95 protein-coding genes and 6 tRNA genes (2 of these 101 running past the window's edge) are annotated in these 115,343 nt (G+C 51.8%); 37 read left to right on the forward strand and 64 right to left on the reverse strand.

Annotation, left to right across the window (positions count from 1 at the left end):
* Positions 1-91 carry the end of a hypothetical protein gene (locus WC903_03400; GenBank protein ID MFA5892993.1) on the forward strand. 416 nt of this gene lie to the left of the window's left edge, so the window shows 91 of its 507 coding nt (coding positions 417-507); its start codon lies off the left edge, out of view; it ends in the stop codon at positions 89-91.
* 1 nt (position 92) lies between these two features.
* A complete protein-coding gene (locus tag WC903_03405; GenBank protein MFA5892994.1) occupies positions 93-1,415 on the forward strand; it encodes a secretin N-terminal domain-containing protein in 1,323 nt (440 codons plus the stop codon).
* Here the strand turns inward: WC903_03405 and WC903_03410 are convergent.
* Both WC903_03410 and plsY (WC903_03415) read right to left on the reverse strand, forming a co-directional pair.
* Positions 1,405-2,394: an NAD(P)H-dependent glycerol-3-phosphate dehydrogenase gene (locus tag WC903_03410; protein ID MFA5892995.1), complete on the reverse strand. Its 990-nt coding sequence runs from the start codon at positions 2,392-2,394 to the stop codon at positions 1,405-1,407. The two genes, WC903_03405 and WC903_03410, sit on opposite strands and share 11 nt — an antisense overlap.
* Positions 2,391-2,963 (reverse strand): glycerol-3-phosphate 1-O-acyltransferase PlsY, encoded by a 573-nt coding sequence (gene plsY, locus WC903_03415; GenBank protein ID MFA5892996.1) that lies wholly within the window; start codon positions 2,961-2,963, stop codon positions 2,391-2,393. The genes WC903_03410 and plsY (WC903_03415) overlap by 4 nt, the downstream gene beginning before the upstream one ends.
* A 57-nt stretch (positions 2,964-3,020) precedes the next feature.
* On the opposite strand from plsY (WC903_03415), the gene efp reads away from it, so the two are divergent.
* Positions 3,021-3,575 (forward strand): elongation factor P, encoded by a 555-nt coding sequence (gene efp, locus WC903_03420; GenBank protein MFA5892997.1) that lies wholly within the window; start codon positions 3,021-3,023, stop codon positions 3,573-3,575.
* 5 nt (positions 3,576-3,580) lie between these two features.
* Positions 3,581-4,033, forward strand: a complete 453-nt coding sequence (gene accB / locus WC903_03425) for an acetyl-CoA carboxylase biotin carboxyl carrier protein (GenBank protein MFA5892998.1) — start codon at positions 3,581-3,583, stop codon at positions 4,031-4,033.
* Positions 4,034-4,036: 3 nt separating this feature from the next.
* Here the strand turns inward: accB and argB are convergent, their stop codons facing one another.
* The 5 genes from argB to amrB (WC903_03450) are packed head-to-tail and all read right to left on the reverse strand — an operon-like array spanning position 4,037 to position 8,432.
* On the reverse strand, positions 4,037-4,921 hold the full coding sequence (argB, locus tag WC903_03430) for an acetylglutamate kinase (protein ID MFA5892999.1): 885 nt from the start codon (positions 4,919-4,921) through the stop codon (positions 4,037-4,039).
* A gap of 2 nt (positions 4,922-4,923) precedes the next feature.
* Complete coding sequence (gene argJ / locus WC903_03435; GenBank protein ID MFA5893000.1) at positions 4,924-6,084, reverse strand: bifunctional glutamate N-acetyltransferase/amino-acid acetyltransferase ArgJ; 1,161 nt, start codon at positions 6,082-6,084, stop codon at positions 4,924-4,926.
* Positions 6,085-6,089: 5 nt separating this feature from the next.
* Complete coding sequence (argC, locus tag WC903_03440; GenBank protein ID MFA5893001.1) at positions 6,090-7,136, reverse strand: N-acetyl-gamma-glutamyl-phosphate reductase; 1,047 nt, start codon at positions 7,134-7,136, stop codon at positions 6,090-6,092.
* A 1-nt stretch (position 7,137) separates the two neighbouring features.
* Entirely contained in the window at positions 7,138-7,650 is a 513-nt protein-coding gene (gene amrA, locus WC903_03445; protein MFA5893002.1) for an AmmeMemoRadiSam system protein A, read from the reverse strand.
* The gene (gene amrB, locus WC903_03450; protein ID MFA5893003.1) at positions 7,647-8,432 is read right to left on the reverse strand and encodes an AmmeMemoRadiSam system protein B; all 786 of its coding nucleotides are present in this window, start codon (positions 8,430-8,432) and stop codon (positions 7,647-7,649) included. The genes amrA and amrB (WC903_03450) overlap by 4 nt, the downstream gene beginning before the upstream one ends.
* A gap of 68 nt (positions 8,433-8,500) precedes the next feature.
* On the opposite strand from amrB (WC903_03450), the gene glmM reads away from it, so the two are divergent.
* The gene (gene glmM / locus WC903_03455) at positions 8,501-9,838 is read left to right on the forward strand and encodes a phosphoglucosamine mutase (GenBank protein ID MFA5893004.1); all 1,338 of its coding nucleotides are present in this window, start codon (positions 8,501-8,503) and stop codon (positions 9,836-9,838) included.
* Here glmM and WC903_03460 read toward each other — a convergent pair.
* From WC903_03460 to WC903_03475, 4 genes are all read right to left on the reverse strand, one after another.
* Positions 9,830-11,071: a response regulator gene (locus WC903_03460; GenBank protein ID MFA5893005.1), complete on the reverse strand. Its 1,242-nt coding sequence runs from the start codon at positions 11,069-11,071 to the stop codon at positions 9,830-9,832. The genes glmM and WC903_03460 overlap by 9 nt on opposite strands.
* A 9-nt stretch (positions 11,072-11,080) precedes the next feature.
* Positions 11,081-14,308 (reverse strand): ATP-binding protein, encoded by a 3,228-nt coding sequence (locus WC903_03465; GenBank protein ID MFA5893006.1) that lies wholly within the window; start codon positions 14,306-14,308, stop codon positions 11,081-11,083.
* Between the two features lie 64 nt (positions 14,309-14,372).
* The gene (locus tag WC903_03470) at positions 14,373-15,113 is read right to left on the reverse strand and encodes a sugar phosphate nucleotidyltransferase (protein MFA5893007.1); all 741 of its coding nucleotides are present in this window, start codon (positions 15,111-15,113) and stop codon (positions 14,373-14,375) included.
* Positions 15,114-15,274: 161 nt separating this feature from the next.
* Positions 15,275-20,122: an AarF/UbiB family protein gene (locus tag WC903_03475; GenBank protein ID MFA5893008.1), complete on the reverse strand. Its 4,848-nt coding sequence runs from the start codon at positions 20,120-20,122 to the stop codon at positions 15,275-15,277.
* Between the two features lie 177 nt (positions 20,123-20,299).
* Here WC903_03475 and yqeK point away from each other — a divergent pair, with 177 nt between their 5' ends.
* The 8 genes from yqeK to rpoD all read left to right on the forward strand — a co-directional run bounded on the left by yqeK (position 20,300) and on the right by rpoD (position 28,852).
* Positions 20,300-20,857 carry a bis(5'-nucleosyl)-tetraphosphatase (symmetrical) YqeK gene (gene yqeK / locus WC903_03480; protein MFA5893009.1) on the forward strand — a complete coding sequence of 186 codons (558 nt, stop codon included), beginning with the start codon at positions 20,300-20,302 and terminating at the stop codon, positions 20,855-20,857.
* Complete coding sequence (locus WC903_03485) at positions 20,854-21,744, forward strand: LCP family protein (protein MFA5893010.1); 891 nt, start codon at positions 20,854-20,856, stop codon at positions 21,742-21,744. Before yqeK ends, WC903_03485 begins: the two co-directional genes overlap by 4 nt.
* Positions 21,745-21,782: 38 nt before the next feature.
* Positions 21,783-22,097, forward strand: coding sequence for a ribosome silencing factor (gene rsfS / locus WC903_03490; protein ID MFA5893011.1), 315 nt, complete (start codon positions 21,783-21,785; stop codon positions 22,095-22,097).
* Positions 22,098-22,158: 61 nt separating this feature from the next.
* Positions 22,159-22,231: transfer RNA gene (locus tag WC903_03495), tRNA-Ala, on the forward strand.
* Between the two features lie 55 nt (positions 22,232-22,286).
* Complete coding sequence (ppdK, locus tag WC903_03500; protein ID MFA5893012.1) at positions 22,287-25,016, forward strand: pyruvate, phosphate dikinase; 2,730 nt, start codon at positions 22,287-22,289, stop codon at positions 25,014-25,016.
* A 3-nt stretch (positions 25,017-25,019) separates the two neighbouring features.
* Positions 25,020-26,018, forward strand: coding sequence for a deoxyguanosinetriphosphate triphosphohydrolase (locus WC903_03505; protein ID MFA5893013.1), 999 nt, complete (start codon positions 25,020-25,022; stop codon positions 26,016-26,018).
* Entirely contained in the window at positions 26,015-27,757 is a 1,743-nt protein-coding gene (gene dnaG, locus WC903_03510) for a DNA primase (protein ID MFA5893014.1), read from the forward strand. The genes WC903_03505 and dnaG overlap by 4 nt, the downstream gene beginning before the upstream one ends.
* Before the next feature lie 33 nt (positions 27,758-27,790).
* Positions 27,791-28,852: an RNA polymerase sigma factor RpoD gene (gene rpoD, locus WC903_03515; protein MFA5893015.1), complete on the forward strand. Its 1,062-nt coding sequence runs from the start codon at positions 27,791-27,793 to the stop codon at positions 28,850-28,852.
* Here rpoD and WC903_03520 read toward each other — a convergent pair whose 3' ends face one another.
* On the reverse strand, positions 28,853-29,020 hold the full coding sequence (locus WC903_03520; GenBank protein ID MFA5893016.1) for a hypothetical protein: 168 nt from the start codon (positions 29,018-29,020) through the stop codon (positions 28,853-28,855).
* Positions 29,021-29,042: 22 nt separating this feature from the next.
* Positions 29,043-29,114: transfer RNA gene (locus WC903_03525), tRNA-Ile, on the reverse strand.
* Positions 29,115-29,176: 62 nt separating this feature from the next.
* Between WC903_03525 and WC903_03530 the strand changes: the two genes are divergently transcribed.
* Together WC903_03530 and WC903_03535 are read left to right on the forward strand one after the other, a co-directional pair.
* Positions 29,177-29,251: transfer RNA gene (locus tag WC903_03530), tRNA-Val, on the forward strand.
* A gap of 25 nt (positions 29,252-29,276) precedes the next feature.
* Positions 29,277-29,350 (forward strand) — tRNA-Val (locus tag WC903_03535).
* A 3-nt stretch (positions 29,351-29,353) separates the two neighbouring features.
* Here WC903_03535 and tgt read toward each other — a convergent pair.
* Both tgt and queA read right to left on the reverse strand, forming a co-directional pair.
* A complete protein-coding gene (tgt, locus tag WC903_03540) occupies positions 29,354-30,433 on the reverse strand; it encodes a tRNA guanosine(34) transglycosylase Tgt (protein ID MFA5893017.1) in 1,080 nt (359 codons plus the stop codon).
* A gap of 2 nt (positions 30,434-30,435) precedes the next feature.
* Entirely contained in the window at positions 30,436-31,578 is a 1,143-nt protein-coding gene (gene queA, locus WC903_03545; protein MFA5893018.1) for a tRNA preQ1(34) S-adenosylmethionine ribosyltransferase-isomerase QueA, read from the reverse strand.
* A 74-nt stretch (positions 31,579-31,652) separates the two neighbouring features.
* Between queA and WC903_03550 the strand changes: the two genes are divergently transcribed.
* The 3 genes from WC903_03550 to WC903_03560 all read left to right on the forward strand — a co-directional run bounded on the left by WC903_03550 (position 31,653) and on the right by WC903_03560 (position 32,243).
* A complete protein-coding gene (locus tag WC903_03550; protein ID MFA5893019.1) occupies positions 31,653-31,904 on the forward strand; it encodes a hypothetical protein in 252 nt (83 codons plus the stop codon).
* Positions 31,904-32,107 carry a DUF5652 family protein gene (locus WC903_03555; protein ID MFA5893020.1) on the forward strand — a complete coding sequence of 68 codons (204 nt, stop codon included), beginning with the start codon at positions 31,904-31,906 and terminating at the stop codon, positions 32,105-32,107. The genes WC903_03550 and WC903_03555 overlap by 1 nt, the downstream gene beginning before the upstream one ends.
* A gap of 60 nt (positions 32,108-32,167) precedes the next feature.
* Positions 32,168-32,243 (forward strand) — tRNA-Pro (locus WC903_03560).
* A gap of 6 nt (positions 32,244-32,249) precedes the next feature.
* Here WC903_03560 and WC903_03565 read toward each other — a convergent pair.
* The 12 genes from WC903_03565 to WC903_03620 form a co-directional block, all read right to left on the reverse strand.
* The gene (locus WC903_03565; GenBank protein MFA5893021.1) at positions 32,250-32,471 is read right to left on the reverse strand and encodes a DUF2905 domain-containing protein; all 222 of its coding nucleotides are present in this window, start codon (positions 32,469-32,471) and stop codon (positions 32,250-32,252) included.
* Position 32,472: 1 nt separating this feature from the next.
* Positions 32,473-32,988, reverse strand: a complete 516-nt coding sequence (locus WC903_03570) for an energy transducer TonB (protein ID MFA5893022.1) — start codon at positions 32,986-32,988, stop codon at positions 32,473-32,475.
* A 50-nt stretch (positions 32,989-33,038) separates the two neighbouring features.
* A complete protein-coding gene (locus tag WC903_03575) occupies positions 33,039-34,844 on the reverse strand; it encodes a TonB-dependent receptor (GenBank protein ID MFA5893023.1) in 1,806 nt (601 codons plus the stop codon).
* Positions 34,845-35,043: 199 nt separating this feature from the next.
* Positions 35,044-35,751: a 16S rRNA (cytidine(1402)-2'-O)-methyltransferase gene (rsmI, locus tag WC903_03580; protein MFA5893024.1), complete on the reverse strand. Its 708-nt coding sequence runs from the start codon at positions 35,749-35,751 to the stop codon at positions 35,044-35,046.
* On the reverse strand, positions 35,752-36,216 hold the full coding sequence (locus WC903_03585) for a polymer-forming cytoskeletal protein (protein ID MFA5893025.1): 465 nt from the start codon (positions 36,214-36,216) through the stop codon (positions 35,752-35,754).
* A 6-nt stretch (positions 36,217-36,222) separates the two neighbouring features.
* On the reverse strand, positions 36,223-37,128 hold the full coding sequence (locus tag WC903_03590) for a M23 family metallopeptidase (protein MFA5893026.1): 906 nt from the start codon (positions 37,126-37,128) through the stop codon (positions 36,223-36,225).
* A 16-nt stretch (positions 37,129-37,144) separates the two neighbouring features.
* Positions 37,145-37,218: transfer RNA gene (locus WC903_03595), tRNA-Pro, on the reverse strand.
* 15 nt (positions 37,219-37,233) lie between these two features.
* A complete protein-coding gene (gene plsY / locus WC903_03600; protein ID MFA5893027.1) occupies positions 37,234-37,839 on the reverse strand; it encodes a glycerol-3-phosphate 1-O-acyltransferase PlsY in 606 nt (201 codons plus the stop codon).
* 107 nt (positions 37,840-37,946) lie between these two features.
* Positions 37,947-39,170 (reverse strand): aspartate kinase, encoded by a 1,224-nt coding sequence (locus WC903_03605; protein ID MFA5893028.1) that lies wholly within the window; start codon positions 39,168-39,170, stop codon positions 37,947-37,949.
* A gap of 53 nt (positions 39,171-39,223) precedes the next feature.
* A complete protein-coding gene (locus WC903_03610; protein ID MFA5893029.1) occupies positions 39,224-40,189 on the reverse strand; it encodes an ROK family protein in 966 nt (321 codons plus the stop codon).
* Between the two features lies 1 nt (position 40,190).
* A complete protein-coding gene (locus WC903_03615; GenBank protein MFA5893030.1) occupies positions 40,191-42,302 on the reverse strand; it encodes a 4-alpha-glucanotransferase in 2,112 nt (703 codons plus the stop codon).
* A gap of 56 nt (positions 42,303-42,358) precedes the next feature.
* Positions 42,359-43,054, reverse strand: coding sequence for a pseudouridine synthase (locus WC903_03620; protein ID MFA5893031.1), 696 nt, complete (start codon positions 43,052-43,054; stop codon positions 42,359-42,361).
* Positions 43,055-43,112: 58 nt separating this feature from the next.
* Between WC903_03620 and WC903_03625 the strand changes: the two genes are divergently transcribed.
* Positions 43,113-43,604: a YajQ family cyclic di-GMP-binding protein gene (locus WC903_03625; protein ID MFA5893032.1), complete on the forward strand. Its 492-nt coding sequence runs from the start codon at positions 43,113-43,115 to the stop codon at positions 43,602-43,604.
* The gene (rlmN, locus tag WC903_03630; GenBank protein ID MFA5893033.1) at positions 43,604-44,617 is read left to right on the forward strand and encodes a 23S rRNA (adenine(2503)-C(2))-methyltransferase RlmN; all 1,014 of its coding nucleotides are present in this window, start codon (positions 43,604-43,606) and stop codon (positions 44,615-44,617) included. Before WC903_03625 ends, rlmN begins: the two co-directional genes overlap by 1 nt.
* On the opposite strand, the gene WC903_03635 is transcribed toward rlmN, so the two are convergent.
* Positions 44,609-45,430 carry a hypothetical protein gene (locus WC903_03635; protein MFA5893034.1) on the reverse strand — a complete coding sequence of 274 codons (822 nt, stop codon included), beginning with the start codon at positions 45,428-45,430 and terminating at the stop codon, positions 44,609-44,611. The genes rlmN and WC903_03635 overlap by 9 nt on opposite strands.
* Here WC903_03635 and WC903_03640 point away from each other — a divergent pair.
* From WC903_03640 to WC903_03650, 3 genes are all read left to right on the forward strand, one after another.
* Positions 45,423-45,791: a hypothetical protein gene (locus WC903_03640; GenBank protein ID MFA5893035.1), complete on the forward strand. Its 369-nt coding sequence runs from the start codon at positions 45,423-45,425 to the stop codon at positions 45,789-45,791. The genes WC903_03635 and WC903_03640 overlap by 8 nt on opposite strands.
* A 285-nt stretch (positions 45,792-46,076) precedes the next feature.
* Positions 46,077-46,274 (forward strand): hypothetical protein, encoded by a 198-nt coding sequence (locus tag WC903_03645; GenBank protein MFA5893036.1) that lies wholly within the window; start codon positions 46,077-46,079, stop codon positions 46,272-46,274.
* Positions 46,275-46,355: 81 nt separating this feature from the next.
* Positions 46,356-46,520 carry a hypothetical protein gene (locus WC903_03650; GenBank protein MFA5893037.1) on the forward strand — a complete coding sequence of 55 codons (165 nt, stop codon included), beginning with the start codon at positions 46,356-46,358 and terminating at the stop codon, positions 46,518-46,520.
* Positions 46,521-46,680: 160 nt separating this feature from the next.
* Here WC903_03650 and WC903_03655 read toward each other — a convergent pair whose 3' ends face one another.
* The 3 genes from WC903_03655 to WC903_03665 form a co-directional block, all read right to left on the reverse strand.
* Positions 46,681-48,333: a hypothetical protein gene (locus tag WC903_03655; protein ID MFA5893038.1), complete on the reverse strand. Its 1,653-nt coding sequence runs from the start codon at positions 48,331-48,333 to the stop codon at positions 46,681-46,683.
* A gap of 195 nt (positions 48,334-48,528) precedes the next feature.
* Positions 48,529-49,074, reverse strand: a complete 546-nt coding sequence (locus WC903_03660; GenBank protein ID MFA5893039.1) for a hypothetical protein — start codon at positions 49,072-49,074, stop codon at positions 48,529-48,531.
* On the reverse strand, positions 49,071-49,400 hold the full coding sequence (locus WC903_03665; GenBank protein MFA5893040.1) for a winged helix-turn-helix domain-containing protein: 330 nt from the start codon (positions 49,398-49,400) through the stop codon (positions 49,071-49,073). Before WC903_03665 ends, WC903_03660 begins: the two co-directional genes overlap by 4 nt.
* A gap of 110 nt (positions 49,401-49,510) precedes the next feature.
* On the opposite strand from WC903_03665, the gene WC903_03670 reads away from it, so the two are divergent.
* The 6 genes from WC903_03670 (at position 49,511) to WC903_03695 (ending at position 55,300) form a co-directional block, all read left to right on the forward strand.
* On the forward strand, positions 49,511-50,755 hold the full coding sequence (locus WC903_03670; GenBank protein ID MFA5893041.1) for a MiaB/RimO family radical SAM methylthiotransferase: 1,245 nt from the start codon (positions 49,511-49,513) through the stop codon (positions 50,753-50,755).
* Complete coding sequence (pgsA, locus tag WC903_03675; protein MFA5893042.1) at positions 50,752-51,249, forward strand: CDP-diacylglycerol--glycerol-3-phosphate 3-phosphatidyltransferase; 498 nt, start codon at positions 50,752-50,754, stop codon at positions 51,247-51,249. Before WC903_03670 ends, pgsA begins: the two co-directional genes overlap by 4 nt.
* On the forward strand, positions 51,210-51,767 hold the full coding sequence (locus WC903_03680) for a CinA family protein (protein ID MFA5893043.1): 558 nt from the start codon (positions 51,210-51,212) through the stop codon (positions 51,765-51,767). The genes pgsA and WC903_03680 overlap by 40 nt, the downstream gene beginning before the upstream one ends.
* A gap of 58 nt (positions 51,768-51,825) precedes the next feature.
* Positions 51,826-52,863, forward strand: coding sequence for a recombinase RecA (gene recA, locus WC903_03685; GenBank protein ID MFA5893044.1), 1,038 nt, complete (start codon positions 51,826-51,828; stop codon positions 52,861-52,863).
* 78 nt (positions 52,864-52,941) lie between these two features.
* Complete coding sequence (gene rny, locus WC903_03690) at positions 52,942-54,489, forward strand: ribonuclease Y (GenBank protein ID MFA5893045.1); 1,548 nt, start codon at positions 52,942-52,944, stop codon at positions 54,487-54,489.
* Positions 54,476-55,300 carry a TIGR00282 family metallophosphoesterase gene (locus WC903_03695; GenBank protein MFA5893046.1) on the forward strand — a complete coding sequence of 275 codons (825 nt, stop codon included), beginning with the start codon at positions 54,476-54,478 and terminating at the stop codon, positions 55,298-55,300. Before rny ends, WC903_03695 begins: the two co-directional genes overlap by 14 nt.
* Here the strand turns inward: WC903_03695 and WC903_03700 are convergent.
* Both WC903_03700 and WC903_03705 read right to left on the reverse strand, forming a co-directional pair.
* Positions 55,297-58,056: a valine--tRNA ligase gene (locus WC903_03700; protein ID MFA5893047.1), complete on the reverse strand. Its 2,760-nt coding sequence runs from the start codon at positions 58,054-58,056 to the stop codon at positions 55,297-55,299. The genes WC903_03695 and WC903_03700 overlap by 4 nt on opposite strands.
* Before the next feature lie 71 nt (positions 58,057-58,127).
* Positions 58,128-58,358, reverse strand: coding sequence for a type II toxin-antitoxin system HicB family antitoxin (locus WC903_03705; protein MFA5893048.1), 231 nt, complete (start codon positions 58,356-58,358; stop codon positions 58,128-58,130).
* A 101-nt stretch (positions 58,359-58,459) separates the two neighbouring features.
* Here WC903_03705 and WC903_03710 point away from each other — a divergent pair, with 101 nt between their 5' ends.
* From WC903_03710 to WC903_03720, 3 genes are all read left to right on the forward strand, one after another.
* Entirely contained in the window at positions 58,460-59,263 is an 804-nt protein-coding gene (locus WC903_03710) for a hypothetical protein (GenBank protein MFA5893049.1), read from the forward strand.
* Entirely contained in the window at positions 59,253-61,358 is a 2,106-nt protein-coding gene (locus WC903_03715) for a hypothetical protein (protein MFA5893050.1), read from the forward strand. The genes WC903_03710 and WC903_03715 overlap by 11 nt, the downstream gene beginning before the upstream one ends.
* A 135-nt stretch (positions 61,359-61,493) precedes the next feature.
* Positions 61,494-63,530, forward strand: a complete 2,037-nt coding sequence (locus WC903_03720; GenBank protein MFA5893051.1) for a hypothetical protein — start codon at positions 61,494-61,496, stop codon at positions 63,528-63,530.
* Positions 63,531-63,542: 12 nt separating this feature from the next.
* Here the strand turns inward: WC903_03720 and ftcD are convergent, their stop codons facing one another.
* From ftcD to mazG, 3 genes are all read right to left on the reverse strand, one after another.
* Positions 63,543-64,421: a glutamate formimidoyltransferase gene (gene ftcD, locus WC903_03725; GenBank protein ID MFA5893052.1), complete on the reverse strand. Its 879-nt coding sequence runs from the start codon at positions 64,419-64,421 to the stop codon at positions 63,543-63,545.
* Positions 64,414-66,204, reverse strand: coding sequence for an ATP-dependent zinc metalloprotease FtsH (gene ftsH, locus WC903_03730; protein ID MFA5893053.1), 1,791 nt, complete (start codon positions 66,202-66,204; stop codon positions 64,414-64,416). Before ftsH ends, ftcD begins: the two co-directional genes overlap by 8 nt.
* A 137-nt stretch (positions 66,205-66,341) precedes the next feature.
* Positions 66,342-67,169 (reverse strand): nucleoside triphosphate pyrophosphohydrolase, encoded by an 828-nt coding sequence (gene mazG / locus WC903_03735; protein MFA5893054.1) that lies wholly within the window; start codon positions 67,167-67,169, stop codon positions 66,342-66,344.
* 171 nt (positions 67,170-67,340) lie between these two features.
* Here mazG and WC903_03740 point away from each other — a divergent pair, with 171 nt between their 5' ends.
* Genes WC903_03740 through WC903_03750 form a run of 3 tightly spaced genes read left to right on the forward strand, consistent with a single transcriptional unit; the run spans position 67,341 to position 68,275 of the window.
* Positions 67,341-67,619, forward strand: coding sequence for a hypothetical protein (locus WC903_03740; GenBank protein ID MFA5893055.1), 279 nt, complete (start codon positions 67,341-67,343; stop codon positions 67,617-67,619).
* A gap of 1 nt (position 67,620) precedes the next feature.
* Positions 67,621-67,947 (forward strand): hypothetical protein, encoded by a 327-nt coding sequence (locus tag WC903_03745; GenBank protein ID MFA5893056.1) that lies wholly within the window; start codon positions 67,621-67,623, stop codon positions 67,945-67,947.
* 10 nt (positions 67,948-67,957) lie between these two features.
* Positions 67,958-68,275, forward strand: coding sequence for a hypothetical protein (locus WC903_03750; GenBank protein ID MFA5893057.1), 318 nt, complete (start codon positions 67,958-67,960; stop codon positions 68,273-68,275).
* On the opposite strand, the gene mfd is transcribed toward WC903_03750, so the two are convergent.
* From mfd to WC903_03795, 9 genes are all read right to left on the reverse strand, one after another.
* Entirely contained in the window at positions 68,244-71,219 is a 2,976-nt protein-coding gene (mfd, locus tag WC903_03755; GenBank protein ID MFA5893058.1) for a transcription-repair coupling factor, read from the reverse strand. The two genes, WC903_03750 and mfd, sit on opposite strands and share 32 nt — an antisense overlap.
* On the reverse strand, positions 71,220-71,780 hold the full coding sequence (pth, locus tag WC903_03760; GenBank protein MFA5893059.1) for an aminoacyl-tRNA hydrolase: 561 nt from the start codon (positions 71,778-71,780) through the stop codon (positions 71,220-71,222).
* 1 nt (position 71,781) lies between these two features.
* The gene (locus WC903_03765; GenBank protein MFA5893060.1) at positions 71,782-72,627 is read right to left on the reverse strand and encodes a hypothetical protein; all 846 of its coding nucleotides are present in this window, start codon (positions 72,625-72,627) and stop codon (positions 71,782-71,784) included.
* Between the two features lie 10 nt (positions 72,628-72,637).
* Positions 72,638-73,366, reverse strand: a complete 729-nt coding sequence (locus tag WC903_03770; protein ID MFA5893061.1) for a carbohydrate binding domain-containing protein — start codon at positions 73,364-73,366, stop codon at positions 72,638-72,640.
* A 15-nt stretch (positions 73,367-73,381) separates the two neighbouring features.
* On the reverse strand, positions 73,382-74,983 hold the full coding sequence (locus WC903_03775; GenBank protein ID MFA5893062.1) for a sugar-binding protein: 1,602 nt from the start codon (positions 74,981-74,983) through the stop codon (positions 73,382-73,384).
* 124 nt (positions 74,984-75,107) lie between these two features.
* The gene (locus WC903_03780) at positions 75,108-75,986 is read right to left on the reverse strand and encodes a carbohydrate ABC transporter permease (GenBank protein MFA5893063.1); all 879 of its coding nucleotides are present in this window, start codon (positions 75,984-75,986) and stop codon (positions 75,108-75,110) included.
* Complete coding sequence (locus tag WC903_03785; GenBank protein MFA5893064.1) at positions 75,983-76,939, reverse strand: sugar ABC transporter permease; 957 nt, start codon at positions 76,937-76,939, stop codon at positions 75,983-75,985. Before WC903_03785 ends, WC903_03780 begins: the two co-directional genes overlap by 4 nt.
* A 51-nt stretch (positions 76,940-76,990) precedes the next feature.
* Positions 76,991-77,938 (reverse strand): glycosyl hydrolase, encoded by a 948-nt coding sequence (locus WC903_03790; protein ID MFA5893065.1) that lies wholly within the window; start codon positions 77,936-77,938, stop codon positions 76,991-76,993.
* The gene (locus tag WC903_03795) at positions 77,910-78,314 is read right to left on the reverse strand and encodes a hypothetical protein (protein ID MFA5893066.1); all 405 of its coding nucleotides are present in this window, start codon (positions 78,312-78,314) and stop codon (positions 77,910-77,912) included. The genes WC903_03790 and WC903_03795 overlap by 29 nt, the downstream gene beginning before the upstream one ends.
* An 88-nt stretch (positions 78,315-78,402) precedes the next feature.
* Between WC903_03795 and WC903_03800 the strand changes: the two genes are divergently transcribed.
* Complete coding sequence (locus WC903_03800) at positions 78,403-79,890, forward strand: hypothetical protein (GenBank protein MFA5893067.1); 1,488 nt, start codon at positions 78,403-78,405, stop codon at positions 79,888-79,890.
* Between the two features lie 7 nt (positions 79,891-79,897).
* On the opposite strand, the gene WC903_03805 is transcribed toward WC903_03800, so the two are convergent.
* Positions 79,898-80,713, reverse strand: coding sequence for a hypothetical protein (locus WC903_03805; protein ID MFA5893068.1), 816 nt, complete (start codon positions 80,711-80,713; stop codon positions 79,898-79,900).
* Between the two features lie 192 nt (positions 80,714-80,905).
* Between WC903_03805 and WC903_03810 the strand changes: the two genes are divergently transcribed.
* The gene (locus WC903_03810) at positions 80,906-81,391 is read left to right on the forward strand and encodes a response regulator (GenBank protein MFA5893069.1); all 486 of its coding nucleotides are present in this window, start codon (positions 80,906-80,908) and stop codon (positions 81,389-81,391) included.
* Here WC903_03810 and WC903_03815 read toward each other — a convergent pair.
* The 18 genes from WC903_03815 to WC903_03900 all read right to left on the reverse strand — a co-directional run.
* Positions 81,388-83,394 (reverse strand): ATP-binding protein, encoded by a 2,007-nt coding sequence (locus WC903_03815; GenBank protein MFA5893070.1) that lies wholly within the window; start codon positions 83,392-83,394, stop codon positions 81,388-81,390. The genes WC903_03810 and WC903_03815 overlap by 4 nt on opposite strands.
* Positions 83,330-84,502 carry a hypothetical protein gene (locus WC903_03820; GenBank protein MFA5893071.1) on the reverse strand — a complete coding sequence of 391 codons (1,173 nt, stop codon included), beginning with the start codon at positions 84,500-84,502 and terminating at the stop codon, positions 83,330-83,332. The genes WC903_03815 and WC903_03820 overlap by 65 nt, the downstream gene beginning before the upstream one ends.
* Before the next feature lie 213 nt (positions 84,503-84,715).
* On the reverse strand, positions 84,716-85,645 hold the full coding sequence (locus WC903_03825) for a PorV/PorQ family protein (GenBank protein ID MFA5893072.1): 930 nt from the start codon (positions 85,643-85,645) through the stop codon (positions 84,716-84,718).
* A 143-nt stretch (positions 85,646-85,788) separates the two neighbouring features.
* Positions 85,789-85,941 (reverse strand): hypothetical protein, encoded by a 153-nt coding sequence (locus WC903_03830; GenBank protein MFA5893073.1) that lies wholly within the window; start codon positions 85,939-85,941, stop codon positions 85,789-85,791.
* 311 nt (positions 85,942-86,252) lie between these two features.
* Entirely contained in the window at positions 86,253-95,858 is a 9,606-nt protein-coding gene (locus tag WC903_03835) for a FlgD immunoglobulin-like domain containing protein (protein ID MFA5893074.1), read from the reverse strand.
* Between the two features lie 535 nt (positions 95,859-96,393).
* Complete coding sequence (locus WC903_03840; GenBank protein MFA5893075.1) at positions 96,394-97,002, reverse strand: PsbP-related protein; 609 nt, start codon at positions 97,000-97,002, stop codon at positions 96,394-96,396.
* Between the two features lie 357 nt (positions 97,003-97,359).
* Positions 97,360-98,082: a hypothetical protein gene (locus WC903_03845; GenBank protein MFA5893076.1), complete on the reverse strand. Its 723-nt coding sequence runs from the start codon at positions 98,080-98,082 to the stop codon at positions 97,360-97,362.
* Positions 98,031-99,431, reverse strand: coding sequence for a M23 family metallopeptidase (locus WC903_03850; GenBank protein MFA5893077.1), 1,401 nt, complete (start codon positions 99,429-99,431; stop codon positions 98,031-98,033). Before WC903_03850 ends, WC903_03845 begins: the two co-directional genes overlap by 52 nt.
* Complete coding sequence (locus tag WC903_03855; protein MFA5893078.1) at positions 99,403-100,110, reverse strand: hypothetical protein; 708 nt, start codon at positions 100,108-100,110, stop codon at positions 99,403-99,405. The genes WC903_03850 and WC903_03855 overlap by 29 nt, the downstream gene beginning before the upstream one ends.
* 148 nt (positions 100,111-100,258) lie before the next feature.
* Positions 100,259-101,794, reverse strand: a complete 1,536-nt coding sequence (amrB, locus tag WC903_03860; protein ID MFA5893079.1) for an AmmeMemoRadiSam system protein B — start codon at positions 101,792-101,794, stop codon at positions 100,259-100,261.
* A 26-nt stretch (positions 101,795-101,820) separates the two neighbouring features.
* The gene (locus WC903_03865; protein ID MFA5893080.1) at positions 101,821-106,830 is read right to left on the reverse strand and encodes an alpha-2-macroglobulin family protein; all 5,010 of its coding nucleotides are present in this window, start codon (positions 106,828-106,830) and stop codon (positions 101,821-101,823) included.
* 82 nt (positions 106,831-106,912) lie between these two features.
* Complete coding sequence (locus WC903_03870; protein ID MFA5893081.1) at positions 106,913-107,350, reverse strand: hypothetical protein; 438 nt, start codon at positions 107,348-107,350, stop codon at positions 106,913-106,915.
* 1 nt (position 107,351) lies between these two features.
* Positions 107,352-108,449: a 6-bladed beta-propeller gene (locus WC903_03875; GenBank protein ID MFA5893082.1), complete on the reverse strand. Its 1,098-nt coding sequence runs from the start codon at positions 108,447-108,449 to the stop codon at positions 107,352-107,354.
* A complete protein-coding gene (locus WC903_03880; GenBank protein MFA5893083.1) occupies positions 108,446-111,274 on the reverse strand; it encodes a FlgD immunoglobulin-like domain containing protein in 2,829 nt (942 codons plus the stop codon). The genes WC903_03875 and WC903_03880 overlap by 4 nt, the downstream gene beginning before the upstream one ends.
* A 1-nt stretch (position 111,275) precedes the next feature.
* Positions 111,276-112,820 (reverse strand): tetratricopeptide repeat protein, encoded by a 1,545-nt coding sequence (locus WC903_03885; protein ID MFA5893084.1) that lies wholly within the window; start codon positions 112,818-112,820, stop codon positions 111,276-111,278.
* Between the two features lies 1 nt (position 112,821).
* A complete protein-coding gene (gene lnt, locus WC903_03890) occupies positions 112,822-114,204 on the reverse strand; it encodes an apolipoprotein N-acyltransferase (protein MFA5893085.1) in 1,383 nt (460 codons plus the stop codon).
* A 335-nt stretch (positions 114,205-114,539) separates the two neighbouring features.
* A complete protein-coding gene (locus WC903_03895; protein MFA5893086.1) occupies positions 114,540-114,887 on the reverse strand; it encodes a hypothetical protein in 348 nt (115 codons plus the stop codon).
* A 403-nt stretch (positions 114,888-115,290) separates the two neighbouring features.
* Positions 115,291-115,343: the 3' portion of a DeoR family transcriptional regulator gene (locus WC903_03900; protein MFA5893087.1), read on the reverse strand. It continues 190 nt past the right edge of the window; the window shows 53 of its 243 coding nt (coding positions 191-243); its start codon lies off the right edge, out of view — the gene reads right to left on this strand; the stop codon is at positions 115,291-115,293.

The raw sequence follows: 115,343 nt of genomic DNA on the forward strand, positions 1-115,343 counted from the left end.
CCTGGGCTGGCGCGTTTCTAGTATCAGTAAAGAGCAGGTGGTCTTGACCCGGGGGACCCAGACGAAAATATTGCGCGTGGAGGGAAAATAGAATGTCAAATATCAAACGTCGAGCATCAAATGAAGGGCTAAGGCTGGGTCTGGTCTTATTGCTGGTCCTCTGTTTGGCCGTCCCGGCCCTGGCGGCTCAAAAGGAGATGACCAATATCAGTCTGGCCAAGGGGAAGGTCTTCCTTAACCTCAAGGACGCCGACGTCAAGTCGGTGCTGCAGATCTTTGCCAAGGCGACCGGCGTCAACATCGTCGCCGGGGACGACGTCAAGGGGAAAGTGACCGTGACTTTCTCCGGCATCGACCCGAAGGACGGCCTGGAGGCGGTCTTGCGGACCAAGGGGCTCGATTGGTTCGAGGACCACGGGACGATCTTCATTTCGACCAAGAAGATCATGCGCACCTTTTACCTGGGCAACGCCAAACCTTCCGACCTGAAAGCGACCCTGACCGCCGTCCTGCCGGCGGAGAGCGTCGTCACCGCCGACGACAGCTACAACGTTTTGGTCATCCAGACCAGCTCCGATTACCTGCCGCGGGTGGAAAAGCTGATCCAGGAATTGGACGTCCCGCCGGTCCAGGTGATGGTCGAGGTCAAGATGATCCAGATCACCAGCGGCCTGGACGGTAATGTCGGCGTCGACGCCAAATACACCCGGGCCTCCAACCCCAACAACTACGCCCAGACCGTGGGCCAGGCCGGCAAGATGATCAACGCTGATGGGACGGCCAACAACACTGCCCAGGGGCTCTTTGCCCACGTCCTCTCGATCTTCTCGGCCGCCAGCTTCGAGGCTTATCTCTCCGCCCTGGCCACTAACCAGAAGATCGATGTCGTCGCTTCACCCCGCCTGACCACCCTCAACAACAAGGAAGCGAGCATCCTGATCGGCCAGAAACTCCCCTACAAAACCGACGTGGTCGGCCAGACCTCTACCACCCAGGTGGTCAATTTCCTCTCGGTCGGCACCCATCTTCTGCTGACGCCGACCGTAACCAAGAACGGTTTTATCAGAATGAGGGTCGCGCCAAAGGTCAGTGAAGGGACCATTGTCGGCGGCTTGCCGCAGGAGGATACGACCGAAACCCTCAACGAGGTCATGGTCAAGGATGGCCAGACTTTCGTCGTCGGCGGACTGATCAAGGAAAAAGACAGCACCACCGACTACGGCGTTCCTCTTTTGATGGACATCCCGCTGATCGGCCAGCTTTTCCGCAAGTCGGTGACCAAACGGGAAAAGAACGAGCTGCTGGTCTTTGTCACGCCGCACATCATCACTCCGGAATACCTGGATATCTTGAACAAACCGATCGAAGAGATGACCAAGCGGTCGGAAGACTCAAAAGCGCTGATTATTCACTAGTGGCGAGGCGGGTCAACAGATCGTTCATGGCGCGAAGCGGCTCTTTATCTTCATAAAGGAGCCGGCAAACCTCGGTCGTGATCGGCAGGTCGATTTGATGTTTCTCTCCCAGCGCCCTGGCCGCCAGGGCGGTCGGCACCCCTTCGGCCACTTCTTTCATCCCGGCCTGGATCGCCTTAAGCTTTATCCCTTTGGCCAGTTGTTCTCCAACCTGATGATTGCGCGACAGGCGGCTGGAGCAGGTCACGATCAGGTCGCCCACTCCGGATAAGCCGGCAAAGGTCTCTTTTTTTGCCCCCAGGGCGGCCCCCAGGCGGGTGATCTCGGCGCTCCCCCTGACCATCAGGGCAGCCTTGGCATTGTCCCCCAACCCTAAACCATCGGCCACCCCCGCCGCAATGGCGATCACATTTTTGAGCGCGCCACCCAGCTGGACCCCGGTCGGGTCGTCATTGGTATAAACGCGGAAACGATCCATGAGCAGTAGTCCCTGGGCTTTTTTAGCCGCCACTTCGTCCCTGGCTGCCACGACCGCCGCTGCCGGTAGGCCGCGGGCGATCTCGGCCGAGAGGTTCGGGCCCGATAAACAACACGCCTCCCTCCCTGGCAAAGTTTCCGCCAGGATCTGGAGCGGCAGCTGCAAAGTCTTATCTTCGATCCCCTTGCCGGCGGAAATGATCAAGGCCTCGGGGCGGACCGTGGCGGTAAAGCGGCACGCTGTCGCCCGAAGGAACTGGGTCGGGACGACAAAAAGGAGGCACTCGGCGGCGGCGGCGGCATCTTTCGCTTCGGCGGTAATAGTGATATTCGGCGACAGTGGAAAGCCGGGGAGGAAACGGACGTTCTCACGCCGCTGCGCCATTTCCGGGACAAGGTCGCGCTCGTAGGCCCAGAGGGTAACAGCGTGTTTGTTCTCCGCCAGGAGGATCGCGAGCGTCGTCCCCCAGGCGCCAGCGCCGATGACCGCGACCCGGCTCATACTTTAAGTTCCGTCCCTTGGCGCAGTCGTTTGATATTGGGGAGATGCCGCCACCAGATAAATATGGTCACCACCAGCGTCAACAGGCAATACGGGAGTGGCCGGTGGAAAGAGAACATCATTAGAGTGATGGCCAGGGAAGTGGCCAGCGTCGCCACCGAGACATAACGGGTCGTGTAAATAATTACTCCGGCCAAGAGGAACCCGATAAAAAAGATGTCGGGCGCCAGGCCGAACAGCACCCCCAGACCGGTCGCCGCCCCCTTCCCTCCCCGGAAGCGGAGGAAAACGGGGAACATGTGGCCCAGGATGACCGCCGCCGACATGAGCAGGACGACCATGGGGTCACCGCCGACCCAGTAACCGATATAGACCGCCAGCACCCCTTTCAGAAAATCGAGGAGAAAGACCAGGGCCCCGGGAAGCGGACCGAGCGTGCGGAAGACATTGGTGGCGCCGATATTGCCGGAACCTCGGCGGCGGATATCAACGTTCCAGGCCCGGGCGACCAGCACCCCGAACGGGACCGAACCGAGCAGATAGGCGGCAACCGCCCAGAAAATGAGCATGTAATTATTCTACTTCACTTGCCAATTAGGGTCAAGTTTGCTAAAATTCTCGCTGTTATGGCTATTACGATAAACGACGTCAAACCGGGGACGACCGTAGAGATGGACAGTAGCATCTTTCGTTGCCTGGAATACCGTCACCAGCGGGCGGCCCAGCAGAGCTGGATCAAGATCAAGTTCAAGAACTTGCGGACCGGCGCGATCGCGGAAAAAACATTCAAGCCGGGAGAAAAGATCGAGACTGCCCGGATCGACTTTACCCCAATGCAGTTCCTCTACTCCGACAGCGAAGGCTACCACTTTATGGACCAAGCGACCTTCGAGCAAATCGCCATCCCGGCCAAGAAGATGGCAGAGACCGCCAAATACCTCAAAGAAGGGTTCGTCTGCAACATTTCCCTCTATGGTGAAGAGATCCTTGATGTTGAGCTCCCCGGTTCGGTCGAGCTCAAGGTCACCGAGACTTCCCCCGGTTTCAAGGGAGACACCGTCTCCGGCGGCAAACCGGCGACCGTCGAGACCGGCGCGGTCATCCAGGTCCCTTTTTTCCTGAACGTCGGCGATGTGATCAAGGTGGACACTCGCGAGGGCAAGTACCTCGGAAGGGCGTGATTTAAATGGATTTTGAAGTCTTGAAAAAACTGATCCAGCTCGTTAAGGATGAGGACATTTCCGGCGTCGCGGTCGAGGAAAAAGGGGTCAAGTATGAGGTTAGGCGGGAAAAAGGCGGCCACACCGTTAGCGCCCCTCTCCCTGGTCCCCAGTCCTCAGCCCCTGGCACCCCCATTTCCCAAGAACCCAAGGCCAAGGAAAAATCAGAGGAAGATGGCCTAGTCGCCATCACTTCGCCGATGGTCGGCACTTTCTACCGCTCCCCCTCACCGGAATCCCCGGCCTTTGTCGAAGCGGGAGACAGCGTCGAGCCGGGGAAGGTCGTCTGCATAGTGGAAGCGATGAAACTGTTCAACGAGATCGAATCGGAAGTGCGCGGCAAGATCGTCAAGGTACTGGTGGACAACGGCAAGCCGGTCGAATACGGGCAGAAGCTTTTCCTCGTCAAGAAACCCTAGAAGCTATTTCCTCACCATCGTCCCGATACCGTGATCGGTAAAGAGCTCGAGGAGCAGGGCGTGCGGCAGGCGGCCATCGAGAATATGGGCCGTTTTGACCCCTTTGTTCAGCGCGTAGAGGGTCGATTTGATTTTGGGGATCATCCCGCCGGAGAGCGACCCGGCCTTGATCATCTTCTGCGCCTTGTAATTATTCATTTCCGAGACCAGCCGGCCGTTGGCGTCCAGCACCCCCACCACGTCGGTCAGCATGATCAATTTCTCCGCCTTGAGGTAAGCGGCGATCGCCGCCGCCGCCTTGTCGGCGTTAATGTTATAGACACCGCCCCGTTTGCCGACGCCGATCGAGGTCAGCACCGGGATATAGCCGAGCTTGATCCATTTCTGGAGGAAACGGTAGCGGATGCCGCCGACCTGGCCGGTGAACCCGAGATCGATCCGGTTCCCCGCCTCATCCCGCTTCCAGTACTTGAAGGCTTTGATGACCCGCCCTTTTTTGCCGTAGAAACCTTTCGCCTTCCCCCCCGCCTTCTTGATCAACCGGACGACCTCGGCGTTGATCTTCTCCCCCAGGACCTTCTGGACGACCTTCATCGTCTCTTTATCGGTCACCCGGTAGCCGCCAACGAATTTCGGCTCGAGCCCCCGCTTACGCAGAAATTTATTGATCTCCGGGCCGCCGCCGTGGACGAGGACCGGGTGCATCCCGACCATCTTCAGCAAGACGACATCCTGGATGACCATCTGTTTCAATTCATCATTCTGCATGGCGGCGCCGCCATATTTGATGACGATCGTCTTGCCGTTGAACTTGGTCAGGTACGGCAAGGCTTCCAGGACCGCGTTCGCCCGTCTAATTAAATGTTTAAAGAGTTTTGATTTTTGCATAGTTAGGTATGGTACTCCGCGTTTATTCTAATATATCCTTCGGTCAGGTCGCAACCCCACGCTTCAGCCGACCCCTTGCCCACTCCAAGATAGCAGGTCACCAGGGTCTCTTTCCCTGACTGTTTCCCCTTGGGCGGGAATTTCATGTCAGCGGTCATCTTATCCTGGTTAAGTTTGGCTCCGGTCGAGCCGGCCGCGGCCAGGATCCGGCCCGGATTGTGGTCCCGGCCGTAAACGGCGCATTTTAACAGGTCGGAGCCGGCGATCGCCCGCGCGGCCTGGCGCGCTTCCGCCTCGTTCCGCGCTCCGGTCACTTTGACCCGGATCATCTGCGTCGCCCCTTCCCCGTCCCGCGCTATCTCCTGTGCCAAATATTTACAAACATACTCCAACGCTTTATAAAAACCTTGTTCGGATTTCGGATTTAGGATTTCGGATTTTGACTCCCCGTTGGCTAACACAAAAACGCAGTCGTTGGTAGACATGCATTGATCAACAGTCAACAGATTAAAAGAGGCGTCGACCGCCTGCTTGAGCAGCTTTTGCAAGGTGCGGCGATCGATGGCCGCGTCGGTCGTGATGAAAGCGTGCATCGTCGCCAGGTTGGGGTGGATCATACCGGAACCTTTGGCAATACCGGCGATGGTATAACCGCCCTGCCTGCCGTTAGGCATGGCGACTTTGACGGCGATCTCCTTTTTGCGGGTATCGGTCGTCAGGATCGCCCGGGCGGCCGCTTCCCCGCCCTGTTTAGAGAGCTGTTTAGCCAGTTTAGGAATAGCCGTGACGATCTTTGAAATCGGCAGGAACTTATGGATCGAGCCGGTCGAGGTGACCAGGACATGCCGGGGGTTGATTTTTAGCGCCCTGGCCGTCTCTTTGACCATCTGCCAGGCGTCCTTCAGCCCCTTCTTCCCTGTCCCGCAATTGGCATTCCCGGCATTGGCAATGATCGCCTGGCAAAGGCCGGACTTGATCTGCTGCTGCGAAACGAGGATCGGGGCTGCTTTGAACTGGTTCTTCGTAAAGACTGCCGCCGCGGTCGCCGGCACATCGGAAACGATCAGCGCCAGGTCGATCTTACCCGACTGCTTGATCCCCGCCGCTAAGCCCGCGGCCTTAAAGCCTTGCGGCGCAGTTATTCCACCTTTTATGGTCTTCATATGGTTTACGGAAACAAAGCGATCGCTTCGAGCCCGGTCTTCTCGCCCAGGCCCCACATTATATTCATATTCTGGACCGCCTGTCCGGCCGCCCCCTTGATCAGGTTATCGATCGCCGACATAACGATCACTGTCCCCTTCTCTTCGTTGACTTCGACCCCGATATCGCAATAGTTCGTCCCCCGGACGTTCTTGGTGCATGGCGTCGGATAAACGCGAACGAACGGCTTGCCCTTATAAAATTCCGAATAAATCTTCATTAGGTTGTTAGTTGTTAGTCGTAAGTTGTTAGTTGATAACTTAGCGTAGATCGTCGTCAAAATCCCTCGGTCCTGCGGAACAAGATGCGGCACGAAAGTAACCCCGATCTTCTCCCCGCCAACTTTGCTCAAGATATGGTCAACCTCGCCCATATGCCGGTGGTTGGTGACCGCGTAAGCCATCACGCCGTCATTCCGCTCGCAATACAGGGTCAACACTTTAGCCGAGCGGCCGGCCCCGGAAACGCCCGACTTGGCGTCGATCATGATCGTGCTGGTGTCGATCAATTTACTCACGATCAGCGGCGCGGTCCCCAGGATCGAAGCGGTCGGATAACAGCCGGGGTTGCCGACCAGCCGGGCTGGCTTGATCTTTTCCCCAAACAGTTCCGGCGAACCAAAGATCGCTTCTTTAAAAGCCCCTTTGTCCGCGTGGTCGATCCCGTACCATTTTTTGAAAGTGGCTTCATCATCGAACCGGTAGTCGGCGCCAAGGTCGACGACCTTCACCCCCGCTTTCAGTATCTTGGGAACATAATTCAGGGCGATGCCGTGCGGCAGGGCGAGAAAAACGACGTCGACTTTCTTAGCCAGCGCTTCCAGGTCATCAAGCGTGCCGCAAGCCAGGTCACAGATATTATTTAAATGCGGGAAAAGCTCGGAGATCTTCTTCCCTTTATGCGCTTCTTCAGATACCAACCAGCTGACTTCCGCCTGCGGGTGCCGTAATAGAATTGACAGAAGGTTAACGCCAGCATATCCTCCAGCACCAACTATTCCCGTTTTGATCATTTTAATGATACCTCCTGACTTGAAACTTGAACAACTCGACCGGTTCGTTCTCGCCAATACCGCCTTTGCGGCGGCAGATCGCGATCTGTTCCTCCGGCGTCTCAACCCCTTCCAGGTCGGGCAGCAATAACCCCCGGCGGTGGCCGGCCTTAACGATCACCCCGTACTTTTTCGCGTCGAGCTCGGCGGCCGAGGCAACCGGCTCCGGCAGACTTAAGACATCAACTTTTATCTCCAGTTCCGGCAACTCCGCTTCGGTCACCGGCGGGAAACGGGGATCACGGGTCGACGACTCGATCGCGTTCCGGATCACTTCCTGGGCAACGTTCGCGGTCGTCGCGGCAAAGGTGCCGATACAGCCGCGCAGTTCACCCCGTTTATGGAGGCTGACAAACACGCCGGCCTGCGCTTTCATCTCCGGCGTCAATTCTCTCGGTTCAGTGACGATCTGCTCGCTTTTAACGTAAGTCTCGATCGTCTGCCGGGCCAGCTTGACCAGCGGGTGTTCGCTCATGATCCGACTTCCAGCCCGGCGATCATATAGCCTACCCCAAAAGGCCCTTCGTAGGAGAGGACCTCTGGCTTAACTTTCTGCCCGTCGAGCGCGCCGAGCAAAATGGCGATCGACCAGAGGGCATCCTGCCCAGCCTCTTCCGCCAGGTCCGGATCGAATTTCAATATCCCCGGCACGTCGTAATTCCTGACCAGTTCGACCAGCTTCTCGTCGAATTCTTTCCCTCGGGGCGAATAGCCCGACGGCGCGTCAGGGGTAAGGCGATGCGACATATCGGCCGAAGCGATCAACAAAACCTTTCTCCCCAGCCGGTCGGCCGTCCTGGCCAGCGACTGGCCAAAGGCAAAAAGCTTGCTCAGCGGGAGAAAAGCGATGGCGATCGGCAAGATCGGTTTCTTGATCCCGGCCGCCTGCGGATAGGAGAGCGGCACCAGGACACCGTGGTCGAGCAAGGTCTCCGGGCAAGCGCTGGCCAGGGGTGAATCCTTGACGATGGCCAGGCCAAGCTCCGGATCGCCCTTGAAAGTATAGAGCGGCTTACTCTGGCCGAACTGCGCGAACGATCCCTCGAAAATATGGCTGGTATAGACGGGAACCGAGGCCTGGCCGACCTCGCCATGCGGGGTGATAACAACGATCGTGTCAAAACTCATCCCCGCCATCCGTCGGGAGATCTCGGTCAGGGCTCGCTGGCTCTGGTCCGCGACTTTGATCCGATCCCGGCCGATCTGCGGTATAAGTATTGGCGGATGGGGCAGAATAGCGCCGTAAACTATGCTCATCTTTTGTGCTTAATAATATAGTGTATTGCTTGCCAAAATGCAAATATAATCTTATAATGCGGAGCGTCATGACACTCAAGATCTCCATCTCCGGTATCCGCGGTTTTGTCCCCGAGTCGTTAACCCCGGAAGTTTGTCTCGATTTCGCCAAAGCCTTCGGCACTTATCTCAACGGCGGAAAAGTGGTCGTGGGGACCGACCCGCGCGCTTCTTCGGAATTCATCAAGGGGATAATCTTTTCCGGGCTGCTTTCCACGGGTTGCAAAGTGGTCGATCTCGGCATCGTCCCCACCCCAACGGTCGGCATCATGGCCCGCAAGCTCAAAGCCGACGGCGGCATCGTCATCACCGCTTCACACAATCCCCTCCCCTGGAACGGGCTCAAGTTCATGCGCGGCGACGGGGTTTTCCTGAACGAGACCCAGGCCGGCCAGCTGATCCAGATCTACGAAGGGAAACAATTCCGTTCCGGCCTGGCCCGCGGCGTGGCCAGCGACCGGACAGGAATAGCGACCCATATCGCCCGGGTCCTCAAGGTCGTCAATCCCGCCCTGATCCGCCGCCGGAAATTCAAGGTGGCGGTCGACGCCTGCAACGGCGCCGGTGCTGTCGCCATGGTCGAACTGCTGGAAAAACTCGGCTGCCAGGTCACGGCCATCAACACCGACGTCAATCTCCCCTTCGCTCATAACCCGGAGCCGACGCCGGAGAACTTGACGGAACTGCGCGCGCTGGTCCGCTCCCGGCAGGCCGACATCGGTTTCGCTATGGATTCTGACGCCGACCGGCTGGCAGTGATAGATGAGACCGGCCACGCGCTGGGCGAAGAAGCGACCCTCGCCCTGGCGGTCAGATTTATCCTTAGCCGGAGCCGCCTCGTCCCCGCTAGTAAACGGCTGGTGGTAGTCAACCTCTCGACCAGCAAGATGATCGAAGATGTCTGCCGCGAATTCGGGGCGCTCTGCCTCCGGACTAAAGTCGGCGAGGTCAATGTTGTAGAGGAGCTTAAGTCAGTCAAAGCTTTGATCGGCGGCGAAGGGAATGGCGGGGTCATCTATCCAAAGGTTGGCTTGAACCGGGACAGCTTGACCGGCGCCGCTCTGCTGCTAAACGCTCTGGCCTTGAAGGGCCGGCCGGTCTCCGCCCTGGCCGAGGAGATACCCCACTACTTCATGATCAAGACCAAGCTCGAGTGCCAAGGTCTCGACGCGGCGAGTGACCTGATCGAAAAAGCCAAACACGCTTTCCCGGATGAAGACCTGGTCTTAACTGAAGGGGTCAAAGTGATCCGCCCCGAAGGCTGGGTCCATGTGCGGGCCTCCAATACTGAACCGATAGTCAGAGTTATCGCCGAGGCGGGGACAAAGGAAGAGGCCGAAGATCTGATCCGCCGGGTCTTAGCTTAACTCGGTCAGGCGCTCACCGAGGACGGTCCGCGGCAGGTCGAGAAAACGGGCGGCCGCAGTCATATCACCGCCGCACTTCCCCAGCAGGAGACGATAGAGTTCCACTTCAAAATCGCGTTTGGTCTCACCCAGGCTCGCTTCACCGGACCAGGCCGCCCGCTTGATCGCCCGCTCTTTCAAGGCCCGATAATCGACCGCCAGGTCCTTAAGTTCCAGCATGTCGCCGGTCGCCCGCAATACCCCCTGCTCGATCAAGCCGGCCAGTTCGGCGTAATTGCCGGGAAAGTCGTAGAGCCCTAAAAAAGCCAAAAGTTCGGCGGAGAAGCCGCTGGCCGGCTTATTATGTTTCAGGGCGTAACGCTTGAGCACCTCGCCGCAGAGCTGCGGCAGGTCTTCCCGCCGTTCGCGCAGCGGCGGGAGGTCGATCACCGCGTAATCTTTCGGCACCGCGCTGGGGCCGAGGCGGCCGATGACCAGCCGCGTTTCGCCGCGGCGGGCGGCAAAGTAATCGAAAATGCTCGCCTGGAAATTGGGCTCCAGCGCGGCGCTGTTCTCCAAATAGAGGGTGCCGCAACGCTCTTCTTCCGGCTGGCCCGGCGTCTCGGCCAGCACTTCCTGGACGGTCGCCCAGAAATGGGCTTCCTGGTCCTCCCGCCGGAATGAGGCCAAGTCGATCAGGCGGAGCTGCCGCCGCGGCCGCAAGCCGTTAGCGTGGAGAAATTCGACCACTTCCCGCTGGTCGATCCCCGGTTCGCCCCGCAGGATAATGTTGGTGCTGGAGAGGAGGACCCCCCGGATCGCTTCGTGGAGACGTTTGATCGACTGGCTTTCGCCGCGCAGCCAGCCCTCGGGGTTGAAACGATAATACCCCCTGGCCAGCGCGGCCAGCGCCCGGTCAACCGCGCCGCGCAGTTGTTCCGGGGTAAAAGGTTTTTTCAGGAAATCGGCCGCCCCCGCCTTGGTCGCCAGGACCGCCGTCGGGATATCGTTCTCGGCGGAGAGGAGAATGATCGGGACTTGCGGGCAAGCGGCGTTGAGGTTGCGGAAAAGCTGTAAGCTGCCGGCCCCGCCGGTGGCCTGGTCGATAATGATCAACTGCGGTTTTTCGGCGACCGCCGCCACCCCGCCTTCCGCTCCATTGACCGTGACCCAAGTGAAACCGGGGAGGCTCTCTTTCACCCGCGCCTCAGTCTTATGATCGGCCGTAACCAGTAGCGCTTTATCCTGGCTCATGTCCCCTCATTATAGCAAGCCCTGGGAGACGGGTAAAGTAACCGTGAAAGTGGTCCCCCGGCCGACCCGGCTCTCGACATCAATAAACCCTTTATGACCGTCGACGATACTGTGGGAGATGGTCAACCCAAGCCCGGTCCCGCCGTACTTGGTGGTAAAGAACGGATCAAAAAGTTTCTTTTGCATCTCTTCCGGGATGCCGTGGCCGGTATCGGAGACCTGGACCTTAACGCTCTGCAGGAGATCATCGACCATCTTCCCGGGGAACGTCTTGACGGTCAATTCCCCGCCCTCGGGCATCGCCTGGATCCCGTTCAGGATCAGGTTGGAAAAGAGCTGGGAGATCTGACTCTTGTCGAGTTCGATCTCCGGCAGTTCGGTATATTCCCGTCTGATCTTGACCCCGGCCCCCTGCGCCTTGTCAGTATAATAATTCAAATTGTAATCGAGGATCTCCTCGACCTTGGCCCGGACAAAGGTCGGCTCGGTCGCCCGGGCGAAACTAAGCAGGCTCTCCACGATCCGGTCGATCCGGTCGATCTCGCGCGGCATGATCTCTCCCAGCTTCTGGCGATATTCCGGGTCGTCGATCTTCTGCGGCAGGAGCTGGGCAAAGACCTTCATCGACGAGAGCGGGTTTTTGATCTCGTGGGCCATCCCGGCGGCCATCGTCGCCAGGGCGGTCAGCTTGTCGGCCCGGCGGATCTTCCCCTCCAGTTCCTTCATCTCGGAAAGGTCCTGGACCGAAAGCAGAGCGCCGTTCTTTTTACCCTGGCTGTCGCGCAGCAGGGTCGAGGAGAAAGCGACCGGGACCAGCCCGCGTACCGGCGAGGATAAACCGGTCTCAAAGTTCATCAGCGGGGCGCCGCGCAAGGTGCTCTCGATCGCCCGGGGGATCGCCCCCATTTTCCCCCAAACCTCCTCGCAGGTCCGGCCGATAACGTCGTCCCATTTCCGGCCGGTGATCGACTCGGCCATCTGGTTGTAAGTGACCACCCGCCCTGTGTTGTCCGTGGTTAGCACGCCGTTAGTCATGCTCTGGAGTATCTCTTCACTGTAATTTTTCATCGTCAGGACCTCGTTATAGAGCCGGGCGTTATCGAGCGCCACCGCCGTCTGGTTGGCCAGCGTGGTCAGGAGCGCCAGGTCCTCGGCCGTGAAAAGATCGCCCGACAGCTTGTCGCCAAGGGCGATGATGCCGCTCAGCTCGTCCTTGGCGATGATCGGCACCCAGACCGTGATCCCCAGCCGGTCCATGGCGTCGCGCACGGGGACCAAGGCGGAATTGTCTTCGCGGCTAATCTCGTCCTCGACCTCGTCGCGCACCAGAATGTCGCCCTTCAGCGCCAGGCGGCTGATAATCGGGTTGCGCAGGTCGATCTCCATTCGCTTGTAATGCGGCAGGTTAAGGGAGACGGAGCGGAAATGCTCGTGGTCTTTATCGGGGAGAAGGAAAGAGATCTCGGCGACCCGCATCGTCTCCACAAAAGAGACCACGATCAGGCGCGACAGCTCCTCCAGCTTGATGACCGAAGCGATGTCGTGGCTGATCTGGCGAAGGATCTTCTGGTAGTCGTAGCGGCCGCGGAAAAATATCCGGTCGGCCAGCAGCTGGAAAAGGGTGACCAGCGGCTGGTAAGCGACGGCGATGACCAGGGCGGCCAGGGCGGTCACGGCCAGGGAAGTGTAGCCGATGATCTGCCGGAGATAGACCTCGGAGATCATGACCGCCAGGGCATAGAGCGCCATGATCAAGACGGTGGCAAAAGCGTAGACGGTGCCGCGCTGGATGACGACCTCGATGCTCATCAGCCGGTGTTTGATGACGGCGTAACTGACGAAAACGATATAGAACAGGGTAAAGAACGGGCCGAGCGTGGTAAAGCTGACGTTGCCGAAGAACGGCAGCAGGAGGTTGGTCAAGGCGACGGCGCTCACGCTCAAGAAAACACCGAAGAAGACATAGCCGAGCTGGACCTTTTGCCCGCCGACCGCCTGAAGATATTTCCTGACCAGCTCCTGCAAAGCATAGGCCATGTAAGCGACAAAAACGACCAGGAAAAGGGTGTAGCCGAAACCGCGGATCGGCACCAGCGTGGTTCCCTGAAGGCTGACTTCTTTCACGATCAGATCGGTCGACGCCAGGGCGAGCATCACCACCGCCGGAAAAAGCAGGCCGCCCAGATGCCAGAGCTTGATCTGGAAATTGCGGCGCGGAAAAACCCAGCTAAAATAAATGAACGATGGCGCCAGGACCAGGGGGCCGAGAAAGGCCATCCTCTCCCAGAGGAGTTTATCGGGAGAGGCATTGAGCATGTACAGGGAAAATGCCCAAAAAGCTACCGAGAAAATGGAGACGGAAAAAGAAAGGTTGACCTCGTTACGCGGGGCGGATACGACCAGGAAAAGGCCCAGACAAACGTTGGCAATCACCACGTAAAGCAGGGGCAGGAGCCAAAATTGGCCGGACCAGAGCGAGCCGATCGTCGCGACCAGGGCCGCCGCCAGCGCCAGGAAGATCACGCCGAGGGTCGTCAACCCTTCGATCCGGAGAAGGTTATGCCGGACTATGGCGTAAGTGATCAGTAAGGCCATGATCAAAGTGAAGGGGGGGGCGAGCGAGAACATTTCCGGCCGGCCGAAGAGCGGCAGGACCAGGCTGGCCGCTAGAACGAGAACGATGGAGATGACCGTGCCGAGCAAACTGTAGAAGAGCTGCAGCTTTACCCGGGCGGTGCTTTTGGCATATTTATAGTACAGGGCGGAGGTCGCCGCCAGAAAATAGAGGACGAGATAGATGGCGTAAAAGATATAGCCCCAGGCATAGATCGGCTGGGCCAGGTAGAGTTCGCCGCGGACGGTAATCCCGCGCACCAGCCAGCCGGTCGCGATCGAGAGAAAGGCAAAGGCGAACCCGGGGAAAAGGAGCCAGAGCTTCTGCCGGGTACCCAGATTGATCAGTTTGAACGGGAAGATCAGACAGAAATAAAGGAAATAGGCGGCCAGCAGGGCTAACCCGGCCGGCGTGACCCGGCGCCAAAAAAGGAGCCACTCGATGCTCGCGGCGTTATTATAAGCCAGGGAGCTTAAGGCCCAGAGAGCGATCAAAAACAGGATAAAACTGAACAGCCGGTTGAGGCGGCTCCCCAGGCCTTTGACAAAAATATAACAGGCCAGGCTTAGCGCCAAGGCCGCCGTCGCCAGCAAGCCAGCATTGAGGAATAATAGTAGAGACATCAGCCATCATTATATGCCCCGGCCGGAAAGCGGTCAATCGCTGGACTTATCCGCCTTCGGCGGATCAGCCGCGGCGAGCGAGGAGTATCTTTTCGATCTCGACCAGTTCTTCCTTGGTGTTAACGCCGAGCGTTTCTGAAGCGTCCGCGGCCGGGCAGGCATAGACCGGGCGGCCCCGGCGCCGGAGGATCTCGATTGAATCGGTGAGATAATATTCCTGCTGGGCGTTCTCGGCGCGGACCTCGGCCAGCGCCAGAAAAAGCGCTTCTTTATCGAAGCAGAAGGTCCCGGTATTGATCTCTTTGATCTGGAGCTCGGCCGGGGTGGCGTCTTTTTTCTCGACGATCTTCTCGATCTCACCCCGCTCATTGCGGACGATCCGTCCGTAATTGCCGGCCTCTGGCAAAAGGGCGGTCAGGTCGGTCGCCGCCGCCCCTTTTTCCCGATGGAAGTTAAGGAGCTCCTGCAAGGTTTTTCCGGAGATCAGCGGGACGTCGCCATTGAGGATCAGGATATCGCCGGAAAAATCCTCCAGAAAAGGTTTGGCCTGCATCACGGCATGCCCGGTCCCCAGTTGCTCCTCCTGGATGACGAACTTGAGCGGCCACTCCTTATAATAATCCATGATCAGGTCGCGCTTGTGGCCGACGACCAGGCAGGTAATATCGGGGGACAACTGTTTGACGCTGGCCAGGACATAGGTCAGCATCGGTTCCCCCAGAACTTCGTGAAAAACCTTGGGGAGGTCGGATTTCATCCGCGACCCCTTCCCCGCGGCTAAAATGACCGCCGCTAACTTTCTCATAATCCTAATTCTAACAGCAAAAAAAAGGGTGTCAACCCAAAATAGAAAATAGAAAAGGCGAAGAGCGGATCGGCATCGCCACTCACAAAATGATCCAGTTCGTTGAAGAGATCAAGCAGTCTATTGGTTAATTTTCTTACTCGACTCGCTACAATTGTTAATCATTTCTTTTTAAAAAGGCGCGATTTGCCTTCCGCCAAGAACGCTCTGGCTTTTTCTACCAGGGTGAAGGACCATACTTTAAGATACTCATCCCGATTTTCGGCAAACATTTCAAAAAGAAATGGAGCTTTGCTTATGCCGGTAAATACGCGCACTAAAACATCCGGCGTCTCATAATTCTTAAGTTTGTCAAAGAGAGCGAGTAAAGCCAGTCCCTGCCTTTGCGGCGCCAATTTTTCAATGGCAGAAACTTCTTTTACGATCATTGCTTGATTTATTGCAAAAACCTCCGGCGGAAGAAAGGTTTTAAGGGCAGTCAGTATATCCCGTTTTAAGGGATGTGTTATTCTTTTTAAAAACTCTCTGGTCGCTTCATCGATTTCCGCGCATAAACCAGTATCAATAAAGTTAACCAGCTTTTTATCCCCTGCTTGATGGATAAAAATATTACCGCCGTGCGGGTCCGCGTGGAAAAAGCCCTCCCTAAAGATTTGCGCCAGAAATATTCTCTGAATCAATGATTTCACGGTGGAGATCAATTCAGCTTTGGCAGGGTCCTGCTCCGCTTCCTTAAGGGATACGCCGGGAGCCGCATTCTCAATAATTGTATTGTGATTTGAAAGCTCCATCACCACGCAGGGAACGGCCACAGAAATATTTTTTGAAGAATGTCCGGCGACCGCCCGGTTTAAACGACGGGAATTGGACTTTTCTTTTTCAAAATCGATCTCTTCCTTTATCCAGCTAAAGATCCGACCCGCGTAATCAGGTAAATGTGATACGCTATAGACCGCTTTTAGCTCGGGTTTAAGCGCTTCAAGAAGTTCACGAAAGCTTGCTTCTTCTTCCTGAAGATCTTTATAGGCTCTGGCGCGCCTAACTTTGAGGATATATTCCCGACCTTCGATTTCAACCAAGAATACCCCCTTGATCGAAGCTGAACCGACCGGTCTAATTATTTTTACATTTTTACTGACCAGGATCGGGTTGGTGTAGATGGCTTCCATGGCCTCTTCAATAGTCATCGGATTGGCATTGTCCTTTAGCTCATTAAGCCGGCTGTAAAGTTCCGGATAACCTGCTTCTATTTCCCGGCGGGAGGCAAGGATTTGCGCCAGCTTGACGCCGACTACGCCCAGGGCTCCCAGGAAAGCGCTGATTAGCGCCTCAAGGGAAAGGCGGCCTCGATTTTCGATAAGTTGATTGATCAATGCCTGCATGATCCGAAGTTTAGTTGACATCAGGCCAAGGCGGAAAAACTCCTTTAAGGCCTTTTCGGCAAACTGCTTCAATTTTATCGTAGATCCACTATCACCTTTCTTGATTTGCAGATGGTCTGCCAGTGCGGCATTAATGAATTTTTCCAGGGACTCGTGATTATCCGGAGAAAAGAGGCCTTTGTTGCCGGCGAAAAAGTTTTCAATAATTTCATCACGGAACGATTTTGAAGCGGCAAACAATTCTTTGAGCTCATCAAGATTGGCCCCTATTCCATTTTCTTGCATTGTAATAGCACCCGGTTTACCGCCTTTGCCTAACAACCAGAGCAGTATCTCCATTTTATTTTTCGGACTTTCTTGCGTAAGAGCGGCTCCCACGGTGCCTAGGGCAATGCTTTCTTTCCTTTGATACTGCCGCGACTTCCGTGAGAATAAAGGATTAATTACACTGCCGTATTCGGTAACGGTAAAAGAAGTCGATCGAAGGATTTCATTAAGATATTGATCGCGGGTCGGGGAAGGTTCCGGGAATATGGAACACAATAAGTTTATTTTATCATCAAGGGATCGCTGGTTTTTGATATGTTCTTCATAGCAATTAACTTTAAACTTGAATGCTCGCTCTTCATGATGAAAAAGAGAAATAACCAATTGTTGATCATCGAGAGATAATTGATTAAAAGTATCGCGAAACAGCTTGACCAAAACAACATCACGATAAGTGCTTTTATGCGGCCAGTATTTATTAAACCACGCTTGAAGCTCGCTGGTAGCAAGCCGTCGCAAATTATCAAAGCCATGGCGATGAAAATAAGCTAAATAAATTAAATCCCTGTGCGATATCCGCCTGCCCAGCCCTTCACTGGCAGGCGGCAGTCCATTTTCAGGGATTTTAAGATTAAGCATGGTCTGGTCGCCCGAAGCTTCAGTTAGCTTCATCAGCGCTTCTTCATTAAATCTGTTTTCCCTGATCAATTTATCTATAAAGGCGGAAACTAAAAATGTTTTAGGCCCGGACCTCGAAGTTTTAATAAGCAGTAAAAACATTTCATCCGACAACTCTTCCTGATATTCCTTAAACTCATCAGGGGAAACCAACAGATCGTTAGAACTCTTTTTGTTAAATCCTAATAAGTCATCAAATGATAATATGACTTGTGAGAACCCCCTGGCTCGATTCAAAATTTGAGGTTTAAGCCGATAATAACCGCGAGTATTAGGTTCAACTAAAATATCAGCCATCTGTTTGTCAAGATCAATTCCAAATCTGGATGCAAGCTCTTTAACAACTATTTTGATTTGAAACGCATCACTCAAGCCTAAAGAAAAATTGATCGCCCGCAAAAGTTGCATGAGCTCTTCTATTTTTGCATTTTTAATATATTTTAACAAAGTATCAGTATTTGCTATGGCAGGATATATTTCGAATATTTTGCAATAATCATCTATTGTAAACTCTCCTGGTGTTTTATTTTTTGACAATAGTTTTTCTATTGTTGCTGCGAGGTGTTGCCTGGTTTCCCCATCCTTTTCAGGGTCCTTCAATTTGTTTTCTATAATCTTAAGCAGCGACGGAATCCTATGTAATAATTCATCGGCCTCTTTGGTCGTATATCTGTAAGCCGCACAATCTAAAACAACAAACCAAAAAGAAGAAAGTTTATCAGAAAAAATAATCTCTTCGATCCGCTCTAGCGGCATAACTCTGCCAAGGTCAAACGGCGCCAGGGCTTCAAAAAGATGATTTTCCAAAAGAAACGAGAATATTATTTTATCTTTTAGTATTTCAGCGATAGTTTCAGGCGCTAACAACCTAAATAAAAGAATAATAAGTCCCTTATTATTCTCCTTAACTATGGCGTGAAGGTGAGGAAGCAGCAGTCCGGCTTCTAATTTATATATAACTTTTGTTCTTCCAAGGAGGTTGTTGACGGGAATCCCATTGAAAAGGGAGAGGGAAAGGAGCTCAATAAAACAAGCTGTTTCTTGAGCATTTTGGGGGGTAGCGCTAATTGCATTAAAGATCCTTTCGGATAATACTTTATTAAAACGTCTTAAAATAGATTCATAGGGCAAATCTCTTTTTGAATTATTCTTTCTTAAACAATCCAAAGCCGGTAAAGCGCGCAAAAGCGCGATGAGTACTTTCGCGCCGGAATTTTCTTTCCGTGGAATTCCAATAATTTCTGAAAAAATATCGATAAGCGTTTCTTTGGTCGAATCGGGCAAATCAAGAAATAGAACAATGCCGGCAATCTTTAGCTCGGCTAAATCGCGGGCCCTGGTTGCACTTTCAATCCTATCTATTCTTTCAATTCCATCGCGCAGCCATTTTATATCACCTTCTTTTGCAGCTCTATCCCGGATGTTGCTCACTGCTTGAGCTAATCTATCTTCCAGATCAGCCCTGAATGAGGCCCGATTAATTTCATCAACAAAATAATGCCAGGCAAAGCTTTCAAACCTTTCCTGATTCGTATCATTGGGAAAACATTTAGCATACTTGCCTCTTAGCGCAGTTTCATTGGATATTCCTTTGCTACTTTGAACTGCCAGAAAAAGTTTAAAATTTTCGCGCCAACCTGGATCGGGGATTGAACGAGACAAGTCGGGAGATTCAGAGCTAGTGAGCCAATAGTCTCTATTTGCAAACGGATATCCGGGGCTGATGATAAAAAGATATTCCGCCAGCGCGTCAAAACATCTTAACAATCCGGCCGTGATATCTTTTGCTCCAGGACCGTTCTTTCGCTTCATTGCTTCCTCAAACGGCGAAAGTATTCTTATCTCTTCAATTTCCTCGCCGGAAAATATTCGCGCCGATGATTCGTTGGCATAAGCCTCCGGATAGCTGTTCCTTACCTGCTCCTTAATAAAACTATTTCGCGCGTAAGGGTTGGGATGGGATTGAATTAGCCCGTAATTGGTTGAATCCGGAGACAGCTCGCGATCAGGAAAGAATTCGAATCCAGCATATCTCACATTAAACCTCGCCTTATCCATCATGACCAGGGCATCCCGGTCGCACTGGTTTTCCATATCATGAGCTCCCCATTTTTCTTTTTCTTCAGGAGCCAACTCGGTTTGCTCCGCATAAATGGTATGAGATATTTCATGGGCAACCACAAAAGCGATCGTATCCCAGTTAGCAAGTTCAGGGTGTTTAATAAGGGCATCAAAGATGCCCAGGTCAACATACACTATTCTTTTCTGCGGATGAGAATGGGCATTAATTGAATACGATTCTGTAAGAGCTATTTCAAAAGGCGCTTGTTTAAGTATCTCAATATTTTTTTCTATCCTCTCCCGATCAGGCGAGGGAAGCAAAGATGTGTCTTGACTGCAATAAGCAGTAACCAGATGGGTTAATATCTCGTTCAATTTAATAGTGAGAAGCGGGCGATTGGTGCTCCGCAGAGCGTCGTAGGGGATGTTGTTACCGGTCCTGGGAGTGAGGGCTTGCATAGCATGTATTCCTTGCCCACTTAACGTTAATGAAAGGGGAGGTGTTCCAGGAAGACGAGAGAGTACGGGGAAGCTTCCACTATTAATTGATGCGGCGCTTAAAACTGGAGACGCAATTTTACTGCCTTTACCTGACGGCATTAATGATGCTCTAATTTCCACGTATGTATATCGTGCAAATTTGATGAATATTTCACTTTTTTTGCAGGTCCCTTGCTGGTCCCTGGCCTGACAACAGCAAAAAAAAGGGTTGACAAGTTAGGCCGGAAATTGCTAAAATTAACCCAGGAACCAAGGCAGGGATGCCGTTTGATCGCCTTGGTATTTTTTTGTCCAAAAATGAAAGAACGCTGTTGGATCGTGGCCCGGCTCAAGGCGACCCTTGACCCGGAAAGGTTCGCCCATTCCTTAAGAGTTGAACAGGTCGCCCTGGCGCTGGCCCGCCGCCACCGGGTCAGCCTGAATAAGGCCTCGCTGGCCGCCCTGCTCCACGATTGCGCCCGGCGTGATAGCCGGAGCGGGCTCCTGAAAAAAGCGCGCCGTCTCGGTTTGACTATCGACCCGGTCCAGGCCCAGGAACCCAAACTCCTCCATGGCGAATTAGGGGCCCGTCTCGCCCGGGAAGAGTTCGAGGTCAAGGCTCGGGATATCCTGGCGGCCATCAGGCACCATACGACCGGCCGGCCCAAGATGTCAAAATTGGAGAAGATCGTCTTCCTGGCCGACCATATCGAAGAGGGCCGGGATTACACTGGTCTCAAAAATTTGCGCCGCCTCGCCTTCCGGGACCTGGACGGTGCGGTGGTTGAGTCGGCCAGCCGGCAGATCGCTTATTTGCTCCGGAAAAAAGTCCCGATCCATCCCGGGAGCGTCCTGACCCGTAATAGTTACTTATGAAAAAAACTTTTGTCATCATCACCGTGTTGCTGGTCTGCCTGGCGGCGGCCGTCGGCTTCGGAATCAGCATTGCCGCCCGGATTGCCCTGCTCGACATCTTTTTTAGCCTGACGCCGACCGCCGCGATCATGGGGGAAGCCAATATCCTGGTCCTCGGGGTGGATGACGCTTTCGGTCACCGCTCCGACACGATCATGGTACTCCATATCAATCCCGACAAGAAAGAGGCGGCCATCCTCTCGATCCCGCGCGACACAATCGTCACGATCCCGGGACGCGGCTTGGACAAGGCCAATCACGCCTACGCTTACGGCGGGGTCGAGCTGGCAAGGCGGACGGCCGCAGAGTTCCTGCAAGTCGAGATACCCTACTACATCACCGTCAACCTGGCGGGAATCGCGGCGCTGATCGACCAGATCGGCGGGGTGACAATTGACGTAGAAAAGAGAATGTATTATGTTGATTACGCGGGCGACCTCCATATTGACCTGCAGCCGGGGCGCCAGAAGCTCAACGGCAAGCAGGCGATGGGCTATCTCCGTTTCCGGCACACGGACAACGATTTCGCCCGGATCGGCCGGCAGCAGCAGTTCGTGAACTCGGTAGCGGCGGAGATCATGCGCCGGGAGAACCTGATCCGCTCCCCTAACCTCTTCATCTCTCTCCTCCAGTGCGTCCAGACGAACCTGAACTCGCGCCAGGTGCTCGGGTTATCGCTCGCCCTGCGCGGCGTACTGGAACTGCGCCAGTTCAGCATGAACATGGTCCCGGGAACCGACCTGATGGTCGACAAGATCTATTATTGGAAGCCGGATGAGGCCCAGGTCAAACAGCTGGTGGAACGCCACCTGGCCAAAAAGCGCCTGGCTGTCTCGCCGGGAGAATAACGATCAAACCAGGGGAGGCCCAGAAGCTGGTCCAACTGGTGGTCGAGGCGGCGGAGAGCAAGGGAGCGGAAGATCTGGTCGCTCTTTCGATCGGCCGGAGATCGAGCCTAGCCGACTATCTGGTCATCTGCAGCGGAGAGACAGACCCGCAGCTGCGGGCGATCGGCGATGAGATCAACCAGAGATTGCGTGAACAGAAGATCAAAGGGCAAAAATGGGAGGGGGTGATCGGTTCCGGTTGGTTGGTCCTCGATCTCGGCCCGGTCGTCGTCCACGTCATGCGCCAGGCGGAACGGGACTATTACCGGCTCGAGGAGTTGTGGGGCAAAGACGCGGTAGTGTATCATTACTAGGTTCACTTACTGCGTTATCAAAGTTTTTGAAGTTTGAGGTTGGATGTTTGAGGTTGTTAATGGGGCCGTAGCTCAGCTGGGAGAGCGCCTGACTGGCAGTCAGGAGGCCAGGGGTTCGATCCCCCTCGGCTCCATTTTCTCTCGCCCGCATTATTTTGGCAGTCAGTAAAAAAAAGAAGGAGCAAGACAATGGCTAAGGGTTCAAAAGGATCCAAGACGACGAAAAAGGGGAAATATGTTTATCTGTTCGGAGGGGCCAAGACCGACGGCGACGCCAGCCTGAAAAATCTGCTGGGCGGCAAAGGGGCCAACCTGGCCGAAATGGGCAAGTTGGGGATCCCGGTCCCGCCCGGCTTCACAATCACCACGGAAATGTGCACGGTCTATTACAAGCTGAACCGGAAGTATCCTAAAGAACTTTATCAGCAAGTCGAGGCCGGCATCAAGCATACAGAAAAAACCATGGGCGGGGCGATCTTTGGCGACAAAGCTAACCCCCTCCTCGTTTCGGTCCGTTCCGGCGCCCGCGTCTCCATGCCCGGGATGATGGACACCGTCCTCAACCTCGGCCTCAACGATGAGACGGTGATCGGCCTGGCCAAACAATCCGGCAACGAGCGCTTTGCCTGGGACGCCTACCGCCGCTTCGTCCAGATGTACGGCGACGTGGTCCTCGGCCTCAAGCCGCAGACCAAGACCGACCTCGATCCGTTCGAAGAGATCATGGACGAGGTCAAAAAGGAAAAACGGGTCGAGCAGGACGTTGACCTCAACGTCGCCGCCCTCAAGGAACTGGTCCGGCGCTTCAAGGCCGCCATCAAGAAGCGGACCGGCAGCGATTTCCCGGAAGATCCGTGGAAACAGCTCTGGGGAGCGATCGAAGCGGTCTTCGGTTCCTGGATGGGCGACCGCGCCATCAAGTACCGCCAGATCAACAAAGTCCCCCACGAATGGGGAACGGCCGTTAACGTCCAGGCGATGGTCTTCGGCAACATGGGGAACGACTCCGGCACCGGCGTCGCCTTCACCCGCAACCCGTCGACCGGTGAACACAAGTTCTACGGCGAATACCTGATCAACGCCCAGGGCGAGGACGTCGTGGCCGGGATCCGCACCCCGCAGCCGGTCAACCACTCCACCAAAACGTCCGCCGGCCAGAAGACCCTGGAAGAAGTGATGCCAGTTGCTTACAAGGCTTTGGAAGCGATCTATAAGAAGCTCGAGAAGCACTATCGCGACATGCAGGACATCGAGTTCACCATCCAGAAAGGTAAACTCTGGATGCTCCAGACGAGGAACGGCAAGCGGACCGCCGCCGCCGCCCTCAAGATCGCCTGCGATATGGTGGCCGAGAAATTGATCGACAAACGGACCGCCATCCTCCGCGTCGGACCGGAACAGATCGACCAGCTCCTCCACCCGACCTTCGATCCCAAGGCGAAAAAAGAAGTGATCGCCAAAGGCCTCCCCGCCTCCCCCGGCGCCGCCAGCGGCCAGGTGGTTTTCCACGCCGATGACGCCGAAGCCTGGGCCAAGGAAGGAAAGAAAGTTATCCTGGTCCGGATCGAGACCTCGCCGGAAGATATCGGCGGGATGAACGTGGCCGAAGGGATCCTGACCGCCCGGGGCGGCATGACCTCGCACGCGGCAGTCGTCGCCCGCGGCATGGGTAAATGCTGCGTGGCCGGCTGCGGTGATATCCAGATCGATTACAAGACCAAGCAGTTCAGCGTTAAGTCGACAGTCATCCGGGAGGGCGAATGGCTCTCCATCAACGGGAGCAGCGGCGAAGTGATGAAGGGTAAAGTGCCGACGATGACGGCGACCCTTTCCGGCGAGTTTGGCCAGCTAATGAAGTGGGCCGACGCCGAACGGCGCCTGAAAGTCCGGACCAACGCCGATACCCCGCACGACGCTAAAGTCGCCCGCGAGTTCGGCGCCGAAGGGATCGGCCTCTGCCGGACCGAACATATGTTCTTTGAAGGGGACCGGATCAAGGCGGTCCGCGAGATGATCCTGGCCGACGACGTTGCCGGCCGCAAGCTCGCCCTGGCCAAGCTTCTGCCGATGCAGAAAGGCGATTTCATCGGGATATTTGAGGCGATGGCCGGCCTGCCGGTGACGATCCGCCTCCTCGACCCACCCCTGCACGAATTCGTCCCGCACGAGACCGCCCAGCAGCAGGAACTGGCGAGCGACATGGGGGTCAGCCTGCAAAAGGTCCAGCAAAAAGTTGAGTCGCTCCACGAGTTCAACCCGATGCTCGGCCATCGCGGCTGCCGCCTCGGCATTATCTATCCGGAGATCACCGAAATGCAGGCCCAGGCGATCATCGAAGCGGCTTGCGAGCTGAAGAAAAAAGGGCTCAAGGTCATCCCGGAGATCATGGTCCCGCTGATCGGCGAGGTCCGAGAGCTGGTCAACCAGGTCGACCTCATCCGGAAAGTCGCTGCGGAAACGATGAAGAAGTTCGGGGTCAAGATCGAATACCTGGTCGGGACGATGATCGAGATCCCGCGCGCCGCTCTGACCGCGGACAAGATCGCCGAAGTGGCGGAATTCTTCTCTTGCGGCACCAACGACCTGACCCAGATGACGATGGGCCTCTCCCGCGACGACGCCGGTAAATTCTTGCCCGCTTACGTCGAGATGGGGATCTATAAGAACGATCCGTTCCAGGTGTTGGACGGTGAAGGGGTCGGCCAGCTGGTCGAAATGGCGGTCAAGAAGGGGCGCCAGACCAAAAAAGACCTCAAGGTCGGGATCTGCGGCGAACACGGCGGCGACCCGGAGTCGATCGAGTTTTGCCATAAAGCCGGCCTGAATTACGTCAGCTGCTCACCCTATCGCGTGCCGATCGCCCGCCTTGCCGCCGCCCAGGCGATGATCAAAGAAAAGACGAAGGCCTCGACTAAATAATTGATGCTCATCCGCAAGGAGATCGAAAAACGGGAGAGCGGCTACCTATCCAGGTACGCCGCTCTGTCCGCTCACAGCCAGGGGCGCGCCGTGCCGGAGAAGGAGTGCGATTTTCGCACCGCTTTCCAGCGTGACCGCGACCGGATCATCCACTGCAAGTCTTTCCGCCGGTTGAAACACAAGACGCAGGTCTTTATCTCGCCGATCGAGGACCATTACCGGACCCGGCTGACCCACACCCTCGAAGTGGCCCAGATCGCCCGGACGATCGCCCGCGCCCTCCGCCTCAACGAAGACCTGGCCGAAGCGATCGCCCTGGGACACGATCTCGGACATACTCCTTTCGGCCACGCCGGCGAGTATGTGCTCGACGATATTTTGAAAAAATATTACAGCAGTTCGTTCTTCCATAATTTCCAAAGCGTCCGGGTGGTTTCGGTGCTGGAGAACGACGGCCACGGCCTGAACCTCTCCCAGGAAGTGATCGACGGGATCCGCAACCACACCCCCGACGATCCACAACCGGCCACGCTGGAGGGGCAGATCGTCCGCCTGGCCGACCGGATCGCCTATTTACAGCACGACATCGAGGACGCGATCCGGGCCGGCGTCCTGACCCAGCGGCAATTGCCGGCACAGCATTTAAAGATCCTAGGGCAGAACATTCTCGACCGAATGGTCAAGAGCGCCATTCTCAACAGCCGCAACCGCAAGACGATCAGGCTGAGCCGCCCGGTCCAAACGGCCATGGACGGCCTCTACGATTTCATGTACCGCCACGTCTACACCAACCCGGCGGCCAAGCAGGAAGAAGAGAAAGTGCCGGAGCTGATCCATCAGCTCTTCCGCTTTTATCACTACAGCGCCGCTTTCCAGAAAGGGTTCAAGGAGGCGGACCAGCTGCAGCACACCGTCGATTTTATCGCCGGGATGACCGACCGCTACGCCATCAATAAATTCCAGGAGCTGTTCGTCCCCGACGAGTGGAGGAAACCTGTTTGATCCCCAAAGAGCAGATCGACGCGGTCCGGAGCAAGGTCAATATCATCAACATCGTTTCCGAGTACCTCCCCTTGCGGAAACGCGGGCGCAACCACCTCGGCCTCTGCCCTTTCCACTCCGAAAAGACCCCGTCGTTCAACGTCTCGGAAGAAAAGCAGCTTTTCCACTGTTTCGGCTGCGGCGAAGGGGGCAATGTTTTTGACTTCCTGATGAAGGTCGAGAATATCAGCTTTATCGAAGCGGTCGTGGAGCTGGCCGGCAAGGTCGGCATCGCGGTCGAAGCTCCGGGTGGCAGCAGCGGCCCGACCCGTGGCGACAAAGAAAAGCTTTATGACATCCTCCTCCTGGCGGCCCGTTTCTTCCGGCAGGAGTATGAAGGAACGAACGGCCAGGCCGCCCGGGATTATGTAGCGGAGCGCGGCATCAAGGCCGAAACGGCCCGGACTTTTGGTCTCGGCCTCGCCCCCCAGGGTTGGGAAATTCTTTTCCAGCACCTGATCGCCAGAGGGGCCTCACCACAAATGATCGAGCTGGCCGGCTTGAGCCTGCCGCGCGAAGACCAGAGCGGCCATTACGACCGTTTCCGCAACCGGTTGATTTTCCCGATCCTCGACCTGCGCGGCCGGGTGATCGCTTTTTCCGGGCGAGCGCTCGGCGACACCGATCCGAAATATCTCAACTCGCCCGATACGCCGGTCTACCACAAGGGAGAGACTATCTTTGGCCTGAACCTGGCCAAAGAGGCGATCAAACAGCAAGGGTATTCCATTCTGGTCGAAGGAAACCTCGACCTCCTCTCGGTCGCCCAGGCCGGACTAAAGAACGTGGCGGCCCCCCTCGGCACCGCGCTGACCGCCGCCCAGGGCAAGTTACTCGGCCGTTTCGCCGATACAGTAGTGTTGGCCTATGACGCCGACGCGGCCGGAGAGAAAGCGGCCGAGCGCTCGGCCGAGCTCCTCCTCGGCTCCGGTTTCAAGATCAAAGTGGTCACGCTGACCGGGGCCAAGGATCCCGACGAATTTATTAAACAAAAAGGGGCCGACGCTTTCCGCCAGGCGGTCGAGAACGCCCTCCCCTATCTCGAGTTCAAGATCAGGCGGATCGTCGCCCGCCACAACCCAGCCGAGATCGAGGGCCGGGCGCGCGGCCTGCGCGAAGTGGCCGCCTTGCTCGGGCAGGAAAAGGACTCTTTTATTCAGCAGGAATACGCCAAGCTAGCCGCCGGTTTCCTGAAGATGGAAACCGAAGCGCTCCTGGCCGAGGTCAAACGCTCGGGCTTTTACCGGAGCGGGAAGAACGACCAGCGCCGGGTCACCGGCAAGCCGGCCTCTCGCCAGGCCGAAGCGGAAAAGAAGCTGATCGCCCTCTCCGCCCAGGACCCAGAGGCGTTGGCGGCGGTAAAAAAAGAGCTTAGCCCGGAACTGTTCCAGTCGCCCGAGGCCCGGACCATTGTCACGGTCCTCTTTGGTTTGGACCCGGCCGCGGGGAACGACCTCCCTAATTTGATCGTCGACAACTTGAGTGACGAAGCGGCCAAACGCTTCCTGACCCAGGTCCTGTTGAGCTCTGATCTGGAAAATAAGGCCGAGATCCTCTCGGATTGCATCAATGTGATCAAGGCCGAAAACGCCCGGGAGAGGATCACCAATTTAAAAGAAGAGTTGCGGGCGGCCGAAAGCGCCCATGACGAGCGGCGGGTGGCGGAGTTGCTTTCCACCCTAAAGGCTGAAATTTCGTAGCAAGAGCTGCGATAACAAATCGGAGGGGATCGCATGTTTGGGAAAAGAGACAATCTGGAATTACTGCGGGCGGCGGCTTCGCGCAAGGGGTACCTTACGCCCGAAGAGATCCTTTCGGTCTACCCGCATCCGGAAAGGAACCTGGACGAGATCGAGCAGCTGCTTGACCTCGGCATCGAGCTTTCCGAGAAAAAGGGGAAAGCCGCCGAGGAAATACCGGTCAAGGCCGACGAGCTGCACCAGGAGCTGGCCGAGATCAAGGGGATCGGCGTTGACGACACCGTCCGCATGTACCTGCGCGAGATCGGCAAATTCCCCCTCCTGACCTCCGAAGAAGAGATCGTCCTGGCCAAGCGGATGAAGACCGACGACATGCGCGCCAAGCACAAGCTGGTCAACTCCAACCTCCGCCTGGTCGTCTCGATCGCCAAGAAATACACCGGCCGCGGCATGCTCTTCCTCGACCTGGTCCAGGAAGGTAACCTCGGGCTGATCCGGGCCGTGGAAAAGTTCGATTACCGCAAAGGGTATAAGTTCTCGACCTACGCCACCTGGTGGATCCGCCAGGCGATCACCCGGGCCATCGCCGACCAAGCGCGCACCATCCGCATCCCGGTCCACATGATCGAGACGATCAACCGGCTGCGCAAGACCTCGCGCATCCTCCTGCAGCAGCTCGGCCACAAACCAACGGAAAAAGAGATCGCCCAGCGGGCCAGGATGTCGGTCGACAAGGTGCGCGAGATCATCCGCATCTCCCAGGTGCCGCTCTCGCTGGAGGCCCCGGTCGGGGACGAAGAAAGTTCGCGGCTGGGTGATTTTGTGGAAGACCATTCGATCCAGGCGCCCGACGATATCGTCTTGCAGGGTTTATTGCGCGACGACCTGGAAGATGTGATGAATACCCTCTCCGAGCGGGAGCGGACGGTGCTCAAGCTTCGCTTCGGGCTGGATGACGGTCATCCGCGGACTTTGGAAGAGGTTGGCCGGGTCTTCAACGTCACGCGCGAGCGGATCCGCCAGATCGAAGCCAAAGCACTGCGCAAGCTGAAACACCCGACCCGGGCCAAGAAACTGAAGGAATACTTAAAGTAATTATTCTTTAGGCCACGCCGAGAGGTCTGGACCGTATTTTTCCTTGTTCTCGGCCAGCCTGGTCTTGAGCTTGGCGACATTCTCGCCCAGGCTCTTGATCGTCTTCTCGAAATCCTCGACCTGCTTGATCAGTTCTTCGAAACTCTTGACCTTTTTCTCTTCCGCCATGTTATTTTCCTCCCGTTTTTTTTGGGCCCACTAGGATTCGAACCTAGAACCTGTCGATTATGAGTCGATTGCTCCACCCTTGAGCTATGGGCCCGTTTTTTCAGTTTAGCCCAACTTGTCGCGTCAGTCAAGGCGTGGTATTATTGACGACACTGCGGGCGCGTAGGTCAGTGGTAGACCGCTTCCTTCACACGGAAGAAGTCACAGGTTCGAGCCCTGTCGCGCCCACCATTTTTCCCTGGTTTTTAAGGTATTTGGGCGGTTAGTTCAGCTGGTTAGAACGCCTCGCTTACACCGAGGAGGTCGTAGGTTCAAGTCCTACACCGCCCAATCTTAAAACTCACCTTGAGCAATCTCTCCCCGCACCTTCTCCAGCATTCGCATGAAAAAGCGGAGGTTGTGGATCGTCAGGAGCTGGAGGCCGAGGATCTCCCGCGCCCAGAAGAGGTGGCGGATATAGGCCTTGGTGAAATCGCGGCAGGCATAGCAGTCACACTCCGGGTCGATCGGGGTAAAATCCTTTTCGAACTTGTTCAGGCGGATGCTCGTCTTCCCTTCATAGGTCAGAAAAGAACCGTGCCGGGCCAGGCGGGTCGGGATAACGCAGTCAAAAAGGTCCGCCCCCAGCTTGATCGCCCCCAAGATATCCTGGGCATACCCCACGCCCAGCAGATGCCGGGGAGCTTTCTCGGGCAGGATGTCCGTTACCGCGTCCAACATCTCAAACATTTCCGCCTGCGGCTCGCCAACCGACAGTCCGCCGATCCCATAGCCCGGAAAATCCAGCCCGGCGATCTCCTCTGCCGACCTCTTCCGCAGGTCAAGGTAAGTACTCCCCTGCACAATGCCGAATAATGTACCTTGTTCGGATTTAGGATTTAGGATTTCGGATTTAGACTGCTTGGCCCATCTCGTCGTCCTGACCAGCGCTTCTTCCGCCAGCTTTTTCTCGCAAGGATAAGCGACGCATTCGTCGAGCGGCATCATGATGTCGGAGCCGAAGGCGGTTTGGATCTCGAGGACGCTCCGGGGAGTGAGGAAATGTTTGGCCCCGTCGAGGTGGGAAGTGAACTCGACCCCTTCATCGGTGACCTTGCGCATGTGGGCCAGGGAGAAGACCTGGAAGCCACCGGAGTCGGTCAAGATCGGCTTGTCCCAGTTCATGAACTTATGGAGTCCGCCCGCCGCCCTGATCAGTTCTGGACCAGGCCGGAGTAAAAGATGGTAGGTGTTGGAAAGGATCATCTCGGTCTGGATCTCGTTCAGGTCGCGCGGCGACATTGTTTTGACGCTCCCTAGCGTCCCGATCGGCATAAAGGCGGGGGTATTAACGACCCCATGGGGGGTGTAGAGCTTGCCAACGCGAGCTTTCGTTTTTTTACTTTTTGAGGTGATTTCGAATTTATAGTCCATAGTTATAATATTAACATGGCATCGCCAAAAGAGAAGAAGCGGTATTTCTCATTAACGGCGGTCTGATACGCCTTCAGGATAAAGTCCTTGCCGGCAAAAGCCGAGACTAGCAGGATCAGCGTCGTCCGCGGCCAGTGAAAGTTAGTCACCATAGCGTCAACGACCTTGAATTCATATCCCGGAGTGATAAAAAGGTCAGTTTCACCTTTAATTATTACATCCTTAATCCCCCCTCTCTTCCTAAGAGAGGGGGTTAGGGGGTGAGTTGGGGATAAAGGAAGTGAGTTAAAGACCGTCTCTAGCGCTCTGACCGAAGTAGTCCCGACAGCAATGACCCGCTCCGCCGCCCTCACCGCCTCGATCGTCTCCTTCGTTATCTCAAAATACTCGGTGTGCATCTTATGGTCTTCGATCTGCTCGGTGTAGATCGGCTTGAATGTCGCCAAGCCGGTGTGCAGGGTAATAGTCGCTATCTTTACCCCCTTGGTCCTGATCTTGTCTAACAATTCCGGCGTGAAATGCAAACCGGCTGTCGGCGCCGCCGAGGCTCCTTCTTTTTCGGCATAAACGGTCTGATACCTGCTTTCCGCGCTCGACTTTCTATTTTCGACTTTCTTGATGTATGGGGGAAGCGGTAACTCCCCCGCCTGATGCATATATTTATCCAGGTCGCCCTCAAAGTTTATGATCTGCTCACCCGTTTCTGTTTTTTCCAGGACCGATCCGACGATCTCATTGTCGCCGAAGATCACCCGTGATCCGACTTTTAATCGTTTCCCTGGCTTAACCAAACATTCCCAAATTTGCCGGATATTCGGATCAAATGTAGCGGCAGTCTTTAGACTGCCATTTATTGGCGACCTAAAGGTCGCCGCTACATCGATCCGCCTAACTAACAACACTTCAACTTTAGCTCCACTCTCTTCTTTCCGCCCGATCAGGTTGGCGGGGAGAACCTTAGTATCGTTCAGCACTAACAGGTCGCCCGGTTGAAAATAATCGACTATTTCGTGGAAGGACCGATGCTCCAACTCTCCGGTTTTACGGTTAACGACCATTAACCTGGAATGGTCCCTTTGGGCGGCCGGCTCCTGGGCGACCAGCTCGGGTGGGACGTTAAAATCGAAATCGGCTATTCTCGTCATATTCCCATTATATTAGGGAAACCCTTGCGGGGCAAGGTTTTCGGGTGTAAAATCAGGCCAAAGGGGGTTCCAATATGATGAGTTTTTTACAACCGATCTCGATCCTGCTCGAAGGGGTGGTCGTCAGCCTCGGTTTGCTCCTGGCCCTGGCCAAGAAAAAGGTCTATGGTTGGGGATTCGTCGTCACCTTTGGCGTCTACGTCATTTATGATACGGCCAAATTCTTTAACTTAAGCCTCTCGGCAGATTTATTATATGTCGCTTTCTTCCTGGCCACCCTGTCGATCCTCTGGGCGATCTGGCGGATAAATAAGGAGGTTGCCTGATGTTCGACTTTCCTAATCTTTCCCCTACCCAGGGCTTGCTGCTCACGCTGGTCATAGTCTGGTCCCTGGTTTGGAAAGGGCTGGCTCTCTGGCAGGCGGGGAAAAACAATCAACTGGGCTGGTTTATCTGTTTGCTGGTCCTTAATACCGTTGGCCTGCTGGAAATAACTTACCTTTACTTCTTCCAGCGGAACAAGAACTAAGCCTCAACTTCAAATTCTGAAGTGTTCATTTACGCGTTATCATAGTATAATTTTGTTATTCGGGGCGTGGCCCAGCTTGGTCTAAGGCGCTACCTTGGGGTGGTAGAGATCGTGGGTTCAAATCCCGCCGCCCCGATTTTTTTTATTTCCGCCAGACCAGGTTCAGGAGGAGGGTCAGCACCAGGCTGACCAGGATCATCGTCGCCAGGGGGACATAGACCGTCAACCCTTCGCGACGGTAGACGATATCGCCCGGTAGTCGGCCAAACCAGGGTAGTTTCGCCATCAGGAGAAAAAAGCCGCCGATCACCACGATGATGATCCCGATATAAATAAGCATCCGGCCGAGTGATTCAACTGCCATGTTAATTCAAAGCAAAACGGACCGGGAGTTCGAACCAACTGGCTAAGGCTGCCCCGCCCTGCGCCGCCGGCGAGAACCGCCATTGCTTGACCGCTTGGACGGCCGCGGCATCAAGCTCCGCCGCGCCGGAAGAAACCTGGACTGCGATCTGTTCCGCCGCGCCGGACAACCCAACCAGCACGGACAATCGGACCAGGCCTTCCACCCCATTACTTAACGCCGTTTCCGGATAGATCGGCAGGACCTTATTGGTCACGCTGGGCGGAACAATGGGGAGCGGGAGGGAGGTTTGAACGGGAGCCGGTTGGGCAACTGTCTTCGGCGCTTCAACCGCCCTTGTAACCGTCTTGACTGCCGTCACTCCCCTCTGCACGGTCATCTCTTCCCCGATAAAGACCGGGGTATTCGCCGTTACCCTGACTTGTGGTCTAGCCAGATAAACGGAAGCGGCCACGCTCGCCACCAATACGGCCAAGAGAACGACATTTTCCAGAGACAATTCTTTAGCTTTGATCATATTATTACCTCCTAAAACCTACCAACCTAACCACCCAAAATTATACCAGACTACAGCTCCCACTTCACCCCGATCGAATAGTTCCGGCCGGGCATGGGATAATTTCTGGGCGCGAATGTCGCCGGATCATAGCCGACTACTTCGGCATATTTTTCATCAAACAGGTTGTTGGCCGCCAATTCAACGTTGATCGCATCGGAAACCTGTCTTGATATTTTGAAATCGACCACCGTATAAGCCGCCAGTTTAAGGACATTAGTTTGATCGGCATACCTCTCACCAACAGATTTAATTAACAGGCTGGTCCCGCCGGAGACCAGGCCGACCGTGTATTTATTGATCGGGGTATAGGGGATCGTTTTATCAACGACCAGCGGATTGGCATCTTTTTTATCTATCACTTTTTGGCAAGTATAATTAATGAAACCCTTGCCTTCTTGGCCAATGCCCCGCGCCAGTTCCACCTCCACCCCTTCGCTTTGCACCTCACCGATATTTTTAACCTGGGTAACGTAAGTTGACGGATCATAAGCCCACAGGATCAGATCAGTCACGCTGGATGTAAAATAATTAATTCGGGCCGATGTTTTATCGGCCAGCCGGCGTTCCAGCCCAAATTCATAGGAAACTGATTTCTCCGGTTTCAGGTTCACGTCGCCGAACATGTTCCAGTTGACATCGTTCCAGTAGAGCTCATTCAGGGTCGGCGCGCGAAAGGCTGTGCCAGCCGATGCCCTGAACAGTAAATTATCAGCGGCCTGATAAACAAAGCCCGCCCTCGGATTGATCGAGGTCCCGGCCGTGGAGTGTTTATCGCCGCGGATGCTCGCCGTGATCGTCGCTCGATCACCGACCTGGACTTCATCTTGAACGAAAGCTGCGTAGTTATTGATGGCGTGGTCGCCGGACATAGTCGTTTTGCCCCTGTCTTCCCGGCCTTCCAGGCCATATAATATTTTTCCGATCGATAGTTCGAAGTTCTGGCTCCACTCGAGCCCCGTCTGCTGGGCTTCATTGGTGCTCACGCCAAAAATATAGGGACTTAATCTCTGATCGAGAATATTTTGATAAACCCTCAATTGGAAATTGTCGTTTTTCAGCCCCGCGCTGGCAAAAGTATTGCGGTCCGTTTGCCGGTCGTTCGGTTCGCTGGCCGAGGCCGGGTCGGTCTCTGAAATCGGCACGCCGGGAACACCCTTCTTCGCGTCATACAGATTGTAATCAACAAAAAATTGCCCGATCGGCAGCGGCTGGACGAGCTTGCCGTAAACATTGGTTGAAAGATAATCCCCGTTAGCCCTGAAACCGCCCGACTTCAGCTGGCCGACGGACAGCAGGAATTTTTCATTGTTCAACTCGACCTTGTACTGCTGGGTACCGAACGACCCGGTCATGGCCGTGAAGGTCTTCGTTGGTTCTTTCGGAGATTTGGTAATAATATTAATAACACCGGAAAGAGCGTCGGAGCCGTAAATCGCCGACAGCGGCGCGCGAACCACTTCGATCTTGGCCACGTTATCCAGCAGCAGGTCGCCGACATCAAACATCCCCAAAGTCGGCGAATTGATCCGCCGGCCGTCGATCATCACCAGGACCTGCGACGAATTTGCCCCCCGCAGTCGCACCGAGGTAACGGAGCCGAGATTGCCGTACGAGATCACGTCCGCGCCGGCGACAATTCTTAATGCTTCCCCAACCGTTTTAAAACTTTTCAATTCAGCGGAGGCGATCGTTGTTGTATCCCACGGGCTCTGGCTTTTTAATTGGGGCAATCTGGAAGCGGTCACAACAACTTCTTCGCCGTAAAAACGCGGAACATCCAGGGAAAATGACGAATGACTAATGACGAATGACAAATGAATGAGTAATACTATTAAGGATCTGATAACCCGATAACCTGATAATCTTTTTTTCTGTGCCATCTCTATACCTCCAATAATTTTTTGAAGTATAGAGTTCTCGGGAAAACCCTAATCACTCTGTCTTTCGGAGTAGGAATAGAACCTACTTAATATCTAGCTCTCTCCCGCTGAGAAATCCGGTAGACAGATTCAACTATTTTCTGCTTCGCACCTCCCTTTCAGCGTCATCCGGCAAACCTTCGACCACGATCACGATCTCGCCTTTGACCACTTTGGCCTGAAAATGGGCCAGAACCTCGGAAGTCTTGCCCCGTTTGATCTCTTCGAATTTCTTGGTCAACTCCCGGCAAACCGCCAAAGGCCTGTCACCAAATACCGTCCGGATATCTGTCAGCGTTTTGACCAGCCGGAAAGGGGACTCATACATTATAACTGTTACCCCGGTTGCTTTCAACCGCTCCAGGGCTTTTCTTTTTTTGCCCGGTTTCTTCGGCAGAAAACCGTGGAAGATGAACCGGTCGGTCGGCAAACCGGAGACAGCCAGGGCGGTGATGGCGGCGGAAGCGCCCGGGATCGGCTCGACCCGGATCCCGGCCTCGACCGCCCCTCTGACCAGCTCGTAGCCAGGGTCAGAGATACCCGGCATGCCGGCGTCAGAAACCAGGGCGACATTCCGGCCCGAGAGGACCGCCTCAATGATCTCGCCGGTCTTGGTCTTAATATTGAACTTATGGTAGGAGGTCAGCCGGGTCGTGATGTTATATTTGTTGAGGAGGATCTTGGTCTGGCGGGTATCTTCGGCCGCGATCAGGTCGACCTCCGAGAGGACGCGGACCGCGCGGAAAGTGATGTCTTCGAGGTTGCCGATCGGCGTGGCCACCACATAAAGGATACCGGCCATCTAGAAGTTGGGGAAGGTCGGCCGCGGCGTATCTTCTTCGGCGAGAGCGGTCGGCTCGCCCAGCAACGGCTCAACAGCCGGCTCAACGGGGAGCGGGCCGGATTCGACTTTCACCCGGCCGTGGTAAACCGAACCTTCATCGATCACGATCCGCCCGCCGGTCAGGTCACCATGGACGCGGCCGCTCTTGGCGACTTCCAGTGTTTCTTTAGCGATAATATCTCCGTCCACCCGGCCGGAAATGATGACATTGCCGCCGCTGATCTCGCCCACGACCTTACCGGTCGGAGAAACGAGCACTTCCCCTTCCGCCCTGATCTTCCCCTCAAATTCTCCGGCCACATTGATCGAGCCGCGGGAAACCAGCTCCCCTTTGAACCGGGCATGCTCGCCGACGATCGAATCGACCCCGCCCAGGATCGGTGAATGTTTGGCCCCGGAAAACATTTTATCCAGCACTCCCATATTACTTTACCTCCATAATTTACTGGCGCTCAAGATGTTCTTATCAAGAAAAGCGACCGGGTTAAGCGGCGCCCCCCAACGGCGGACCTCGTAATGCAGGTGCGGGCCGGTCGTCCAGCCGGTCATCCCGACATAGCAGACCACTTGCCCTTTTTTGACCCGCTGGCCAACGCTGACCGCGTAATTAGAATTGTGGGCGTAAAGTGTGGCGATCCCGTGGCCGTGGCTGACCTCGACCGTCTTGCCGTAGCCGTGGCGCCAGCCAATATAGGTCACCACTCCATCAGCGGTCACCCTGGCTGGCGAGCCGTAGCTCGCGTCAATGTCGATCCCGGTATGCATGCCGCGCCAGGGAGAGACCCGGTAACCGAACAGAGAGGCAACCCGGCCGTAGAGCGGCCAGGTGGATGGGGTCGCGGCCAGCTTGGAGCGGACATAACTGACCCATTCTTTCAGTTGGGCCAGGCTTTGTTTCCGGGCGGCGATCCCTTCGTCGGCGACCTGGAGGTCGAGGGAGATCCTTTTATCTTTCGCTTCCTGGCTCCCCAGCTTGGTTTCCACTTTCCCACCGGTCACCAGTGGCTTTAGCCCGAGCAGTTTGCGCAGTTCATTCTCCCGGTTAGCCAGCTCCTTGATCTCGCGATTGACCTTCCTGGTCTTGTTCGCCAGGCTGCTGATCACCTCTTGCTGCTGGCGCGCTCGGGTCAGCGTATCGGCATAGTTGACCAGCTTGCGGGAGACCAGGGATGAGTAGACGATAGATGAGGCGACCAAAATGACCGAGAAGAAAGCCAGGAAGACCGCCGTATAGACCCAGCTGGCCCGGACCTTCAGGCTGATCGGCTTCCCGCGGGCATCGTGCGGCATGATCATGACGCTGTAAAACTTCGTTTTTTTGCTCTTATTGTCCATATTTTGTGTTTAAAAATCGGGGCGAGAGGATTTGAACCTCCGACCTCACGGTCCCGAACCGTGCGCTCTACCAAGCTAAGCTACGCCCCGCAGAAAATAATTCTATCACTTCTTCAGGTATTTCGCCATAGATTCGGCGATGGTCAGCTCCTGACCGGCGGCAAACCGCTTCAGGTCTCCTCGATGGGCGTAGGCCGCCAGGAAGAAAAGCGCCACCCCGTAGAGGATATAGGACCAGCTCATTGAGCCCATCCACATTAAAACCGGGGCAAAAGCGAGCGCCACCATCGTGCTTGGAATAAAATAACGGAAAACGGCCAGGCAGAGGGCCCAGATCAGGATCATCAGCAGGCCAAAGACCGGATCGATCGCCAGAAAAGTCCCCCCGGTCGTCGCCACCCCCTTCCCTCCCTTGAAACGGAGGAAAAGGGAGAAATCGTGGCCGGCAACAGCCGCAAACCCAGCCAACAAGACCGCCCAGGGAGCCAGATGGTAATGTTGCGCCAAGAAAATAGCGAGGTAACCTTTGGCAATATCGCCAGCTAAAGCCAGGGCCCCCATTAGCGGGCCGGCCACCACCAGGGCATTCGTCGCTCCGACATTCTTCGTTCCAGCCGTTTTGACGTCTTTCCCTTTGAGCTTGGGAAAGATGTGGCTAAAGGGGATCGAACCGATCAGATAGGCGGACAAAATAATAAATATGGTTTTCATAAACTAAACTGGAACCTGCGACTGAACGTCGCGGTTCCAAGTATTTTCTTTTCTTGCGAGGAAACCGCGAAGTTTATTCGCAGGTTTCCTCGCAATAGTCGGACGACCTACGCAACCTTCTCTAACCCGAACGCTTTATGCAGGACCTGGACCGCCCTTTTCCCCTGCTCGGCTTTAACCACGCAGGAGATCTTGATCTCCGAAGTGGTGATCATCTGGATGTTGATCTTCTCGGCGGAGAGGGCGGCAAACATCTTGGCGGCGGTCCCGGGCTGGCTGACCATGCCGATGCCGACCAGGGAGACCTTGGCGACATCCGGGTCAGAGATGACCCCCGAGGCTTTTAGTTCCTTGGCCACTCGCTCGGTGATCTCGACCGCCGACTTGAGCTCCGGCCGGTCAACGGTGTAGGCCATATCAGCCTGGGTCCCCTGCGAATGGATCGACTGGACGATCATATCGACGTTGATCTTCTCGGCCGCCAGCGCCCCAAAGAGCTTGGCCGCCGTCCCCGGCTGGTCCGGCACGTTCAGGATCCCGATCTTGGCAATATTCTCGTCGAGGGCTATCCCCCGGACCGCTTCTTTTTTTTCCATTTTTGACGCCTCCTCGATATATGTCCCCTCGTCTTCTTTCGTGGCGGAGCGAAGATGAATAGTTATCCCGTAGACGCTGGCGCATTCGACCGAGCGCGGGTGCAAGACCTGAGCTCCCAGCGAAGCCAGTTCCAGCATCTCTTCATAAGAGATATTCTTGAGCTTGCGCGCTTCCGGGACGATCCGCGGATCGGCCGTGTAAACTCCGTCGACATCGGTATAAATATCGCAAACCTGGGCCTGGAGCGCCGCAGCGATCGCCACCGCCGAAGTGTCGGAGCCCCCCCGGCCGATCGTAATAATATCCCCCTGGCTGTCGATCCCCTGGAAGCCGGTCACGACCACCACTTTGCCCGCTTTGAGCTCCTTTTTCAGCCGGTCGAGCTTGATCTCCTTGATCCGGGCTTTCTTGTAAATATCTTCGGTCACGACACCGGCCTGGCCGCCGGTCAGCGAGACCGCCGGGCAGCCGAGCGATTGCAGCCCCATCGCCAGCAAGGCGGCCGAGACCTGTTCTCCGGTCGAAACGAGCATGTCATATTCGCGCGGATCGGGCTTGCTGGTCACCTGGTGCATCAGGGCGATCAGCTCGTCGGTGGTGTGCCCCATCGCCGAGACGACGACCACGACATCGTTTCCGGCATCTTTGATTTTTTTGGCGCGGCGCGCGACATTCTTGATCTTTTCCGGCGTGCCGACCGAAGTGCCGCCATATTTGTGGACAATAATAACCATAATTGGAGAAATTATAGCACGGATTTATAATAACGTGAAAGCTGATCTGTTGCCTAGACCGCTCCGGCTGATCGTTCCGCCAGGACCGCCGCCCCCAACAGGCCGGCGTTGTCGCCCAGTTCCGACAAAACAACTTTCGAAGCCAAATCGTTCTGTTGCGGCCAGGAAACGATCCCCGGCGAACGCAGCATCATTCTTAAAGTATCCAGCAACGGTTTACCAATTTGCGCCACTCCACCACCCAAAACATGAAGCCCGTTTAAGGTTAGCGCGTGGCCGGTTGAAATATTCATCGCCAGATGAGCCATGGCTTCATTTACGACCCTGATCGCCATCTCTTCTCTCGCCAGAAAAGCGTCACCAACCTCTTTTCCGGTCAATTTTCTTCCGGTCAACTTAAAATACTCATTAGCCATGGCAGTTCCACTGGCATAGGCTTCAACACAACCCCGGGCGCCGCAGCCGCATTCTCTGGCTGATAAATCCAGGATTGGATTAACAACTTTAAAGTGTCCCCCTTCCGCGGCGTTGGGAAATATTTCCCGCTCTCCATCAACGATCGCGAAGCCGTAGCCAGTACCGATCCCGTGCCAGATAACGACGTCATGAGACTTTCCCGCCCCGAACATCGCCTCGCCCATAACTGCCGCTCTGGCATCGTTAAAGCCAAGTATTCTTCTATCGGTCGCCGCGGAAAGCTCTTTAATAAAGCCTTTAAAGCCATATCGTAAATTAGGGGGATTAAATTTGGGCTCTCCCTGCTCATCGATCGGACAAGGGAACCCTATGCCGCCGATTGAGACAGCCTCGATCCCGAGTTTATTCATTTCCAAGGCAGACCTTTTTGTCAGTGCTTCCGCGCTGGAAAATTCCTCCATCGGCACGCGCACGGCCTTTTCGAGCCGGCCCTGCTTTACGACCGCCAGGCGCAAATTTGTGCCGCCGATGTCGCCAGCCAAAACCCGGCGCGCCGGCTGATTGAAGTAATTTTTTACTCTATTAATAACGCTCGCCGTCATATTAGCCCCCCTTCAAAACCACAAAATGATGCCGGTTGGCGCCGGGATTATTGCCGGTCTCGGCCCGCAAACCAACCTGTAAACCATTGCTCAACAATTCCTGTCCGGTTTTTGTGTACCCCTTCCTGGAGACAAGGTCATAGAAAACATAGTTCGAGCCGGAGTCAAAACCCAAGCTAGCAACATCAAAACAAGCCCAAGCCTTTTCATCAGATTGAGCCCCGGTGTAAGTCACGGCTATTTCCATCAGCGGCTTTTGACTATCGGTCGGTTGCCAGACCGTCCAGTTGCCGGCGGCGGCCCGGTAGGCAACCGCTTCGACCTCGACATTCTTGACCTGGGCCTGGAACAAATCGGCAGGGCAATTCAAAACGCCAACCGAACCGAAAGGTCGAAAGTCCGTCCCGATCGATTCCTTAATATTCGCCAGATCAGTATCCTCAATCGCCGGGAGCCGTTGTTCCCAATTTCCCATTGGGTTACCGACCTCGCCGGATGTCCCCGGCTGGATGTTGGTGTATTGCCATTTTTCAGCATTTAAATGGGCGGGGCTTAGAGAGTACAAAGAGGCCAGCGGCATAACCACCGTCCCGGCACCAGAGCCGGCAATGATCCGCCGGTGAATCTCCATCATGAAATCGGTAGTTAACTCGGAAACACTGATTGGGCCAGCCAAACCCGGAGCTAGGATACCGAACCGATTTAAAAATTTGCCGACCCGCTGGCCGTCTATCCAGTTGTAGGGGTGATCACCCGCCTGGGCGGTCAGCAAGCCGGTCAAAGCCGGCATGTCGTGAGTCAGGCTCAAGCGATCGTTCTGCCCGTAATTGGCCAGCGGCACGTCTTCCCAGGGCAAGGACCTCATTAAGGTAATATCCCTGCCGTTCGAAATAGCAGCCTGGATCGCGTCTTCCGCCGCGACCCGGCGATGAAAATCGCCGACGGTTTCAGCCGTGAACTTCATGCTGGGGACTTTTTCCAACAAAGCGAATAAAACTTTTCTCGCGAAGACGTGTCGCTTAACTTCTTCCTCTTCTTGAGCCGGTTTAAAGACCCAGCGTCCGCCCTCTTCCGCCGTTTTCGCATCGTGGGGATCGGCGGCGTTCAGCACCCGGTATTGGCCTCGCGCCAACAACTGCGGATCATAGACCGGAAAAGTCGTGTAGCCGCCCAGAAAACCGCAGGCGTGATCGATGCCGATCCGGTTAACGCCTAATTCGTTGAGATTTTTAAAACTGTTAACTTTAAAATCCAGCAGTGAGTCATTGTCTTTTTCGGCCAGAAAACCCCAGAGCTGGATCGGGTAACCATTTTGCGGTTCCGGGAAGCACCCGATCTGGCGTTTAAAATCAAACATTTCCGGCATCAGGAATCCTTCCGCGCTCTCGCGGGAGATCCCGACCCCGACCAGCACCTCGATCTCTTCGATCCCCATGGTCCGGGCATAGTCCAGCCCTTCGCGAACCTGGCGATAAGTTTCCATCTGAACGTATTTATGATAATTGATCCGGTCCTGGTTCCCGGCTATGAATTCCCGGGTCTTCGAACCGGGCATGTCGGCGTAGTCGCGATCCCATTGCTCCATCGGCAGACGGTCAAGCTGTTCTTTTAGCACCTTGAAATAAGCGTACTTGTCCAACCACCAGGAATGTTTCTCGCAGAAAGAGGCAAATTCCTTGACCCGCTCCGAATCTTCCGGCAGCAGCACAAACTGATCAAAGGCTGCGGATAGAATTCTAATACTCTTATCTTCCAACAGGCGCAAGTTAGCCTTGGGTCCCCGTGTTTCTTTGACAGCACAGCCCAAAACGTCTTTCACGTTTTTTCTTAATGCCCCGTTGTTTTTAATTTCCGGGATTTCAGCCGGATCAAGCAAACGATGGCTCAGCGCGTTCATGCTGGTGCGGCTGAACAAACTGGCCATTCCCGCCTCTACCTCATGGATCGGCTGCAAGCAGACCTGTCTGATGCCGGCGGCTACCAGTCGGTCAACCACTGCCTTGAAAGTCGTCATATTGCCGGCACCAAGGTCCAAAGTTTTGTTCGACCTCAATTGAGCAACGGAGAACGTGGGCATAAAATGCTTTTCGCGGACCGCGGCAGGATTTGTCATATCATTTAGTTATCACTAACAGCTGGAGAAAATTTCAATGATTTTTCCGGCGTTGATTATGGATGCAGAGCTTTGATCTCACCCGGGGTTAAGTTGCGGCATTGGCCAACCTTCAAGTCATCCAACCTGATATTTTGCATCCTGGTCCGTTTCAGGCTGACCACTTTGTTACTGACCGCTTCTACCATCCGCCTGATCTGGCGATTTTTCCCTTCTTTCAAGACAATAGTAAAAGCCTTGGGTCCGGTCAAGACGACCCTGGCCGGCAAGGTTTTTTCGCCGTCGAGCACGACCCCGGCCTGCAAAGCCTGCAGCATCGCGCCGGTCACCGGCCCGTAGGTTTCCACTTCGTATTCTTTTTCATGTTCGTAACGGGGATGCATCAATTTATTGGCCAGTTCACCGTCATTGGTCAGGAGGATCAATCCTTCCGACGACATATCGAGGCGGCCAACCGGGTATAACCGCTCTTTGACCGCTTTGACCAGATCAAGGACCGTCCGTTCTCCTTTCTGGCTGACGCAGGAGCTGGCATAGCCGCGCGGTTTGTAGAGTTTCAGGTAGATCTTCTTCTCTTCCCGGTGGGCCGGCCGGCCATCAACCGCCACCTTGTCCCGGTCAGGGTCAACCTTACTCCCCAGCTTGGAGACCACCACGCCATTGACCCTGACCCGGCCGGCCGCGATCAGCTCTTCCGCTTTGCGGCGCGACGCCACTCCGCATTCAGCCAGGTATTTTTGCAGCCTTATCATATGCTCCATAGTTAATGTCCCCTTTAATAAACTCTATTTTCATATTATAATTAACATTATGCCACAAGACCATTCATTTGACATCGTTTCCAAGCCGAACCTCCAGGAAGTCGAGAATGCCATCCAGATGGCGGCCAAGGAGCTGGCAAACCGCTTCGACTTTAAGGGGAGCATCAGCAGTATCACCAAGGAAGGGGACAAGGTTAAGCTAGTCTCCGAAGACGAGTTCAAGCTGAAAAACGTCGTCGCCATATTGCAAGAGAAGTTTACCCGCCGCCAGATCCCGCTTAAATTCTTTGAATATAGCAAAATCGACACCGCGCTCGGCGGCACGGTCAAACAGGAGATAACGATCAAGCAGGGAATCCCCCAGGAGAAGGCCAAGGAGATCACCAAACTGATCAAAGCAAGCGGCCTGAAGGTCCAGGCGCAGATCCAGGGGGACGAGGTCCGCGTCTCCGCTAGTAAGATCGACGACCTGCAGGCGCTGATCGGCAAGCTGAAGGCCACCGACTTCTCGCTACCAATAGCCTTTCTGAACTACCGCTAGTGAAAAACCTACTCGATTTTGACCAGAAAGAGCTGATCGCGGCGGTTAAAGAGGCCGGGCTCCCGATCTTCCGCGCCAAACAGCTCTATCACTGGCTCCACAAACGCCTGATTTTTGATTTCAACGAAATGACCGACCTATCAAAAGAGCTGCGGGCGCAACTGCAAGGGATGTTCTATATCGGCCTCCCCAAGGTCAAACAGGTCCTCAAGGCGAAAGACGGGACCCGGAAGTTCGTCTACCAGCTGGATGACGGCCCCCTGATCGAGACAGTCCTGATCCAGGACGCGACCGACCGGAAAACTGTTTGTCTCTCCACCCAGGCCGGCTGTCCGCTGAAGTGCGGCTTTTGCGCCACCGGCTCGAGCGGTTTCAAGCGCAACCTCAAAGTGTCGGAGATCATCGGCCAGCTTTACGGTATTTCCCGCGATGTCCCGGATATCTCCAACTTGGTTTTCATGGGTATGGGCGAACCGTTCCTGAACTACGACAACGTCATGAAGGCGCTCCGGATGCTGACCGCCAAGGAAGGGCCGAATTTCGGCCAGCGCAAGATCACCATCTCGACCGCCGGCATCCCCGAGGGGATCAAGCGTTTTGCCGACGAAAACCTCCAGGTCCGCCTGGCGATCTCCCTCAACGCGTCCGATGATAAGACCCGCGGAAAGATCATGCCGGTCAACCGGAAATATCCGCTCGACCAGTTAATTCCGGCAGTCAATTACTACATAAAGAAGACCGGCCGGCGGGTCACTTTTGAATACATCATGCTGAAGGGGATCAACGACCGGCGGCAAGATCTGGAAAGCCTGAAACAGTTCTTCACCACCATCTCGGCCAACATCAACATTATTCCGTTCAACGCCTTTGGGCACACCTACCAGCCCTCCCCACCCGAGACGATCAAGTTCTTCATCAAAGCGCTCTGCGCCGAGGGGATCAGCGCGGTGGAACGAAGCAGTAAGGGCGAGGATATCCTGGCCGCCTGCGGACAACTCGCCCTTCTATCTTGAATAGGAAACTGCTATTTTGAATCTGGCCAGCGGCTTTGGACTTTCCGTTGAGGTGATGATCGCTACATAAATGCCGTTGGCCACTTTTTGGCGGTTGTCCAGCGTTCCGTCCCAGCTAAATTTATTGCCGCCCGCCCTGCCGCCCATCTCACCCTTGTTAAAGGCCCAGATTTTTATCACTTCCCCGTTCGGCGCGATCACCATGATCTTGATATTCGCGTCGGTGGAAAGCCGGTAAGAAATTGCCATCGGCACCCCGCCGGCGGGATTAAAAGGACTGGGGAACGTCATCGGCGCCTCCGGCAATCTTAAAGGGCCACCAACATCAAAGGTGATAATTTTCTTAGTTGAAGAAGGGTTCCCATCCTTCCCGCTTGATTGAGCCGTAACGACGATCGTGTGGGTTCCGGGGGCAAGCTCCTGGCTGAAGGTGTAAGTCACGGTCGCCTTCGCGATCTGGCCTTCGGAGGGAGAAGTTCCCGCAACGTAAGTTTTGACAACCACCGCCCCGGAGGCCGCGGAAATCGCTTTGGCGGAGACAGCCCCCGGATCAAGGTTGATGGAATAATCTCCCAATGAATTTGGCTTGTTGATCACGATCTCAAGCTTGATCTTCGGCTTGGCCGAGACCGACGGCGCGCTGGCTAAAGCATCATAGGCCCGGTTTTCCAGCCAGGCGTTGATCTTTGGCGCCGGCTCGGGTTTGACCGCTGTCGTCGGCGGCGCGGCGGCCGGAACAGTGGTTGTGGTTATGGGACCGGCAGGCATTCCCGTAGGTCCTTCGGGCGTCGGCGGAAGCGTTGTGGTGGTCATCTCCGTCAAAGGCATCGCCGTGGTAGTTGGTATCTGCCCGGCCGTGACAGTTGGAGCTGTTGTTGTTGTAACTCTTGTCGACGGCAAGGTTGTCGTAGTCATCGCTGTCTGCGGTGTCGAACCAACTGTTGTGGTAGTCATCTCCGTCTGTGGTGTCGCACCAACTGTTGTGGTAGTCATCTCCGTCTGCGGTGTAGAACCCACTGTCGTCGTCGGTGTTGGACCGGCAGGCATTCCCGTAGCCCCTTCGGGCATCGGCGGAACCGTGGTGGTCGTTGGCGTTGGACCGGCCGTGACGGTTGGAGCTGTTGTTGTCGTAACCCTTGAAGATGGCAATGTTGTTGTGGTTGGGATCTGTTGAGCCGGGATTGTGCCCCCTGTCGTCGTAGTTATTTGTTGGGAGGGAATCGTTGCTACTGTTGTGGTTGTAATTTCGATTGGCAGAATTGATGCCAGCGTAGTGGTTGTGATTTGTTGAAGTGGAGTTGTTCCCACTGTCGTCGTTGTTATCTGTTGAAGCGGCATTGCCCCCACTGTCGTCGTGGGAATCTGCTGAAGTGGAGTCGCGCCCACTGTCGTCGTTGTGATTTGTTGAAGTGGAGTTGTCCCCACTGTCGTTGTGGTTATCTGTTGTGCTTGCATCCCCGTGGTCGTTGTTATCTGCTGGGGCTGGATCGTCGTCCCCGTCGTAGTCGGTATCTGCTGTGCTTGCATCCCCGTGGTCGTTGTTATCTGCTGGGGCTGGATCGTCGTCCCCGTCGTAGTCGGTATCTGCTGTGCTTGCATCCCCGTGGTCGTTGTTATCTGCTGGGATTGTATCCCCGTTATCGTTGTTATCTGTTGAAGCGGCATTGCCCCCACCGTCGTCGTCGGTGTTGGACCGGCAGGCATTCCCGTAGCCCCTTCGGGCATCGGCGGAAGCGTTGTGGGGGTTGTAGAACCGGCAGTAACCGTCGGCGTCGTCGGTGTTGGACCGGCCGTGACGGTTGGAGCTGTCGTTGTTGTAACTCTTGAAGATTGTAGTGTTGTTGTCGTCGTCGAAGTCACTACTGCCGACGGGACCATGAAACCGGTTTTAACATTTAGATAGGGCGACGTAAAACTGCCGGAGGTAATGGAAAAATTAGTGATTTCTTGAGCAAAAATCATTCCGCTCAACAAAATCAAAACTAAAACAACAAAACCAAATATTGGCTTTTTAATCATTTTGCTTCATTTGCTAAATTTATTTAATCGTCCCCGATTTACTTTTAGCGCGCTCCAGTCGCTTTCGGTTTTCCCCCAAACGCATCGGGGTTCAAATATTTCCCTTTAGTGAACTTGTTCCCCTGTCCTTTCTCTTCTTCGATCACCAAAGGATGCTTTTTAACAAAGGCGTCCTGGCGGCTGCCGGTCACCTGCCAGCTGATCTCCTGGCCGGCCTTGCCGCCGGCGATCACGAACTTATTATCCTTGATCTTTGACTTGATGAAGATCGGCGCGAACTCGCCGAGCGCGGTCAGCTGGTAGCGGAAATCCCGGTTCAGCGCCTCAAAATACTTCGGCAACTGCACCGTCGCTTCGCCTTTATCGTTCAGCCTGGCGATCCCGTCATAAATATTCTTCATGTCCGGGCTTTCCACAAAACTGTGACGTAAAATCTTGTTTTTGGGATCAAGAGGATGATCTATTAGGAAAGAACCAGCTGCTTTTTGCAAGTAGCCGTCGACGTAGACTTGTCCCCAAAAAATTGCGGCAAAATCATTCTTAGTTGGTGCGCCGACCGATAAGGGCGGGGTCATCCCGTAAGGCGGGATAGCATGTCGGTCGGGGATCGCAACAGTGCCATTCGTTAACGACATCAATCTTTTACCATTATCAAAAAATGATAGTCCGTTATACGTAATATGGCTGATCTGGCTGGCTACATTATTCGCCGAATCCAAGAAATTGATCGCACCAATAGCAGACGGATTAGACGTCATATTCTGCAGCTCCAGCACCGCACCATTTTGATTTTTGGTCGAGGTCATGGTGAGTGCGCCCGACGGCTTGCAATTAATGTACGTAACAGCCGTGCCGCCAGTATCCAGGAATTGAATCCTGGCTAAGGTGCTCGGGTTAGGCGTGGTGTTTCTAAATTGCAGGAACGTACCATTGACATCATTCTTCGACGTGAGGTTGAGGTGAGCCAAGTCCCTCTCGACCTGGATCGAGGCGAGCGGATTATTGGTACCAATGCCCAGATTCCCGGTGCTGGCATTACCGATCATGACATTGGCCCCATTCTCGGTCAATCTAATTGGTAAAGCTTGAGAATTTGCGCCGCTTGAATTAGCATAAATTGAACTGGGATCGCCGGCATTTAAAATCAGCCCTTTTTCGATCTGCTTGCCGCTCTCGCCTAGCCCTTTCCTGATATACAGGTCGCCGTAAACGGCCATGTTATTCGTGCCAGGGAAATTGGCGGCTGGATCGCCGATCTGCAAGGCGTAACTGCTATTGGCTTTATTAACCCCCAGCCCGATGGCCGCCCGGCCGACAACCGTGAAGCCGTCTATCCCCCTCTCCGCCACCTCGGAATGAAAAGCATAAGGGACTGATGTTAAAGTCACATCACCGACTGGCTTCCCGTTGGACAGGATCGTAATCACATCGGGCGGCGGAAAACCATAGGGATCAGGGAAAAGCTTGGTAAAATCAAGGCTGGTGTTGAAATAACCAGCCTTATCGGTCGTGACCGGGCCAGGAATGGTTGGGATAGGGGTGCTATTGATTTGAAAAGTGATCGGGATGTCACTGACCGGAGGATTCAATACCCCCTGGACATTAATTATTTTCGGGATCACGGCCCAGCTTTGGCCCGCCAAAAACAGAGCCGCCATCAGCCAGCAACCAGCGATTAAAATTATCTTATTTTTCATTTAACTGCCTCCCGTTATTGATGTCAAAAGTATAGCAGAATGCCGCATTTTTGCAAAGAACCCAACCCGGCGTCAATTGAAAATCGGATTTTCAATTATACCCAACCCACATTAAAACCCATTAATTGGCGTTAAAAATGGGATGTCCGCCGTAAATTGCGGCGATCTTACTTAAATTCCGCCTCGTAGCCGAGTTCAAATAGCTTTAGCTTTCTTGTCAAAAATCTCATATTTATCTAACATATTCTCATTTTTCGACCAGCGCTTGACCTCTTTTTTGTCTATCTTATGCCTTTTCGCGACCATTAACGCTTGTTCCAGCGATTGCCGGTCATTCCAATGATAAAAAGCAGCCAGACGATCTTTAACGCAATCAGTGGGGCTTAATAAGCGGAAACTCCCAGTTCGTGTTTTAATGGTCGATATTTCTTTGACCGGCTCCCGGCCAACCGCCAGCGGTAGCGGGATAAATTCAATGATGAATGGGCAGTCATCATTTCCAAAAAAACCCTCTGGCCTTAAGTCGAAACCAATCTCACCCAGAGCCTTTTTGATCGCGGCCGGTTTATCCTCAACCGCATTGGTGACAAAATCAAGATCCAGCGACTGATATCTGTTTTCAGAATAGACACTGACACATGCCCCACCGGTCAAAACGGCATCGATCTCATATTTCTTTAGTTGCGCCCCAACTATCGCGGCCAATTCTTTGAGCGTGACCTTTTGGAGACTTTTATTCAAAGCGGTTTGCCGGCCCGGCGGGGACGGAGACGGGGGGTGTAATACTTTTCCCTTTCTTTTGTCGGAATAAAGGACAAAGCTTTAGCCAAGAGCGCTTCCAGCTCCGCCTGGAAAGGATACCGCGGATTAAAACTATATAACCTGGTCCTGCCCTTCAAGCGGCTGATCAGGACCTCACCCTTCTCCAGCTTTTTTAATTGTCGGATAAAGGCCGTCGGGTGCCCGGCAAATGTCCGGGCGATCTCCCTCGCATGTCCCTCACTCCGAGTGAAGAGATAGAACAGTATCTGCTCTTTTATTTTACCGGCCAGAAGAACTTCTAACATGATTTAAATAATACATTAATACTATTGGCTGGTCAATACACATTATGTGTTCATATGGACACACAATGTGTTCATGCAAGCTGTCCAGGTTGCATGATATAATAAATGTCATGAAAGCCCACATCGTCAGCCTCGGTTGCCCGAAAAATCTCGCTGACACCGAACTCCTGATGGGCCAATTGGCCGGCGATGGCTACACATTCACGGACGACCCGGCGGAAGCCGAGCTCATCCTCGTTAACACCTGCGCGTTTATCCAATCGGCCACGGACGAGGCGATCGCGACGATTAGGGAACTTGCAAAATACAAGGTACCAGGTACCAGGAACCAGGTACCAGGGAAATGTAAATACCTTATTGCCGCCGGATGTTTACCGCAGAGATATAAGAACGAAGCGCCCAAATTACTTCCCGAGGTCGACGCTTTCATCGGAACGCCACAGCGCTTTCATAGTTATAAAGCCGCCAGGGTCAAAGCAACCCCACCCTGGTTTGCCTATGTCAAAATCGCCGAGGGGTGCAGTAACCGCTGTACTTACTGTGCCGTGCCGGGGATCCGCGGTCCTTTCCGCGCCCGGCCGTTGAACGATATCCTGAAAGAGGTCGCCCTGCTTGCCGGCGCCGGCGTGAAAGAAGTTATTTTCGTCGCCCAAGATACGACCGCTTATCCCCACCTCCCCAAATTACTTAGATTGACGGCAAAAATACCAGGTGTCCGCTGGATCCGGCTGATGTACGCCCACCCGGCCCATATCAGTGATGAACTGCTCAAAACGATCGCCGCTGAACCGAAGATCGTTAAATATCTTGACTTGCCAATCCAGCACTGCAATGGTAAAATATTAAAGAGAATGCACCGGCGCTACTCGCGTCGTTCGCTGGAAAACATAATCGCCAAAATTAGGAGGCTGATACCAAACATAGCCCTGCGCACTTCGGTCATCGTCGGTTTTCCCGGTGAAGACGAGGCCGGTTTCCAGGAGCTGCTTAGGTTCGTCCGCCAGGTCAAGTTCGAACGCCTCGGGGCCTTCACTTACCAGCGGGAAAAAGGGACGCCGGCCTACCGGATGAGGGGGCAGCTTCCCGAACGGATCAAAAAGCGAAGGTTAGACAGGTTGATGAGGGCGCAGGCCCTCATTGCCCAACGGTTGGGACATAAAATGATCGGCAGAACAATTGAAATACTAGTCGAAAAGGCGGTCCGCGGCGGGTTTACCGGCCGTAGTTCTATGGACGCGCCCGAAATAGATGGTTCTGTCATCGTTTCCGCCCGCCGATCAAAGACACCGGGAGAGTTCGTCCAGGTCCGCGTCACCTCGGCGCGCACCTACGATCTCCTCGGTCGGATGACTTGACCTTAGCCAACAAGATCACCTTAACCAGGTTAGCCCTCATCCCCATCGCCGCCCTCCTTTTGCTGGCCGGTTTTTGGGGAATATCCGCCGCTGTTTTCCTGGTCCTCTCATTCTCCGACGCGCTCGACGGCTATGTCGCCCGCAAGTACAACCAGGTCTCGGAAATTGGTAAACTGCTTGATCCCCTGGCCGATAAAGTGCTCGTCCTGACCATGCTGGTCGGGCTGACGGCGCTCGGCAAGGCGGACCCGATCGCCGTCATGCTGATCACCGCCCGCGAATTTATAGTCGCCAGCGTCCGCGCCAACAAGATCTTCGGCGCCAGCCCGGTCGCCAAATGGAAAACGGTGTTCCAGATCGCCGCCGTCTTTATGCTGATCCTTGACCTGCCGCTAGCCTGGTTGGCGCTTTGGCTGGCGGTCGCCCTGTCGCTCATTTCGGGAGGGGCATACCTGTGGCAGAGCCCGTTCCTCAAGCAACTGAAGTTAAGTTAGAGGACTTTTTCACCAAGGTCCTGTCGGTCATCGGCCAAACGACCGATGGGCAGATCGCCGACTTGTTGAAAAAGAGCCGGCAGACCATCGCCGTCGCCGAATCGTTGACCGGAGGATTAGTTTCGAGCCGCCTGACTAACCTCGGCGGCAGTTCTGATTTCTTTATCGGCGGGATCGTCTGCTACTCGCCGCGGGTCAAGGTGACCCATGTCGGCGTGCCGGCCGGGCTGATCAGCCAGTTCGGCGTGGTCAGCAAGGAAGTGGCCGTCTCGCTGGCCGAGGAGATCAAGAAAAGGTTCCGGACCGACATCGGACTGGCCGTGACCGGAGTGGCCGGCCCGGCGCCGATCCCCCCCGCCCCGGTCGGGCGGGTCTATATCGCCCTCGCCGGCCAGCGCGAGGCCGAATGGAAAGAGTTGAACCTCCAGGGGACGCGGGCGGAGATCAGGGAAAAGGCGGCCCAGGCCTGTTTAGGTTTGTTATGGCTCTACCTGGGCGGGGACGAAATTTTAAAATAAGGAGGGGTGAGTGGCTGGGGGAAGTTGGGGAACGCTTATTAACTAAGGAGGAAAAAAGATGAAAGTGATCGGCAGAGACGACAGAAAAGAAGAAAAAACGATGGCCAGCGGTGAGAACAAGGCCAAGGCCCTGGGGATAGCCATTGCCCAGATCGAGAAAAACTTTGGCAAAGGTTCGATCATGAAAATGGGTGAAGCGACCAAAATGAACGTCGAGACGATCCCGACCGGGGTCCTCTCGCTCGACGCGGCGCTCGGCGTCGGCGGCCTGCCGCGCGGCCGGGTGATCGAGATCTACGGCCCGGAAGGGGGCGGCAAGACGACCGTTTCGCTCCATGTTATCGCCGAGGCCCAGAAGAGAGGGGGGACCGCGGCCTTTATCGACGCGGAACACGCCATGGACCCGAATTACGCGAGGAAACTGGGGGTTAACATTGATAACCTCCTGATCTCCCAGCCGGATTACGGCGAGCAGGCACTGGAGATCGCGGAGACTTTGATCCGCTCCGGAGCGATCGACGTCATCGTCATCGACTCGGTGGCCGCCCTCGTCCCGAAAGCCGAAATTGAGGGGGACATGGGCGACGCCGTCATGGGACTGCAGGCGCGGCTGATGTCGCAGGCGCTGCGCAAACTGACCGCGGTCATCTCCAAGTCGAAGACCGTGATGATCTTCATCAACCAGCTCCGCGAGAAGATCGGCGTCATGTTCGGCAATCCGGAAACGACCCCGGGCGGCCGGGCGCTCAAGTTCTACTCTTCGGTCCGGCTCGACGTCCGCGCGGCCGAGAAGATCAAGGAGAACGACAAGATCATCGGCACCCGGGTCAAGGTCAAAGTGGTCAAAAATAAGGTCGCCCCACCCTTCCGCGAAGGGAGCTTTGTCCTGATCCACGGCGTGGGCCTGTTGCGCGAAGCCGACATCATCGACCAGGCGCTCAACCTGGGGCTGATCGAGAAGAGCGGCTCCTGGTACAACTACGGCGGCGAGAAGCTCGGACAGGGGTTTGACGGCGCGATCAGTTTTCTTAAAGAGAACACCAAACTGGCTAACAAGATCGAAGGGGAGATCAGAAAGAAGATCATCGTTCAGTAGTAAACCCATTACTCCCTGCTCCCCCTCCCCGACCGGGCGAGGGGGTCAGGGGGTGAGGGCTGAAAGGGGGCTCGTGAAATGGAAATGTATATCGTCAGTTATATTGTCATCGGCGCGCTGGTCATCTTCGGGTTGGGGATAGCCTATCTGGCTATTCGCCGCCAGATGTCGGAGCAAAAGGTCCGCATCGCCGAGGAAACTGCCAAGCGGCTGATCGAGGACGCCAAGAAAGACGCCGAACGGTTAGCCCGGGAGGCACGGGTCGAGGCCAAAGACGAATTGATCCGGATGAAGGCCGAGGTCGAGCGGGACTCTAAGGAGCGCAAAAACGAGCTAACCACTCTGGAGCGCCGCATCCAGTCGCGTGAAGACCATTTAGAGAACAAAGAGAAGAACTTCGAAGGCCGCGAAAAGACGATCAAGCGGGCGGAAGAAGAGCTCATCAAGCTGAAAGAAGCATTGCAGAAGATCCGTGACCAGCTGGTCATCGAGTTGGAAAAAGTCGCCGCCCTCTCCCGGGAAGAGGCGAAACAGGAATTGTTGTCCCGGTTAGATAAGGAACTGGAAGCCGAAGCGGCCAAGCGGATCCGGGCCAACGAAGAAGAGATCAAAAAAGAGTCGGAGAAGCGGGCGCGCGAGATCCTGGCGACCGCCATCCAGCGCTGTGCCGTCGACGTGGTGGTCGAAACGACCACTTCGCTCGTCGAGTTGCCGAGCGACGACCTGAAAGGCCGGATCATCGGCCGCGAAGGGCGCAACATCCGCGCCTTCGAAACGCAGACCGGCGTCGACCTGATCGTCGACGATACCCCGGAAGCGGTTCTCCTCTCGAGCTTTGACCCGCTCCGCCGGGAAACAGCCAAGATCACCCTGCAAAAGCTGATCGCCGACGGCCGGATCCATCCCGCCCGGGTCGAAGAGATGGTGGAAAAAGCGCGCGCGGAACTGAAAGCGGCCATGTGGGAGAAAGGTGAGCAAGCCGCCATGGAAACTGGTGTCCACGGCCTGCCGCCGGTCCTCATCCAGCTCCTTGGCCGGCTCCATTACCGGACATCCTACGGGCAGAACGTCCTCCGGCATTCGGTCGAAATGGCCCATCTCGCCGGCATGCTCGCCACCGAACTCGGGGTCAATGTTAACCTGGCCAAGCGCGCCGCTCTCCTCCATGACATCGGCAAGGCGGTCGACATGGAAAGCGAAGGGACGCATACCCGCCTCGGCGTGATGCTGGCGGAAAAAGCCGGCGAAACACCGGAAGTGATCCACGGCATCGAGGCGCACCACGGCGACGTGGAGCCGCGCACCGTCGAAGCGATCCTCGTCCAGGTGGCTGACGCTATTTCCTCCGCCCGGCCCGGCGCCCGCCGCGACACGCTCGAAGCCTACGTCAAGCGGCTGGAGAAACTGGAAGCGGTCGCCAAATCGTTTGACGGCGTGGAGAAAGTTTACGCTATTTCCGCCGGCCGCGAGGTCAGGGTCATCGTTGAACCGAACCGGATCAGCGACGACGCCGCCGTCAAGCTGGCCCACGACATCGCCAAGAAGGTCGAGGCCGAAATGGAATATCCCGGCGAGGTCCGGGTAACCGTCATCCGGGAGACCAGGGCATCGGATGTCGCCAAGTAAGCTTAATTTACTGTTTATCGGTGATCTGGTCGGCGCCTATGGCCGGGAGGTCTTGAAGCGTCTCCTGGCCGAGATCAAGAGCGAGTACGCCGTCGACTTTGTGATCGTTAACGGCGAGAACTCGGCCCACGGTTACAGCATCACCGAAAAGATCTACCACGAACTGCTCGACCTCGGGGTCGACGCCATCACCATGGGGAACCATGTCTGGGAGAAGAAAGAGATCGTCACGAAGATCGAGGCCCTGAACCAAATGGTCCGGCCGGCCAACTATCCTGCCGGCACTCCGGGAGCGGACCATCTCCTCCTCGATTGCCAGGGGGTGAAGATCGGGATAGTCAACCTGCTCGGCCGGGTCTTTATGCAGTGCCTGGATTGTCCTTTCCAGGTGGCCGAGCGGCTCATTTCCAAGCTCCGTGAGCAGACCAAGATCATCCTGGTCGATTTCCACGCCGAAGCAACCTCGGAGAAATGCGCCATGGGTTATTTTCTGGATGGTAAGGTCTCGGCCGTGGTCGGCACCCACACTCATGTCATGACGGCCGATGAACGCGTCCTCACCGGCGGCACCGCCTTTATCTCCGATGTCGGCATGGTCGGCGCGCAGGAATCGATCATCGGGATGAATAAAGAGCAGATCCTCAAGCGTTTCACGACGCAGTTGCCGGAGAAGTTCGCGCCGACGGAAGAAGGTCCGGGGTTATTCAACGCGGTCCTGGTCCGGGTCGACACGGTAACCGGCAAGGCGCAAGAGATCAAGCGGATCAGCCGGGTCACGGAACCGCTCCGCTCCGACAAGGAACAGGGTTAGCTCAAAGCGACCAGTCGTTCGGCCAGTAGCTTGACCCGGGTCGCGTACTCCACTTGTTTTTCCCGTTCTTTTGCTACCGACTCCGGATTAGCACGTGAGAGAAAGTTATGATCTTTGAGGCGGGCGTCGATTTTGACCAGTTCCCCCTCCAGCTTCTCTTTATCTTTGGTTAACCGGGCGCTCTCTTTGGCCGGGTCGATCAGGCCGGCCAGGTTGACGTAAACCTCCGCTCCGGAAATAACAGCCGACGCTGATTGTTTGGGTTTCTCTTTTAAACTAGCGACCAATTCTATCTTGCCGACTTTAGCCAGAGCTTTAAGATACGGCTCCGATACCGTTTGCGTGGAAACGATAGTCACCGCCACTTCGGTCCCGTGCGGTACGTTGAACTCGGCCCGGATATTTCTGACCGCCCGGACCAGCTCCATCACTCTCCCCATTTCTGCCTCTACCTTAACATCGATAACCTTCTCGTCGGCTTCGGGCCAATGCTCAAGCATGATCGAGTTCGGAGTTTTGAGTTCTGATTTCGGAGAAAGCTTCTGATAAAGCTCTTCAGTAATAAATGGCATAAAGGGATGAAGCAATTTGAGCGTTCCTTCCAGGACCGATAAGAGAACTGCCAGCACAGCTTGTTTCGCTTTAGGATCTTCGCCGTAGAGTCTGACCTTGGCGATCTCCACATACCAATCGCACAATTCCGACCAGATGAAATCGTAAAGGGCCCGGGCCGCTTCCCCAAACTCGTACGCATCAATATTCTTGGTCACCTGTTTGATCGTCTGGTTATAGCGGGATAGGATCCAGCGGTCGGCCAGTTCTAAATATGTAGCGGCGACCTTTAGGTCGCCATTTAATGGCGGTCTAAAGACCGCCTCTACATTAGCTCCGGCTCCCATCAACACAAACCGGCTGACATTCCATATCTTATTAGCAAAGTTCCTCGCTTCAGTTATCTTGTCTTCCGAAAGCTTAACGTCCTGCCCCTGCCCGGTGATCAGGGAGATAAAGGCAAAGCGGAGGGCGTCTGCCCCGGCTTTATCGATCACTTCCAGCGGGTCGATCACGTTCCCCCACGACTTGCTCATCTTCTTACCGTGGATATCCTTGACCAGGGCGTTGAAATAGACGGTGTGGAAGGGGACTTTCCCCATAAAATGGATCCCGGCCATGATCATCCGCGCTACCCAGAAGAAGATGATGTCATAGCTGGTCACCAGGACATCGGTCGGGTAATAAGTTTTCAAGTCTTCCGTTTTATCCGGCCAACCTAACGTTGAAAATGGCCAAAGTGCCGAACTAAACCAAGTGTCGAACACATCCTCATCCTGGACTATGTTTGTCCCGCCGCATTTCGGACACTTTTCCGGCTTTTCTTCCGATACAATTATTTCACTACATTGTTCGGATTTAGGATTTAGGATTTCGGATTTACAGTAATAGGCGGGAATCCGGTGCCCCCACCAAAGCTGACGCGAGATGCACCAGTCGCGCATATTGGTCATCCACTGGAGATAAACCTTGGTCCACCGCTCGGGGACAAACTTGACCTCCCCTTTTTCCGCCGCCACGATCCCCTTGGCCGCCAGGGGGCCGACCTTGACGAACCACTGGTCGGAAAGATACGGCTCGATGACCGTCTGACAGCGATAGCAGTGGCCGAGCGAGTTGTCGTGATCCTCGATCTTCTCCAAGAAGCCGCCGGCTTGCAGCAATTCGACGACCTTCTCGCGCGCCTTGTACCGGTCGAGCCCTTCCAGCTCAGTCAACCTTGTCCGCTCTTCCGGGGCGAATTCGGCCAAAGTGACCTTAGCGTCCGGCGTCAGGAGATTGATGAACGGCAGGTTATGACGAACTCCCATCTCATAGTCGTTCGGATCATGCGCTGGGGTCACCTTGACCGCTCCGGTCCCGAAGGCCGGGTCGACAAAGTCATCCTGGATGATCGGGATATGGCGCCCGACCAGCGGGAGCTCGATCGTTTTCCCCCAGAAGTGCCGGTAGCGTTCATCTTTCGGATTAACGGCGACCGCCGTGTCTCCCAGCATCGTCTCCGGCCTAGTGGTTGCAACAATTAGATAATTAATTCCTTGTTCGGATTTAGGATTTAGGATTTCGGATTTTATAGGATACTTGATGTACCAGAGCGAAGATTTCTTATTCTCGTGCTCGACTTCGATGTCGGACAGTGCGGTCTGACAGCGCGGGCACCAGTTGATCGTCCGTTTCCCCCGGTAGATCAACCCTTCGTTATAAAGCTGGACAAAGTGGCGCTTGACCGCGCGATTCAATCCCTCGTCCATGGTAAACCGTTCCCGCGACCAGTCGCAGGAAGCGCCAAGACGCCTTAACTGCCGGGTGATCCGGCCCCCGTATTCCTTTTTCCACTCCCAGACCCGCTCGACAAACTTCTCCCTGCCTAAGTCCTCTTTCTTCTTCCCCTCTTTTTTCAGCTCGCGCTCGACGACGTTTTGGGTAGCGATCCCGGCGTGGTCGGTCCCCGGCACCCAGAGCGTTTGAAAGCCCTGCATCCGTTTATAGCGGATTAGCAGGTCCTGGATCGAATTGTTAAGGGCATGCCCCATGTGGAGGGAACCGGTCACGTTCGGCGGAGGAATAACGATCGTGAAGGTCTTACCGGCTCCCGGCCCCCAGTCCCCAGCAACCGGCTTGAAAAGGCCCGCCCCTTCCCAATATTCGTACCACTTTTGCTCGACTTCAGCGGGGTTATAAATTTTAGAGAGTTCTTGGTCCATTTAAATATCAGACTTCTTGCCTCAACCGATCGTATTCTTCAATTTTTCTGGAGGAACGACCGCTAGCTTTGTCATCTGGCGACCTCAAGCTGATAGGAACCGATGAAAAGATTTTGCGGAATTTGAATTTCTTTGTCTTTATATTCAATCTCTAAACAAAGCCCAATCGCTTCTTTAATCCTTTTATCAAGTTCCTCAAGTGTTTTTGCCTGGCTGTGACAACCTTTTAAGTCGGGAACTTTTGCGATGTAAATGCCGTCTTCATCCTGTTCAATCAGAACCGGAAACCTATATTTGTTCAAGCTTAACACCCCCCTTATTTGTTAATTATAACACGAATATTTCCCATAATAAGTGAAATTCCCTTGAATCTGCGCGGATAACAAGTCAGGGGGAAATTACTATGCCAATTTGGTTTGATCCAGCTAAAAGAACTGCCAACTATATAAAAACAAGGCCGGATATCAATTTATTTTCTCAAAAAGCAATTAAAGGGGAATTAAAACAAGAAAATTTGGATCATTTAATTACCCATTTAAAAAATAATCCAGCCGCCTTCAATCGTCAGGAGAATAGAGACATTGTCCAGTTCATCTTTCTGCCGGTTTTAGATGGCGAAGAATATTCTCTTGAGATGAAAAAAATAGCCATTGATGGGCTTAAATTTATGGCGGCAAGAGTAATCCCCGAGGATAGGAAGGGAATAGAACTGGTGATCAATAAATTTGAGCCACAAAGGCCGGAACTTCCTAAGCCGACGCCTGGACCGATCGCTCCCCCGCAAAGGCCAATCGTTACGCCAAGCCCACTGGCGACTAAGGCGTCTCCCGTGCCAGCCGCTCAGCCGGCGCCGGAAGTTCGACCAGCAAAAGCGTCGCCTGCGCCTTTTGAAATAGACTTCGCCTTACTTTCTTCTGTAGACCACATAGGGATAACGAAACGTTTTTTAAGCGGACTCGCCGACATTCCGATCCCAATAGCTTCTGAAATACTAAAAAGATATGTTGATGATACTTTACTTAGTCGCGAAGACGGACAACTATTGATATCGGCTTTAAACGAGCATTTCCAGCATTTCAAGGGTTTTCAAGGCGAAAATAACACATCTGTAGAACCGCATATTGTTTTTGCTGACTTGCCAGAAAGGGACAGCATTGAAATGATTGTTTCAGCTTCTATTATATTTCGTAAGCCTGTTGGAAAATAAAAATAAATTTCCTTGTATATGCGCGGATAACAAGGTAAGAGGTAAAAATAATAACATGGACAAAATTACCGGCATCCGTCCGCAAGTTGGCGCCTTAAAGGAAAGATATTATCGGGTCAGCGCGCCTAACATTAAGTCCTTGTGCGATAAAGCCATTACCGGGAAAATCGAACAGGGGGACTTGAACCATTTAGTTGTCCACCTGGAAAACGATCCTAAAGCTTTTCGTTATGAATCTGGTGATATTGCCAAATTCATTTTCTTGCCAGTTATGGAAGATGTTTATCCTGAAGCAATGAAAGAAACCGCTCGATTTGGGCTTGAACTATTAGCGGCAGAAGACAGGCCGGGACATTGGACGGCCAAAGAAATAATCGAAAAGCTAGATAAAGCAGAACCACCCAAACCAGCGCCAGGCCCAATCGCTCCTCCGCATAGACCAATCGTCACACCAAGCCCGCTGGCGACGAAAGCGGCTCCCGTACTAACCGCCTCACAACCAAGGGCAATAGTTCCGGCTGCATCACCGGCTCGGCCGGTTACTCCTCCTTCGCTCCCAAAGCCAGCTCAAGTAACTCCAGCGAGGGAAGTCCCTCTATCAACCAAGCCTGTAACCCCAAGAATAGCAGTTACGCCCACAACCATAAGAGAACCGCTAAAACCTGAACGGTCTAGTGGAAACTCTAGGCATCAAATTGCTATACAGCAAGCCGACGAATTATTCGAAAGTATACATGATACCGAGGCTTCCCCTCCCTTGAGACCAGAAACTCCCCCCCCACTGCCAAAGCCGACTCAAGTAGCACCAGTCGCAGTACCAGCTCCAACCAAGCCGATTCCTGCGTCCTCGAAACCGGCATCGGCAAGTTCCAAAATTCTCCGGGAGTTGTTATCAACAGTTCAGGGACTGCGGCAGGATCCCGCCTTACAGTCAGCCTTCTGGAAGTGTTCGCACGCGGAAGCGTATCTCGACAGAATGATTCGTGATGAGAGTGAAAAAGGACGTATTCTTTCCGGTGAGCTTTTAGACACTTACGATCGGGTGTTTCTCGTGGACCAGCTACTGAAAACCTCACATCGAAAATCGTTGTCGCCTCTGTTACGGGAGCTTGCCTCGGTCGAACCGTTTGAGCCGCCGCCGGGGGAAAGGATTGCCGATCTGGGAGCGGATGTTATCGTCACGGCTTCCGAAGAAATCATTCCCGCACCCGGACGTTTTGTTAAAAGTGAATGGCACGTTATCAAGGTCCAGAAACCGGGATTTAAAGATATTGGAAGAGGCGAAGTTTTGCGTCGCCCGGAAGTAATAGCAGGCCGCCGAAAGCAAAGCGGATCAGCCGCTCAGGCAAGGGAAGTCCCTTCGCCAACCCGGCTTGCAACCTCCATTAAAATTGGAGATGAAACACTGTTTTTCTCTGAAGTTACTTATTATGCCGGTCATGGTGGATCTAAAAAGATAAAGACAGGGATTCTGGCAGAGGACTGCGTCTTATTAAATCTTCGCAAAGGGATGGAAGTTGAATTTGACCAACTAGGTTTATTTTCTGCTGAGCTTTCCCGCCCCGCACGATTCGGGACAATAGATCTTCCCGCCAGCACTCGCGTCGCCATCTTTACCGATGGGAAACTTTATCAGGCGACGCTCAAACAGCCTCAAATATTTTACGGCATTGAATATCCTGCCGGAACGCCGGTCTGGTTTGACCGGGACCAACAATACGCGAAAGCGATTCAGATCGTTGAAAAAGATGGGAAAACGATCGGCAGAGAACATTTTAGCGAATCGATGACTGTCGATTTTTCCCCTTCTGGGAAGATCCAAATGGCGCATTATCATCGTAGCCACCATGAGTGGGAGCCGCTACCAGTCGCGGTCAATATTTGGGGGAGAACCTTTGAACTTAGAAACGCCTATGTTCATTTTAACGATGCCGGAGAAAAAGAATCTATAGAACTGATAGAAGGCCAGGAACTATTTGGCTGCTCATTGCCCGCCAAAACATTAATTAGTAAAGAAAAAACCGGTCAAATCGTTGCCAAAGCACCCGGCGGCACTTATAAAAATTTAATTTATGCAGTAAACCGCGACGTTTAGTCGCAGGTTTCCTGCTGAGGTTTTCAGCAGCTCCAATTACATATAAGTATCGAGTATCATGAATATGTTATCACAAAATCAGCAAAATCAGCGAAGCAGTGAAATTTTCTTGATTCTGCGCGGATAATTACTTGTATGGTAATTAGTGAAAAGATAGCGCAAAGGTTGAGAAGCTGGCAGGCAAAGCCTGAAAACGCAAGATCAATCGCAGTAAAAGTGTTCTGCTCCACTCCGGCGGGAGGGGCGCCGGCAGCTTTAGCTGATATTTTCCGCGTAAATGAAACGCTTTTCAGGGCACAACTGCTTTCGGCGGCACAAACTCAAAGTGATGTTGTTCTCCCTGTCTTGTCTGCAATCTCCGGTTTTGAAATAGACAAAATAAAAAACTTATCTCAAACCCTTGAAAGTCATGCCAGGGCATCGGGAGAAGTTGAATCTTCTGAAATTAAAGATAGCGCTAATCTGCGGCTAAGAGCCGCCGAGCTTGAACTGCGCGCTTTGGGACAGGTTAAGGAGGGGATTTTCCCGACCGATTATCAACCTATTGATCTTTATAATAATATTGCCAGGAGATTAAACGGGGTTCGCCAATTAATTTTGTCGTCTCTCGATATTGAAGTAGAAAAAACTGAGCACCCGATTGAAAAAGTCAATGTCGGCCTTATTTCAGTCCCGCTCTCTGCTTTTGTTGATTCATTAAGGAGCCAAGCCACCCCCGGTTCAGAGACCGAAATTTTCAATGAATTAGCATCTGATATCGAAAAGTATACAAACAAAAGCCCGGATAAAGAAAGCAGCGTCATTGTTCACATCCTGCTGACAAAATTAAATACAGGGAATATAAAGGCCCTATCGGACCTTGCCGCTCAATTTAGAATAGCCAAGGATGTCGTGATAAAAAGAGAGAAGATCAGATCCGCGGTTGGGCCGGAACTTGAATATTTAAAAGAAGACGTTCCTGTTAATTCGCCGGAGCCAAAGGATATTGTTGTGACTCCTGGCGGCGTGTTGCCTTCTCCACCACCAGTTCTTTCTCCAATGCCAGTCCCTTCTCCTGCCCCTGCTTCAGCTCTTGCGCCAGCCAGATTGGAAATCAATGAAGATACAATTCGGCAGTTTATTGAGGGAAGCCCCTTAAACGGGACGCCTCTGGGTGAAAAAGCCATGACCGCCGCAAATGAATTATTAAGAAGAAAAATTAAAGGGCTGAATGGATTGCTGGATAGAGTCTCAGCAAGGGATGCCAGCAATCCGCATGACTTTGGACCAGAAGGCGCGGCTTATGAAATGATTTTCCTCGCCAATATCCTGAATGAAGAAGGTGATGGTTCTACTTTGACGGAAGCCGGGAAAGATCTGGGGGAAATAGGTTATTATCCGGCAGAGGTCGCCAGGCAAGAAGGAGGGGGCTATTACATAAATGGAAACGCCCCAAGAAGAACCAGAGAAAAATTAATCGCGGACGGCTATAGAAACTCCAAAAAAGGAATAATAGAGATAAAGAGCTGTTTTAGTTTCCGGTGGATGCAGACCGGGGAGATCGAAGAAGCGGAAAGATCAAGAATAAACAAGTTCATCAGCCAGGCCAGAAAATATGCCGCGGCATTAAAAAGCGGGGCAATAAAAGAAATCGAATATCGGATTGTGGCTCCTTCGATCCATCCAAAGGTGATGAACGAATTGAAAAAAATATTCAAAGATTTTATGGGGGGAGTAAAAATATATCGGTATGACGGATTAAACTCAAGCGAAGCGTATCAGATCGAGTTTAAAGCGGATGCGAGCGAAGCAAAGAAGCCAAAAAGAGAGGACGCCAAACCGGCGGAAAATAAATGGACAGAGGAAGACAGCGCGGCTTGGGTTTGGGCGATAAAACATCTGATCAAGGGCGAAGGGGGCGGTATTGGTTTAAAGAAAAAGATTAATCCTGAAAATCTTAAGATTAGAATGCGCCAGCCGCATAATCAAGCTTTGATAGCCGGGATCAGAATGCGCATCAATGAAATATTGGGCAGGAAAGGGTTAAAACCTGGAGACAAAGAAAAGGCGGAAAGTTTATTGAGACTAACAAACGAGCTGGCCCCTGCGTTTAATACAAATACTTTATCGATAACAAAAATCAAGGAAATTACATCGATTATTTTAGAATTAAAACTGCTAATTAATCCTTAAGGACATCCTTAATTACAGATAAGTATCGAGTATCATATTCTTATTCAGTGACCTTAATTTAAGATACTCTTTCATCCCTTCAAAGGCGGCTGAAGCCGGTATTAAACCGACAATTTCTGACTCGATTACTTTGACCTTATATTCCTTGGCCCATTTGTGAACCTCATCAAACGCCTTCTTCAGCGAGGTTTTCTCGTGGTCGACGATATTGATCGAGACCTGGGTGAGCCCCCGGCTGGCCAGATCAATACCGATCGCCCGTACCCCAGGGAGCCCGCCACTACTCTCCCTGATGTTCTGGGCAATAGAATTAGCAACATCCAGATCATTGCTCTTTAGATTGACGTTAAAAGCGATCAGGTAATTCCTGGCTCCGACCGCGACCGCTCCGGCCGTAGGGTGCAACCCCCGGCCAACATCGGGCTTGCGGTGCGGCTGGCCGATCTCTCTTTTTAGGGCGGCATAACCCCCTTGGCGGACATAAGGGAGCTCTTTCCGTTCTTTGATCTTGGCCGCCTGGCCGTAAAAGAAGACCGGCAGGGACAATTTTTTCCAGAGCTCTTCCCCCAGCTTATGGGCCAATTCGACGGCGTCCTTCATCTTACAACCCTTGATTGGGACAAAGGGAATGACATCGACCACGCCGATAAAAGGATGGGCGCCGGCGTGGTTATTGACGTCGAGCAACTGCATCGCCCGCTCGGTCAGTTCAAAAGCGGCCTGCCGGACCTGGTCCGGTTCGCCGACCATGGTCACAACCGAACGATTGTGGTCCGGATCGGAATGGAGGTCGATCACCGGCACCGCCTTGATGGCGGCGACGATCTCTTCAACCAGCTCCAGCTCGACCCCTTCTGAAAAATTGGGGACACAAGCAATGATCTTAGGCATTGAGCCCTTTCAGCGCCGTCTCGAGATCGATATTCTCCAGCGTCTCTTTTTCGATCAGGACCTTGGCGATCTCTTCCATTTTCGCTCGGTTCTTACCAAGGACCGTGTTGGCCCGGGCGTGGCAATCGTTGATGATCTTTTCTATCTCGTGGTCGATCTCGTCGGCGGTCTGCTCGCTGTAATCTTTCATTTCCCCCATGCTCCGGCCCAGGAAGATCTGCCGGTCCTGGCGCCCAAAGGTGCGCGGCCCCAGCGCCGACATGCCGAATTCCGTGACCATCCGCTTGGCCAGGTCAGTCGCCCGCTCCAGGTCGTTATGCGCCCCCGAGGTCGCTTCGTTGAAGAAGAGCTCTTCCGCCACCCGCCCGCCCATGAGAACGGTGATCTGGTCAACCGCCTGGCCACGGGTCACCAGATATTTATCTTCCAGCGGCAATTGCAGGGTATAACCGAGGGCCAGCCCGCGCGGCAGGATAGAGATCTTGTGAACCCGGTCGGCGTTGGGCAAGACCTGGGAAAGGACGGCATGGCCGACCTCGTGGTAGGCGATGATCTGTTTTTCCCGGTCGGAGATGACCCGGCTCTTTTTCTCCGGTCCGGCCATCACCCGGTCGACCGCCTCCTCCACTTCGTCCATCGCCACCTCTTTTTTGTCGGCCCGGGCGGCGAGAATGGCGGCCTCGTTCAGGACATTTTCCAGGTCGGCACCGGTAAACCCGGGGGTGCGGCGGGCGACTATTTTCAGGTCAACATTGGCCGCCAACGGTTTCCCTTTGGCATGTATTTTGAGAATATCTTCGCGCCCATTGAGGTCCGGTTTATCGAGGACGATCTGCCGGTCGAACCGCCCCGGACGAAGGAGCGCCGGGTCGAGGATATCCGGCCGATTGGTCGCGGCAATGACAATGACATTGGTTTTCGGGTCGAAACCGTCCATCTCGACCAACAGCTGATTGAGGGTCTGTTCCCGCTCGTCGTGCCCGCCCCCCAGTCCCGCCCCGCGGTGGCGTCCGACGGCGTCGATCTCGTCCATAAAGATGATCGAGGGGGTCTGTTTTTTCGCCTGGTCAAAGATCGAGCGGACGCGCGAGGCGCCGACGCCGACGAACATTTCGACAAAGTCGGAGCCCGAGATCGAAAAGAAAGGGACCCCGGCTTCGCCGGCGATCGCCCTGGCCAGCAAGGTTTTACCGGTCCCGGGCGGCCCCATCAGCAGAAGCCCTTTGGGGATCTTGGCTCCCAGCGCCTGAAACTTCGCCGGCGTCTTGAGGAACTCGACGATCTCTTTCAGCTCTTCCTTCGCTTCGTCCACGCCGGCGACATCGGCAAAAGTAATGTTGAACTTTCCCGACAGCGGCTTGACGTTCGCCCGGCCGAACTGCATCGCCTGCGAATTAGCCCCCTGCGCCTGGCGGATCATCAGCCACCAGATAACGGCAAAAAAGGCGACCGGAACGAGGAGTTGGATGATCAGGTTCCAGAACCAGTTCGATTCGAGCGGGGCTTCGACGCTGATCGCCACCCCCTTCTCCCGAAGCATCGGGACCAGATTGGGGTAGTTAAGCGCCCGGGTGCGGAATTTACTCTTGTTCATCAGCTCGCCGGAAATGATATCGCCGGCGACGGTCACCTTGGCCAGTTGGGCCTTATCGGCATAATTGAGGAAATCGGAAAAAGAGACCTCTTTAACCTTGGGCTCATTGGAAAAGAGCGGGGCGACGATCGCCAGGCCGATCATTATCAGCAACAGATAAGTCAAAATATTACGCCAGTTAGTTTTCATTTGTTTTCCTAATCCCCTCACCCGCTAGGGCAAAGTATTCACCCTCTCCCAAAGGGAGAGGGTGCTTCGACAAAATCATTTTATTTCCCCCTCTCCCTCCGGGAGAGGGGGATTAAGGGGGTGAGGGTATCATTATATCACTTTTCGGCGGCTTTGGCCTGGGCCCATAGATCGTCCATTTCGGCCACGGTCAGCGGCCGCTTGGCCAGCTCTGTTTCGATCCGGGCAAAGCGGCGGATGAACTTATTGTTCGCCCCCTGCAACGCTTCCTCGGCATTCAGGTCGAGCTTCCTGGCGACATTCACGATCGCAAAAAGCAGGTCCCCAATCTCCTCTTTGATCCTTGGTAATTTGTCCTTTGCCTTTTGTTTGGATGTTTGATGTTTGAGGTTTGAAGTTAAAAGTTCATGAACTTCATCTAGCTCTTCATGAACTTTTTCCCAAGCCCCCGCCACCTGATCCCAGTCAAACCCAACCCTGGCCACCCGTTTCTGGACTTTATCCGCCCGGTAAAGTGCCGGCAAAGCCCTCGGTATCCCATCCAACATCCCTTTCCTCTCCCCTGGTACCGGGTACCTGGTACCAGGTACCTTTCTTTCGCTTTGCTTGATCTTTTCCCACTTCGCCCAAACCTCTTCTTTCGTCTTGGCTTTCTTCGTCCCGAAAACGTGAGGATGGCGGCGGACCATCTTGGCGGAGATCGATTCGATGACATCGTTAATATTGAACAGCTTATCCTCCGCGGCAAAGACCGAGAGCATCACAACGTGGAGGAGCATATCCCCAACCTCATCCCCCAGTTTAGCGTAATCCTTATCATCGATCGCCTGAAGCGCCTCATAGACCTCTTCGACCAGGTAGGGCTTGAGCGACTCGATAGTCTGCTCTCTGTCCCAGGGGCACTTTTTCCGGAGTTTTTTGACTATCCCGACCAGATCCTCGAATTTTTGGCCTGTTTTTGGCATGGCTTTATTATAGCATTCTCCCTGGCCCACCCCTATCCCCCATCCCCTTCCCCCTTATTAAGGTGGAAGGGGAGAGAGGGGTTAGGGGCAAATGGAGAGGGGGGTGAGGATGCAAGTTTTACCCCTCAAACCACGATAATAAGAGTGAAGAGGAGAGCGTAAAAAAACAACATGGCAGTAGGACCTATACAAAGCAATAGCGGCGGCCCCGACCTGAAAGCGCTCGGGCTTAGTTCCCCAATGGAGGTCATCGACATCCTGGGGGCGCTTAGGATCGACGGCCAGCCGGTCATTACCGACGACAAAGCCCATATCAACCCGCAGATCAAAGCGGAGCAAGTCGTCAAGTATTTTAACCTGAACTTCGGCCTCCAGCCGAAGGAATTACCCCAGCTCGCCTCGATCGTCAAGCGTGACCTGAAAGCGGGAAAATTAGGATGGGAAGCATAAGATGGCCATAGGCGCAACAGCTGATTATATAAATAAGGTCAAGATTGGCGTCATCGATCAGGCTAAAATCTCGCCGGAGAACCGGGTCACCAGGCGGCTAATTTCCAAGCCGGCCCCGACCGATGTCGCCCAGATCTCGCCGCAGGCGATCAACCCACAGCCACTGGTCCTTACCCCGGAGCGTCCGGAGCACAACGAATCTGCCGCGACTTTTCAGCAATGCGGCTCGATCGCTCAGGTCATTTTCTCTCTCGCCTCTGCAGCCGGCCTTAAAGATATTGCCGCGGCCGCCAAAGCCCTGCACCAGGAAAACCAGGCTTTAGGATAAGAGAACAACAATGGAACAAAGCGCTTTAGAAAAACTTGAAGGATTGTTAAAGGAATTATGGCGCCGGAGCGGTAACGCCTCGGTCATCGCCGCCCGCCATACTGAATTCACGGTCGAGCCGATGGTCTTTGTCGGCGACAAGCTCAACCCAGAGATCTTGAAGCTCCTGGTGATCAATTATTTGGTGCAGACCTCCAGCCAGGATTCCGGCACGGGGAATGTTGAAGTTACTCCGGATAAATTGGTCATCAAAACACCCAAGGGGAAGCCGATGGTCATCGTCCGCGATCAGAACATCATCCAGCAATACTTAGCGATGCGCTCCTGATCTTGTCCCCTCTCGCCGCGATCACTTTCACCTTCTTCTCGACCCATTCTATCCTGATCTGACCCCCTTCTTCCTTAACGCTTTTGACCCCGGACTGCAAGGCAAATGTTTTCAGCTCGATCAACCTTAATAAGGTAGCCAGCTGGGGCGGAATCTTGCCAAACCTGTCTTCAAATTCGTTCTTGAGCTCGGCGATCTGCCCTGCCGCGCTGATCATATTCATTCGGCGGTAGAGGGCGATCCGTTGGCGCTCGTCAGTCACATAATCGGCCGGGATAGAGGCTTCGACCAGTAGATCGATCTCCACTTCGCGCGGCGGCGTCACCTTCTCACCCTTGATCTCCCGGACCGCTTCTTCGAGTAACTCGCAGTAGAGGTCAAATCCGACCTCATAGATATGCCCTGATTGCTGCGCTCCCAGCAGATTGCCGGAACCCCTTATTTCTAAATCTCGCATCGCCAGCTTATAGCCCGAACCAAGGGCGGTAAATTCTTGGATCGCTTTGAGCCGCTCTATCGCCTCGTCGCTGATCTCCCGCTCCGGTTGGTAGAAAAGATAGGCATATGCCCTAACCGCCGAGCGCCCAACCCTCCCCCTGATCTGGTAAAGCTGGGAGAGGCCAAAACGGGCCGCCTGATCGATCAAAATGGTATTCACGTTGGTTATATCTAACCCCGATTCAATGATCGAAGTACAGACCAGGACGTCATATTCCCCGGCCAGGAAACCAAGCATCGTCTTCTCCAGCTCGGCCTCTTTCATCTGGCCGTGGCCGATAGCGACCCGCGCTTCGGGGACCAGGCGCCTGATCTTGGCGGCAAAGCCATCGATCGTCTCGACATAGTTATGGACAAAATAGACCTGCCCTCCCCGGTCCAGTTCCCGCCGGATCGCTTCCTGGATAACGTTCTCCGAAAAAGGGATGACATAGGTCCGGATCGGCGAACGGTCGACCGGCGGAGTAGTGATCAGGCTCATTTCCCGGACGCCGGAGAGGGAAAAATAGAGGGTCCGGGGAATGGGGGTGGCGGTCAGCGTCAGGACGTCGACGCTCGCCTTCAACTTTTTCAATTTTTCCTTGTGGGTGACGCCGAACTTCTGCTCTTCGTCGACGATCAGCAAGCCGAGGTCCCTGAACTTGATATCTTTGGAGAGGAGCCGATGGGTACCGATGACAATATCGACCTTCCCCTCGGCCAGCGCCTTGACCGTCGCCGCCTGTTCCGCCTTGGACCGGAAACGGGAGAGCATCTCGACGACATACGGGAGGTTCTTGAAACGCTCTTTAAAATTATTGTAATGCTGTTCGACCAGGATGGTGGTCGGGGCGAGAAAAGCGACCTGCCGGCCGGCGGCGGCCGCTTTGGCGGCCGCCCGGATCGCCACTTCCGTCTTGCCGTAACCGACATCGCCGCAGATCAGCCGGTCCATCGGCCGGGGGGACTCGAGGTCGGCCTTGACCGCGGCGATCGCCTTGGCCTGGTCAGGAGTTTCTTCATAGGGGAAGGTCGCCTCGAGCTCCTTTTGCCAGATATCATCCGGCGGGTAAGCGGTCCCGGTAACTTTCTGGCGCAGGGCGTACAACTGCAGCAGTTCCTGGGTCATGTCGCGGAGCGACTCTTTGACCTTGGTCCGGGTCTTCTGCCAATCGCGGGTGCCGAGGCGGCTTAGTCTCGGGCGGGACTCCTTGCCGCCGACGTATTTCTCGACCAGTCCAACCAGGGGCGGCGGGACGTAAAGCTTGGCCTCATCATCATACTGGATCAGCAGGTATTCTTGCTTGACCCCGTCGATCTCGAGCTCGTTCATCCCCTGAAAAAGCCCGATCCCGTAGTTCTCATGGACGACATAATCGCCGACCTTCAGGTCGGCCAGGAGGTTTTCCGCCACTCCTTCTTTGACCACCTTGCCGGGACGCCGTTTGGCCGGCTCTTCACCGAAAAGCTCCCGGTCGGTCACGACCATTAACCCCGGACAGCTGAAACCGCCCCTCAACTCTCCGGTGAAAACCTCTTTGTCCGGCAGTTCCGCTTTGAGCCGGGGGGCATGCTTCGAAACAATGACCGCCTGGGCCGGTAAGGTTTCCGGCTGGCCGAGATAACTCGGCGCGGCGGTAAAGAACGGCTCTTCCCCGGCCGCCAGGAACGTGGAAAGTTCCGCCCTGACTCGAGGCTCAACAGCCGCCAGGTCATCCGCCAGGCGATTAAGCTCCAACGGTTCGTCGAGGACGACGAGCGCCCCCGCCGGGACCAGGTCAATGATCCTGACCTCCGGTTTTTCATAAGCGGGGAGAATGATTGTCTCGTTGATCTTCTTGACCGAACGTTGGGAAAAAGGCTCGAATTCGCGGAGCGATTCCAGTTTATCTTCGAACAGCTCCAAGCGGACGGGGCGGTCGGCATTGATCGGGAAAATATCGACGATCCCGCCCCGGACGCTGAACTCACCTCTCTCCCCAACTATAGCAAAACGCTTGTAGCCGTGATCGACCAATTTACCAATGAGCGTATCGATCCTGATATTCTGGTCGCCTGATAACTTAAGGCTCTCGACCGCCCGGCTGGTCTTTTGCCGCATCGTCTTTAGCGGGGCGATGACCGCAGAGCCCTTCCCCTCCCGCCAGGCATTGAGCACCGCCAGCCGCTCGCCGATCAATTCCTTGCTGGGGAGAATAGTTTCTTCCAGGAGATCAAGCGAGGGAAAGACCAGGGGAATTTTCCCGGTCAAAAGCTCGATCTCCCGGCCCAAACGCTCGGCGGACAGGGCACTGCTCGTGACTATCAGCAGATCTTTCCCCTGCCCGGCCAGTAAGGCGGCCAAAACTGATTTGGCCGAACCGGCCAAACCGGAAAAGCTGGTCCGGTCACCAGCTTTGAGTCGCGCCAGTTTCTCTTTGAAATATGGGGAGGACTCAATGGTCTTGAGGATTTCGTTTAGCGGCATTTAAGTATTGTACTTATTCATCGCCACCGGCAGGCCGTCCCGAATGATCGCTTCAACCGCTTCCGCCGCCGTCATGACCGCCTCGGCCAGGCTATCCCGTTCGGCCGGCGGTATCCGCTGGAGAACATAATCGGCCACATCGCCGGAGAGGCTCTCGCGGCCGATCCCGACGCGGACCCGGATAAAATCTGAACCGCCGGACACGGCAATGATCGATTCGACGCCGTGATGTCCGCCCGCCGCCCCTTTTTCCCGCAGTCTGATCTGGCCGATTTCCAGATCAACATCGTCATAGATAACGATCAAGGAGCTCCGGTCGAGCTTATGCCAGTTCAGCAAACCCTGTACCGCCGTCCCGGAATTGTTCATGAAGGTCTGCGGTTGGGCCAGGATAACTTTATGGCCGGCTATATCGGCTTCGCCAACTAAAGATTGGTGTTTTGCTTTGAGCGATTTCAAACCGAGGCGGACCGCCAATTCTTCGATCACTTTGAAGCCGAGGTTATGCCGGGTGGCGGCGTATTCCGGTCCGGGGTTGCCGAGGCCGACCACCAGGAACATCTTAGCGGCCGTAAGAGAATTCGACGCCGAAGCGAGCGTCTCTTTCGACGGTCAGGTTGGGGTCGGCCGGTTTGTCCTTGAGATAATTGACGGAGAGGAGCTCGGCGAACATCTTGAACTTTTTCAGGATCGAGTCGTTTGACGGATAGTCGCGCCGCCACGGCTCAAAGCGGATACCGATGCCATAGTCAGCGACGTTCAACCAGTAATCCGGCTGGCTGGAAGTGGTGAGATCGGCCTTGATGTAGGGCTCGATCCCCCGCCCCAGATGGCGGCCCAACTTTGGCTGGAAATAGAGGACCGTCCCTTTGAAATCGGTCCAGCTGAAGTTGGTGCTGCGCGACGAATAATTCGCCCAGAGCTCGCCCCAGAAGTTATTCAAATCGGGATTATTGAGGTTCCACTCGTGCCAGAGGTCGAGACCATAGCGGGTATCAGTTCTTTTATTTGCTTCGCCCGAAACGGCGTCCTTGAAGAACGACGAGTTGAGGGTCTCGTAAAAGACCTTCACATCCGGCAGCCATTCGTCCAGCCAACCAGAACCTTTAAAACCGGCCAGCGGCCGGAAACGGAGGCCGGGGCCGTAATAAACGGCGTTATCCCAGTAATCTTGGCTTTGGGCGGCAGTCGCGTAGTAGGCGCCGTAGACCTGGAGGGGGCTGTCAAAGAGTTCCAACCCGACCTTCCCTTCGAACCGGCCGAGGAGCGAGGCAAAACCTTTCCGTTCAAGATTGGTATCGTAATAACTGAGGTTATTCCAGAACTCGCCGAACGGCCGCGCCAGCTCGGCTGCGGCCGTCCCGGCGAACAAAACTATTAACAATAGTCCAGTAATCAGTCTGGACATCATCCCTTCCTTATTGGCCTGTCGTCAGGGAAACGTTATCAACGTTAAAGTTGATCTTCCCCTTTTCCGAGATGGCCAGAGCGACGAACTGAACTTGCAGTAAACCGCCGGAGCCGGTGGTCTGCGCCGGGTTCCAGACGTCATCGCCGACCATCGGGTTCTCATCGGTAAAATCGGCCAGCGGGATAGCCACGCGCTTCCAGCCGTTCCAGTCGATCTTCACCTCGTAGACAAACTTGTCATCCTTGGTGAAAGCGTAGTTCTTGGCCGAATCCTGCTCGACCTGCCAGTTGTTGTTGTCATCATCGGCCAGTTCGACCTTCAGCGTGCCGGAACCCGGCCCGTTGCCGAAGATATCCAGGGTGAAAGTGCTGTAGCGGCTAAGGTCCTGCCCTTCCTTGGCAATATAAGTGCCGCAACCGCCGGCGTACCAGTTCTTGGCCACACCGTTAAGGAGCATGGAGAAATTACCAACCTCTGAAGCGACCTGTTCGTTGCCGCCCTTGAGGTCCTGATTAGTCACCGCCTCAACTTTTGGCAGGTCAAAGGTCCACCACTCGCGCGGCGACTTGATACTGCCGGACTCGAAATTATCGATCAGGAAAACTTTTTCGGCTAAAGCGACCGGGGCCTCGGCCACCGGGGCCGCAGGTGCTTTCGGTGCCGGCCCGGCAAAGGCCATCACCATCGGAACAAAGAGACATAAAGACAAAGAAACAATAATCAGTCTTTTCATCATTTTCTTTCCCCCTTTTTATCTGAACTCAAGAACCCCCCAAACACCGGGGTCCTTGTAGAAATAGAAATCGCCATTCCAGATAAACTGCCTCTCGCGTTCGCCGGTCAGGTCCGCGTCGTCGATAGCCAGGTCAAAACCGACCTTGCTCCCGGCCGACGGGACGAATGTCCCGAAGAAACTCCAGGGGATCTTTGCTTCCAGAATGTACCCTAACGGATTATCGACCTTTTTTACGGAAATTTCACTTCCCGTTGGGCTTCTTCGTCTCTGCCAGTTCCAGATCGACGGTTTCACGTCCCGGCCATCGCCGGTGCCGAAGCCGAGCTGGTAATCGCCGTTCTCAAATGATTCGCGCTTTTGGCTGGCGCCGGGATCGGTGCTCATGACCACTTCCAGCCCGTCGCCGTTCCAGATCTCCTGCCGCTCTTTATTGTTGACCAGCGGGACCCGGTCGGTGACCTTAGCCGCAACGTAGAGGTTCTGATCGTCATACATAAAATAGACCTGGCCTGACAGGTCGGCCAGGCCGCCCCAGGTCAAACCTTCCTTAAAGTAACTTCCATCTTTCATGACCAGCGGCACAGCCTTTGTCCACTCGTCCAGCCGCCCGTCGATCTTGACCCCTGCGGCCCTGACGGCGGTAGCAATTTTCTTGACAAATTTTTCCGGCGAAACGGTGTAAGCCGCCAGGTCGGGACCGGAGCTCGAAAAGAGCGGGTCCTTCATGATCGCTTTGAAGGCGGCCAGCGCCGCGGGGGTCGAATTGATCCGCCAGTCGGTCTCTTTCTTTTCATCGAACCAGACGATGGCGTCGATATCGCGCATGCTCGTTTTAAGGTAACCGGGGAGCTCCTTGATCCAGGCCGCCTTATTGCCTCCTTTTTCCGCCGAGGCGAACTCGGCGATCATGACCGGCTTGGCCGGCCAAAGTTTGCGGGCCAAGCGGACCTGCTCGCGGAAGAGGTATTTGAGGACCTGCCAATCGCTCCAGCTCTGGGTCGTCCCCCAGTTATAGCCGTCAAAGCCGACCCAATCGACATAATCATTGCCGGGATAGGCCTTGGCCCAGTCATTCCAGCTCTCGGTGGGGAAAGAATAGTTCATCGGCGCCCAGACCCATTTGACGTTAGTCGCCCCTTCGCGCCGGAAGAGGTCGACGATATGGCGAAAGGCTTTAATGTAATTCTCGGGGTTCTTGCCGTTATTGACTATCCCCCAGGGATAACCTTCGATATTGAACTCGTGGCCGACCCGCAGGAAGATCGGTTGGCCGATCTCCTTGATAGGTTTGGCCCAGGAGCGGAGATATTCGTCCCACTTCCCGGAGCTGATATCGGCCAGCGTGATCTTCTCCTTGTCCCCCCAGTACCACGGCTCCCAAACAATATGCGGCACCGCGCCGTAGTTAACAACATTCAAAACATCTTCCTTCGGGAAAGGCTGGGCCCAATCTTGGTACCACATGATCATCGCCTGTTTCTTCCCGGTTTGCAGTTCAAATTGCTTGATAAAATTCATGTTCTTCGGCGCCCCTTCGCGGAAGACGCCGACAAAGACCTGCTGTTTGGCCGCCCCGCCGGCGGGTTGAGACATAGCCCCCGCAGGAATTTCCAACATCAAACCTCCAACCTCAAAACAAAAGGCAAAGGCCAACAAACAAATCATAATAATTTTGGGCTTTGATATTTGCTTCTTGATATTTGTTTGGAAGTTTGAAGTTTGAAGTTTGATGTTCATTTGATTACCCCTTCACCGCTCCGGCGGTTAAACCTTTGACGATATGTTTCTGGAGCATAAAGAACAAGATGACGACCGGCACGGTGGCCACGGTCGCCGCGGCCATCATCAGGTCAAAGCGGTTCTGGTAGTTGCCGACAAAGAGCCGGATGCCGACCGGGATGGTCATTGTATCGGCATTGGTCAGGACCCAGGCAAACATCAGCTCGTCCCAGGCGGTCAGGAAAACGTAGATGCCGGTGGCGATGATCCCCGGCATGGCCAGCGGCAGGGCGACATGCCGGAAGACCTGGAACGCGTTACAACCGTCGATTAACGCCGCCTCTTCCAGCTCTTTGGGGATCGAGGCGAAAAAGCCGCGCAGGATCCAGATCGAGAAAGGGATAAAGAAGGCCGAATAGATCAAAATTATGCCGGTAAAGGTCCCCTTGACCGGTATCCCGGTCAGGACCGTGAACTTGACGAACATGATATAAAGCGGAATAAGGTACATGATGGCCGGGATCATTTGGGTCGCCAGGATGGCGTTACTGAAGAGATCGGAGCCGGGAAAGCGGAAACGCGACAAGGCGTAAGCCGCCAGAGTGGAGAAGATCATCGCCAGGACCATCGTCGAGCCGCAGATGATCAGGGAATTTTTTAAATACAGGCCAAAGTTGACGTTCTTCCACATGTCAACGTAATTTTCCCAGTGGACAACCGGCTGGCCGGCCAGGTTGCGCGACAGGCCGACCCGGCCAATGGCGATATCGGTCGAGCTCTTGAGGGAGGAGAAGACCATCCAGCCGACCGGCAGGAGGGTGATGGCCAGCATGATCAGCATGATGGCGCTGATAATGATGTTGACGATCCGCTTTTTAACGTAATAGGGCAACGGGATCATGACATCTCCTCGGCCCGCTTAAAGTAGCGGAACCAAACGTTAACGATGGCAATCATGACGATCAATAATAGGACTGAGGCGGCGGCGCCGGTGCCGAAGTTCCAGAGCTGGAACGAATTGCGGAAGATATTGGTCATCATTAGATCGCCCCACTCTCCGGGGAAGCCGGCCCCGAAACCGAACATCATGATAACGATATTAAATGAATAGGTATTATAGATCAGGCCGAAGAGGATCAGGATGAACCAGACCGGCCGGAGCATCGGCCAGGTGATCATCCAGAACTTGCGCCACGGCCCTGCCCCGTCAATATCGGCCGCTTCGTAGAGCTCTTCAGGAATGGTCTGCAGTCCGGCCAAGAGCATTAGCATGGAAAGGGGCCAGAAGCGCCAGATGGTCGGGATGATGATCGCCCAGATGGTGTTGGTCCCGGTCAGCCAGGATACTTTATGCGGCATGAGATGGAGCCAGTCGACCAGCATAACATTGACCAGCCCCCCCTCCCGCAGCCACATGATCCCCCAGAGCAGGCCGGTCACATAGGTCGGGACGATCCAAGGGAACATGAAGAGGGTCCGGACCATGGAGCGGCCCCAGAAATTACGGTGGACCATGAGCGCCACGATCATGCCGACCACCAGCGTGCCGATAGTGACCACCACGGTATAGATGACCGTGTTGCGCACCGCTTCGAACAGGCCGATCCGGATCGGGCTTCCCGGGTCGATCAGGACGGCGTAGAAATTGTCTAGCCCGACAAAGGGGGCCAGGAGATACCTTTGCAGGGTGAACTGGTTGAGATCGAGGAAGGCCATGTAGATCCCTTGGGCGATCGGGAAGATGTGGAGGAGAAGCATCGCCAGCGCCGTAGGGGCGATAAAATAATAGGCGATCCTATTTTGTTTGATCCTGGCGCGGAGCCCTTTATTGTTATGCTTATTTGGCCGTTGCAAAAAGACATTCCTCTCTAAACGACCTCAAAGGGACTGTTTAAAAGACTAACGTTATATTTTACCTAAAAACCAAGCGTTTTGCAAGGCGGCTTTGCCGGCGGCCGCGGCGGCGGGGGAAGAATCGAGGCGCCAGTCGCGTTCTTTATTAACATTGAACCAGCAACAGAGCTTGATCCGGGGGTAAGTTGTCCTGATCTTCTCAAAAGCATCGGTGATCCAGGCCGCTTTTTCGTCCGCTTCCTTGGTGCCGCTGGCAAACTCACCGATCAGCAGCGGCTTGGTAGAGAGGGCGGTCAATTTGGTATAAATATCGCTAAAGACCTCGTCGAATGACTGCCACCGCTCCCAGCCCCAATTGTAGCCATCCATCCCGAGCCAATCGACATAGGCGTCGCCCGGATAGTAATTGGCCGCGGCATTCCAGCTCTCCGCCGGCTGATCAATATTGTTCGGACACCAGACCAGCTTGACGTTATCCGCCCCGACCGCTTGTTTAACATCATATATGTAGATCCAGGCTTTTTTATAACTGGCCGGTCCGGCGCTTCCGCCATTGTGCGCCCCGTCCCACGGATACCAGTTGCCGTTCATTTCGTGGGCAAAGCGGAGGAAGACCGGGCCACCCCAAGCCTTGGCCGCCTGGAAAAACTGGCGGACATAGCTTTCGTAACTGCCGGACGCGATAGCCTCAAGTGTCCCCGCCTCATTGGTGATCCACGGCTCCCAGGTAATAAGCGGGGCGCTGCCGTTGGCGCTGACCAGGTCGGCTTCCGTCTTTGGGAAAGGGTCACCCCAGTTAACATACCAAAGGACGACCGCCAATTTTTTGCCGATCAGCGTTTCAAATGAGGCGATATTCTCCATCCCGTTGACAAAGGCGCCCGTGGCGCAATCGGCAGGCTTGGCCGGGGTCACGTTAGAGTCCCCGCAGGCGGTCAGGGAGAGATAAAGCAGGCTGCACAAACATAATTTAGCGAAGGTGGATGTGGCGTATTTCAAGATCGGTTTCCGACGGGCCAACGACCATGATCTGGACCTTGGCGGGGTGTTTGACGATCCCCAGGATCGGAAAAGAAAAATGTTTAAAATTTTCGGCCGACAGGCCCTCTTTCAGGTACTCATCTTCGAACGAGGTCGCCGGGATGTTCGGTTCGCCTTTATCGAAGACCTCGATCCGGAGGCGGGCCCAGGGGGCGCCGAGCTTGAGCTGGCCGCGGACCTCAAGTTCGAGAAGTGACGGCCGCTCGATCTCTTCGTTGACCAGGAGAACACAGCCGAGGTCGGTCCCCTTGCCGGACAAGAGGTACTGCTCCGGCAGTTCTTCGACTTTTTCCCCCGGTTTGCCGAAACCGGAAAAGGTCGGCTTTTTCTTCATGGTTAGTATTTTAGCACATTGAGTGAAATTTCGGAAATTAGCCCCCGATAGATATGCGGCCATTCTTAATAACCAGCAGGAGGCAATCATGTCAGATATCAGTTCGGTCTCGAAAAGTATATACAATTTTATATTCACGCCAATCCCCTCGCCCCTCAACTGCGGGGTTGTCGCCGACTGGATGACGCCGGAAGGCGACGCCGGACCGATCGCTCCGCCGATCGACGCGCCGGTCGATACTCGGCCCGATACCCTAATCGACGTGTTTGATGCCGGGACAGAAGAGATCCACGATGCCAGCCTGCCCGAAGTCACCGATGCCGATGTCACGGAAACGCTTGAAGAGGCCGACGCGGCGGAAACGCTTCAGGAAGCTGACGTCGCCGAGACGCTTGAAGAGGCTGACGTGGCGGAAACGCTTCAGGAGGCCGACGTCGCCGAGACTCTTGAGGCCGATGTAGTCGACGCGCTTGACGCTCATGACGCGCTGACCGAAGAAGCCGGTTTTAATTACTGCAGCCAGGCCCCGGCGGCTTTTGATCTGCAATCGCCGGCCAATAACGTGACCGGCGTTTCCATCCAACCGCTAGTCATCTGGCAAGCTTCCAGCGACAGCGACTTTGGTGACGGCGTTACCTATCAGCTGAAAGTTTGCACCGACAATATCTTGACCCAATGCGTGATCAATAAATCCAACCTGACGGACAACCAGTACCAGGTTACACCAGCCGAACAGCTCTTGACCGGCAAAGATTATTATTTCGGCGTGGCCGCGCAGGACAAGTGCCCGACCATCGTTCAATCAACCCCGCAAGTCTTTCATTTTATAACCGCTCTGCCGGTGGTTTGCACCAATTCGCCCAGCACTTTTAATTTACTCTTGCCGCTGGACGGAGTGGTCAATGTTTCGACGACCCCCAAGCTTGACTGGACCGATTCGACCGATCCCGACGCCGGAGATGCCGTGACCTATAGATTAATTGTCGCTGATAATCCCAGCTTTAATACACCTGTGATCGATAAATCCGGCTTGACCGCCAGTGAATATACTTTATTGCCGGCCGAAGCTCTGGTGGGCAACACGAATTTTTATTGGAAGGTCGAGGCCAGCGACACCTGCGCTCATCTAACCACTTCCGATATCAAGACATTTAAGACCGCGCCAGCCTGCATACCTCATACCATTTTTGAAACAGCCAATTGGACACTTGGTACAATTACTCCAACCGACAGTCTGGATCCGATTTCTGCCGGCGGGGCATTGATCTTGAATGTCGTTACTTCCGGAGGTTATATTGTCCCTGTCAACGCGACATTGCCGAACAATATCGGGAGCGGAGCGACAGCGACGATGTCCTTCTCAAATCCCAACGGGACGAATATCACTATTGATACTCAAAATGGGGACTGCGGATCGAACTGGTCAACCTGGCAGACTTTGGGCAGTGGGGGAGTAATTCAAATAGACGGCGGTTTTAGCCATCAATGCGCGAAAGTCAGATTTAACTTTACTTCGCCAAACATTACCGATACACCGCAATTGAAAGATTATACGATCCCGTATTGCACTTACTGATCGGTCTTTAGTTAATTATCATATAGTAAAAAGGTATATCCGCAGAAGCGACTTGGCCGTTCATTGTCCCAACCTTGAACCAAGCTCCTGAACTTATCAATGTTACCTTAATTCCGGCGTTTGAATTAATCGCGGCATTTGGTCCAACAGTTAATAAAATTGTGCTGGTTGAATTCACAGAAGTATTATTAACTGTAACATATTCTAATCCACTCAAAGCCGTAATCGTCCCTGTCCCTATACTCATATTAGATCCAGTTTTGATCCCAATCTTCCCGCCATTGACAAATAAAGCATAATTATTCCCGGCCGCCTCCGCCGAAACCGACATCCCTTTCAACTGCTTGTCGCTGTCGAGCGGCAGGAGATTGTTGGCGGTCGCGGTCAAGTTGGCACTGAAACCACCAACCGTTTCGGCCGCTTCGGCACTCGCGGCGGACACAGCGTAAGCGACCGTCACTAACTCGATCCGCGGAGTGAGTATTTCGCCCCCCACTTCCACTTCCAGCCAGCGGGGCCCTTTTTCCAGTTCGGCAAAGCCGATCGGCCCGAGCATCACATTATAAAGCCCGCCGCTGACAACCACTTCCGAGCTGATCATCTCGAATTTCTTGGTGCCAGCCGTGACGGCATCGTAAACACGGAAGGTCATCGCCTTGGTGCCGGTGATCAGGTTGCTGCCGCTGTCGCGCAGTACCCCCTGGTAGCTTAAATATTGGGGAACTGCCAAGGCAACGTTAACTAACAACGAACAACTAATGAGCCAAAGGCACATCCGCCTCTGGCGGACAACTAACAACAGTAAACTCTTCGCTCTATTCATCTTATTATCCTCCTTAGGAAAGTTAGGGATATTCTAGCACAGTAGGGGGAAGTTGACACAATGCGTAACGCGTAACGAGTAATGCGTAACGAGTAATACGTAATGCGTAATTCGTCATTTTACCCCCTCCCCCATATTTGACTTGCCGCCGGGGGCGTGTGATAATTTGCCTACAATGGAGGCGAAAAGATTATGAATAAACCCTTGATCATGGTGGTAGAAGATGAGGTTAAACAGGCCGAGATGATCGCGAAATTGATCGCGGCGACCGGCCGTTATCAGGCCATTAAGGCGTCTAACGGCCTGGAGGCGGTTGAATTGTTAAAGAAAAACAAACCGCTGCTTGGACCGAACAAAGTATCCCTGATCCTGTTGGACATTAAAATGCCGGAGATGAGCGGCCTGCAATTTCTGGAGATCATGCGGAAAAAATACAGCGACGATCAGATCGGGGTGATCATGCTGACGGCCTACGAAGACGCGGAGAAATGGGACAAAGCGACCGACGGCTTTGTTTGCGGCTATATCAAAAAGCCGATTATCGAAGAAGAGCTGATCGGGGCGATCGACCGATTTTTTTCCGGTCCAAAGGCGCGGATCAAAATGACGCTGGATACTTTTGAAAAACACATAGATAAAATGGATGAGCTCAATAAGGGAAGCGGAGGAAAAACCTAGGTTTTAACCGGGATTTTAACGATAAACGCCGAACCCTTCCCCACCTCGCTTTTTACTTCGATGCTGCCCAGATGTTCGCGGATGACCCGAAAAACAATTGAGAGGCCGAGTCCGCGCCCCTTGGTAACGTGAGAACTGAAAAAAGGCTCGAAGATACGGTCCAGGTTTTCCGGCGGGATCCCAGCGCCCGTATCGGCTATCTCCGCGACCGCAAACGATTCCTCGCCGGTTTTTTGCCAATAGCTCTTAAGCCGTAAAGTACCGCCATCCGGCATGGCCTCAACCGCGTTTTTGAAAAGATTAATGAAAACCAACTGCAGGTCTTCCGGATCGCCGCTGACGGGAGGCAAAGCGCCCAGCTCTTTTTCCAGGTGAACACCGGTTAAGGGGAACAGCTTAAGCGCCCCGTCCATCACGTCGTTAAGGTTGAGCGAGATCTCTTTCCGCTCTTTGGGGGTGCTCAAGCGGAGGGTGCTTTCGACAATATCGTTGGCCCGGTCAACCTGTTCATAAACGAGGGACTTGAACCACTCCAGGTATTTGGGATCGCGCGGCTCCTTAACCAGCAGGGCCGCCTCTCCCCGGATAATGGATAACGGCGTTTTTATCTCATGGTTATATTCCCTGATGGTATTGGCCAGCGAAGCGATCCGCTCCGACCGCGCGAGCAGTCTTTCGGTGTCGTAGAGTTTCTTCTGGTTGGCCTCAAAATCTTTTTTGATCTTTTCATAAGGGCGGATCCGGTCAAAGATCGCCATCGCCTGGACCATTATTGTCCTGAAAATAGTTAAATCTTTTTCGTTATACGAATCTTCGGATGTCTTTTGGCCCAAAATAAGCGCCCCTTCAAGCCCCTCCGACGAAGAGAGCGGGATTATCAAGCCGGTTTTTGTTTGAGTTATATCCTTAAGATCGATCTCCTGTTGGCCCGATCTAATTTCGATATTTTTGATCTTTATGGCCGATTTCAGTTCTTCGGCAATGATCTTAAAGGCTTCTTCCTTGGCCAGGACCGGGATCAGCCGGGTGGCAATATGGTTGATCAGCTTGTCCGAGTCATACCAATCTGTTATCCATTTTTCTTCCAAGGGGGTCTGGATAAAGGCCCTCAACCGGTGCGCCGCTAGCGCCCAAAACAGGGCCAGCAAAGCATTGGCGGCCATTGCCGCCGCCTGCGGCAGAGCGAACGAGTTTAAACCGATGAATGAAGCGATCAACAGGCCTCCCACGAGACCATAAGCGGCCGCCCGGGTAATGACGACCCGGATATCCATAAGTTCGTGCTTGGTGATGGCGTAGGCAATAACCATAAAATATATCCCCATCGACAAAAAGCTTGTCGGATAAATTGAAATGCCAAAAGTGGCAAAATAATCAATTGATGAAGTATACGCAATACCAAACGCTATCAAAAAGAGAAGCAATTGATTTTTGACCTTTTGATCTTTACCATTTAAATAATAGAATAAGATCTCAATAAAACTATAAATCATATAGCTATAAAAAAATGGCAAAAACATATAGCTGAGAAAACCCCACATTGGGAAATAACCCCAAAAATATTCATGGACGCCCGTTTCCATCCAGTTTGTTGTTAAAATTAGCGTTGAAAATAAAATGCTCCCAATATAAGCGGCGGATATTTGCGCTTTCCTTTTTTCTGCTATCCGCAGGAAAGAGACTATAAAAGAATAAACGGTTGAGGAAAGGAAAACCACTCCAACGTTATCAATTTTAAACCACAACAACGCAATTTCCGGATTTTTCGAAAGATAGCCCATGGCTGTGCCTAAAAACCAAACACCCCCGCTAATACTCATTAAAAAGAAAGCAATGCCACTATTTTTCCCTTTTAAGCTAATACAAACAAATACGCCACTAAAGAGTATTAAAGTTCCGACAATAAAAAGGGGGAACGCATGGAGATTAATGAAGTAATTATGTATGGATAGCATCTTTATCAACAATTGGCCTTTTGAATATTTCAGCAAATTTAGATTCATCAATAAAACCAGTAATATTTCTGAAATCAGCGACTTTGATTCCTGCTTTATCTGATTCTGCCCACAGCTTCAACACATAATCTTCCGGAATAGGATCAATATGATCTTCATCAAACATTTTCATCCAGCAAAGCAATAATAATTCCGCAAAGCAACTATATACTTCATTTTCTTTTTTGAGGCCGAAATCGCAATTCACATGCAATCCCTCGACTTCAGCTATTCCGGACTCAATCACTAATACATCTTCTCTTTCGTAGGGGACCTTAGCCGAAACATTTCTAGGCTGGGCCGCATCTATAACAATCGCGCCCGATTTTAGATGTTTTGACCTAACAATTACCCCCGGCGTGTTAGTTACAACCAGGATCAAATCAGCATTACTAATTTCCTCAATTTCACTTGAGACACATAGGCTTGTGTTTAATCTCTTTTCTGTCAGCGTTTTATATAATATTTCTAATCCCTTTATGTTTTTATCAATTAAAACAATATTGGAAAATTGTCTGATTAATAATTTACTGCATATTGAGCCAACAAAACCGGCGGCGCCAACAATAGCAAGTTTAATCGTATTTTTATCTAAATTGGCCATTTCTGCTGCTTTGATTACGTTTTTTACGGCAATTACAGCTGAAAAAGCATCGCCATTAGTAATAGACACTTTCACTTTTCCCTGCAAATAAGCACCATGATCTGTAACGATAGGAACAAAAGCCCCAAGCCCAAGTAATTTAATATTTAGTTTCTCGGAATATTTTGCTGCAGCTAGTATTTTTTTTCTAGCCAATTTATTATTTAACAGCATCATCCTGGTTGATAATGAACAAAAAACAATCCAGCCTTCAATTGGTTGCTCATTTTGATCTTTAAATCCGGTAACTTTAGACAAAATGATTGGGGGATGATTTTTGCTTATTATCTTCAGCCATTTTTTCGAAAGCTTTTGTGCAAAAGGATATTTTCTGGCAATATCGGGCAATAATTCGATTGGATGAGCCAAGAAGACATAGTCCCCTTTTCCCATAATACTTTTTACGACAAATTTAGGCAAAAAAGGCAGTAAAACATCTCTTATTGTCAAAATAATTTCCATGAGGTTATTCATAATATATTCTCATCTTATTCCCATTTATTATGCAGTAAATATTTTTACAAATCAAGAAATAAAGCCAAACAAAATGATGAATTAGCAGTTATCCAAAATTAATCGCTGGCAAGAAAGGGAATGCTCGACCAATCCATTCCCTTAAAAACCGAATGCTAGCTTGATAATAATCCTCTCCAGAATGAAGAGCCCCCCCAGATTAGGTGTGGGGGTTTACCAAATGCCCGAAAGTGATATCCGGTGGACGTTGTCCCTGGACAGGGCCCGCTGGGTGACGTAGGCGTAGTCAACCCGCGTATGGTTAACCTGGAAGCCGGCTCCGGCCGTCAATCCACTATCAACATAGCCCAAGCGTAAGGATAAACCACCCTGGCTGTATTCGTACCCGCCAGAAAGCTCGGGCGAATAACCCGGTTTGATCGTTTGGGCGAGATCGAGGGCGAAAAGGCCGGGGTTTGGTGATTTATAAGCCAACCCAAGACGGAGCTTGGGTGGCACCTGCTCTACTGTGCCTGTTCCCCATTGTTGTGAATTGATGAGCTCGTCAACCTTTAAGCCGATCGTCAATGTAGGGACAACCCTTGTGGTTGTCCGGTCGGTTCGGACAGGGATAAACCCTGTCCCTACATTCAATTTGATCAATATCCCAGGAGTGACACTATAGCCGCTCCCCTGCCCGCCGGAAATGTTGGTCATATCGGAACTCAAATATTTCGCGGTTAAGCCGAGTGAGACCTTATCCGACAGCTCTTTGCCGTAGGCGATCAGGTAGGCGTTTGAGAAGTAACTGAAGATACTGATATTCTGGACTTCGTTGTGGAAATCGACCTCGGCCGAGGTTTGGTTGATATTCCCCAGTCCGACCTGGACCCAGGAAATCCCCAGCGTGCCGCCCAGTGCCGGCTGGATATAGCTGACATAGTAATGGTCGGTGTCAGACGATAGTTTCGTCTGCATAGTGGTTATTTCGCTCTTGTTGAGCAGTCCAAGGCCGGCGGGGTTCCAGTAAGGAGCGTCGGCGTTATCCGCGATGGCCGTGAAGGCCGAGCCCATTCCCAGCGGGCGGGCACCGACGCCGGCGTTAAGTACCGCAAGGTCGAGGCCAGCCTGGCCGGCTGCGACAGCCGGAACTTCAAACCTCAAACATCCAAATCCAAAACAAATGACAAATATTAAATGCCAGATCACAATTATTTTGGAATTTATCATTTGAGATTTGATATTTGTTTTGAAGTTTTCCGCCGGAGGCGGATCCGCCTTTGGCGGAGAAGTTGGATGTTTGATGTTCATTTTAGTACAGCTATTTTGCCTCTCCCGCTCACGCTCTTATCTCCCAGCCTGGCTACAACTTCATAAGGATATATCCCGTTCATGACCATGTCGCCCCTGCCGTTTTTGCCGTCCCACTCTATATCGTTATATTTTGACCAAATGCTCATGTTATTTTACAAACGACCAAGTCTGATGTGAGGTAATTGGAGATGAGATGTGGGCCAAGATGTTAGAAATGAGAAATGTGAATTTTCCTCTTCCCGCATCAAATCTCCCCTTTCTATTCTCGCTCCTACTTCCAATTTCTCACTTCTTTTCTCACTTCTCATTTCCGATTACCTCACTTTATCCGCAAGAAGTCGGGTAATTAGAGTTGAGAAATGGGTTAAGAATTTAGATGTGAGATGTTGGAGGATTTGAATTCTCGCTCCTACTTCCAATTTCTCACTTCCTGGCTCACTTCCCATTTCTCATTACCTCACTTCAAAACAGCAATCTTTCCCCGCCCAGACACACTCCTGTCTCCGAGTCGAGCTACCACTTCAAACGGATAGATGCCATTGACCACTTTATCGCCGCGTCCATTGGTTCCGTTCCAGTCAACATCGTTATACTTATCCCAGACCGACGACATTTCGCCCCGGGTCGTCCCGTCAAGCTCCGTGACCAATGAGCCGGTTATATCGTAGATCCTGATCTTGACCTCGTCGGCATCGGCGCCCAACTTATAGCGGATCTTCGTCTTTTCCCGGTTCGGGCTGAACGGGTTCGGATAGTTGGTAATGCCGGTCAGCGTCAGGTCGGGCTGGATAGTGAACGACCAGACTTCGGAGGTCGCCGCTTCGTTGGTGGTTAAAGCCGTCACTTTCCAATAATAAGTGTCCTTATCCAGTCCCGGATCGAACTCGTGGATAGAGTAAGTATAATTAAAGAGCGCTGGGTCCGCGCTGTCCGGCGAGCCGGTATTGGGCGATTTGGCAAATGATTGATTAGCTATTGTAAAGGTATCATTCTTGGCCACATCTATCTTGTACTCGGCAGTGTCCCCCTTATGGTGCTGCCAGGCAAAGGTTGGGCGGATACTGCTGACGTTCTGCTTGTCTTTCTCCGGCGCAGTAAGGATTGGGAGTTCGAGGGTGGCGGAGAGGGCCAGCGGAGCGCTAACAACCGCGTACGCGGAAGTATAATCATAAGAACATAAAATATCTTCACTTGCCGGGTAACTGCAATAATCGCCGCCGACACCTTGCGATTTGAGCAATGCCGATGACCATGATGAAGCCATAGGATTAAAAATTGCCATCCAGGAATCTGAACCATTTGTTAAAGCGGCCACTTCAGAAAGGCCATCGCCGGCATAGTCGCCGACGGTGACATATTTAAAAGCTGAAGCATCCCAAAAATTTAAACTATTTTTTAAAGTGCCTGATCCGCCATAAATATAATAGTTGTTTTGGTACTGGTACGCAGAGCTAAACCATACTGGGGCACTTAACGCTATTTCTTCCTTCCCGTCCCCAGTCATATCGCCGCAGGCAACATAACCAAGATTCTCCGGCGCCGACCAACTGATATAATAATTGTTACCGGAAGCCCCATCACTGATACTCCCCGGATCGAATAAATAGACTGATTTGCCGCCATTAGTTATAGTAACAATCTCGTCGTACCCATCTCCATAAAAATCTCCGGCCGCCATTTCATTGCCGGCCGCCTTGAAAGATTTAATCAGCAAACCGCTGTAATTATATATTCTGATCCAGGAATCGCTCCCTAGCGCCGCGATTTCATCAGTCCCATTTCCGTCATAATCGCCGGCCGCCAGACGAGAGACGTTTGGTATACTAAAACTACTGACAACGGTTTGATTTCTTGGGTTAAAGATTTTTACCACATTGCTCCCATTTAAAGTCGCGAATAACGGCTGGCCATCTCCCAGAAAATCACCAGCTGCGCTATAGCCATACAGTTGGTCTGATGCTGTCCAATAATTGGTCAGGTAAGTCCAAGAACCCTTGGCAATTTTCGAAATACGGATATCTTCGTCCCGGCTCCCGTTATCATCAACCATGACCACTTCATCCCGGCTTTTGACCCTGATCCGGCTGGAGCCGGGGATAGTCGAAACATTTCCCGCGCCATCTGTGGCGGTAAATTCTAAAGTGTAATAGCCGACCGGCACAAAAACCCCGCCGTTGTTTTTCGCGTCCCAGGTAAACTCTCCCCCCACATTATTGATATTCCGCACCACCGAGCCGCTTTGGTTTTTGATCGCCGCGTCAACATCGGCAACCCCGGAAAGAGGATCAGACGCTTGATAAGAAACTAGAGTGGAGGCCGCCGTCCCATCGGGGAACAGAACCTTCCGGCTGAACGTAATATTGGCAATTGTCGGCGGCATCTTATCGACCGTAAAACTATTAGCGCTGGAATCCGCGCTATTGCCGGCCAGATCGACCGCATGTATATAATAGCTGTGACTCCCCTCGCTAATACTGGAATTCACATTATAAGAGATCGATTGGCTGCCGGAAATCTGGGAAGCCGGGTCGCTGCTGGCTGAACCGTCAAGATAAAGCGTGACGGTGGCGGTTTCGTTTAAACTATAGGAGAACGTCAAAGCCGGGGAAACAAGCGGGCTCATCGGATTGCGGTCAACAGCCAGTGAAGTGACCGACGGCGCGGCCCGATCAAGATTAATATCATCAGTTACCGTGCCGCTCCAGTTGCCGGCGGCATCTTTGAACTTCGCGGTAACCGTCCTGTATCCGTCCGCGTCCCGTAACAACCAGGGATTGGCGGAAAACGATTGAAACCCCTCGCCGTCATTGGCCACCCAGGTTTCGCTGACCCCGCTTAACGGGTCCTGCGCGCCAAGCTGAAGGTTAACACTCCTTGAGGCCGTATAAGCTGCCGAGGAATTGATGCCGACAGAAGGATTGGCGGGCGCCGTTTCATCTTTCCTGGCGTAAAAAGCAAAAGTAGCCGCTGTTTCATTCCCTGCCTTATCCATCGCCCTGACATAAATAATATTTACTCCTTCAGTACATTGTCCATAAACAGCCTGCCCCCAATTGTTGGTATAAGAGCCGGCATTAAGGTCATTAAAGATCGTTTGCCAGGAGCCATTACTGCCGATCCGATACTCCGCCCTGGCCAGCTTAGAAGCAAAGCTGTTGCCGTTATCGAAGTAATCAACATCATAAGTATAAGTAATTGGATTACCGATCGAATTTTTGCCGTTATGCCAGCTGGTCAACGCTTGAGTTTGCGGCTCATGGCTGACAATCACCGGCACGGTGGTATCAACAGTCGCCGTCAAGGTCAGTAAATTATTCAGCGCCTGCCCGCCGAGATAATCGCGCGCGTCGATCACGATCCGATATGTCCCTTCGGGGACATAATTACCGGCGCTGTTTCGCCCGTCCCAGACAACCGGGATGACCTTGTTCGACTGCAGTACTTCATTCGCGCGGATCACTTTGATCAGCTGGCTCTTGTCCGCGTTGTAGACTTCCGCGGTGTAAGTGCCGATCGCTTTAACTTCGACCGTGTTCCAGGCGATATCCTGGACGCCAAAAGCGGAGATCCTCTCCGGGCGCCTGCACTCGGCCGGGGTAATGCCGAGGGAAACGCGGAAATACGCGGTCGTTGTTTCCATTGTGCCGTCGCCGTTAGGCGAGAAATAGAGCGGGAACGGGTTATCTTCTCCCCGCTCCGCTTTAGCCAGATCAAGAACGTTGTCCTGGACCCAACAGGTGCCGCCCCACTTCCCTTCGATCAGGTTGCCGGCCCGATCGCGCACATCGACAATAAAGGCAAACTTGCCGGGATCGGCAAAGCCATTACTGTTTCCGTCATATTCCGTCTGGTTATACCCGATCCGGCCATCCCAATACTCAAAATGGGCGCCAGCACTCTCCCACCCTTTGGTGAACTTAGCGACTTGATTGTCCGTGGTAAAATCCGTCCTCACATATGACTCCTGGCTATTGGTCACTTTGTGGACGCTGATCGTCACATAGCCCGGTTCATTAATCTCATAATTCAGCCTCGTTTGCAGGTTATCTATCCCCGGCTTTCCATTGGTCTGGAACGGGCTGGGGGTCGCGATCATCTCGCTCTCCGGCGAAGCGATCGCCACCAACGGCCTGATGAGATCGATCACAAAGCTCTCCGGCGAGGTTGAAGTTATACTACCGGCATTAAGAGCAAAATCGTATCCGCTGACCGTCACTTCAGCCGTGCCGTTCATATCGGCATTTGTAACGTCGTATTTATACGTATACTCATTGGCGGATAGTCCATCGTAAACCGCTGGATTGCCATTGACTCTCACTTCGGGATTGAATTTGAGCGGTTCGGACGTCTTGAAGCGAAGCGTCGCAGTCGTCCCCTCTTTTGCCTGTTTGTTATATTCCGGATTACCAACGATCTCGCACTCTAAACTGCTGAAGGCCGGGGCAATGGTATCAACCAGTAGTGAATCGTGGTTCGTGAGCCGTGATTCGTTATCAGCCAGGTCGACTACTTCAACTGTAATCAGCGCCGGGCCGTCGTAACCGGTGATGACATTGTATTTCGCCTCATAGGAGCCGTTGACCGGCAATAATTGCGGCACGGTACCGTTCTGCGTGACGTAGACTTTCGGGGCTCCCTTGAGCGGCTCGGAAACATTAAATTTGATGCTCACCTGGCCGCTTACTTCTGGCGTGCTTGCCGGAGTAGGCGTAACGCTAACGTTTGTAACCGCCGGATTGGTCTTATCGATCATTAAACTCTTGCTCTTGCGGATCGGGTTAAAAGCCAAATCACGTGCCTCAACCGATACGGTCGTTAATCCTTCCGCGTCCTCTCCGGCAATCGTGTAGCTGTAGGTATAATTATTCGCCTCTTTCGTCGCCAACAACGGTGTTTTTTTCGCCCCATCGCTCATCGCTACGCTGACTGTCGGATCTTCGGCCAGCAGTTCGGGGAAGGAAAGGGCGACAGTTATCTCGTCGCCCAATTTCGCGTAAGTATGGCTGATGGTAAAGTCAGACGGTTCCGGGCTTGAGTAATCAACCGTTAGCGGGTTTGTCTTTTGGACTGCCAATCCATTGAGGGCGTCCTGGCCGCTTATTCTCACATAATATTCGCCGGCCAGCAGCGGAGAGCCGTCATCTTTGGTCCCGTCATATTGATAGATATAAGATCCGGCGGTCTTATTGAACACCCGGCTCCACACCGCTTCGCTTGAAGCGTTAAGTACTTCCAGTTTAACCAGTGCTTCGCCGGAGATATACAGTGTCGCGTAGTTGATCGAATAGTTAAAATCGACCGTGTCTTTTTCGCCGTCGCCGTTCGGCGAGAAGATCGGCAGGCTGGCCGCCAGGCCGACCGTTGGCTTCGTGGCTACAAGCAAGACCGGCGCCGCTCCGCTGATAAAAGCACCCAGCTTGTCGGCCGCTTCGATCACGCAACGGTAGCGCCCGTCCGGGGCAACAAGCCCGGCGTCACTCTTCCCGTCCCAGTAAAAAGAATATGTCCCGGCGTTTTGCGGATCGTTTCGGACAATCGTCTTTACGGTCGAGCCTGTCTCCGTCTGAACAGCGATATTAACTTGATACTCCGGCGCGCCGCCGGACAGATGATAAGCAAACCTGGTCTGGTCGAGCAAGCCGTCGCCATTGGGCGTAAATGTCGCTGGGACCACGTTCAAGCCGGTTACTTGCAGCGTTTCTTGAGGAACAATGGCAAAGAGCTCGCTCTTCTTCTCCGCTTCATTGAGCGCCCGATCGATCGCCGTCACTCTGAAGTACGCCAACTCCTTGTCGGCCATAGTCGCCTGCCAGGTGGCAGTGTGCGTCCCGGCCGGTTTAGTCGCCGTGTTGACCGCCCGGATCAACGCGTCATGGCTATCGTAAACCGCGACCTCGACTGATGATGTTTCCGGGATCGAATAGGTCAAGGAAGCTTTTTGGTTGAGCAGATCGATCGCCACGGGGTCCGCCATAATGAACGGCTGCACATTATCGACCAGAACAGTGTTCGAGGTTAAACATGGTTTTGGCTCATCGCTGGCCGTTGCCGTTACTTTAACCTCCCAGGCTCCATCGGCTACCCGGCTGTTGTTGCCCGAAGCGCGCGGGCCGTCGTAGGCAGGATCAAAGCCGCCATCCCAGTTAACGGTATGCTCCCCTTTGTTTTGCACTTCATCTTTGACCAATTGTTTAACGATCCTCCCCTCTTTCCCGGTGATCGCCGCGTTGACCGTCAAGCCATCCCGGGTCAGGAAGTAACGGATCGTGGTTGTATTGTTCTTCGGGTTGACCGGCGAGAACGGGTCGGGCTCGGCAAAGGCATAAGGGACGAGCGAAGGAGCATGGTCAACGACGATGATCTGCGCTTCGGTGGTCGTGGCATTCCCCGCCCGGTCTTCGGCATAAAGGTTAAATGGGTGGTCTTCGCCGAGTATCTCTCCATGGAAGCCGGTCCCGTCCCATTTGAAACTTCCGGAAGTAATGTCGTTCTGGCGATAGTCACGGAAGAGTTTGCTTTGGTCCTCGCGGAATATTTTAAGTTCAGTATTGCATGGTTCGGAGAGCTTATATGAGAATATTGTCCGATCTTTGACCCCATCGTCGTTCGGGGTAAAGGGATTCGGGTCGGCAGCAAAGCTTTCAACTGTCGGCGGCACGGTATCGATCGCGACCGCCTGCGGCTCCATCGTCCCAAGGTTGCCCGCTTCGTCCTCGGCGTAGATCCTGGCCAAGTAGTCGCCATCGGGGAGTGACACCCCTTCCCAGGTAAAGCAATACTCGCCAGGGACAAGATCAATTCGATTTGCGATCCTTGCCACTTCGCCCCCCTGGCTGTTTTCGATCAGGATGGTCGCCGGCATTGTGGTCGCGTAGTTATCGCTCAAGTAAAAGCTGATCTCGGTATTATCTTTCCGCCCGTCGCCGTTGGGGGAGAAGTATGGGTTAGTGAGTTTTACCGCTTCGATCCTGGGCGGCTGGAAGTCGACTATGACCTCCCGGGTGGCGACTGCCTTGTTTCCCGCCAGGTCGGTCGCTTCAAGCTTTAATATGTAGTTCCCCTCGCTAACATAGCCGGATACTTTGCCATCCCAGGGCAGCTGACCATCGCATTCATATGTAGGGACAGGGCTTGTCCCTGTCCGCATTTCAAGCGTCTTGTTTTCAGCCAGCAGTATCCCCACCAAGTGGTTATTCTTCCAGAGGGTCAGTTTAGCTTCGGCGGTCGGTGAGAGGTTGTCGGAGATGGAGTAGTTGATTTGCATTGCGTCGTTAACGTGGTCGCCATTCGGAGAAACCGCCGGCGGCGCCCGGTCGAGGGAAATGGTTGGAGGAGTTGTGTCGATGTTAAGGTCAACCGAACTCGACTTCCGATAGTCCCCAAACGAAGCTATCAGTTTTAGCGAATAATTGCCATCGGCAATAGCTTGCGGCTCCCCCGAGCCTGAAGCGCTATTGGCCAGCAACGAATTGTTAGCGGCTAAACCGCCTCCCCACGTCTCCTCATTGAATCCCATCCCTCGCGATAAATCATCGAAAGCCAACAGATTATTTGAGCTTTGCGCGACGGCCCCGCCCGAAGTTTTTGGGATAAGCTGGGCCGATATCTCCGCCGGCTGTGACAGGCTGTATTGGATCCGCGTGGCGTCTTTAACGCTGTCGTTATTAGGCGATATCCAGACATCGGTTACTTTAACATTGGCCAGACTACCCCCGATATTCCAGACAAGAGGTTGGTCATGATTAGCGTCCGCAATATATATTTTCCCGTCTTTTACTTTAATCTTCTGCGGGTTGATCTCGTATTCTTCCGACTTGTATTCTTTGATTAACGTACCAACTGGATCGAACTGGACTATCCGATGATTGCCGGTATCAGCTACCCAGACATTCCCATAAGCATCAATGTCTATCCCTTTGGGATTATTGAGGACTCCCTCCCCGAATTTGGCGGCAAAAGAGCCATCCGGGTTAAACTTCTGGATTCTATTATTACCGGTGTCAGCGACGTAGAGGGAGCCGGAGGGATCGGCGGCGGTTGATTCCGGAGAAATGAATTGGCCGGCCGCGTCTCCGGCAGGATTATAGTGATAATACATTTCCCTCAACCAGCTTCTTTCCCAATCTGCCTGCAACACATTATGTCCACAGGAACCTTTATCAAAGACGATATTATCGTTGAGCGCGTTAGAATAAAATAGCGCCTTATCAACCGTTTGGCCATTAAAAGTAAAGTTTTGATTAAAAGCAGCCCGAGCTTCTTCCTTCAAGTCCGCCTTTAGCATGGAAAAGATTGTTGCCTCACCGCTCAAATCGTACTTCAACAAACGGTGCTTGCCATTGTCTATCACATATATATTATTGTTGAATAACCCTACATCTTCGGGAAGAAAATAGCTCTCCCGCGCATTCTTCTTTTTCCCAGCACCAGCAGAGTCGGAATAACTCGTGTTTCCGAGCCAACTCCAAGCATAACTATCAACTTCTCCATAGGTCACATAAACATCCTGTCCCTTAATTTCTTTAACCAGATTCAGATCCCCATCATAAATCAATGCCCGATTAGCGTAAGTATCCGCCACAAGCACCCGGTCCCCGGTGGGGGAAACGGCAAGGCCGAGGGGATTACGCAAGCCTTCGATTTTCCCAAGCACTTCCCCAGCCGGGCTATATTTGACCAATTTGTCATATCGCCCAAAGAGAACATATTGGTTGCCGGAGGAATCGAAGGCAATATCCGATACCTTGGGCCGATCTTCCCATTTTGGTAATTCCGGAAGCGCCGGCGCCGAAACCTCAATTGTCGCGGATGGAGGGATATAACTCCCGCTCGTATTCACCGACACGACCGGCGAGTATGCTTTCGCGATATTCCCAGCCACATCGGTCATCACATACTGCAAGCGATAAAAACCTTCAGGATAGGCGATCGCGTCTTCCCAGTCAACTTGCTCTTCTTTATCCTTTTCCGCAAAGGGGGTCGAATAGATCCGCTCTTCAACCATTGAATAATCGCCGTCTTTAACCACATTGACCAACATGCTCCTTAAGTTCTCATATGGCCTGATTTTGGTTGAAATAATCTGCTCCGCGGCTGCAACACTATTGGAGACTGTATATACCAACGCCGACGGCTTGGTGTTATCGATCGTAATCTTATCGTTAGATTTAAAAATGGTTGCCCCCGCGGCATTTGTGGCAGTTACAGTAAACGTGTATGTCCCGGCCGGCTTCCCTGCCCCCCATTCCGTTCTTAACCACCCTTGCTTAGCTACGGCTATTCGGTCAACAACAGCAGTACCAGACTCATTTTTGATCTCCACCAGCCAATTCGCTTCAGGTGTTGAGCGCGATTCGATTAACGCCTTCTGCTGAAGATTTGGATCAACATCAAGCAGATTACTGGTAATGACATTATTGTTCGCGAAAGCGTAGAAGACCTCGGGGATCGCCAGCGGCGTTACGGTGCTGGCGCTAACCCCTGCTGTTCTGGCCAGCGTTGGAACGCTCGCCAGCATAACACCCCGGTTGGCGAGGTCATCGGGGAGCCAGGCGTAAGAGTAGCGGTTATCAATAAAATCAACCGTATTCATGCCAACAGTAACATAACGTTCGATTAAGGTTCCGTCGGCAATGCTTGGCGTAGTTAAGTGAAAGCCTGAAGCTCCAGGACCATCGCGGTAACAAGAATATATTTTAGCGGTTATTTTATAAACGCCGGCCGTGGGATAGAATTTGATGAAATAATAATCGGCATAGCTAGCCTCTGAAGAACAATATGTGACGTAGGGCTTGGAAAAGCAGTAATACGACTCAAAACTGGCTAGAATATGTTGCATCGTGTCAAATTCAATAACTTTAGTCTGCTTTGGCCACGAGCTATTACTCGTATTTTCAACTTCAAACTCAATTTTATAGGGGTTGAAATACTTATTGTCTCTTTGATAAGCTTCTATTACTGCCAGCGTTGCTTTACCTGGTCGAACAGCCTGAAGTGGCTCATTCTCCCCATCAAAGGTTTCATCTGTCCCAGTCCCTAACAATTTAATTTTGCGCCAATCCATAGGGTCTTCTATAATTTTGAGTTCTCCATAAGATGGTTGTTTTAACCCCTCAACAATTGGATTTTTCGTGTTCGCAGGTAAAACATCGGGCGACCCTAACCCAAAGTGAAGATGCGGCCCCATTCCAGGGATTAGCCCACCTTCGGTTGAGCCGGATGCGCCCAAAGTGGTAGTGGTTGTTGTTATGACCTGGCCATCTGTAACGTAAATTTCGTTAAGATGGGCGTATCGGGTCTTGAATCCACCTGTATGCTCAACAATGACATATCGCCCCCACGCAGAATCGTTTGCCAGATGTATTCGTGCGGTGCCAGTAGAAACCGGATAAACAAATGTTCCAACACCCGCCCTATAATCAATTCCGTCGTGAGCTTTATAAGTGCCCGTGCGACTACGGAATTGACCAAAGTTAGCGTTAATTCCATTGTCAACTGCAACTGGATACTGTCTTTCTAAGGAATATTCTGCGTATGATGCCCTACAAACAGACAGCACAATAATAATCAAGATAAAACGTCGCATATTTAACAAAATATCACCTTATGGTTTTAATAGATATAATCTCAGTCAATTTTTTTATAGAGTACAGTCCTGAACTATAAATAATGGCTGAAGCTACTGTTTTTGATTTAGGCAAATAGAAGAAGAGAACATTATACTTGTCCGAGCGTCCCCGGGGTATTCCGAAGGATAAACAAAATATCTCGTTTTCTATTTTTATGATTTTTGATTCATCAATAGATCGCATGCCAAACTCTTTTACATAATACTCCAGTTTTTTATTAATGTCAGATGGAGAGTTTGGCAAATCATCAAAAGCATTAAAGAATACTTCAACGTTATCTCCGCCTCGAGGGATGTAATAGTATGGATCTTTGTTGGCAATAGTAAAAGCGGGCCCTTCTGGCCCAATCCTCCACCCAGCCCCTCTATTTTCATCTAAATACCATTTCGCAGGATAAGTTACTGAAAACCCAGCTTTACTCACATAAGTTTTCATCTCTTTAGTTGATAATGTGGTCGCCTCAACTGAAGCAGGCACTTTTTCCTTTTTCTCCGCCTGCTTTCCTTTACCGACACAGCCCACTAATCCAACCAATACGATCCCAATCAATAATGAAACCAAAACCACTTGTTTATTCATCTCATTTCGCTCCTTTATTATTATCGACAATTCATGGCCTAAATTGCGGGCGGTTTAACCGCATCATATTCAGTCGCCGGAATTAGCGATTTGGCTACATGTTTTGTTGGATCGGGATAAACATAAGCCGTGCCAGGTGCGACAGGGTAAATTTCCGAATGGATCGGCCGGCTTAGTATTCTAAAATCCATCCCGTCATGAAGATAGGATGAAGACCTATATTCGCCATAGTTATGGCTAATATATTGGTTTTCTGACAACCTATTCCCCGGATATTCGATGGGCCCAACCTTAGTAAAGAGGTAGGCTGTGCCCATGCCCTGAACGAGCAATATAAACACGATAGTCGCGCATATTTTACTGTTTATTCGCATTATCCCTTATTGAATACACAATCGATAAGAATTCTTTAGCCCCGGCGTCAGACTCCAAACCAATGCTCAAATAAACATTCTTGTTCGGGAGATAATATATCGCCTCCATCGGCGTGTCTTCTCGGTAATAAATTAAGCAGCCGTCATAATCATTTTTTATCCTTTTTGTAGATATATCTTTGCCTTCGTTTGAATATTTGTGCTTTTTAACCAGGGCCAGGATTTTCTCATATGGATCCGAAGGGATTAACGATTTGTCTACGCCATCATACGCGTCATCTATAATGCTAATGCTAACATCAATCCATGATCCTTGTTGTGAATTAGGCGCTGCCTGATTGTCCGCATCATAGCTAATAAAATCGATTGACCAATAGCGCTCCTCACGCCCCCTGATATCCTTACTTTCCTTCAAATACCAGCCCATCGGATATGACACCGAAAACCCCCATTTACTCATGTAGGTTTTCATCTCTTGGGTCGAAACAGCAACTGACTCAACGGTTGCCGAGACTTCAGCCTTTTTCTCTAACTGTTTCCCTTTATCGACGCAACCCACTAATCCAATCAATATAACTCCGGTCAATACTGCAAAGAATATTGTTTTTCTGCCCATCCCAACACGCTCCTTTATTATTATCGACAATTCTTGGCCTAAGTTGCAGGCGGTTTCCCTGCGCCCCATTCTTGTCTTAACCAGCCGCATTTGGGGACTGATATCCGATCAGGGGGACCGCCGGACTTATTTCTAATCTCAATCAACCAGTTCGCCTCTGGCGTAGCTCGCGATTCGATCAACGCCTTTTGCTGAAGATTTGGATCGACATCAAGTAGATTGCTGGTGATAATGTTGTTGTTGGCGTAGGCATAAAACACTTCTGGCGGCGTGGCCGTTGAAGCAGTGCTGGCCCCAACCGAAGCAGCCCCTACGTGCGTTGGCACACTCGCTAGCATGATTCCCCTGTTCGCAATGTCATCGGGCAGCCAGGCGTAGGAATAACCGGCGGCATTGAAATCCAAACTATTTAAACCGACTGTTATAGTTCGCGTCACAGTCTCCGGCGCACTTAAATGAAAGCCTGAGGTTCCAGGCCCGTCGCGATAACAAGAATATATCCTAGCGGTTATTTTATAAACACCAGCTGCGGGATATATCTTGAAAGAATAATAGTCATGTGAATTATTCCCTGAGCATGTTGTAACAAATGGCTTACTAAAACAATAGTAATGCGATTCAAGAGAAGCTGTTATGCTCTGCATATCATCAAATTGAATTATCTTTTTATGTTTCCCTTGGTCACCCCATGTTTTATCGGTCATATTCTCCGCTTCGATCTCAACCCTGTAAGGATTAGTGTCAAGATTATCTTTATGATATGCCTCAATGACAAGCAATAAAGGGCATCCAAGCATCGGCACATCAATAAACTGATTCTCTCCTTCAAATGTTTCATCAGACCCTGTTGCCAACAAACGAACTTTTCTATATCTCACAGGATCTTCCACAAATCTCAACTCACCATACTCTGGTTTCTTTAACCCCTCCTTTATAGGATTCTTTGTATTAGGCGTGTTGGCATTTGTTGTTCCAAAACTAAAATGCAAATGCGGCCCCATTCCTGGTATTTGGCCCCCTTCACTGGAGCCGGATAGCCCCAGCACCATTGAGGTGGTAACTCTATCCCCCGCTTCTACACTTACCGCATCCAAATGAGCATAACGTGTCCAGAACCCGCCATGGTCAATATCAACATATCTCCCCCAACCGGAATCATTCGCTTTATGCGGATAGGCAGTGCCGGAAGAAACCGGGAACACCTCGCGATGGTGTTTACCTGTTAAGTAATCAATTGTGCGGTAATCAAGACCATCATGAGCCTTGTAACTGCCAGTGCGATTCCTGAACTGGCCAAAATTTGCATTTGTCCCCAGATCAACGTCCATAGGTCGAATTCTCTCAATCAAATATTCAGCCTTGGCCGAACAGATCAAGAATAAACAAGATACAATTAGCAGTACCGGTTTTCTATTTATTTTCATACCGATCAATTTCAATAATCATCTTCCTCATAACCTCATCAATTGAATACTTTCCTAATCCTTCAAAAATAAAAAATACTACGGATTCCATTTTCGGGAGAATAAAGAATAAATTATAATATTTATTGCTGCGCCCCCTTGGAACCCCATAAGCTAAGGCAAAATCAACCCCGTTGTTTTTGAATATTTTCAAATTATCAACCGAAGTCATTTGTTGGTTTTTCGCAAGATATCTTAGTTGGACTTCCCTGCTTCCTTGCGGCGTCCTCCCTGGCAAAGCCCATACATTACAAAATATTCCAATTAAATCTTTTTCTGGAGCTGTTTCACGACTAACCAATGAAAACGCAAACGGAACCAATCCTTGCTTTGACTTTGGGATGGGATAATAGTCCCAATATTCATCCAACCGCCACTCCCTTGGATACTTCACCGAAAATCCATATTTACTCACATGGGTTTTCAATTCCTGGGTCGGAACTGCGATCGCCTCAACTGAAGCAGGCGCTTTTTCTTTTTTCTCTGCCTGTTTCCCTTCGCCGACACAGCCCACTAATCCAACCAATACGATCCCAATCAATAATGAAGCTAAAACCATTTGTTTATTCATTTCATCTCGCTCCTTTATTATTATCGACAATTCATGGCCTAAATTGCACTGCAATATGGGCACTAGGAATTCAGCCGCAACCATATATGGCCTCTACTCCCTGCTCACATTATACTCCCGAAATAATAGAAAAAGCCTAACGTGACGCACCCCCTTGATCGCGAGATATGCTGTGCGGATTTCCTAATATATACCGGCAAATGTTAAGGGGGATTTGAGGGGAAGTTGCCGCCTAGATTCTATTTTGCTTAAACAATTCTACCTGGAATGATTTATTGATCCTAGTCTCGTCGGTTAATACCTTGGCAAGCTCCCCGTTCTCAATTATCAACTTGAGTATTTTGCCGCTTTGCGTTGCTGCAGAATGATTCTGATCAAACACAAAGTTACCCAAGCTGTAAGCGATGTAACCGTCTTTATACCGTTCTACCCCCTGAACAACATGCGGATGGGATCCGACTACAACCTTTGCTCCCGCCTCAATTAAAGCTTTGGCTAATTCCTGCTGGTGCTGGTTAAAAGCCGGGGCGTATTCTTCCCCAAAATGCACCATAACAATCACCACATAACCATCATTTTTTAGATTGGAGATCGTTTCGAAAAATGCTTCTTTTGTTTTTTTTCGATTATAGACCGGGACATTTAACATTTCACTGTAAGCCCCAATGGCGATTTTTTCTCCCTTGATCTTTAAGCATTTAAAGATGAATTCTTTCCCGTCAAGATCATAGCCAACCCAATTGATACCATTTTCACGCAATAGTTCTTGAGTATCACGATACGCTACGACTCCGTAATCACCCATATGATTGTTGGCCAGCGATAAGACCTTAAAACCTGAATTCACCAAGCCTTTGATCGACCTCGGATCGGCCCTGAAAATATAAGGTTTTTCCTGGGGGCGGCCCAGCAACGATATCGGCCCTTCAAGATTTCCTATCAGGAGGTCAGCTTTGTTTAAATAACCCCTTATTTTTAAAAACGGCCACTCCCAATTATTCCGCCTGGCCATCCCTTTCCCAACATATCGGGAGAGCATGATATCGCCGACCACCATGATCTCACACCGTAGATTTCCGGAAAAGACCATCGTGGCGTACCCCGTATAAGAGCCTTTCCTCTGCTGGGTAATTTCCACCGTGTTGGAATACCTTACTAATTTCCCCGTATTTACACCGGCCAGGCGCGCGTATTTTAAAAGCGTAAGAACCGCCGGCCTTGAATCGACGTCTCCATATTCAATTTCATCGATCCGCATGGCTTCCAGTTTTTTAATGGTTCTTATATCTTTTTCAATTATTCCCGCCAGAGGTAAATAATGGGCAAGATCCACACTGGCAATAACAACAATATTCTTCCCTTTCCCCAAACAATATAATAACTCCGCTAGTTTGCCGGTTTCTTCGCCATTGACGTTTGACCTAAATAAAATCGGGACGATTTTTGCCCTGGGATATACCCTCCTGATACACTGGGCCTGGGCAAAGATTGAATGCTCACCTTTAAAACCATTGGCCTCATCAACAACCAAACCCGAGGCAACAAGCTGATTTGTCAGGTTCGAATTAGCATTATCCCCAACGCTAGTAGTAATAATGCGCCCTTTTATCCGGTCGTCATGGCGTGGCCCCATTACCACAAAGGTTTCAGCCTGACCAATATTTTCGTAGAACTCTTCCAGCATAGAAGCGACAAGAGGAAGATGATGCGGCGCGATGCCCGCGACAACAGAAGATTCAGCGCTTGCCCGAACAACCAGGAGGATCATTAAGCCGGCTAAAAAACAAAACCTTTTCACCTAACTTCGATCACGTCACTGTCGGACCGAGCCCGTATTTCCGGATAATACATTGATTGGATTTCGGCGGGCGCGGCACGAGTCTTTCCGCGGGTAACCGCTCGGAGCAGATAGGATATCTTCTTTTCTCCCTTTCCTAAATAAGTTATAAAAGTTACTACTCTATCGTCCCTGAGGTCTTTCTCGTCCCAACTATAATAATCATTGTAATACCCTTGATCATCCAAACTTCTGGCTTCGTTCTTTAGCCTCATATTTACCGGCTCTAAACCAGCCGGCAAATGGTCTTCGACCATCACATAATCAATATCCGCAGCTGATTTTATATTTAGCACCACCTTGACGATCTCCCCCGCATTATACTCCGTGTTTTCCGCTCCCTTTATTCCTTGAAATGTCCTGATTATGCTTAACTTGCCATTCTTCGCCTCAAGGGCTTCTTTATTAAAATACTCGGTTTGCTTAAAAGAATAAAACATATTCCCATTACCGTTTTTCTTTATTTCAATAATATTTTTATCCTTTAAACCGCTTCTAACCAAATTAACGACTTTTTCTTGTGGGTTAAAACCGCTAAAGCGTCCCCCTGCTATTTTTTTGCCGTTAATAAATACTGAATAATCGTAACTTGGGGACAATTCACCTGACACCACTAGATATTCCGTTAAAGCTGACAGCTTAACCGCTGTGTCACGCGTCATATGATAATTATCTTCCCTTAAAAGCCCCTGGGCCACCCCGGGCAACACTTCATCTTTTGGCGTCAGCCTAACGAACATTTTCAAAGCCGCGGATGATGCCAGGGAGATTGAATCCATGAATTTACCTGAACCATCCTGTCCGCTTTCCCAGTAATATGTATACTGGCTTTTTTTCATTTCCTGTTTTACGTTTTTCAGCATCGTTAATGCTTCCGTTTTGCGCCCGGCGGCATTCAAAACGATAGCGACGAAACATTTGCCTTGAACGCCAAGTCTTTTGTCTTTTGCCAGCTCTTCCGCCAGCTTGCGATCGGCCGCTCCAGCTTCATTTAAAACATAAATAATATACGCTTTCAGATCAGCGTCGGGCTCGGCCGTGACCGCCCTTTTAAGATATTCAACCCCCCGGCCCAGCATTGCGTCATGAACGGGCAGTTTAGCGTTTTTGATGTTTAATAGCCCTTCGACGACATAGCCGGTCATTTGCAAATTCGTCTGATCGTCAACCCACCAACCCCAGCCACCGTCTCCATGCTGAAAACCGGCCAGGCGCGTTAAACCTTTTTCCAGCATTGATTTGATATTTTTTGGCGGCTTGATCCCCAACGCTTTTTGGTGCCTGTAAACTAATGCGGTCGGATAAAGTTTACTCATTGTCTGTTCTGTACAACCATATGGATAATCGACTAATGCCTGAATCATTGCCGGAAATTTTGACGCTATTGAAGGGCTGATGGTCAATGAATAACGACTGAACGGCGTCATAGCTTGCCTATCCCGGCGGAACTCAAACCGGCCTGGCGCACGCCCGGCCCGGGAAAATTCAACTTTTTCACCAAAGGGTTTGACGGGAAGCTTCAGAATAACAGTATCTTTCTCCTTTTTAGCTTTGGCGGAAAAAGCCAGGATCACCATATTGACTTGCGGGGCGATCGCCTGCCAGCGGACCGTTTTTGCTTCACCAGGAGCCAGTAAAATCTGATGTTTTTTGTCTGTCAGCAACTTAATTTTATCTGCCCCCAAAGCTACCGTCACCAGCTGGCTGTCTCTTGAGTAATTATGGACCATCGCTTTTAATTCGACCCTATCGCCATTTCTCAGGAACCGGGGAAGGAGCGGACGGATAAAAAGCGGTTTACTTACAATGATCTCATCTTCCCCCTGGCCTACCTTTGTATCCCTAGAAACCGCTTTAGAATGGGCTACCCAGGTTGTAAGATTATCGGGTAATTGTATTTTTACTTTCGCTATTCCATTCGAATCGGTCTGGATATTTGGATTCCAATAAGCAACATCGACAAAATTCTTACGGGGCATATCTTCCCCTTTTTCATTATGGACGTAAACACCGTCCGCGAAAAAGGTATGCCGTTCATCAATCATCAGGTTGTAGACGGTTACCGGCTCTTTTCTGTGCTCAATCTGCTTAACCTCCACCGGATTGCCATTAACATCCAAAAGGCGATCGCCTTTTTTAATTTTCCAAGCTTCCTGCCAGCTATCGTTGACGCGCATAATATGGGGAGGCGTAACCCTGAGACTGTCATTTATTATAAAATATTCTTCCACAACATGTTTGAACTTTTGGGCGACCTTAGCGGGACAAAGTCGGCTGTTATTCTCTGAAAGCTTGGTCAGTACGCTATCGCCGGCATTAACTTCTTCAATAGTTAACAGTCGGCCATCGGCCATGGTGATTTTTGTTCCTTCAAGGAAACAGCCCCCCTTTTCAGCGCCGGAAGCGATCGGATTGTCCATTGAATTGTAGGCCCGAACATTATTCCCGCGCTCGCTGTAAAACGCGTCAAATATATTGGCCACATTGTCACTTTGCAACGCGAACAGTGCTTTGTCTACCAGCGCCAGGGAAGCGTTGGCTCGTACCGGCCGGCCCTTTTCATCACTGGTTTTTACCGCCACCTCTATGCTTCTACCCGGTAAGCCATTGTGGCTTTCCGGAATAACTTCCAGCTTAATCTTTTTAGAAGCCGCCGGCACTACCAACTTCTTTTCCGTGGAATTAAATCGGCTTTCGGCGTAAACATCAGCTTGAAGGAAGATATTTGGCATAAACGCATCGGTAACCGGCAGGACAAATGATGTTTTATAATCCGAAAATATTTGCGTCCAGGCTTTATACAATTTACCGCGCGTCAGAGTGAACATCACCACCCCTTTCTCAAGCGGCAGGCTGGCATAAATTCCGGCTTCATCCCCGGGCCGGTAGCTTTCTTTGTTAGGGACCAACAGGACTTCCGTTTTGCGATTAGCCGCTTTAACTGGCCTTCCCCAGACCCAAAAATAAAACTCCCGGCTAACTGATTTGCCTTTTTGATCTGTGGCTTCGATAAACACGCGATATTCGCCGCTTTCCTGCGGGGTAAAAGAGAAAGCGGCTTTACCATCTTCAGCTGTTTTTATTTTCCTCTCCATTAATTTCTTTTTCTGCTCCGCGCTACTGTACTCATCCCCATCCTCCCCATAAAAATAATCAACTTTAAACACTTTGGCCGTCAAACCTATCCCTTTAACCGGCTTATCGGAAGCGTCTAAAACGCTTATCGGCAAGTGTTTTGCCTGGCCTGGTCCGCCCCAGAAATAGTCATGATCAACATTTATATTCAGTCCCGAACCGAGCACCATAACAGACCTGCTTGTGGACGAAGGGCGGCCGCTCTCATCTGCTAGAGAAAATTCAACGGTCACGGCTTTTTGTCTTTTGGTCGGTGGAGCAGTTAGGACTATTACCGCCTCCCCTTGGCTGTTTAATATGGCCTCCCCATTTTCAATCTCTTCGCCTCCGCCATAGCCATACCAATCCCAATAACCCAGCTCCCGGGCCAATACCTTATAATGTACTTTCTGACCAACAACCGGTTGGCCAAAGAAATAGACGGCTGACGTCTTAAATGCCATTTTCTCACCTTGTATACACTTCTCTTTATCACAAGTAAGTTTAAGCTCAAATTCCGGTTTTACATATTTTTCAACCAAGATAGAAGTCCAAGACTCGTTATGGCCACCGATTTTAGCGTAAAGCGAATAATCACCGGTTTTCAGCTCTTCGTTCAGCCTGAAACTGCCATAAAATATTCCCTCGTTATTACATTTGAACGATTTTTTGTAAATAGGCGGGGTATTCCAGTCTCCCTGGACTTCTAATAATATCTCCTGGCCGGTTGGGATAGTATATTTAGCATCATCATCAATCCTGACAATCCCCTTGAAATTGACCATATCTCCAGGCTTATACAACGGCCGGTCAGTGTAAAGATAGGCCTGATAACTTGGCTGGCGGCTATCCTGGCCGTCAGAATCTCCCCACCATTCCTTCCGGGCGATATCATTTATCACCCATTTTCCGCCCAGCTCACCAATAATAATTTTAGGCTTGTCGCTATCAGCTAGATTAGAATAAGAAAACCCGCGAGCATCGGTTTTCCCGCTGACCAATTTTTTCAAGGATTTATCCCCGTTGAAGGAATAATAATCAATCTTCATGTCCGGCAAGACGTTGCCGCTTTTCACGTCAACTGCTAGCAGGCACCAGCGGTCCCCGGCCTGACGGCTTAACATAGCGTAAGGAGTCACCAAATAATGGAAAAAAGCCTTTTCCCCCTTTTGATTTTTTGTTTTAATCAGATATAAACCATCTTGATTGCTCGGCAGCTTAACCATGACCGAATCTTTGTCCTCACAGTCCAGGGCCCAGGTATTGATGGGCTTGAGTTTGCTGGTGTCTTTTTCTTCCTTTGTATATTGATTTAAATAGGCTTGAAGATCACTTTTAAACAATTCAACCTCTAATTTTTTAACATCGTACAGGTTGACAAAGGAGATGACCCTTTCTTTATCATAAGCGTTAAACGTGTAAAGGTCACGGTTAGAGCTGGAAACCGGATAAATACTTAAGCCCGCTACAACCTCGAAAATAAACTCAAAACTTTGTTCTTCATACTTCCCTTTGCCTGCTATGATTTTGGGAGAGTATATGATTTTATATTTCTCGCCGGCCTTGACCGGCTCCGAAGGAGTAAAGATCAGTTCGTCATAATTTTTAGTTAACTCACCCTTGAGCCCGGGTTCAATTTTCAGCTGCTTTTTTATATCTTCAAGTTTAGCCGCGCTAGAGACAGCTAATACAAAATTCGCGCCGGGGGCGATATAAGCTAATTGAGATTGTTTTTTTATTTCAAAATGCTGCGGCGCAAAAATAACTATAAAAATAATACCCAACAATAAAAGGAACGGCAGCAGGGCCGCGCCAGAAAAACCCTTTAAAATCTCCCTAATTCTTTTTATCATAATTTATTATTCTCCCATTTTCTTTCGAGCATTATTACGCGCCAAGCCAAGGAGAACATAGTATCAATGAATTCGTGCGGAATCAAGAACACGCCACCCTCGATCCGATCCAAAAATCGGCAGATGTTAAGAGGGATTTCAGGGAAAGTTGCCGCCCCGGGCAACCAACCGTAACGCGTAATCCCTCGACTATTCCCGCGAAATAATTACCCAACAGATCGGGAAGAAAATAATCCCTAAGCGTGACATCAAGCCATTTATCATTAACACTGGCATTTCTGCTCTCCATATCCCGAACAGACGCCGAATACTTCAAATACAATCCCCCCATTAAGATATCCCCAGAAATAATATTTATTCCCTTCCCGCTCTCGCCGTTTTCATGCTGTCCCCAGCCAGGGAAAACGGCAGATTTTAAAGCTGCCGACATAGAATCTTTTTTGGTGATCTCTAAGGCAAAAGCCGCAGGAGATAATATTGACTGGCACAATAAAATAGCAACGATTGTTTGCTTGAACATACTACTTAATCTCCATCAAGAATTTTCCATTTGAATCGAACTTCTGGATGCGATTATTATCCGTATCCGCTACATAAACGTTGTCGTCCTTATCAATTGCAATCGCTTGTGGGTTTCTCATCTCTCCCTCTCCGCTTCCTACCTTTCCCCATTTATTAATTAGTTTTCCATCCCCGGTGAATTTATGAGCCTCTCTGGTGTAGCTGGTTAACACATAGACATAGCCATGACTATCTACGGCAATACCTTTAAGCCCATGTAATTCTGGCTCCCAATAAATTGGCGGATAGCCAAAGTTAAATCTAACAAATTTGTTCTTTCCCCATTTTTTTACAAATCTACCGTCTTTTGTAAATTTCTGGACTCTCATCTGATAAGGTTGATCCCCCGTGCCAAACAAGTAGCTGGGAACAAAATCATCTGTTACGTAAACAAAACCGTTTTTGTCATCTATAGCAATGGCACGAATAGCCTTAAATTGTCCATCGCCACTACCTTTGCCTCCGAACGATCGAATAAATCGTCCGTTATTATCAAAGACCTTAACTTTATGATCCCAATAATTGGTAATATAGATAGTGCCGTCTTTATCAACAGCTATGCCTTGGGGATATCTTATCTGCTCCGGCCCCTCTCCGCCCACATCAAACACTTTGATCGGATGGCCATCGTTACGATCAAAAATGCCAAATTTAATTCTTTTTGATGAAATGTCATCGCCGACTGTGAAAATATTATTCTTTGTATCAGAACATATCATCTTTGGAAAAATTATTTTATCCTTAATTGATAATGAGGTCGGTTGACATTTAAAATACCACACAATAGAAGCAAATTTGTCTTTTATTTGTTTGGCAGGCATCTTCTCAAAGTTATCAAAATCGCTTTCCCAAAGAGCCAATGTTTGCTTGTTTAATATCGAAAGCAACTTTCCATTAGAAGCATATTTTTGTAGCTCAAAACGCCAAGTCCCTTTACCGGATATAACATATATGTTACAGTCGTTGTCTAAAGTAATGCTTGAAGGCATCACCATTTCAGCACAACAAAATGAAATCAAAAAGAAACAACCGAAAAAAACTGCTAATAACTCCCTCATTTTGCCACCTCTTTGACCTTCATGGTTTCTTCACAAAAATATGCGGGAAGAATAGAATTGCTAGAATCATTTATGCCTCTAAATGGATACATAATATTCAGCAAATTAATTCCAGTATTTGATCCTGCAACCTGATTCCATGCCCAGTATCCTAATTCAGAACAATAAAATTTGCCATTATCAGCGCCATCGTAATGACCTTTAAAAGTTAGCAGGTTAATTGGCAGATCATATTCTGTGCCAATGTAAGGTTTAATTTTCTCAACAACCGCGCTTCTTTTGTTTTCATCAGCAAGTTTTGGGATTTGCGTTGCATAATAAAAACCTTCACCATAATAATAATTATTGTTATCTTTAACTGAAAGATCGTGTTCTTCTATCCCTGTCATTATTGGATCAATCACTTTTTTATTCCCTAGATATACCCCCACATGATCCGGTTCTAGGGGAATAACATCGAAGCCCGCTAAACCTTTATTGCTGAACATGAAATCCCCTCGTCTTAATACATACGCATTCGACTTGACATCATTGATGAATTTATAAGCACCGATAAATGATCGGACAAATGATAAATTATGGCCGCCTGAAACTGAAATTGATATATTGTTTTGCCCTTCTTGTAAATTTTTAATATTTATAGGATCATTAAAATTTCCTGACGAATCGACACTAATGTCCTCCCCACCTATTGATAGCGAATAGCCGGGGGAAACTAAACCCTTCGCCGAATTGCCATTTTCCTCGAACGGGAAAACAGAACTTTCAAACACTTGCCTGTCCCTTGGGCTTACAAGAATTAAGTCTGGCCCGCCATTTGTCCCAATATACACCGTTGCATCTCCTGACTCGACTTCCCTGCCATCGGCGGTGCTAACGACAGCATTAATCATATTTTCACCATTGTTCAAAGAAATATTGACCGACCATATCCCACCAGAATAACTTACTCCAGTTACTTCTCTAACTGTAGAGCCATTTGTTACATATATATGAGGCAAAACACCTCCGGCAGTTCCTTTAACAGTTACGGTTTTTGCCAGTGAGGGGTACCAGATTATATCAGTAATATCCGGCTCGACCGGTCTTATCATCGGAGTTGTCACTTTTAAATATTCCTTTGCCAATATCGCCGCAAATAAAGTCTTATTCAATGCTGCCAAAATCTTTCTGCTTTCGCCGATAAAGCTTAAGTCGCCTGACATAACCTTAACTCCGGCTACTGAAGGCCCTTCTATCAAAGCCAAATTACTGCTAGTCAAATCCCAATTAAAGTCCCCAGCCCACGTAAAATCAGCAGGCATCGTCACTTTATTATCATTCAAATCATAAGTTGAGGTAACACTATTTGATCCCTTGCTTACGGTTGTAGAAATGGTATTGGCATCTTTAGAAATATCCACCTTGTAATCCGAAGCAATTCCACTTTTATTGGCAAATTTTGACATATTGATCTTCAAATCATTATTATCCTTGTCATAACTAATCCCACCCTGTCCAAATACCTGATTCTCAATATTTTCCATCATCTTCAGAATTCCGTAATAAACATCTGCCTTTGAGCTGGTGTGCGCACTGCCGTTTAAAGAAACTGTCCCGTTTATTGGATCGTATTCATAAGTCGCTTGCTCTGCTCCTCCTTCATTTATTATCATCTTAATATTCTTGGAACTATCATCCGCCCCGGGGATAGTTACCTTTACCGGCACGCCATCAATGTTTGAAGTCATGTTCAGCGCAAAATTTAATGAATTCTGCAAAATAATCGGCGCGGTTCCTCCCCCCTCAAAGACAACAGAACTATTTTTAATGAGCCGATCCCCGCTCGAATCTTTTATGACAACACGAATGGAATCTGTGGCGCTTGATGAGGAAGGATTAAAAAACGTGACATAGGCCTTATTTTCGGAATCAAAAGTTAAGAGCTGTTCATTATCGGCGGGGATTGAGCTGGCTACGCTCATGACACTGATTGGTGAATATTCCGTCGAGCCGTCGCCTTTAATTGCCTTTATACGCACAGAATAAGCACCCGGAGCAACATTATTGCCACCAAGATCTTTTCCTTTCCAGACAAAAGGGATCGGCCTAGCAGGGTTTGGCATCGATTCAGAAAAAGCATAGACCACCGCGCCGGCAGAATTCAACACTTCTAATCTTGCCAGTTGGCTTTGCTTTGAAAGAGCATATTTAATAATGTTAGGGATTCCGGAAACAGTTAAATTGGGAGCGTCTTTGATGCTGACAAAACTTGAGGTATCAATACTTTCTGCTTTTAGGCCAAAAGACAAAGCGCCGCCGATCGTCATATGGACCTGGCTGTTGGAATGGGAGACATATGCAGCGTAGCCAGATGGCGGGGCAATGTAGGCGCCACTGTAAATGTCTTTAATTTGAATAACTGCCGTCTTCTTGGTTTTGTCTCCGGTGTCATTTATTTTAACCTCGATTTGCCAGTTTTTTGGATCGGGTGGAGCTGGGTTATTCGTTTCGCTCCCCCCTCCTGCTCCACTGCCACCACCGTAATTTTTTCTAATTTCATCCCGCCTACTCCATTGGTCGCCCCCCACAATCAGAGCCGTTCCTGTCCCTGCCAGAACACCTGCCGTGGTGCCTGCTACTGCTGTCCCCCATGCTGGAGCAAGCAACCCCCCCGCCATGACTGCTGCGCCAACACCCGTTACAACAAGGGCAACTCCAACTACAATGGTTACAGCACTTGCGACCGTATCAACCACGTCTCCTGCATATACAAATGCTTGTATTGCTAATACAAAAACCATGATCAGACAAATCAATTTAAAGAAACGAATTTTTTTAAGCATTCTATCCAATAACCCCTAAGATTTTATCAATCTTCTCGGCCTTCTTTTTGTCATATTTAGCGGCCATTCTCCAGGTTTTGGCCGCCAATTCAAGATCTCCTTTTTTTGAATAAATATAAGCCAAATCGTTATAGATATCAGATAACTTGTCCTTATCGGCATTTTCAATTGCTAAATCAAATTCGGATGCGGCCTCGTCATAATTTTCTAATTCAGCGTAAACAAGCCCCAACATTCGATGCGCCTGCCAATATTGTGGATTTATTTTTATGGCCGCCTTAAATGGCGCTATTGCCTTCGCCATCTCCCCAAGCTTTAAATAACATTGGCCTAAATTATAATCGGCTTGATAATTATTGGGTTTTACCGCCAGAAGGTCTTGATAAACTGAGGCCGCCTCTTGATATTCTTCATTTTCAAACAGGAGATTACCTAAATCGAAATAATTTGCTTTTTTATCATTCATCAAAAACGCGATCTTGTATTCTCGTTGCACAGACAATGATTGGGAATTCAAAGCCATGGCTTTTGCCAGGCTTTCGATTGCCTTCTTTATATCCTTTGTCTTCCGATAAGCCCTGCCCAGATTATAATACGCATACTCTAACGCTTTTTTATCATTATCCAGGGCAATAGTTTTATTGAAACTGGCAATCGCCAGTTCGTATTGTTTATTATCAAAATAAACCAAGCCCAGATTGTTATAAGCCAGAGCATAAGAAAAGTCATATTTGATTGCCAACCGATATTCTAAAATTGCTTCGGCTGGGAGTCCTTTTTGATGGTAAAGCCAACCCAGTGAATTATGGGCATTAGCATCTTGAGGATTTCCCTTCAAGTAAAGCTTGCGCTTAATAATATCGACATTAGTTAATAGCGCTTCGCTATTTGGGTTAATTTTCAATGCTTCCTCATACACTGCGGCCGCCTCAGGGAGCTTGCCTTCTTTATCATAAACATTTCCCAATAATGTATCGATCATTATTGTCGCACCGGCTTTGATAAATTGGGAACTGCCGGATTCTTGCTTAAATTTAAGGCTCTGTGCTAAAAACTTTTCTTTTGCTTGCAGGAACCTTTTTTCAGCTTCTTCGTAGCGATTTTCGCCAAAATATCTTAAGCCCCACATCAGATCGATCTCTCCATAATCTTGAATTCTTAAGGGGAGTTCCTCCATAGTTTCTGCCGCCTTACGATAATCTTTTTTATTCATGTAGACAGATGCCAGGAGCAAATGGATGTTCCAATCTCTCTTATATTTTTTGACTGCCTCTTCCAAAACCATTTTAGCTTCATCGACTTTATTATCATAAAGATAGATCGTGGCCAGAAGCGTCGGCTTCTCAGGCCGGTCATTAAAGGCTGCATCCTTCTCCTTCAACCGCAAACCATTTTTAAGTTCGATTATTGCCTCTTTGAACATCTGCATTTCTAAGAATGCGGTAGCGTTGCTAAAATGTGTTTCCGCTTCATTTTTTGGCACGCAGCCCGCAAGAAAAAAAGCCCCCAGTAATAGTAATAATAAAACGATAATGTTTTTCTTCATCTTAAAATTTCCCCACCTTTATATCAGCAATTAAATACCCCTTTTTATAAATCGGCAACGATTTTACAATCCGCCCATACGGATCAATCACTTTCGTAACCCCGCTGTTCCCCACCCTAATATAATATACGCCGTTTTCGATCGCTCGGAAAACGTTCATTGAAGCGTGCTGATAATGCTCCGTCCGGCTCTGCGACCAGCTATCATTGCTTATATTAACCAAAAATTGTGCACCGGACGAGACAAACCGCTTGCTTAGATCGGGGAACATCCCTTCAAAGCAGATCAAAGCACTAAATTTCCCTTTAGGGGTTTCAAATACTGTATATGCGCTTCCTGGGTCACAAACTCCTTTCCCTTCAACATTCTTCAGAAAACCAACATAATAGCGCAAAGGCAGTACTTCCCAGAAAGGGACCGGATGTATCTTGTTGTATTGGCTTAAGACTTCGCCTTTTGGTGAGATAAGAAAAGCGCTGTTATAATGTTTTATCCTGCCGCCGACATTTTTAATATCACCGTTGCCGATCAGGAAATATGTTCCGGCTTCATTTACAATCTTGTACATCTTGCGCGCCAGGGCGGGATTCAGGCGGATGCTTTCCGTGATAACCGTTTCTGGCCAAACAATCAAGTCAGGCTTTTGAGCGGCGGCTTGTTTTGTCAAGTCTTCAAGCACGACCAGTGATCGGTCGGGGTTATACCCCTTTTCGGCCCGGAAATCGATCCCCGGTTGAATTAGCGCAAGCCTAAAATCGCCTTTTGTATCCGCCATACTTACTTTGGCAAATCCATAAACAAAACAGATAACTAGTATCGCCGCGACGGCAGAGAATTGTACTGCCGCAATTCTCGATCGCTCCTTGATGGCCAGAAAGATAGAAATATTTACTAATACGATAATGAAGGAGATCCCAAACACACCGATCTTGTCAGCAACCTGAATCAAATATATATTAAGGTGCTGGGAATAGCCCAAGATACCCGCCGGGAATCCCCAGGGGCCGATCGAGCGAACATATTCAATTAACGTCCATAATATTGGAGCAATCAATAGATTCAGGTTTTTCGTTCTATCCGCTATTAACCGATAGAACAAACAGAATAGACCAAAATATAAGCCAAGATACGCTGACACAATGAAAGGAATAGATAAATGGAATACTTTCAGCCAAAATATTTGGCCGATAAACATCACCAAACCGGCCAACCAGCCGAGGAGAAAAGATTGTCCTATATTGCTATTTTCAAGCGCGTAAAATAAGGGAATTAAAGCTATCCAAGCGAGAGGCCAGAAATTGAACAGCGGATAAGACAGCGCCAACAAGATGCCCGAAATTATCGCTAATGGCGCCGACATTTTGCCGACCGTTACGTCACGCATACCGCGCCTCCGTTTTGGAACATCTATATTTTACCATAATTTCACGCCTTTTCGCCTTTACCATCAATATCATATTATAATGTATAGTAAGCAACTTTATTGCCAGCTATCCCTATCTTGTATTTTCCCGTTTTTATCATATTTTTCATGCTTTAGCACCAGTTAACTGTCGTATTTTTCGTCACCCTTTGACGGAATCTCGACACCCCCACCTTACCGGCCGGCCCGCCGGAAGCAGGAAAGAGTCAATAAAAAACGTCCAGTACTTCCCTTCCCCCCAATTGAGGAATAGGGAAGCACTGGACGTCAATACCTAAGTGATCAGCTAACTATATTTAGTAAGCTAACCCAAAATCCCGATAAAACATCGGGATGGCGTGTACCAACGCCTGCCTATCCGGCAGGTCTGCCTTTCGGCAGATCATGGTCTTATTATTCACTAATACTTTCTCGAGTGATTTTAATTGATCGGATGGTTCGAGATTAGAAATGTTATCGGAGATGCCGATTTCCGCCTTTTTCAACCACTGGATCGATTTAAGGCAGGCGTCAACGATTTTATCTTCGGCGCTTCTTCGTGTGGCTAAAATATAGTACAATAAGGCAAGCTCAAAGGCAGTGGATTGCTCTCCTTTGAGGAGGTAAGCGACTCGTCTGGTTTGTATTTTATCGTCTAATTTCATTGATGTTTCCTACGACTCGCTGAATGTATTTCGACAGATTCCGACATAAATTTCACTGCACTTTTTCTTAACATATCAGCACATATGTATGATCGGCCTTAGGCCGACTCAACTTGCACCTGTTTTCCGCTTCTTGGGCTACGGGAAAAAGGGAAGTCGCTTCCCAGCGAAGGGGTGGGTTTGGGATTGGCGATGAATATCCATCAAGTGACGGCGGGCGGGGGATCAAAAGAATTTCAATATCAAAAAGAGGGAGATTGGTTTCCGCCTGAGGCGCCTGCCCGCCTTTGGCGGGGACCAGCCTTTGGCCAATTTTCATGAGAATCATCCTTATCGTGTCCGGAAACGCCCGGAAGTGCCCGCAAGCAAAAATGTCCGGAAGTGTCCGGAAATGTCCGGAAGCTTAATCAACTCGCTTTTTATATACCGTTCTATACCCCCGCCCCTCTTTTAGCA

Source organism: Candidatus Margulisiibacteriota bacterium (assembly GCA_041658645.1).
In the GTDB taxonomy this organism is placed as follows: Bacteria; Margulisbacteria; WOR-1; order O2-12-FULL-45-9; family XYB2-FULL-48-7; genus JBAZZV01.

Excerpts from the sequence above, each read along its gene's own strand:
- tgt (MFA5893017.1), bottom strand. The coding sequence starts at position 30,433 with ATGGACTATAAATTCGAAATCACCTCAAAAAGTAAAAAAACGAAAGCT.
- WC903_03780 (MFA5893063.1), bottom strand. The coding sequence starts at position 75,986 with ATGATCCCGTTGCCCTATTACGTTAAAAAGCGGATCGTCAACATCATT.
- plsY (MFA5893027.1), bottom strand. The coding sequence starts at position 37,839 with ATGAAAACCATATTTATTATTTTGTCCGCCTATCTGATCGGTTCGATC.
- efp (MFA5892997.1), top strand. The coding sequence starts at position 3,021 with ATGGCTATTACGATAAACGACGTCAAACCGGGGACGACCGTAGAGATG.
- WC903_03895 (MFA5893086.1), bottom strand. The coding sequence starts at position 114,887 with ATGAAATTAGACGATAAAATACAAACCAGACGAGTCGCTTACCTCCTC.
- WC903_03765 (MFA5893060.1), bottom strand. The coding sequence starts at position 72,627 with ATGTCCAGACTGATTACTGGACTATTGTTAATAGTTTTGTTCGCCGGG.
- amrB (MFA5893079.1), bottom strand. The coding sequence starts at position 101,794 with ATGATCCTCCTGGTTGTTCGGGCAAGCGCTGAATCTTCTGTTGTCGCG.
- WC903_03740 (MFA5893055.1), top strand. The coding sequence starts at position 67,341 with ATGGCAGTAGGACCTATACAAAGCAATAGCGGCGGCCCCGACCTGAAA.
- argC (MFA5893001.1), bottom strand. The coding sequence starts at position 7,136 with ATGATCAAAACGGGAATAGTTGGTGCTGGAGGATATGCTGGCGTTAAC.
- WC903_03845 (MFA5893076.1), bottom strand. The coding sequence starts at position 98,082 with ATGCGGCTGGTTAAGACAAGAATGGGGCGCAGGGAAACCGCCTGCAAC.
- WC903_03550 (MFA5893019.1), top strand. The coding sequence starts at position 31,653 with ATGATGAGTTTTTTACAACCGATCTCGATCCTGCTCGAAGGGGTGGTC.
- WC903_03870 (MFA5893081.1), bottom strand. The coding sequence starts at position 107,350 with ATGTTCAAGCAAACAATCGTTGCTATTTTATTGTGCCAGTCAATATTA.
- WC903_03655 (MFA5893038.1), bottom strand. The coding sequence starts at position 48,333 with ATGAAAAATAAGATAATTTTAATCGCTGGTTGCTGGCTGATGGCGGCT.
- WC903_03585 (MFA5893025.1), bottom strand. The coding sequence starts at position 36,216 with ATGGGAGTGCTGGATAAAATGTTTTCCGGGGCCAAACATTCACCGATC.
- WC903_03775 (MFA5893062.1), bottom strand. The coding sequence starts at position 74,983 with ATGTTGGAAATTCCTGCGGGGGCTATGTCTCAACCCGCCGGCGGGGCG.
- WC903_03605 (MFA5893028.1), bottom strand. The coding sequence starts at position 39,170 with ATGGTTATTATTGTCCACAAATATGGCGGCACTTCGGTCGGCACGCCG.
- WC903_03805 (MFA5893068.1), bottom strand. The coding sequence starts at position 80,713 with ATGAATAGAGCGAAGAGTTTACTGTTGTTAGTTGTCCGCCAGAGGCGG.
- WC903_03615 (MFA5893030.1), bottom strand. The coding sequence starts at position 42,302 with ATGACAAATCCTGCCGCGGTCCGCGAAAAGCATTTTATGCCCACGTTC.
- WC903_03880 (MFA5893083.1), bottom strand. The coding sequence starts at position 111,274 with ATGCTTAAAAAAATTCGTTTCTTTAAATTGATTTGTCTGATCATGGTT.
- WC903_03830 (MFA5893073.1), bottom strand. The coding sequence starts at position 85,941 with ATGAGCATTTGGTCAAAATATAACGATATAGAGTGGGACGGCAAAAAC.
- WC903_03610 (MFA5893029.1), bottom strand. The coding sequence starts at position 40,189 with ATGACGGCGAGCGTTATTAATAGAGTAAAAAATTACTTCAATCAGCCG.
- queA (MFA5893018.1), bottom strand. The coding sequence starts at position 31,578 with ATGACGAGAATAGCCGATTTCGATTTTAACGTCCCACCCGAGCTGGTC.
- ppdK (MFA5893012.1), top strand. The coding sequence starts at position 22,287 with ATGGCTAAGGGTTCAAAAGGATCCAAGACGACGAAAAAGGGGAAATAT.
- WC903_03700 (MFA5893047.1), bottom strand. The coding sequence starts at position 58,056 with ATGGACCAAGAACTCTCTAAAATTTATAACCCCGCTGAAGTCGAGCAA.
- WC903_03835 (MFA5893074.1), bottom strand. The coding sequence starts at position 95,858 with ATGGATTGGCGCAAAATTAAATTGTTAGGGACTGGGACAGATGAAACC.
- WC903_03720 (MFA5893051.1), top strand. The coding sequence starts at position 61,494 with ATGGTAATTAGTGAAAAGATAGCGCAAAGGTTGAGAAGCTGGCAGGCA.
- WC903_03505 (MFA5893013.1), top strand. The coding sequence starts at position 25,020 with ATGCTCATCCGCAAGGAGATCGAAAAACGGGAGAGCGGCTACCTATCC.
- WC903_03460 (MFA5893005.1), bottom strand. The coding sequence starts at position 11,071 with ATGAGCCAGGATAAAGCGCTACTGGTTACGGCCGATCATAAGACTGAG.
- WC903_03590 (MFA5893026.1), bottom strand. The coding sequence starts at position 37,128 with ATGGACAATAAGAGCAAAAAAACGAAGTTTTACAGCGTCATGATCATG.
- recA (MFA5893044.1), top strand. The coding sequence starts at position 51,826 with ATGAAAGTGATCGGCAGAGACGACAGAAAAGAAGAAAAAACGATGGCC.
- WC903_03470 (MFA5893007.1), bottom strand. The coding sequence starts at position 15,113 with ATGAGAAAGTTAGCGGCGGTCATTTTAGCCGCGGGGAAGGGGTCGCGG.
- WC903_03855 (MFA5893078.1), bottom strand. The coding sequence starts at position 100,110 with ATGGTTGCGGCTGAATTCCTAGTGCCCATATTGCAGTGCAATTTAGGC.
- WC903_03745 (MFA5893056.1), top strand. The coding sequence starts at position 67,621 with ATGGCCATAGGCGCAACAGCTGATTATATAAATAAGGTCAAGATTGGC.
- WC903_03555 (MFA5893020.1), top strand. The coding sequence starts at position 31,904 with ATGTTCGACTTTCCTAATCTTTCCCCTACCCAGGGCTTGCTGCTCACG.
- WC903_03405 (MFA5892994.1), top strand. The coding sequence starts at position 93 with ATGTCAAATATCAAACGTCGAGCATCAAATGAAGGGCTAAGGCTGGGT.
- lnt (MFA5893085.1), bottom strand. The coding sequence starts at position 114,204 with ATGCGTGACGTAACGGTCGGCAAAATGTCGGCGCCATTAGCGATAATT.
- mazG (MFA5893054.1), bottom strand. The coding sequence starts at position 67,169 with ATGCCAAAAACAGGCCAAAAATTCGAGGATCTGGTCGGGATAGTCAAA.
- WC903_03750 (MFA5893057.1), top strand. The coding sequence starts at position 67,958 with ATGGAACAAAGCGCTTTAGAAAAACTTGAAGGATTGTTAAAGGAATTA.
- ftcD (MFA5893052.1), bottom strand. The coding sequence starts at position 64,421 with ATGCCTAAGATCATTGCTTGTGTCCCCAATTTTTCAGAAGGGGTCGAG.
- rpoD (MFA5893015.1), top strand. The coding sequence starts at position 27,791 with ATGTTTGGGAAAAGAGACAATCTGGAATTACTGCGGGCGGCGGCTTCG.
- WC903_03795 (MFA5893066.1), bottom strand. The coding sequence starts at position 78,314 with ATGAAGAAAAAGCCGACCTTTTCCGGTTTCGGCAAACCGGGGGAAAAA.
- WC903_03570 (MFA5893022.1), bottom strand. The coding sequence starts at position 32,988 with ATGATCAAAGCTAAAGAATTGTCTCTGGAAAATGTCGTTCTCTTGGCC.
- accB (MFA5892998.1), top strand. The coding sequence starts at position 3,581 with ATGGATTTTGAAGTCTTGAAAAAACTGATCCAGCTCGTTAAGGATGAG.
- plsY (MFA5892996.1), bottom strand. The coding sequence starts at position 2,963 with ATGCTCATTTTCTGGGCGGTTGCCGCCTATCTGCTCGGTTCGGTCCCG.
- WC903_03620 (MFA5893031.1), bottom strand. The coding sequence starts at position 43,054 with ATGATAAGGCTGCAAAAATACCTGGCTGAATGCGGAGTGGCGTCGCGC.
- WC903_03885 (MFA5893084.1), bottom strand. The coding sequence starts at position 112,820 with ATGAAGAAAAACATTATCGTTTTATTATTACTATTACTGGGGGCTTTT.
- ftsH (MFA5893053.1), bottom strand. The coding sequence starts at position 66,204 with ATGAAAACTAACTGGCGTAATATTTTGACTTATCTGTTGCTGATAATG.
- WC903_03875 (MFA5893082.1), bottom strand. The coding sequence starts at position 108,449 with ATGAGGGAGTTATTAGCAGTTTTTTTCGGTTGTTTCTTTTTGATTTCA.
- WC903_03820 (MFA5893071.1), bottom strand. The coding sequence starts at position 84,502 with ATGAATAACCTCATGGAAATTATTTTGACAATAAGAGATGTTTTACTG.
- WC903_03625 (MFA5893032.1), top strand. The coding sequence starts at position 43,113 with ATGCCACAAGACCATTCATTTGACATCGTTTCCAAGCCGAACCTCCAG.
- pth (MFA5893059.1), bottom strand. The coding sequence starts at position 71,780 with ATGTTCCTGGTGGTCGGCCTCGGCAACCCCGGACCGGAATACGCCGCC.
- WC903_03770 (MFA5893061.1), bottom strand. The coding sequence starts at position 73,366 with ATGATGAAAAGACTGATTATTGTTTCTTTGTCTTTATGTCTCTTTGTT.
- WC903_03635 (MFA5893034.1), bottom strand. The coding sequence starts at position 45,430 with ATGACCACCACAACGCTTCCGCCGACGCCCGAAGGACCTACGGGAATG.
- WC903_03410 (MFA5892995.1), bottom strand. The coding sequence starts at position 2,394 with ATGAGCCGGGTCGCGGTCATCGGCGCTGGCGCCTGGGGGACGACGCTC.
- mfd (MFA5893058.1), bottom strand. The coding sequence starts at position 71,219 with ATGCCGCTAAACGAAATCCTCAAGACCATTGAGTCCTCCCCATATTTC.
- WC903_03710 (MFA5893049.1), top strand. The coding sequence starts at position 58,460 with ATGCCAATTTGGTTTGATCCAGCTAAAAGAACTGCCAACTATATAAAA.
- yqeK (MFA5893009.1), top strand. The coding sequence starts at position 20,300 with ATGAAAGAACGCTGTTGGATCGTGGCCCGGCTCAAGGCGACCCTTGAC.
- amrA (MFA5893002.1), bottom strand. The coding sequence starts at position 7,650 with ATGAGCGAACACCCGCTGGTCAAGCTGGCCCGGCAGACGATCGAGACT.
- WC903_03520 (MFA5893016.1), bottom strand. The coding sequence starts at position 29,020 with ATGGCGGAAGAGAAAAAGGTCAAGAGTTTCGAAGAACTGATCAAGCAG.
- WC903_03565 (MFA5893021.1), bottom strand. The coding sequence starts at position 32,471 with ATGGCAGTTGAATCACTCGGCCGGATGCTTATTTATATCGGGATCATC.
- WC903_03465 (MFA5893006.1), bottom strand. The coding sequence starts at position 14,308 with ATGTCTCTACTATTATTCCTCAATGCTGGCTTGCTGGCGACGGCGGCC.
- rny (MFA5893045.1), top strand. The coding sequence starts at position 52,942 with ATGGAAATGTATATCGTCAGTTATATTGTCATCGGCGCGCTGGTCATC.
- WC903_03695 (MFA5893046.1), top strand. The coding sequence starts at position 54,476 with ATGTCGCCAAGTAAGCTTAATTTACTGTTTATCGGTGATCTGGTCGGC.
- amrB (MFA5893003.1), bottom strand. The coding sequence starts at position 8,432 with ATGAGCATAGTTTACGGCGCTATTCTGCCCCATCCGCCAATACTTATA.
- WC903_03665 (MFA5893040.1), bottom strand. The coding sequence starts at position 49,400 with ATGTTAGAAGTTCTTCTGGCCGGTAAAATAAAAGAGCAGATACTGTTC.
- argB (MFA5892999.1), bottom strand. The coding sequence starts at position 4,921 with ATGCAAAAATCAAAACTCTTTAAACATTTAATTAGACGGGCGAACGCG.
- WC903_03800 (MFA5893067.1), top strand. The coding sequence starts at position 78,403 with ATGTCAGATATCAGTTCGGTCTCGAAAAGTATATACAATTTTATATTC.
- rsmI (MFA5893024.1), bottom strand. The coding sequence starts at position 35,751 with ATGGCCGGTATCCTTTATGTGGTGGCCACGCCGATCGGCAACCTCGAA.
- WC903_03670 (MFA5893041.1), top strand. The coding sequence starts at position 49,511 with ATGAAAGCCCACATCGTCAGCCTCGGTTGCCCGAAAAATCTCGCTGAC.
- WC903_03815 (MFA5893070.1), bottom strand. The coding sequence starts at position 83,394 with ATGAATCTAAATTTGCTGAAATATTCAAAAGGCCAATTGTTGATAAAG.
- argJ (MFA5893000.1), bottom strand. The coding sequence starts at position 6,084 with ATGAAGACCATAAAAGGTGGAATAACTGCGCCGCAAGGCTTTAAGGCC.
- glmM (MFA5893004.1), top strand. The coding sequence starts at position 8,501 with ATGACACTCAAGATCTCCATCTCCGGTATCCGCGGTTTTGTCCCCGAG.
- WC903_03865 (MFA5893080.1), bottom strand. The coding sequence starts at position 106,830 with ATGATAAAAAGAATTAGGGAGATTTTAAAGGGTTTTTCTGGCGCGGCC.
- WC903_03810 (MFA5893069.1), top strand. The coding sequence starts at position 80,906 with ATGAATAAACCCTTGATCATGGTGGTAGAAGATGAGGTTAAACAGGCC.
- WC903_03840 (MFA5893075.1), bottom strand. The coding sequence starts at position 97,002 with ATGAATAAACAAGTGGTTTTGGTTTCATTATTGATTGGGATCGTATTG.
- WC903_03485 (MFA5893010.1), top strand. The coding sequence starts at position 20,854 with ATGAAAAAAACTTTTGTCATCATCACCGTGTTGCTGGTCTGCCTGGCG.